Annotated in this window: 79 protein-coding genes (1 of these 79 running past the window's edge); 61 read left to right on the top strand and 18 right to left on the bottom strand. The window is 26.9% G+C overall.

The annotated features are described in order from the left end of the window. Positions 1-109, bottom strand: the start of a protein-coding gene (locus I2A75_RS06955) for a GtrA family protein (protein ID WP_195263750.1). It extends 275 nt beyond the left edge of the window; only the first 109 of its 384 coding nucleotides appear in the window; its start codon is at positions 107-109; the stop codon falls past the left edge of the window. 15 nt (positions 110-124) lie between these two features. After that, positions 125-1,129: a glycosyltransferase family 2 protein gene (locus tag I2A75_RS06960; RefSeq protein ID WP_347707759.1), complete on the bottom strand. Its 1,005-nt coding sequence runs from the start codon at positions 1,127-1,129 to the stop codon at positions 125-127. Positions 1,130-1,493: 364 nt separating this feature from the next. Here I2A75_RS06960 and I2A75_RS06965 point away from each other — a divergent pair, with 364 nt between their 5' ends. Further along, the gene (locus I2A75_RS06965; protein WP_195263752.1) at positions 1,494-2,897 is read left to right on the top strand and encodes an MBOAT family protein; all 1,404 of its coding nucleotides are present in this window, start codon (positions 1,494-1,496) and stop codon (positions 2,895-2,897) included. 128 nt (positions 2,898-3,025) lie between these two features. Then, positions 3,026-4,729 (top strand): alginate O-acetyltransferase, encoded by a 1,704-nt coding sequence (locus tag I2A75_RS06970; RefSeq protein WP_243242065.1) that lies wholly within the window; start codon positions 3,026-3,028, stop codon positions 4,727-4,729. A 115-nt stretch (positions 4,730-4,844) separates the two neighbouring features. On the opposite strand, the gene I2A75_RS06975 is transcribed toward I2A75_RS06970, so the two are convergent. Further along, entirely contained in the window at positions 4,845-5,801 is a 957-nt protein-coding gene (locus I2A75_RS06975) for an LCP family protein (protein WP_195263753.1), read from the bottom strand. A 163-nt stretch (positions 5,802-5,964) separates the two neighbouring features. On the opposite strand from I2A75_RS06975, the gene I2A75_RS06980 reads away from it, so the two are divergent. From I2A75_RS06980 to I2A75_RS07030, 11 genes are all read left to right on the top strand, one after another. Beyond that, the gene (locus I2A75_RS06980) at positions 5,965-8,271 is read left to right on the top strand and encodes a cell wall-binding repeat-containing protein (RefSeq protein ID WP_195263754.1); all 2,307 of its coding nucleotides are present in this window, start codon (positions 5,965-5,967) and stop codon (positions 8,269-8,271) included. 429 nt (positions 8,272-8,700) lie between these two features. Beyond that, on the top strand, positions 8,701-9,336 hold the full coding sequence (locus I2A75_RS06985; protein WP_347707762.1) for a sugar transferase: 636 nt from the start codon (positions 8,701-8,703) through the stop codon (positions 9,334-9,336). Between the two features lie 15 nt (positions 9,337-9,351). Continuing rightward, positions 9,352-10,476: a UDP-N-acetylglucosamine 2-epimerase (non-hydrolyzing) gene (wecB, locus tag I2A75_RS06990; RefSeq protein WP_195263756.1), complete on the top strand. Its 1,125-nt coding sequence runs from the start codon at positions 9,352-9,354 to the stop codon at positions 10,474-10,476. A gap of 15 nt (positions 10,477-10,491) precedes the next feature. Next, on the top strand, positions 10,492-11,721 hold the full coding sequence (locus I2A75_RS06995; RefSeq protein WP_195263757.1) for a nucleotide sugar dehydrogenase: 1,230 nt from the start codon (positions 10,492-10,494) through the stop codon (positions 11,719-11,721). A gap of 15 nt (positions 11,722-11,736) precedes the next feature. Continuing rightward, positions 11,737-14,100 (top strand): glycosyltransferase, encoded by a 2,364-nt coding sequence (locus I2A75_RS07000; protein ID WP_195263758.1) that lies wholly within the window; start codon positions 11,737-11,739, stop codon positions 14,098-14,100. Positions 14,101-14,124: 24 nt separating this feature from the next. Continuing rightward, on the top strand, positions 14,125-15,621 hold the full coding sequence (gene murJ / locus I2A75_RS07005; protein WP_195263759.1) for a murein biosynthesis integral membrane protein MurJ: 1,497 nt from the start codon (positions 14,125-14,127) through the stop codon (positions 15,619-15,621). A gap of 8 nt (positions 15,622-15,629) precedes the next feature. Next, complete coding sequence (locus tag I2A75_RS07010; RefSeq protein ID WP_207733776.1) at positions 15,630-16,046, top strand: DapH/DapD/GlmU-related protein; 417 nt, start codon at positions 15,630-15,632, stop codon at positions 16,044-16,046. Between the two features lie 75 nt (positions 16,047-16,121). Next, entirely contained in the window at positions 16,122-16,754 is a 633-nt protein-coding gene (locus I2A75_RS17965; protein WP_195263760.1) for an acyltransferase, read from the top strand. 11 nt (positions 16,755-16,765) lie between these two features. Further along, on the top strand, positions 16,766-18,607 hold the full coding sequence (locus tag I2A75_RS07020) for an alginate lyase family protein (protein WP_195263761.1): 1,842 nt from the start codon (positions 16,766-16,768) through the stop codon (positions 18,605-18,607). Between the two features lie 38 nt (positions 18,608-18,645). Further along, entirely contained in the window at positions 18,646-19,389 is a 744-nt protein-coding gene (locus I2A75_RS07025) for a WecB/TagA/CpsF family glycosyltransferase (protein WP_195263762.1), read from the top strand. A gap of 20 nt (positions 19,390-19,409) precedes the next feature. Further along, positions 19,410-20,765 (top strand): phenylacetate--CoA ligase family protein, encoded by a 1,356-nt coding sequence (locus tag I2A75_RS07030; protein ID WP_195263763.1) that lies wholly within the window; start codon positions 19,410-19,412, stop codon positions 20,763-20,765. Positions 20,766-20,944: 179 nt separating this feature from the next. On the opposite strand, the gene I2A75_RS07035 is transcribed toward I2A75_RS07030, so the two are convergent. Together I2A75_RS07035 and I2A75_RS07040 are read right to left on the bottom strand one after the other, a co-directional pair. Continuing rightward, on the bottom strand, positions 20,945-21,949 hold the full coding sequence (locus I2A75_RS07035) for an LCP family protein (protein WP_195263764.1): 1,005 nt from the start codon (positions 21,947-21,949) through the stop codon (positions 20,945-20,947). Positions 21,950-22,037: 88 nt separating this feature from the next. Next, a complete protein-coding gene (locus I2A75_RS07040; protein ID WP_195263765.1) occupies positions 22,038-23,591 on the bottom strand; it encodes a cell wall-binding repeat-containing protein in 1,554 nt (517 codons plus the stop codon). Between the two features lie 185 nt (positions 23,592-23,776). On the opposite strand from I2A75_RS07040, the gene I2A75_RS07045 reads away from it, so the two are divergent. Further along, positions 23,777-25,654 carry a cell wall-binding repeat-containing protein gene (locus tag I2A75_RS07045; protein WP_195263766.1) on the top strand — a complete coding sequence of 626 codons (1,878 nt, stop codon included), beginning with the start codon at positions 23,777-23,779 and terminating at the stop codon, positions 25,652-25,654. A gap of 170 nt (positions 25,655-25,824) precedes the next feature. On the opposite strand, the gene I2A75_RS07050 is transcribed toward I2A75_RS07045, so the two are convergent. Both I2A75_RS07050 and I2A75_RS07055 read right to left on the bottom strand, forming a co-directional pair. Next, a complete protein-coding gene (locus I2A75_RS07050; protein ID WP_195263767.1) occupies positions 25,825-26,811 on the bottom strand; it encodes a hypothetical protein in 987 nt (328 codons plus the stop codon). Beyond that, a complete protein-coding gene (locus I2A75_RS07055; protein WP_195263768.1) occupies positions 26,759-27,601 on the bottom strand; it encodes a hypothetical protein in 843 nt (280 codons plus the stop codon). The genes I2A75_RS07050 and I2A75_RS07055 overlap by 53 nt, the downstream gene beginning before the upstream one ends. Before the next feature lie 177 nt (positions 27,602-27,778). Between I2A75_RS07055 and I2A75_RS07060 the strand changes: the two genes are divergently transcribed. From I2A75_RS07060 to I2A75_RS07105, 10 genes are all read left to right on the top strand, one after another. Then, entirely contained in the window at positions 27,779-29,203 is a 1,425-nt protein-coding gene (locus tag I2A75_RS07060; protein ID WP_195263769.1) for an oligosaccharide flippase family protein, read from the top strand. 111 nt (positions 29,204-29,314) lie between these two features. Next, complete coding sequence (locus I2A75_RS07065; RefSeq protein ID WP_195263770.1) at positions 29,315-31,183, top strand: nucleoside-diphosphate sugar epimerase/dehydratase; 1,869 nt, start codon at positions 29,315-29,317, stop codon at positions 31,181-31,183. 17 nt (positions 31,184-31,200) lie between these two features. Beyond that, complete coding sequence (locus tag I2A75_RS07070) at positions 31,201-31,806, top strand: sugar transferase (protein ID WP_195263771.1); 606 nt, start codon at positions 31,201-31,203, stop codon at positions 31,804-31,806. A 14-nt stretch (positions 31,807-31,820) separates the two neighbouring features. Further along, positions 31,821-32,903, top strand: a complete 1,083-nt coding sequence (locus I2A75_RS07075; RefSeq protein ID WP_195263772.1) for a Gfo/Idh/MocA family oxidoreductase — start codon at positions 31,821-31,823, stop codon at positions 32,901-32,903. 81 nt (positions 32,904-32,984) lie between these two features. Then, positions 32,985-34,325: an ABC transporter substrate-binding protein gene (locus I2A75_RS07080; protein ID WP_195263773.1), complete on the top strand. Its 1,341-nt coding sequence runs from the start codon at positions 32,985-32,987 to the stop codon at positions 34,323-34,325. Positions 34,326-34,329: 4 nt separating this feature from the next. After that, positions 34,330-35,736, top strand: coding sequence for an O-antigen ligase family protein (locus I2A75_RS07085; protein ID WP_195263774.1), 1,407 nt, complete (start codon positions 34,330-34,332; stop codon positions 35,734-35,736). A gap of 416 nt (positions 35,737-36,152) precedes the next feature. Further along, entirely contained in the window at positions 36,153-36,761 is a 609-nt protein-coding gene (locus tag I2A75_RS07090; protein ID WP_195263775.1) for a hypothetical protein, read from the top strand. 21 nt (positions 36,762-36,782) lie between these two features. Further along, a complete protein-coding gene (locus tag I2A75_RS07095; protein ID WP_195263776.1) occupies positions 36,783-37,166 on the top strand; it encodes a GntR family transcriptional regulator in 384 nt (127 codons plus the stop codon). 1 nt (position 37,167) lies between these two features. Next, entirely contained in the window at positions 37,168-38,064 is an 897-nt protein-coding gene (locus I2A75_RS07100) for an ABC transporter ATP-binding protein (protein WP_195263777.1), read from the top strand. Then, positions 38,045-39,070: a hypothetical protein gene (locus I2A75_RS07105; protein ID WP_195263778.1), complete on the top strand. Its 1,026-nt coding sequence runs from the start codon at positions 38,045-38,047 to the stop codon at positions 39,068-39,070. Before I2A75_RS07100 ends, I2A75_RS07105 begins: the two co-directional genes overlap by 20 nt. A gap of 253 nt (positions 39,071-39,323) precedes the next feature. Here the strand turns inward: I2A75_RS07105 and brnQ are convergent, their stop codons facing one another. After that, on the bottom strand, positions 39,324-40,595 hold the full coding sequence (gene brnQ, locus I2A75_RS07110) for a branched-chain amino acid transport system II carrier protein (RefSeq protein ID WP_195263779.1): 1,272 nt from the start codon (positions 40,593-40,595) through the stop codon (positions 39,324-39,326). Positions 40,596-40,892: 297 nt separating this feature from the next. Here brnQ and I2A75_RS07115 point away from each other — a divergent pair, with 297 nt between their 5' ends. The 5 genes from I2A75_RS07115 (at position 40,893) to galU (ending at position 46,245) form a co-directional block, all read left to right on the top strand. Further along, positions 40,893-42,047: a glycosyltransferase gene (locus I2A75_RS07115; RefSeq protein WP_195263780.1), complete on the top strand. Its 1,155-nt coding sequence runs from the start codon at positions 40,893-40,895 to the stop codon at positions 42,045-42,047. A 61-nt stretch (positions 42,048-42,108) separates the two neighbouring features. Continuing rightward, positions 42,109-43,131 carry a glycosyltransferase family 2 protein gene (locus I2A75_RS07120; protein WP_195263781.1) on the top strand — a complete coding sequence of 341 codons (1,023 nt, stop codon included), beginning with the start codon at positions 42,109-42,111 and terminating at the stop codon, positions 43,129-43,131. Positions 43,132-43,161: 30 nt separating this feature from the next. Further along, positions 43,162-44,271 carry a glycosyltransferase gene (locus I2A75_RS07125; RefSeq protein WP_195263782.1) on the top strand — a complete coding sequence of 370 codons (1,110 nt, stop codon included), beginning with the start codon at positions 43,162-43,164 and terminating at the stop codon, positions 44,269-44,271. Positions 44,272-44,292: 21 nt separating this feature from the next. Beyond that, positions 44,293-45,183: a UDP-3-O-(3-hydroxymyristoyl)glucosamine N-acyltransferase gene (locus I2A75_RS07130; protein ID WP_195263783.1), complete on the top strand. Its 891-nt coding sequence runs from the start codon at positions 44,293-44,295 to the stop codon at positions 45,181-45,183. A 192-nt stretch (positions 45,184-45,375) separates the two neighbouring features. Further along, positions 45,376-46,245, top strand: coding sequence for a UTP--glucose-1-phosphate uridylyltransferase GalU (gene galU / locus I2A75_RS07135; protein ID WP_195263784.1), 870 nt, complete (start codon positions 45,376-45,378; stop codon positions 46,243-46,245). A 53-nt stretch (positions 46,246-46,298) separates the two neighbouring features. On the opposite strand, the gene trpS is transcribed toward galU, so the two are convergent. Further along, on the bottom strand, positions 46,299-47,309 hold the full coding sequence (gene trpS, locus I2A75_RS07140) for a tryptophan--tRNA ligase (protein WP_195263785.1): 1,011 nt from the start codon (positions 47,307-47,309) through the stop codon (positions 46,299-46,301). A 399-nt stretch (positions 47,310-47,708) separates the two neighbouring features. On the opposite strand from trpS, the gene I2A75_RS07145 reads away from it, so the two are divergent. The 6 genes from I2A75_RS07145 (at position 47,709) to I2A75_RS07170 (ending at position 54,219) form a co-directional block, all read left to right on the top strand. After that, the gene (locus I2A75_RS07145; protein WP_347707760.1) at positions 47,709-48,959 is read left to right on the top strand and encodes an ABC transporter ATP-binding protein; all 1,251 of its coding nucleotides are present in this window, start codon (positions 47,709-47,711) and stop codon (positions 48,957-48,959) included. Position 48,960: 1 nt separating this feature from the next. Beyond that, entirely contained in the window at positions 48,961-50,235 is a 1,275-nt protein-coding gene (locus tag I2A75_RS07150; protein WP_195263786.1) for an extracellular solute-binding protein, read from the top strand. After that, positions 50,228-51,109 (top strand): sugar ABC transporter permease, encoded by an 882-nt coding sequence (locus I2A75_RS07155; protein ID WP_195263787.1) that lies wholly within the window; start codon positions 50,228-50,230, stop codon positions 51,107-51,109. The genes I2A75_RS07150 and I2A75_RS07155 overlap by 8 nt, the downstream gene beginning before the upstream one ends. After that, positions 51,090-51,929, top strand: coding sequence for a carbohydrate ABC transporter permease (locus tag I2A75_RS07160; protein WP_243242067.1), 840 nt, complete (start codon positions 51,090-51,092; stop codon positions 51,927-51,929). Before I2A75_RS07155 ends, I2A75_RS07160 begins: the two co-directional genes overlap by 20 nt. Then, the gene (locus tag I2A75_RS07165) at positions 51,930-52,859 is read left to right on the top strand and encodes a prenyltransferase (RefSeq protein ID WP_195263788.1); all 930 of its coding nucleotides are present in this window, start codon (positions 51,930-51,932) and stop codon (positions 52,857-52,859) included. 529 nt (positions 52,860-53,388) lie between these two features. Continuing rightward, positions 53,389-54,219 (top strand): ABC transporter substrate-binding protein, encoded by an 831-nt coding sequence (locus I2A75_RS07170; RefSeq protein WP_195263789.1) that lies wholly within the window; start codon positions 53,389-53,391, stop codon positions 54,217-54,219. Positions 54,220-54,238: 19 nt separating this feature from the next. Here the strand turns inward: I2A75_RS07170 and I2A75_RS07175 are convergent, their stop codons facing one another. The 3 genes from I2A75_RS07175 to I2A75_RS07185 all read right to left on the bottom strand — a co-directional run bounded on the left by I2A75_RS07175 (position 54,239) and on the right by I2A75_RS07185 (position 55,946). Beyond that, a complete protein-coding gene (locus I2A75_RS07175) occupies positions 54,239-54,385 on the bottom strand; it encodes a hypothetical protein (RefSeq protein ID WP_195263790.1) in 147 nt (48 codons plus the stop codon). A 139-nt stretch (positions 54,386-54,524) separates the two neighbouring features. Next, a complete protein-coding gene (locus I2A75_RS07180; protein WP_195263791.1) occupies positions 54,525-54,680 on the bottom strand; it encodes a zinc-ribbon domain-containing protein in 156 nt (51 codons plus the stop codon). Between the two features lie 171 nt (positions 54,681-54,851). Beyond that, on the bottom strand, positions 54,852-55,946 hold the full coding sequence (locus I2A75_RS07185; RefSeq protein WP_195263792.1) for an endospore germination permease: 1,095 nt from the start codon (positions 55,944-55,946) through the stop codon (positions 54,852-54,854). Between the two features lie 234 nt (positions 55,947-56,180). Between I2A75_RS07185 and I2A75_RS07190 the strand changes: the two genes are divergently transcribed. From I2A75_RS07190 to tyrS, 5 genes are all read left to right on the top strand, one after another. After that, entirely contained in the window at positions 56,181-57,596 is a 1,416-nt protein-coding gene (locus tag I2A75_RS07190) for a spore germination protein (RefSeq protein WP_195263793.1), read from the top strand. Continuing rightward, positions 57,593-58,711, top strand: a complete 1,119-nt coding sequence (locus I2A75_RS07195; protein ID WP_195263794.1) for a Ger(x)C family spore germination protein — start codon at positions 57,593-57,595, stop codon at positions 58,709-58,711. The genes I2A75_RS07190 and I2A75_RS07195 overlap by 4 nt, the downstream gene beginning before the upstream one ends. 127 nt (positions 58,712-58,838) lie before the next feature. Then, entirely contained in the window at positions 58,839-59,918 is a 1,080-nt protein-coding gene (locus I2A75_RS07200) for a diguanylate cyclase (RefSeq protein WP_195263795.1), read from the top strand. Positions 59,919-60,044: 126 nt separating this feature from the next. Continuing rightward, positions 60,045-60,458: a hypothetical protein gene (locus tag I2A75_RS07205; protein ID WP_195263796.1), complete on the top strand. Its 414-nt coding sequence runs from the start codon at positions 60,045-60,047 to the stop codon at positions 60,456-60,458. Between the two features lie 923 nt (positions 60,459-61,381). Beyond that, positions 61,382-62,602: a tyrosine--tRNA ligase gene (gene tyrS / locus I2A75_RS07210; RefSeq protein WP_195263797.1), complete on the top strand. Its 1,221-nt coding sequence runs from the start codon at positions 61,382-61,384 to the stop codon at positions 62,600-62,602. A gap of 107 nt (positions 62,603-62,709) precedes the next feature. Here tyrS and I2A75_RS07215 read toward each other — a convergent pair whose 3' ends face one another. From I2A75_RS07215 to I2A75_RS07230, 4 genes are all read right to left on the bottom strand, one after another. After that, positions 62,710-64,161 carry a HAMP domain-containing sensor histidine kinase gene (locus I2A75_RS07215; RefSeq protein WP_195263798.1) on the bottom strand — a complete coding sequence of 484 codons (1,452 nt, stop codon included), beginning with the start codon at positions 64,159-64,161 and terminating at the stop codon, positions 62,710-62,712. A gap of 2 nt (positions 64,162-64,163) precedes the next feature. After that, entirely contained in the window at positions 64,164-64,847 is a 684-nt protein-coding gene (locus tag I2A75_RS07220) for a response regulator transcription factor (protein WP_195263799.1), read from the bottom strand. 481 nt (positions 64,848-65,328) lie between these two features. Further along, the gene (locus I2A75_RS07225) at positions 65,329-66,423 is read right to left on the bottom strand and encodes a tetratricopeptide repeat protein (RefSeq protein WP_195263800.1); all 1,095 of its coding nucleotides are present in this window, start codon (positions 66,421-66,423) and stop codon (positions 65,329-65,331) included. Positions 66,424-66,449: 26 nt separating this feature from the next. After that, entirely contained in the window at positions 66,450-67,532 is a 1,083-nt protein-coding gene (locus I2A75_RS07230) for an Ig-like domain-containing protein (RefSeq protein WP_195263801.1), read from the bottom strand. 188 nt (positions 67,533-67,720) lie between these two features. Between I2A75_RS07230 and I2A75_RS07235 the strand changes: the two genes are divergently transcribed. The 15 genes from I2A75_RS07235 to I2A75_RS07305 all read left to right on the top strand — a co-directional run bounded on the left by I2A75_RS07235 (position 67,721) and on the right by I2A75_RS07305 (position 88,448). Beyond that, positions 67,721-69,766, top strand: a complete 2,046-nt coding sequence (locus I2A75_RS07235) for a hypothetical protein (RefSeq protein ID WP_195263802.1) — start codon at positions 67,721-67,723, stop codon at positions 69,764-69,766. A 66-nt stretch (positions 69,767-69,832) separates the two neighbouring features. Continuing rightward, a complete protein-coding gene (locus I2A75_RS07240; RefSeq protein ID WP_195263803.1) occupies positions 69,833-70,087 on the top strand; it encodes an EscU/YscU/HrcU family type III secretion system export apparatus switch protein in 255 nt (84 codons plus the stop codon). 132 nt (positions 70,088-70,219) lie between these two features. Then, on the top strand, positions 70,220-70,906 hold the full coding sequence (locus I2A75_RS07245) for a metallophosphoesterase (RefSeq protein ID WP_195263804.1): 687 nt from the start codon (positions 70,220-70,222) through the stop codon (positions 70,904-70,906). A 548-nt stretch (positions 70,907-71,454) separates the two neighbouring features. Continuing rightward, on the top strand, positions 71,455-77,487 hold the full coding sequence (locus I2A75_RS07250) for an alpha-N-acetylglucosaminidase TIM-barrel domain-containing protein (protein ID WP_195263805.1): 6,033 nt from the start codon (positions 71,455-71,457) through the stop codon (positions 77,485-77,487). A 604-nt stretch (positions 77,488-78,091) separates the two neighbouring features. After that, positions 78,092-78,730, top strand: a complete 639-nt coding sequence (locus tag I2A75_RS07255; RefSeq protein ID WP_195263806.1) for a DUF3793 family protein — start codon at positions 78,092-78,094, stop codon at positions 78,728-78,730. A gap of 354 nt (positions 78,731-79,084) precedes the next feature. Beyond that, positions 79,085-79,363, top strand: a complete 279-nt coding sequence (locus I2A75_RS07260; protein ID WP_195263807.1) for a DUF2325 domain-containing protein — start codon at positions 79,085-79,087, stop codon at positions 79,361-79,363. 126 nt (positions 79,364-79,489) lie between these two features. After that, complete coding sequence (locus tag I2A75_RS07265; RefSeq protein ID WP_195263808.1) at positions 79,490-81,244, top strand: ABC transporter ATP-binding protein/permease; 1,755 nt, start codon at positions 79,490-79,492, stop codon at positions 81,242-81,244. A gap of 2 nt (positions 81,245-81,246) precedes the next feature. Beyond that, complete coding sequence (locus I2A75_RS07270; RefSeq protein WP_195263809.1) at positions 81,247-82,917, top strand: ABC transporter ATP-binding protein; 1,671 nt, start codon at positions 81,247-81,249, stop codon at positions 82,915-82,917. An 89-nt stretch (positions 82,918-83,006) separates the two neighbouring features. Next, positions 83,007-83,297, top strand: a complete 291-nt coding sequence (locus I2A75_RS07275) for a nitrous oxide-stimulated promoter family protein (RefSeq protein ID WP_195263810.1) — start codon at positions 83,007-83,009, stop codon at positions 83,295-83,297. 31 nt (positions 83,298-83,328) lie between these two features. After that, on the top strand, positions 83,329-83,739 hold the full coding sequence (locus I2A75_RS07280) for a YbaN family protein (RefSeq protein ID WP_195263811.1): 411 nt from the start codon (positions 83,329-83,331) through the stop codon (positions 83,737-83,739). A gap of 11 nt (positions 83,740-83,750) precedes the next feature. After that, positions 83,751-84,074 (top strand): hypothetical protein, encoded by a 324-nt coding sequence (locus I2A75_RS07285; protein WP_195263812.1) that lies wholly within the window; start codon positions 83,751-83,753, stop codon positions 84,072-84,074. Between the two features lie 315 nt (positions 84,075-84,389). Continuing rightward, entirely contained in the window at positions 84,390-84,623 is a 234-nt protein-coding gene (locus I2A75_RS07290; RefSeq protein ID WP_195263813.1) for a glutaredoxin family protein, read from the top strand. A gap of 100 nt (positions 84,624-84,723) precedes the next feature. Beyond that, positions 84,724-85,377 carry a Crp/Fnr family transcriptional regulator gene (locus tag I2A75_RS07295; protein ID WP_195263814.1) on the top strand — a complete coding sequence of 218 codons (654 nt, stop codon included), beginning with the start codon at positions 84,724-84,726 and terminating at the stop codon, positions 85,375-85,377. Positions 85,378-85,491: 114 nt separating this feature from the next. Next, the gene (locus tag I2A75_RS07300) at positions 85,492-85,773 is read left to right on the top strand and encodes a metalloregulator ArsR/SmtB family transcription factor (protein ID WP_195263815.1); all 282 of its coding nucleotides are present in this window, start codon (positions 85,492-85,494) and stop codon (positions 85,771-85,773) included. A gap of 203 nt (positions 85,774-85,976) precedes the next feature. After that, positions 85,977-88,448, top strand: coding sequence for an FAD-dependent oxidoreductase (locus I2A75_RS07305; protein ID WP_195263816.1), 2,472 nt, complete (start codon positions 85,977-85,979; stop codon positions 88,446-88,448). Positions 88,449-88,542: 94 nt separating this feature from the next. Here the strand turns inward: I2A75_RS07305 and I2A75_RS07310 are convergent, their stop codons facing one another. Together I2A75_RS07310 and I2A75_RS07315 are read right to left on the bottom strand one after the other, a co-directional pair. Next, a complete protein-coding gene (locus I2A75_RS07310; protein WP_195263817.1) occupies positions 88,543-89,517 on the bottom strand; it encodes a methyl-accepting chemotaxis protein in 975 nt (324 codons plus the stop codon). 1 nt (position 89,518) lies between these two features. After that, positions 89,519-90,244 (bottom strand): DUF2225 domain-containing protein, encoded by a 726-nt coding sequence (locus I2A75_RS07315; RefSeq protein ID WP_195263818.1) that lies wholly within the window; start codon positions 90,242-90,244, stop codon positions 89,519-89,521. Between the two features lie 360 nt (positions 90,245-90,604). On the opposite strand from I2A75_RS07315, the gene I2A75_RS07320 reads away from it, so the two are divergent. The 6 genes from I2A75_RS07320 to I2A75_RS07345 form a co-directional block, all read left to right on the top strand. Then, positions 90,605-91,396, top strand: coding sequence for a GTP pyrophosphokinase family protein (locus I2A75_RS07320; RefSeq protein ID WP_195263819.1), 792 nt, complete (start codon positions 90,605-90,607; stop codon positions 91,394-91,396). A gap of 206 nt (positions 91,397-91,602) precedes the next feature. After that, positions 91,603-92,538: an iron chelate uptake ABC transporter family permease subunit gene (locus tag I2A75_RS07325; protein ID WP_195263820.1), complete on the top strand. Its 936-nt coding sequence runs from the start codon at positions 91,603-91,605 to the stop codon at positions 92,536-92,538. Continuing rightward, entirely contained in the window at positions 92,538-93,491 is a 954-nt protein-coding gene (locus tag I2A75_RS07330) for an iron chelate uptake ABC transporter family permease subunit (protein ID WP_195263821.1), read from the top strand. The genes I2A75_RS07325 and I2A75_RS07330 overlap by 1 nt, the downstream gene beginning before the upstream one ends. Then, a complete protein-coding gene (locus I2A75_RS07335; protein WP_195263822.1) occupies positions 93,488-94,243 on the top strand; it encodes an ATP-binding cassette domain-containing protein in 756 nt (251 codons plus the stop codon). Before I2A75_RS07330 ends, I2A75_RS07335 begins: the two co-directional genes overlap by 4 nt. A gap of 58 nt (positions 94,244-94,301) precedes the next feature. Further along, the gene (locus tag I2A75_RS07340; RefSeq protein WP_195263823.1) at positions 94,302-95,255 is read left to right on the top strand and encodes an ABC transporter substrate-binding protein; all 954 of its coding nucleotides are present in this window, start codon (positions 94,302-94,304) and stop codon (positions 95,253-95,255) included. Positions 95,256-95,530: 275 nt separating this feature from the next. Next, the coding region (locus I2A75_RS07345) for a rubredoxin-like domain-containing protein (protein WP_347707743.1) at positions 95,531-95,602 on the top strand (72 nt) is incomplete at its 3' end.

The raw sequence follows: 95,602 nt of genomic DNA on the forward strand, positions 1-95,602 counted from the left end.
CTAATTTTTCGAGAATTATGTAAATTGAATAACTAATAATAGTTGCTATTACGCCAACAATAGCAAATCGAAAAAATTGAAGAATAAAATCAATATTAATTTTTTTCATAATTAAAAATCTCCGTTATTTAATGTCTTTTATATTTGATTTATCAGTAATGTAGTTTGGTCTATTTTTAACTTCTAAGTATGTTCTAGAAAGATATTCGCCTATTATTCCAACGGAAATTAATTGAATTCCACCAATAAATAGTATTATACATAGTAAGGATGCATAGCCAGGAACATCTTTTCCGAAAGCTAAAGTTCTAATAAAAATATATATAGCGTAAAGGAAAGAACCAGCAGATATAGTAATTCCTAAAAAACTAGCTATTTTTAATGGTGCAACAGAAAATGATACTATTCCTTCTATGGCATATGTAAATAATCCCCAAAAAGACCATGTAGTTTGTCCAGCAACTCGTTCTACATTATCTATTTCTAACCATTTTGTTTTGAATCCTACCCATTCAAATATCCCTTTAGTAAATCTATGATACTCAGAAAGCTCTAAAACTGAATTAACCATTTTTCTGTTCATTAATCTATAATCAGTAGCGGCTTCAGTTATTGTAATTTTTGAAGTTTTATTAATAATTTTATAGAACAATTTTGCAAAATAACTTCTTATTAAAGGTTCTCCATTTCTATTTCTTCTTTTGGTTGCTACAGAATCATAACCATCTTCAATTGCAGAAATCATGTCTAATAATAATTCAGGTGGATGTTGTAAATCTGCATCCATTATTACCACTAAATCACCTGAAGCATTTTTCAAGCCAGATAGCATTGCTGCTTCTTTACCAAAATTTCTTGAAAATGTAATATACTTTACATTTGAATTTAAAGAAGCAAGTTTATATATAATATTTTTTGTTTTATCAATACTTCCATCATCAATAAATATAACTTCAGTATAATAATTATTTATTGAATCTGTAACTTTAGTAAGTTCTGAATAAAAAAGCTCCAAGCCCTCTTCTTCATTATAGCACGGAACAACAATACTAATTAATTTATTTGCTTTCATATTAACTCCTTTTAATCTTTGTTTTATTACTACGTTTCTAAATTTTAATTCTATCATAAAGAAATCATAATATTCAATAAGTTTAGTAGAAATTTGGATGTATAAAAAGATAAAATATGTAAAAATATAACAAACTTTAAGATGAAGTTTCAGCTTTTTATAAAATAAAAGTATATATAGTTAATATAAAATCAAGAAAAATATAAGGTAATTAATATAAACTTAAGGTTATCTTAAGAAAAAAAGAGAAAAAATATACTATAGGTTAGTTAAATAAGTCTAGTTAGATTGTAGAGTGTAATATATTAGTACAATATATTTAATTAATATAATATAATACTAAAATGGCTATAGTACTATGTGCTATATGCTTTAAATCTGAAACAAAAGAAGAAAATATTAAATTAGAAAAGGAGAAAATATGGTATTTAGTTCATCAGTATTTATTTTTATGTTTTTACCATTAGTAGTTTTCTTATACTATATTTCTGGTAAAAAACTAAGAAATTACATTTTACTTCTTGCAAGCTTGTTATTTTATGCATGGGGAGGCATGAACTACTTAAAGATATTGATTGTATCTATTTTGATTAATTATATTTTTGGATTATTAATAGATAAGACAGTTGATAAAAAAGGTTTAAGAAAGTTTTTCTTAATATTAGGGATAATTTTAAATCTAGCCTTGCTATTTTATTATAAATATTATGATTTCTTTATAGAAAATGTTAATACTTTATTTAATATGAATTTTGAATTAAAAAGAATAGTATTACCTATAGGGATATCATTTTTTACCTTCCAAGGAATGTCTTACATAATAGATATTTATAGAAATGATGGAAAAGTAAACAAGAATATTTTTTCAGTTGCTTTATATATATCACTTTTTCCTCAATTAGTTGCAGGACCAATAATAAAATATAAGACAATAGATGAGCAAATAAGGAACAGAAAAGAATCTATTGAGTATTTCAGCTATGGAATAAATAGATTTGTAATAGGACTTGGGAAGAAGATTATAATTTCAGACATGCTTGGAGCTATATCTGATAATATTTTTCTTTTATCTAGTTCATCAGGAATTGATATGATAACAGCTTGGATAGGAGCTATTTGTTATACTTTACAAATATACTTTGATTTTTCAGGATATTCAGATATGGCAATTGGTCTTGGATATTTCTTTGGATTTAAGTTTCCAGAAAACTTTAATTATCCATATATATCAAAGTCAATTACAGAATTTTGGAGAAGATGGCATATATCCTTATCAACGTGGTTTAAGGAATATCTGTACATACCGCTAGGTGGAAATAGAAGAGGAAATGTATATTTCAATTTATTTGTTGTCTTTTTAGTGACTGGCTTATGGCATGGTGCTTCATGGAACTTTGTAATTTGGGGCTTATGGCATGGATTATTTATGATAATAGAAAGATTCATAAGAGATAAAGAATGGTACAAAAAAATTCCTTCATATATAAAAATACCAATTACGTTATTTATTGTAGTAATAGGTTGGGTTTTATTTAAGGCAACTACTTTAGAAGAAGGCTTAAAATATTTATCCATAATGTTTGGCTTATCTAATTTTAGTGATATAACATTTGAGTACACTTACTTTATAAGCAGAAAGCTTATAGTATTAATCATTATTGGCATAATAGCTTCAACACCAATATTAAAAGATATCTTCAACAGATATAGAGATGTAAAAGCGTTTGAATTAATCAAAACAATTTTGATAACTTTATTATTTATAATATCAATAATATTTATGGTCAATTCAACATATAGTCCGTTTATTTACTTTCAATTTTAAAGTGAATAGTTAGAGGTGAGGTGATGAAAATGCATTTGTTCAATAAAAACATAAAATTAAAAAGCTTAAACAATAAAAATTCGAAGTTTATAAAAATAAATAATTTAATTAAAATAGGAGCTTTCTTTTTGGTAATTTTGATACCAGTAATATTTATGAACTTAAAAAAAGATCAGATTTCTAAAATAGATAATAGAATGCTCTTAAATTTTGAAGATATATTTTCAAATGAAGATGTATTCAATAATATAAAAAGCTATTTTGATGATAGAATTGGCTTTAGAACAGAAATGGTGGATCTTTATGCTAATGTTATGGATAAAGTCTTCAATGAAATAACACATCCTAAATATGAATATGGAAAAGATGGATTCATAATGTCTAAAGCAGAAGAAAATGAATTCGATCCAGAGTTTATGGAGATATATTCAGACTTCATAAAGAAATTCCAAAACTACTGTAATGACAGGAATATAAAGTTTTTATATGCAGTAGAGCCAAGAAAAGAGCTTATATACCCAGAGTATATAACAGAAGGATATAATTATGAAAATAGAGATATAGAATACTTTTTAGAGCTTTTGGAAGAAAAGGATATAAACTACTTGAATAATTTAGAAACCTTAAGAGAAGCAAAGGAAAAGAACTTAGCCGAAGATATATTAATAAAAGGTTATATTAATTCTATATACATAGAAAAGATGGAAGCTCTTGAAGCAGAAGGACTTCTTGATAGAGCGGATGAATTAATTGAAGTAGAAGAGTCAGAAAGATTAGGTGAGCTAAGTAGGTTAAGTAAAGCAGAAGAATTATTTGAATCGGATGAATTGAATAGATATTTAGAGTATAAATTTGATAACAATTCAAAAGATGAAATTGTAGATAGCAGAGGATTGCTTTTTGATAAAGAATATGATGCAAGGCATTGGAATGAAACAGGAGCAATAATTGGTATATCAGCAATATTAGATAGACTTAATTTATTAGATAATAGAGTTGTAGCTTTTAATATAGATAATTATAAAGCACAAAATTATATAAATGATACTCTTGTTGCATCAGATTTTGAACTAAACGAAATAACAACTCATTATAGTTTAATAAAAGATAATTCTATATATATAGAAGATTTAGAAGATGAAATAAAAAGGCATGAAAGCTTTAGAAACTTTACACATTATAAAAATGAAGCAAATCCAAATGCACCAAGAATATTAATATTTGCAGGAAGCTATTTTGATAATAAAGAAAAATTCCTTACAGAAAGCTTTTCAGAGCTTATGAAAATTCATAACTACAGAAATGTTTTAGATTATGAATACTATATAAATATATTTAATCCAGATATAGTTTTATTTGAGTCCACAGAATATACTCATTTTGATTTTTACTTCCCAGATGATGAGATGGAAGATAAAGTTCATATAAAGAATTTAAAACAATATTTAAATGAAGGAAATTTAAAAGAAGATAATTTTGTAGTTACTAAGTCAAATAACTTAAGTAACTACAGTAATAATAAAAATCATAGTGATATAACTTTGAATGATAGTAATTTAATAAAAAATAGTACTTTATCTGATAGCTTTTTTGAAAAGTCAGGAACAAATTTAACAAACTTTTCTATTCCAATAGATAGTGAAGATGTTTTATTTACTTATGCCTATATAAATAATAGAATACTAGATTGCCAAATAAATGAAATAGATAATCAAAAATATGTTGAGTTTTCTATTATGACTTCTGAAATAGAGAATTTAGATAAATTTGATTTGTATTTTATTTCGAAGGATGAAGAAAGATATCAGAAAGTAAGCTTTGGAGTGGGTTAGAGATTAACTTATTAGAATTAATTAGAAAAAAGATTGAGCCCAGGGGGAATTCTCCTGAGGCTCAATCTTTTTTATCTACATTATTATTCATTTTTAATATTTAATTTCTATTTAGTTATTCTATTGAAAATATAAATTTATGAAGTTCTTTAGTTGTACCTTCAATATCTATATTAGTATGATACATATCAGTGAAACCTGCACTTATTATATTTTCATCTGAAGGAAATCTTCCTTGTTCTATATTATTTAAGCCCATACCCAAAGCTTTAGTTGAAATTGATATAATTTCAGAGTTTGAAAGGTTAGTTGTTACAAGAGGTAGTATATTATTTATAAGACCAGGAACTTCAGTTAAGTTAATATCTTTGAACTTAACAAATAAAGCATTTAATACATCCCTTTGACGTTCAGTTCGTTTAAAATCTCTTCCATCTGTATATCTAATTCTACAGTAAGCAGAAGCTTGTGTACCATTTAAAAGTTGTTTTCCAGGGCTATATATATGTTCTGTAGTTGTTTCGTTATTTTTATCTATATGGTCTATGTATCCATTAATGTATTCGAGCTCATCGGGAGTTATTTCAATTTCTACTCCACCAAGTGCATCTATTATTTTAGGAAGTCTTTTTAAATCTACTTGAACAAACTTATCTATATTCAAATTAAAGTTATAGTTTATAGTTTTCAATATAGAGCTTGGCCCTCCATCTAATATTGTATAGTTTAAATTCATTTTTCCACCCTGAGGTAAATCTAAATAGATATCGCGCATTAAAGAACAAAGTTTTATATTATTATTTTTAGTATCAATAGATAAAATCATAGTTGCATCTGCTGAACTAACATCATAGTATTCAGAAAAATCACTTCCAAACAATGCAATAGTTATGACATCATCAGCTTCTTTAGGGGCTTCCTTTCCTGTATTAGTTACATCATTTCTGTCAACTTCAACCCTTTCAACTTTGTTAGATAGAGAATATGTATAAAATACTATTGAACCAATTATTAGTAGTATTATTATAAGTATAGACATGAGTCCAATTTTTCTTTTTGACGTTTTTTTCATTTATAAGCCTCCAAATTCAAAATATAGGTATATTATAGCAAAATAAAGATAATTTTGGAAATAAAATAAAGAGTGTGTATATAAAAATATCTATATTTGATATTAAATGTAAAAAATGATAAAATAATTATTAGTATTGAACATTTTAATGAGGGGGAGAAAAATGAAAAAAATAATTTCTACAATAATAGCTTTACTACTTTTGATACCATCAATGAAACCATTGGCAGATAGTAAAGCTGAAAATGACAATATATATAATTATATGATAGAAAATGGTACTAGCCTTGGAGTAGATAATATTAATGACGATTTGGATAGTTCTAACACGCCATTAATGTCTAATGGTTCAACAAAAACAATAAAGAATATAGTTGTAATTATAAGATTTAAAGGGGAAGGCGAATTTATTAATGCCGAAAAATCAAATCAGTTAAATGATTCGTATAATAATTTTATTGATAGCAATAATGATAAAGTTTCAGATCCAGGTTCTATATCATTAAATTCATATATAAATGATTTGACTTATGGAGAAATAAATATAAATAGTGATTTTTATCCCAAAGGAGAAGGTACATATCTATCAATTGAAGCTCCAGAAACAAGAGAGTATTATGAAAAATATATTGCAGGAAGCAAAGAAGAACAGGCCTTCATAAGATGGGCTTTTGATTCAGTTAAAAATAATATAAATATACCAGCAAATGAGTTAGATAAAAATGGTGATGGAGAAATTGATGTAGTAACTTTTTTATGTACAGGAGCCACAGTTTCAAATAATATGCTATGGCCACATGAAACTAAATATTTAGGCGATTCATCATTAAATGGAAAGAAATTAGGAAACTATAACTTGATAAATATAGGTACTAATGAAAATAATATTTTTAATAAAAGTTTACTTAAAGTAGCAATACATGAATTCTTACATGTATTTAACTATCCAGACTTATATAGATATTACTATAGAGGAAATCCTGTTGGAGAATGGGACGTTATGGCCAATACAGATGGATATGGTCAATTACCATTAGTATATACAAGGAATCTTTATAGTAATTTAAATTTAAATATCGGAGAAATTAAGAGTGATGGAACATATACAGTTAAGTCTTCTCAAAGCTCCAATAAAAATGATGTAGTTGCATTTAAGATCAAATCACCTTTATCAGAAAAAGAGTATTTTATGGTAGAGTTTAGAAAGCAATCAGGAAATTGGGACAGCACATTACCAGGATCAGGGGTTATAGTTTACAGAATAAATGAAGATGTTGATCCGTATTTAGGAAATAGGAATGGGTATCCAGACCATATTTATGTGTTTAGAGATGGGGATATTAATAGCACATATGCTTCAGGAAATACTAGAACTTCATTTTTTTCACAAGAATCAGGAAGGACAAGCATTGGAAGTAATGATTTAAAAAGTGGATTTGTTTCAAATAGTTTATATTTTAATAACGGACAAAATAGTGGAATTGTAATTTCAGAAGTAGGTAGTGCAAGTGGAGATGAAATAAACTTTAAAGTTACTTTTCCTAAAGAAAATAATGAAGTGAAATTTACTAGCATCATAGGACATGATAGATATGATACAGCTGCAATGCTTAGTAGTTCAAATTTTAATTTATCAGATACTGTAGTAATAGTTAATGGGTTAGAACTAGCAGATGGACTAGCTGTTACACCTTTAGCTACATATTTACAGATACCAATATTATTAGTACAAAATAATAATATTCCAACTGAAACAATGAATGAAATAACAAGACTTGGAATAAAGAAAGTCATTATTGCTGGTGGAGAAGGTGTTGTTTCAAAAAATGTACAAGCGCAATTAAATAACCTAGGTATAAATAATATAATTAGATTAGGCGGAAAAAACAGATATGAAACCTCTTTAGAAATAGCAAAATATATAGATTCAAATTGTTATGATATTGAAAATATAGTATTAGCAAATGGATATGCAGAAGCAGATGCAATGTCAATAGCAGCTGTGTCAGGAAGAGATAGAATGCCGATAATATTAACAGAGGGAAATTCAGTAACTTCTAATAGTTATGATTGGTTAAAAAATGAAAGCTTAAATAATGCATACATAATTGGAGGAACTGGAGTTATATCAGATAAACTATTAAATGATATTAATTTAATTACAGCATTAGATATTAGAGGAAATAGACTAGGTGGTAAGGATAGATATAAGACTAATGCTGCAGTAATAGATAAATTTTATGGTAATGAAATAACAAAAATTTATGCTTCAAAAGGTTTAGAACTGATTGATGCTTTATCTGTAGGACCAATAGTAGCAATTAATAATGGCGCTATAGTTTTATGTGATACAAATTTAGATATAGATCAAAAAATAGCTATTGAAAGAAGGAAAAGTAAGGAAATTATGCAAATAGGCGGAGGAGTTTCTATTAATTCCATAAATTCTTTAAAATATGTATTGAGATAGAATAAAATGGAAACACTTATAATATTACTATAAAAAGGGCATTATAAGTGTTTTTATTTTGTTGAATTCTATAAAAATTAATATTTAACTATATAAATATTAATAAATAAAACTATAAAATTCGACAATGTAAATGATGATTAATTAAATAAAAAAACAATATATGTAAATATTAATAAAGTTTTAATATTTATATATGATAATTTTAATTTAAATTTTAAAATAATAAAAAAAAGAACTTATAAAAATGGGGATTATACGAAATTGATGCATATTTGCAGTTCTTTGTTTTAATACATATCTATGGTATAATGTTTTGTGCGAGAATATGATTATCTCTGTAATATTATTGATAAATATGCAGAAATAATAGTTGGACTTCATAAGGATTTATTAGGGGGATACGCTTTGAGTAATATTAATTTAGATATTAATGTAGAAGTTGGGAAGAAAGAAAGTAGATTAATATATCGATTATCAAAAAGGGTAATTGATATAATAGGTTCATTTACTGGATTAGTATTATTAAGTCCTATATTAATAATAGTTGGGATATTAATAAAATTTGAATCAAAAGGACCAATTGTATTTACTCAAAAAAGAGTTGGTAAAGATGGAAAAGAGTTTGATATGTACAAACTTAGATCTATGGTTATAAATGCAGAAGAAATAAAAGAAAAATTAAAAGAACAAAATGAGATGTCGGGTCCTATGTTTAAAATGAAAGATGATCCAAGAATAACTAAGGTTGGTAAGTTTATAAGAAAGACAAGTATAGATGAATTACCACAATTGGTAAATGTCTTAAAAGGTGATATGAGTTTAGTTGGGCCTAGGCCAAGCCTTCCAAATGAAGTTAAAGAATTTGAAACATGGATGTTAAAAAGACTTAATGTTAAACCAGGACTTACTTGCTATTGGCAAGTTTCAGGAAGAAATAATATCGATTTTGAAGATTGGATGAAGCTAGATATTAAGTACGTAAATGAAAGAAGTTTTTTACTAGATATCAAGCTTATATTTAAGACATTCTTTGTTTTATTTGGAGATAATAATGCTTATTAAGAAAAGGGGATAATTATGAATAAAATAAAAGTTTTAAGTATTTTTGGTACAAGACCAGAAGCTATAAAAATGGCTCCTATTATCAAAGCTTTAGAAAAAGATGAAAGATTTCAATCTATAGTTTGTATAACAGCTCAACATAGAGAAATGTTAGATTCAGTTATGAATATTTTTGGTATGAAAGCTGATTATGATTTAGATATTATGAATCATGAACAAACAATAGTTGATATATCTAATAAGGTTCTTAAGGGGGTTGATAATGTTATAAAGGAATGTAATCCAGATGTTGTGCTAGTACATGGTGATACATCTACAACATTAAATTCCGCATTAGCAGCTTTTTATAATAAAGTTCCGGTAGGACATGTTGAAGCAGGTCTTAGAAGCTATGATAAGTACTCACCATTTCCAGAAGAAATGAATAGAAAGCTTACTGGATCAATAGCTGAACTCCATTTTTCACCTACGGAAAATAATAAAAAAAATTTAGTGAACGAGGGAGTAGCTAATGAAAAGATTTATGTAACTGGAAATACAGTTATAGATGCATTAAAAAGTGTAGTTCAAGATAATTATAAATTTGAATATGAAATATTAAATGAAATAGATTTTGTGAATAAAAAAATGATTTTATTAACTACACATAGGAGGGAAAATTGGGGTAAACCAATGGAAAATATATTTGGTTCTATTATAGATTTATTAAAATCAAATAAAGAGGTAGAGGTAATATTCCCAATGCATAAAAATCCTAAGATCAGATTGTTAGCACATAATTATTTTGACGATTATAAGGACAGGATTCATTTAATAGAACCTTTAGAATATGTTGAATTTTCAAATCTTATGGCAAAGGTTTATTTAATTATGACCGATTCAGGAGGAATTCAAGAGGAAGCACCAGCCCTTGGCAAACCTGTTGTTGTTCTGAGAACTGAAACAGAGAGACCAGAAGCTGTTGATGCAGGAACTGTAAAAGTTTCAGGTATTAATAAACAAGATATATTTAATATAACCAATGAATTAATAAATAAAAATGATATCTATATGAGAATGGCTCAAGCCACCAATCCTTATGGTGATGGTGAATCATCTAATAGAATACTAGAAATATTAGCTTTAGAGTTTGAAAAATAAGGAGAGTACGATAGAATGGGTAAATTAAATATTATAGGATTAGGCTATATAGGATTGCCAACATCGCTTATGTTTGCTGCAAATGGAGTTGAAGTTGTTGGTACTGATTTAAAGGATGAATTAGTTAATACTTTAAATGAAGGAAAACTTACGTTTGAAGAAGAAGGGTTAGAAGATATTTTTAACAAAGCATTAGAGAATGGAATAGAATTTAAAAATGAATATGAAAAAACTAATAAATATATTATAACTGTTCCGACACCATATATTAAGCTTTCGAAAATTATAGATGCTAAATATGTTATTGCTGCTACAAAGCAGGTTCTTGAGGTTTGTGAACCAGGAACTATACTAGTTATCGAATCAACAATATCACCAGGGACGATAGAAAGATTTATTAGACCAATAATAGAAGCAAAGGGATTTAAAATAGGTGAAGATATACATTTAGTACATGCTCCCGAAAGAATAATTCCAGGAAGAATGATTTATGAATTGGAAAACAACTCAAGAACAATAGGCGCGGATTCGATTGAAATCGGTAATGAAGTTAAGTCATGGTATAAAGCATTTTGTAAAAATGAAATTGTTGTAACGGATATTAAAACTGCTGAAATGAGTAAAGTAGTAGAAAATACATTTAGAGATATAAATATAGCTTTTGCAAATGAATTAGCTAAGATTTGTGATAGAGAAAATATGGATGTATATGAGCTTATAAGAATATCTAATAAACATCCTAGAGTAAATATACTTCAACCAGGACCAGGTGTTGGAGGGCATTGTATATCAGTAGATCCATGGTTTTTAGTAGGAGATTACCCTGATATAGTAAATGTTATACGAGGGGCAAGAGAAGTTAATGACGGAATGCCACAGTTCGTATTTGATAAAATACATAAAATAATGAAAGAAAATAATATTAAGGATTATTCTAAAGTAGGTTTATACGGCTTAACATATAAAGAAAATGTAGATGATGTAAGAGAAAGTCCAACATTGCAATTGATGGAAATATTTGAAAAATATAATATGGATAATATTAAAATATATGATCCACTTGTAAAAAAGAAGATGTATAGTAATCAAGTAATGACTTTAGATGATTTTATGAGTGATACTGAAATGATAGTTGTACTTGTGGCTCACGATGAAATTAAGAATAATCAGGATATGCTGAAAAATATGGTAGTATATGATACAAAAAATATTATTAATGTATATAAAAAAATATACAAATTATAAAAAAGGGGAGGAAGCATGAATATACGAAGCAAATTTAGAAGAATATTGGATGAAATTAATATAGATAAAATAGTATTAATATTATTATTAATAACTCCTATAATTGATTTAATAAATGGTTTTTTTGATTATGTATTAAAAAGTGAATTTTCTCCAGGAGTAATTATTAGAGCAGTTATACTAATGATATTGATTTTAATATTCTTGCTTCAAAATAAAAAAAATATTATAAAAATAGGAGTATGCTTAATATTATTTATTATTCAAATGATATTAATATCATTTGAATATCATATTGAATTATTTAGTGAAATATCATTTATATCTAAGATTTATTACAATATTTTAATGATATATATATTAAATAATATGTTTAAAAATAAGATAAGAAGCATGAGTAAGTATATAAATACTTTAGTATATGTAAATATTATATGTACTTCTAGCATTATTATATCAAGAATTTTAAATATTGGTGTTAATTCTTATGGAAGTGATGGTGGTTTTAAGGGATTATTTATAGGATTAAATGATATAACTTCCACACTAGTGGTAACATTTCCATTTGTTATTTATAAAGCAATAAATGAATCAAATAAGAAAGAAAAAATATTCTATTTAATTTTTTCTTTAATATCAGGAATTAATATAGTTCTTATAGGTACTAAAACTGCAATAGCAATGTTCTTTCTAACTATAGCATTCTTTATATATAATTTTATTAAAAATAAAGGAAGTAAAAGAAATTTAATTGTTTTAGGAACATGTGTATTGATTTTTCTAATTATATTTAGAGTTTTTTATTGGGAAACATTCAACAATACTATAATTGAGAGAATGAAGTTTTTCTTTAAAGAATTAGATTTCTTTACATTCTTAGTTAGTAAAAGAAATCTAACTTTAATGGATGCACTTCCTCTTTGGGCATCTAAATTTAAATATATTGTATTTGGGGTTGGATTCACTCAAGGATCTGATTTTATTGGAACTTTCTTAAAAAATCATGGAATGATAGAAATGGATATTTTTGACATTTTATATTTTTATGGAATAATAATGTTACCAATTATTATAATTCCAACTTTTAAAGTTCTATATAAATCAATTAAAATTTTCTTAAAAAATGAGATGTTTATTGAAAAATTACTTTCTTTAGTCTATATAATTAATTTTACAATTATGTTTTTAGGAGGACATGTTTTATTAAGCCCATTAGCAGGTATATATTTTGCAGTATTATATGCAATAGTTAATAATATGGAATTATCAAAAAGAAAGATTCCTATTTTAGAGAAAATCAAGAAAACTATTTTAAAAGATAGATATATATTTGATAATAGAACAAAAGTTTATAATTTTGGACCGAGTATTTATTTAAAAGGTGGAATAGCAACAGTAATAAGACAAATTTATGAGTCTAAAGAAATAAATAGAAAATTTAAAATATACAATATTTCTACAATTTATAATAATAAAATTAAAGATTATTTTAAAGCTTTAATTAAAGCTATATTTATAACTCAAGGAAGTATAGCACATATTCATATGGCATCGGATGGAAGTTTCTATAGAAAAGCAATTATTGCTTTTATTCTAAGAAATCGAAGTAAAATAATAATACATATTCACGGTGGAAATTTTTATGATTTTTATTTAAAGAGCAATCCATTTGTAAAAATATTAATTGAACAAGTATTAGAGTTAGCTGATAATATAGTTACGGTATCACATGGTCTAGCTGAAGATATTAAGAGAATTAATGTTTCAAATAAAGATATTAAAGTAATTTATAATTCAATAAGTAAACCAGAGAGTAAGATTGATTTTACAAATAAAGAAAATAAACTTCTATTTATGGGGAAATTAGAAAGTTATAAAGGTATATATGATATCTTAAAAGCAATTAAGAATATTAAAGATGAATTAATAAGTAACGGCTGGAAGTTATTAATTGCTGGAGATGGAGATGTTTATTCGATAAAACTCCTTATAAAAGAATATAAAATAGAAGATATTGTAGAAGTATTAGGTTGGATAGATGGAAATTATAAAAGAGAGATATTAGGTAAAACTAAAGTTTTGATTATGCCATCGTATATAGAATCATTTGGAATATCATGTGTTGAAGCTATGAGCTATGGCAATGCTGTAATTGTCAGTAATATTGGAGGGCTTCCTGAAATTGTAGATAATAACATAAATGGAATTATCATAAGTCCAGGAGATATAGAAACCTTGGGAAATGCCATATTATCATTGATAAAAAATGAAGATATTATGATTAATTATTATAATAATAATATTGAAAAATCTAAGAACTTTTATGAAAAAAATATGATAAATGAAATTTTAAAATTATATAAGAGTTTAGAAACATAAATTTTTATGAAAGTTGGAGAAAGTATGGGAAATAAGAAGATTCTAATAGGAATGATATTAATTAATCTGATTAGCATAATATCAGGATTTCTTAGGGATAGTAGCATAGTTATAGCATTAGGAGCAACTGAAATATCAGATATTTTTATGTTTATAATAAATCTTCCTACAGTTTTATTTAGTTCTATAGGGTGGGTAATTATGTCAACATTTTTACCTACTTATGTAGACCTGATGGTTAATAAAGGTAAAGATATCGTAAATAATTTTACAAATACATTTATAAAATGTATAGTGATCATTTCAAGCCTTTTTGTTGTAGTTTTGTTGATATTTAACAAAGTTTCAATTAATATTTTAGCACCAGGATTTAAGGGAGAGGCATTTCTGTTAACAAAGGAGCTATTTTTTATAATGGTTCCATCATTAATTTTTTTAAGTATTTCGTCATGCTTTTCAGCTATTTTGAATGCTAACAAAAAGATGCTTTGGGTTTCGCTTATGGGAATTCCTATTAATGTAATGACTATATTTAGTATGATTTTAGTTTATCCAAACTATGGAATAAAGTACTCAACTTTAGTTGTTCTTTTAGGCACTTTTTTACAAGTATTGATTTTTGTAATACCTCTAAGAAAAATTAATTTTAGATTTAATAAGAAATTTGACATAAAAGATGAAAATATTAAAAAATTAATATATATTATTGGACCTATGTTTATTGGTATAATGGCGCAGCAAATAAATAGTATGTTTGGAGGGGCCATTACTTCAACATTAGAAGCTGGTAGTTTAACAGCGTATAACTTATCTAACAAAATAGTGAATGCAGTCTACAGTTCTATAATTTTAATTGCTATTAATTATATATTTACATACTTGTCTCATGACTATGCAAAAGGAGAGATCAATAAATTTAATAGGAAAATTTCTTCATCAGCTAATATGATAATACTAGTTCTATTACCTTTAACTTTATTATTAATTAAGTTTAATCAGGAGATTATTTCACTTTTGTATGGGTATGGTAATTTTAGTAGGAATGATGTTTTGTTAACAAGTAGGATACTTATTTTTAGTAGTATAGGAATTATATTTATGGGAATAAGAGAACTTATAAATAGATCCTATTATTCTACTAAGGAAACAAAAATACCAACAATTTATAGTATTATTGGTATTGGATTTAATATTCTATTATCTTTAATTTTATGTAAAAGATTTGGAGTTTTAGGGGTTGCGTTAGCAGGATCTTTATCGATAGTAATATCAGCTATTGGTATATGTTATAAGTTTCAAAAGGATTTTAATACTGAATTAGTATCTTTTGTTAGCTTCATTAAATACTTAGGATTAACTTTAGTAATGTATTTTATTATTAGCTTTTTAAAGGAAGTAATACAATTTAATATGAATTATATTGTTAATATGTTTATTATTGGAGTTATTTCTTTATTTTTATATATTATTTTATTATTTATATTTAGAATTAGAATAATAGATTATATTAAGGAACTATAGGTGAGTATATGTTGAATGCAATTAAATTATATAGAATATCTCATTTTTTATACAAAAAAAATATACCTTTTTTACCTAAAATAATTAAAGGAATTATTTTTATTTTATATAATTCAATAATTCCTTATGAATGCGAAATAGGCAAAGGTACATTACTTGGATATGGAGGCATTGCAGTAGTTATTCATAAAAATGCGGTTATAGGAAGAAACTGCGTGATATCTCAATGTGTTACTATCGGGGGAAAAGAAGGGGCAAATGGAGTGCCTGTTATTGGCGATAATGTATTTATTGGAGCAGGAGCTAAGGTTTTAGGAAGAATAAAAGTTGAATCTAATAGCAAAATAGGAGCTAATGCTGTTGTTTTAAGGGATGTTCCTGAAGGAAAAATAGCAGTTGGTATTCCAGCAACCATAAAAAAATAATAGCATTTATATTTAAAATAAAACAAAGATATATAAATAGATTTCTATTAGATTATTTTTAAAGGAGGAATAAGTTTGTCAAAATTATATTTTGGAATAAAATTATTATATATAAGATTAAAAAGTTTTATCATAATAATTTTTTTTGGAATATTTGGTTTGAAGTGCGGAATTAAAACCCAATTTTATAAGAAGCCTATTGTTTCTGGATATTTGAATAAAATTAGAATAGGAAATAATTGCTCACTGCATGAAGGTATTAGAATAGTAGTTAATAAAGAAGGATACCTAAATATAGGAGAAAATACACTTATTTCTTCAAATGTTAATATTAATGTAGGAACGGGCAATATAAGTATAGGTAGTAATGCAATGATCGCATCTAATACTTATATAATAAATAATGACCATGATGTTTTTGACAACTTAAGTGTACGATTTTCAGGGCATATAACCGAATCGATAATCATCGAAGATAATGTTTGGATTGGTGCTAATGTAACTATATTAAAAGGCGTTACTATTGGAGAAGGAGCTATAATTGGAGCAGGTTCTGTAGTAACGAAAGATATATTACCTTACTCAATAAATTTCGGAAATCCATGTAAGTTTTTTAAATATAGATTTTCAAAAGAGGAATTAACGACTAAATTGATTAATGACAAATATGACAATGAAAAAATAGATAAATTGATAAAAGAAATGTAGGAGTTAGATATATGTCTACTAAATTAAATTGGTACATTAATAGATTAAAAGCAATGAGTGTACAGGAAATTGCTTTTAGATTAAAAAAAATATCTAAAGATAAAATAAATAAAGTAATTTATAAAAGTGGAATAGATGTATATAAGATTGATAATAAAAAATATGATATAAATAAAATTAATAATAAGCTTAATGAGATTTTCAATGAAATAAATTTAGAGAATTTTGATTATAAGAATACATATAAAATATTTTATGATGAAATAAATATTGAAGACAAAATTCTTTGGAATAAAGGTATGAAGTCAAATTGGGATAATATTAAGTTTTCAAAGGATATGGATTTCAAGAATACTGACGAAATAGGAGATGTTAGATATAGTTGGGAAGTTAATAGACATCAGTTTCTAGTGAGTCTTGCATTAAATTATAAAAAAACAAATAATGAAAAGTATCTAGATATCTTAGAAAAGCATTTTTATGATTGGAGTAATGAAAATAAGTTTTTAAAAGGAATAAATTGGAACTCTTCTATGGAAATAGCTATTAGAAGCTATCAATGGCTAATTATATTATTTATTCTAAAGGATATAGATAGAAAAGAATTTAAAAATGATATTATTAATTTTATCATTAACTCAACTAAATATGTTATGAATAATTTATCTCTATTTTCATCAGCTAATAATCATTTGATTTTAGAAGTAGCAATTTCCTCTATAATTGGTTATTGTTTTGAAGACTTAGTAAAGCAAAACTGGTTTAAAAAAGGATATGAAATACTAAATAGGGAATTAAGGAATCAATTCTTTGAGGATGGAGTAAATAAAGAACAGGCTCTTCATTATCAGGCTTTTGTTACTGATATTATGCTACAGTATAATACTGTAATGAAAAAAATAGGAGTACAGCCTATTGAAGAAGAGATCATAAGAAAATCTGTGGAATTTATTTATAATCTTAAAGCTAATGAAGTTTATATAGATTTTGGAGATAGTGATGATGCTAAGATAGTTAATTTTAATTGTGATATAGAAAATTATTATGATTATATATTGGCATTAGGAAGCTATTATTATGAAACTAATTATTATAATAAATTAAGAAATTACAAAGAAGTAGAATTGTTTTATAAATATAAGAATGAGTTTAAAGAACCTCCTAAGAATAATTTTAATATTTACAAAGACGGTGGATATTCAATAATAAAAAATAACAATGACTTATTACTTTTTGATTTCGGACCATTAGGATTTGGAAGTTTAGCAGCTCATGGGCATGCAGATGCACTAAGCGTATGCTATTATAAAAATAATAAGCCGTTTATTATAGATTCCGGAACTTACATTTATAATATTAATAAGGAACAGAGAGATTTTTATAGAAGTACTAAAGCTCATAATACTCTGTGCTATAAAGACGAAAGTCAATCTGAAATGAAAGGACCTTTTTTATGGGGAAATAAATCAGAGACAAAGCTTCTTAAAGTAGAAGATTTAGAAGATAGACTTCAAATTGAAGCTGAGAATAATGGATATAAACCATTTATTCATAGAAGAAATATAAGGGTTTCGAAGCGTTCAGGAGTGATAGAACTAATTGATTATTTTGAAGAAAAAGCAGAATTAAATTTTACTTTAGATAATAATGTAAAAATTGAAGTGCTTCAAAATAATATTGTTAAATTAATAAATGATGAGGTAATATATATTAAATTTGATGGAAAAGTACATATAGAGGATATAGAAATTTCTAAGCTATTCTTAAATAAGGAAAAATCTAAAAGAATAAGAATAGAGCATGATTTCTGTAAGAGTCATACGACAATAATAACTAGGGATATTAACGCTTAAGGGGAAATAATTATAAATTAAATGTGAGGTAAATAAATATGAATAAAGTTAAATTGTTTGACTGTGAAGTTGCAGCAATTAACATGAATGAAACGGTAAGTGAAGTTGAGAGAATAATAAAAGCTAGACAGTTAACTCAACATGTAGTAATAAATGCTAGTAAAGTTGTACTAATGAATAAAAATAAGAATCTAAAAAATATAATTCAAGAATGTCCAATAATAAATGCTGATGGACAGAGTATAGTTTGGGCATCTAAGTTTTTGGGTAAACCATTGCCAGAAAGAGTGGCAGGAATAGATTTAATGGAAGAATTAATTAAGCTCTCTAGCAAAAAGAGATATTCTATTTATTTCTTCGGAGCAAAAGAGGAAGTTGTATTAAAAGTAATTGACATATATAAGAATAAATATCCAGGGCTTAAAATTGCAGGTTATAGAAACGGATATTTTAACGAAAATGATAATGATAAAATAGTAGAAGATATGAAAAAATCAAATGCAGATATATTATTTGTTGCTTTTAGCTCACCTAAAAAAGAATATTGGTTATCAGAAAACATAGATAAAATTAACATTCCTTTTTGTATGGGGGTTGGAGGAAGCTTTGACGTGGTCGCAGGTGTTACTAAAAGAGCACCAATATGGATGCAGAAATTAGGATTAGAATGGTTTTATAGATTTTTACAAGAACCTAAAAGAATGTGGAAAAGATATCTAGTTGGAAATAGCAAATTTATTGCCTTAACTATTAAAGAAAAATTAAAATTAAATAATTATTAGTATAAAGGAGGCATATTGAAGTGAAAAGTAGATTAATTAGATTAGCTCAAGGATGCTTACATGTAGAAAAAATGTATGGACAAGAGTTTAATAGAATGTATGACTTCCTAAAGGAATCTCAGTGGTGGGATGAAAATAAGCTTAAAGAGTATCAATTAGAAAATTTAAAAAGTACTATAATTAATGCTTATGAAAATGTTCCTTATTATACGAAATTATTTAATGAATATGGAATCAATGCGTATGAGATACAGGACTTTTCTGATATAGAAAAGATACCATATTTGACAAAAGAAATTATACATGAAAATATAAATGATTTATATAATAAAAATTATCCTAAACATAAGATTGAGTATAAAACTACTGGTGGATCTACTGGAATACCTATGGGATTATATCAAGATAAATTTTATACAAGAAAAATTGAGCATGCTTTTGTAACTCATATGTGGAGCAGAGTTGGATACGATAAAAATATAAATAATAAAATTGTATATTTGAGAGGAGTACATTTAAAGGGAGAATATGAAAAGGATGGAAAACATCTTTTTTTAAATTCTTTTCTTTTGAATAATGATAATTATTTAAGATATATTGAGAGAATAGAAAAATTTAATCCTGATTTTATAAATGGATATCCTTCTTCATTATATATATTATCAAATTTTATTATATATAATAATATTAAGATAAATATCCCGAATTTAAAGGCTATACTGTTAACTTCTGAAAATATTTATGATTTTCAAAGAGAGGCAATTGAAAAAGCGTTTGGGAAAAGAACATATTCGTTTTATGGACATACAGAGAGAGCATGTATAGGCGGTGAATGTGAAGATAGTAGAAATTATCATATTCATTCTGAATATGGATATACAGAATTAATTAACAGTGAAGGTAAACATGTATCAAAAGAAGGAGAGTTGGGAGAAATAGTATGCACTAGCTTTATTAACCCAGTAATGCCGTTTATACGCTATAAAACAAAAGATATCGCTGTAAATACATTAGAAAAGTGTAAGTGTGGAAGAAATTACATGAATATAAAGAGGGTAGAAGGAAGAGTTCAAGATTTTATATTTGATAAAAAAGGTAATGTAATTACTTTTATATGTCAAGATGAACCGTTTTGGGCTATAAAAGAAAAAATATATGCATATCAATATATACAAGATAGCATAGGAGAAATATTATTAAATATTCAGCCTAGAGAAAAACTATCTAATGAAGAGATCTTAACTATACATAAAGAGTTTAATAATATATTTTTAAATATAGATCTAGATATAAAAATAGTAGATAATATACCAATAGGGCCCAATGGAAAGTTTAGGTACTTGATTCAAAATATAGAAAATAATATGTTTAAATAAATTGAAAACTATTATTGAGTCTAACAAAGGGTACTGAAGTAAGAGTCAAAAATTAAGCGTTTTTTATAGTTTTATAAATCATATTAAAATATCCCAGTAAGGCAATTTTATAGTTTTACTGGGATTAAAATAATTCATATCTTTAATTTTTAATATTAAAAATTGATTTTATTATTTAACTATTTTATATCATTAAAAATATAATTTCTCATTTGTTCTTTAGCTGTTTCTATATCAAAAGTTAAGTAATAAATTTCATCTATTAGTTTACCTTCAGCATATCCATCTCTTGGGAATCTATCTTGTTCTAAATTATTTCCTATAGCAGCTACATTTGTTGCAAGAGACAATATATCACTTGTAGTTAAGCTAGTTTCTACAAAAGGTAGTAATTCATTTAATAGTGAAGGATAGGAAGTCACAGGAGTGCTTAGTATTTTATTAGATAATGCATTTAATACTGTTCTATGCCTTTGAGTTCTCATATAGTCCCCCCCAGCTGTATCTCTAATTCTTGAATATGCAAGGGCTTGAATTCCATCCAAGTGTTGCAAGCCGGGAGAATATATCTTAGCTGAAGATGTACCCTCTTGATAATTTAGCACATCGATATATTCATTAAAAGATTGTATTTCATCATTAGTAATTTCTATATCAACCCCGCCTAAAAGATTTATTATAGTAGGTAAGCTTGAAAAGTCTACAGTTATATAATCTTTTATATTTAAACCAAAGTTTTCATTTATTGTTTTAATTGCTAACTGAGGTCCGCCAAATGCATAAGCGTGATTTATTTTATCTTGTCCATGACCATCTATATACACATAAGAATCCCTCATAATAGATGTTATTTTTAGCTTGTTATGAACAGGATCTAATGTAGCTATCATGATTGAATCTGAACGTCCTGTTTGTCCATCCGTAGCATCTATTCCAAATAGCGCAATATTTTTTATTTTATTTACATTATTATAATCTTTAAATTCTTCTTCAACTATTCCTAAATCTGTATTATCCAATTTAACATTATCCATCTTATTTAGAAGTCCTATAAAATATCCACCGCCTAATACGGCAAATGCTAGTATTACACATAGAAAGCCTAAAAAGATTTTAAAACCTAATGACTTCTTTTTTTTATTTTTCTTTCTTTTTCTAGATTTATTATTTTCAATTTGTGACATTTTTACACTTCCTTTCAAGAAAATATTTTATCATAAATTTAGTATCTGTTTCAATTTAAGTACTATAAATGTAATAAATAATTATGATTTAAAGACCTGGCTCATGCAAATATGATGTATTAAAAGGATCAGAAGTAAGAGGATCAAATAAGGATGAAACAGATTTATATCCAATCCCTTCTCTAATCATATCTCTATTATCGAGCTTATATTCAAAGCAAGCCTTTAAAACTTTATTTTTTTCTATTTCATTATCTGAAATACTTTGAATTAATAGTTTATTATTATTTGTAGGCATTAATTCTTTTCTGCCAAAGAATCTGCAATCTTTTATTTGGTTTGATTTATATAAATCATATAATATATTACCAGTTTTTAAGTGTTGTTCATGTAAATCGTATTTATAGCTGTGAGTAACATGAGTAACATTACTAAATTTACTTTCAAAATCTAAAACAGTATTTTTAATTAGATTTTCATCTAAGTTTTTTTCAGATTGATTCAAGAATACTAAGTTTTTTTCTAGTACTCCTAATTGAGCAGTAGCAGCTCTAAATTCGTTGTTTCTTAAGGAAGTCTTTTTTTCAAGGCTAAGATTATTATATCTTGGATCAGTAAATACTCCGCTTTCATCCCCATCGCTTATAAGAACAACATATACATTTTCTTGGCCAACTGCTTGAATAGCATCTACTATGGCGCTTCCAGCAAAGATTGTTTCATCATCTTGATGTTGAGAGTAAAAGACAACTTTTTCAGAGTATAAGTAGCTTTTAGCCTGGTTTACAGCAGATTGATTTATATCTCCAAAGGAAGTTAATGTCTTTGCTCCAGCTATAACTGATTTATCAGAGTTCTTATCTATTAATACCACTGGTTGTTTTAACGCAGAGGATGTTAATGCATCTATAAGTTCTTCTGATTTACTTAAGTTCATATGAGTTTTATCACTAAAAAATTTATTTATAACATTTTTGTTAGTTTCAAATCTATTTTTGCCATTTAATCTTTCAGAAAAAATATCAAAAGACTCATTTAGTACGCCAGTTCCACCAATTGCATATGATTTAATATTTCTTTTATAATCAGTAGTCTTTCCATCGGTTAAAATTACTGGATTACCTGTTTTGGCTGCAACAGGAGCAATACTCATAGCATCAGCTTCACCTATTAGGCCGTTTACATAATAGATTTCATCTATGTTTTTAATTTTTTCAATTTCATTAGCAACATAATAAGAAGTTAAAAATCTATCTTTTCCACCTAATCTAATAACAGTTTTTCCAGATTTCTTTAGTTTATCTTCTATATCTTTAGAGATAACGCCTTCACCACCTACTAAGTATACCGTATTTACATTTTCTATTCTTATTAAAGTGGAATCAGGTATATTATTTACTTCAGTAAGTAATATAGGAGCATTTAAGCTACCACTTAGCCCACTTGCTGATAAACCATCAACTAAAGCCAATCCATTAACTAATATAGCTGTAGAATAATTTAATTTATCAGAAATTAACGCTGCTGTTTCGTATCTAGTGCTCCCGGCTATATAATCTATGGAGAGAGCTTGTACAGAAAAAGTTGAAATAGATAAAAGAGATAATGAGATAACTAATGTTTTTAAAAAATTTCTTTTCATTTTAATACTCCAATCTAGTAAATAATATAAATTATACCATATTAAAAATAAATTTATCAAATTTGTATAAATTTTACTAAATTTACCTTGAATCATAACATAGCTTTCTTGAAGAATTTTTTGATATAATATATAATTATATTATGTAAAGTTTAATATAAATAAAAAAATGAAGAAAAGAAAGGATGGGGATCTTGGGAAAACAGAAAAATTTTAAATTTATAGGATTGATAGTAGTATTTTCATTAATTTTCAATCTTGCTTTACCTTTATTTGACATAAAAGCACATGCATACGAAAATAGTTCTAAAATGGTGGAACAAGAATTGAAGGAAATAGTTTCTAAATATGGGGAAGCAAATGTAAAATTTGAAGATGGTTTGTATGTTTACGTTGGTGAAGAAATCAATCTTACTGATTCTGAGAATTATCAAGAAGTAATATGGAACTCTGAAAATGAAGAAATTGTCAACGTAGAAAATAATAAGTTAACTGGAGTAGAAGAAGGTACAACATTTATCGTTGGGAAAAAGGCTGAAACGTATTATATAAAAGAAGTATACGTTTCGATGGAAAGTGCAAATGTAAGATCTATAAATAATTTAGAATCAAGAGCAAGCTCACAATATGTTGTTTATATTGATCCTGGTCATGGGGGATATGATCCTGGTGCTCAAGGTAATGGAATAGTAGAAAAGGATATAGTTTTAAATTATGGACTTAGGCTTAAGGAAAAACTTGAGGCAAATGGAATAAAGGTAATAATGAGTAGAACTTCAGATGTATATGTATCTTTAGAAGATAGAAGTAGGGGAGCCAATAATGTAAATCCTGATATTTTCATTTCAATACATATTAATTCAGCAGGAGCTACTAGTGCGTCAGGAATAGAAACATTTTATAAGAAAGATATAGACAAGCCTTTAGCAGAAAAAATTCAAAGTAAATTAATTAGTTATACTGGTGCTGTAAACAGGGGAGCTAAATGGGAGGATTTCCATGTAGTTAGAGAAACTAATATGCCAGCAAGTTTAGTAGAATGTGGGTTTTTAACAAATGTAAACGAGGCTGATAATTTAAAAAATTGGGACTATCAAGAAAAACTTATAAATGCTATGTTAGATGGAGCATTAGATTATTTATATAATAGCAATCCGTTGGTAGCTAATAGAATATATGGAAATAACAGGTATGAGACATCTTATGAATTATTCAAAAATGGATGGAGTAGTTCAGAATATGCTGTTATAGCTCCAGGTTTAGATTATCCAGATGCTTTGTGTGCAACCCCTTTAGCTACTAAGTATAATGCACCTATAGTATTAGCTGAAAATACTTCATTAAAAAATCAATCTAATCTTTTAAATTTATTAAAATCTAAGGGTGTAAAGAATGTATTTTTAGTAGGGGGGACTGGGGTTATACCTTCATCATTTGAAAGTGAGCTTTCAGCACAAGGTATAAGTAGTAAGAGACTTGGTGGAAAGAATAGATATGAAACTTCAGTTCAAATATCAAAAGAAGTTGGAAATAGTTCTGGTGAGGTTGCGGTAGTAAGTGGTTTAGACTTTGCTGATGGTTTATCAATATCATCAATTGCAGCAATAAGAAATATGCCAATATTACTAACAGAAAAGAATCAACTTCCTAGTGAAGTTTTAAATCATTTAAATGGTTTAAATATAAGTAAATCTTATGTTATAGGTTCAAGTGGTGCCGTATCTGATAATGTTGCTAGTAAGCTTTCAAATGTTGAAAGGCTTGGTGGTAAGAATAGATACGAAACAAATAAGAATATCTTTAATAAGTTTAAATCTAGTTTAGATCTTAGTAACTTATATATAGCTTCAGGATTAGATTTTCCTGATGCATTATCTGTGTCTGCACTTGCAGGAAAAAATTCAGGATTTGTTGTACTATCAAATCTTAATTCTGCAGAGCCAGATGTAAAGGAGCTTATGACATCAGTAAGACCTAATTTACAAAACATATATGTTTTAGGAAGTAGAGCTATTATAAGCGATAGTGTACTATATAATTTAGGTATAAATATTATAAGATAAAGTGGAATTATCAAAATTTTAATTAGCTGATTATTTTTGAAAATTCTAAAATAAATAACACCTAATAAGAAGTTTTATTCTTATTAGGTGTTATTTAATTGATTAAATAGTATATAATTTCTGAAACTACAAATTGGCATTTTTGAAATTTATTATTTTAGATGGATTATTTATTTAATATGATTTTTAATAGTAAGTAGTAAGCTGTTTAATGAGTAATAGGGAGTTAATTCTCCACCAAATTTTCTAAAGTATTTTTCAATTGATGGTATCATAGATCCTTCAAAATCAAATACTGGAAGCTTTAATGTGTTTTTAGTATATAAAATAGCTTGCCAAAGTAAATAAGACATTCCAAAGTTATTTTCTCTAGAGATTCCACCCATTATATAATAAGCTCTTTTATTATCATAAGCTAAAACGCATCCACCAATTGCTTTATTATTTTCATCGAATATAATACCTATAATACAATTATTATTTTTATTTAATTCGGTTAATAATTTTTTAGTAAGATCATTATCAAAGTTACTTATATTTTGACTACTAAAACTTTTATCGTTTAGATCAAAGTAGGTATCTAAATATTCATTAAAACCCCATCTAACTATTACATTACTTTTGTTTCCTTTATTTATTTTTGTTTTTTCTTGTAAATTGCTCCAAAGAATATTTTCATCTAATAAATTTAATCTATAAGTGTATCTTACTGAAGTAACATATTTATTCCAGATAAATGGTTGTATATCTGTATGTTCTGGGGAAAAACTATAGTAAAGTAATTTTTCTTTTTTTAATTCGTTTATAAATATCTCATTTATCTCTTTTATATTTGAGATTTTTTTAGAAATAGTTAATTTGTGAATTGTAGGAGATATCATAACGCCGCCAAAAGGTGTCATATGAGGCATAACAACAAAGTTCATTCCAAGCTTCTTAGATGTAGGAATATAAAACGCTGCAATCCAAGCTTTATTTGAATCTGATAAATAATATAGTTTGTATTCTTGTGCACTTTTAAAGTTTGATCCTATATTGTTAAGTAGCCAATAGCTTTTATGATAAAATGTTCCTTCTGGAGATTCATCAACAAATTTATTCCATTTATCTAGTAACTCTAAGTTCTTTGTATCTATCTGATTTATCTGTAAGTTCATTTACTACCTCCTGATAACTAATAAAGTCTATTTTTTTACTATTGCAATAAGTAACAAGCCATATATACCAATCTTTCCAATCTTTCCATCCATTTGAGAAATATTCTTGGTGTAAGTTTATATTAAAAATAATATCTTTATCGTAGTTTGAATCTATTATTTTTTGTGTAAAATCTATTGCATATTTTAAATTATATTTTTGAAGCCCATTTTCTTGAAATAAATAGCTATCCATTATATGAAAAGGAATTTCTATTAATCCTTCTTCTGTTATGTAAGGTTGTTTTAACTCCTTAGAATATTCTGTTGTATCAAAAGTATAACCTATATCCTTCATATAAGAAAAAGTATCTTTATCTCTTCTTAAGTAATGCATTCTAATTCCAATATCTTTAGTATCATGAAGTAAATTAAAAGTATCATGTTCTTTTTTCATTTCTTTGATGTCATTATAGGCTATTCCATGTATTCCAACATTTAAGTTATTATTTAGTATATATTTGATATGTTCTTTAGCTGCTTCAGCTTTATAAGCAAGTGTATTATCGTTTGAAGTAGCAAAAAAGTAAGTAGCCTTTGTATTGTATGTTACATCAAATTGAACTAGCTTGTCTATGTTTGTGAAATTATTTTTAATTATGCAATTTACTCTAGAAAGAAATGTCGATAGATTTATTCTAAAGAGAAACAATTCCAGAAATGCACGAATAATCATTTTAATAACTATTAAATCTTTCTTATGCTCCTTTCTAGTTAAATTATCAACATCATGGGATACAATTACTTTCATATTAAATCCTCCTAAAAAATGGAATATATATTATAGTTAATTATATAACAAATACATATTTTAGTCGATATATGTAAAGAAATCTTAAGAAAAGTATAAGGTTTCTTTATTGTTAATTAGACATCATATGCTATAATTATATAAAAATGAAAGAATTATAATTTGATAGGTGAATAAATGAGTGGATTATTTAAAAAATTTATAGAATTTGCAATAGGAAATGGCTTAGTTATGATTTTAGGCCTTGTTTCGACACCAATTGTTTCAAGGATGATTGAGCCTTATGAAAAGGGAAGAGCAGATATATTCATAACTTATACTAGCTTGATAGTTCTTATTTTAACTATGGGCTTAGATCAAGCATATATAAGATATTTTAATGAAGAAAAAGAAAGAGGAGCTTTATTAAGAAGAGCTGTAAAGGTTCCAATAATATTAAGCTTTTGTTTAGGTGCAATACTTTTAATATTTTACAAACAAGTTTCAAATTATATGGTTGAAGAAACTTCTTTTTTCTTAGTATTTTTATTTGCATTTCATAGCTTTGTTAGCATAATAAGTAATTTTGCAATGATTAATGTTAGAATGAAGCAAAAGGCTAAGTCATATTCAATGCTTGGTGTTATTAATAAAGTAGCATTTATTATTTTTATTGTATCATTATTTTATGTGTTTAGAAATAACTACATGACTTTAGTTTTAGCGACTGTTTTAGGAAATTTAGTTATGGTAATAATGGCAATTCTTATAGAAAGAAAAGATTGGTTTAGTTTGGAAAAAGGTGTTGAGGTAAGAACATCTACTAAAGAATTAATTAAATACGGAACACCATTTATTTTTTCAATGGCTATAACTTGGGTGTTTCAATCTATCGATAGGATATCAATTCAACTTTTTAGCGATTATACTCAACTTGGACTATATGGTGGAGCAATGTACATAATTTCTATATTAAATACTGTACAGGGAGCTTTTACTACTTTTTGGGTCCCAGTTGCTTATGATAAATATCATAATAATCCTGAGGATAGAAAGTTTTTTAGTAATATTAATGAAATTGTATCATTCTTTATGCTTATTATAGCCATAGGGTTAATAGCTACAAAGGATTTATTAATAATAATACTAGGCAAAAAGTATGAAGGAGCTCAATTTATATTCCCATTCTTAGTTTTAATGCCAATTATGTACACAATATCTGAAACAACTGTTTTAGGAATTAATTTTAAGAAGAAGACTAAATATCATATTTACATAGCAGTAGCATCTGCAATTGCAAATATAATAGGAAATTTAATTCTAGTTCCTCATTTAGGAGCAAAAGGTGCAGCTATTTCAACAGGATTAGCTTACGTTGTATTTTTTGTAACTAGAAGTTATTTTGGTAATAAATTATACAAGGTAGAAGTTAAATATGCTAAGTTTTTTGTGAGTGTTATTTCTGTTTATATTTTAGCTACTATATCAAGTATCTATAAGTTTAATAATATAATATTGGTATTTACTATATTAAGTACATCCGTTGTATTGTTTATGTACAAAAACGTTATAAAAGACATTTTTACTATAATAAAATCAATGCTTAAAGGGAAAAATAAATAATAAGTTAACGAAAGCTTAGCAATATGGACAATATATTGCTATTAGTAGTATAATTGTAGAAGTTAAGAGATGTTTGGAAATTATTTAAATAAATGTTGGGAGAAGAAAAATATGAATAAGCTTAGAACTTTTATATTAGTAATAATAGATATTTTTATGGTAAATATGGCGTATTTATTATCAATAAATATTACTTTTTATGAAAGATTTACTGAAATATCTACTATATATCAAAAAGATGTTGTTGTAGTTACAATAATATATTTAGTGTGTTTCACCTTATTTCAAATGTACAGCTCACTTTGGCATCTAACAGGAACGGATGAATTTTTACTAGGTGCTGGTGGAGGAATTTTAGCTGGAGCTTTAGTTATATTGTATACTAGAAGTATAGGTGCTACTATACCATTAAATGTTTGTGTTATTGGTACTATGCTTACATGTATTTTTGTTCTTGGATATAGGGTGTTATATAGAGTTTATAGAAGAACATTATTATATGTTCCTTATAAGTATTCAAAGGATCAGCAAAGAGTAATGATTATTGGTGCTGGTTCAGCGGGGACAATGATTATTAATGAAATGCTTGCAAGAAGAAATCTTAAGCTAAATCCAATTCTTTTAATTGATGATGCAGATTTTAAGCAAGGCAAAAGAATAAGTGGTGTAAAGGTAGAAGGCAAAAGAAAGGATATAGTAAGGTTAGCAGAAGAAAGAGAAATAGATACAATAATTATTGCTATTCCATCTATTGATAATGAAAATAAAAGAGAAATTTTAGATATTTGTAAAAAAGCTAATTGTAAAATAAAAATAATACCAGGTATTTATGAAATTATATCAGGAGAAGCAACGGTTAATAAGATAAAAGATGTTGAACTTGAGGATTTACTTGGAAGAGACCCTGTTGTCTTAGATAACAAGGGGATTTCTGATTATTTAAACAATAAAGTAGTTTTAGTCACAGGTGCTGGGGGGTCAATAGGATCAGAATTATGTAGGCAAATAGCTCAGTTTGGACCAAAGCTTTTAGTTCTTTTTGATATATACGAAAATACTGTTTATGACATTCAAAATGAATTAAGACATGATTATCCAAACTTAAACATAAAAGTATTAATTGGATCTGTAAGAGATAAGGATAGGTTAAGAGAAATATTTGACAGGTACAACATAAATGTAGTGTTTCATGCAGCAGCTCACAAGCATGTTCCGCTTATGGAAGATAGCCCAAAAGAGGCAATTAAAAACAATGTTTTTGGTACATTAAATTTAGTTGATATATCACATGAAAAAGGGATTGAAAAGTTTGTTCTTATTTCTACTGATAAAGCTGTAAATCCTACTAATATAATGGGAGCAACAAAAAGATTATGTGAAATGATAATACAATCATATAACACAATTAGTAATACTGAATTTGTTGCAGTTAGATTTGGAAATGTATTAGGAAGTAATGGTTCTGTAATACCTTTGTTTAAAAAGCAAATAAAAAATGGTGGTCCAGTTACTGTAACTCATAAGAATATAACAAGATATTTCATGCTTATACCTGAAGCTGCACAACTTGTACTTCAAGCAGGTGGGTTTGCTAAAGGTGGAGAAGTCTTTATTTTAGATATGGGTGAACCAGTTAAAATTTATGATTTAGCAATAGATTTAATAAAGCTATCTGGATTAGAGCCACATAGGGATATAAAGATAAAGGTTACTGGATTAAGACCTGGAGAAAAGCTATATGAAGAATTATTAATGAGCGAAGAAGGACTCTTAAATACAAATCATAAAAAGATATATATAGGAAGACCAACCTTTGATAGTATTGATAATTTAAGAAAGAAGTTATTTGATTTAAAAGATATATTAGAAGAAAACGATGAAGAAAAAGTAAAAGAAAAGTTAAAGCAAATAGTACCAACTTATAAAGAGCCCAGTGAAGTGAATGAAGTTGCAATAACTAATAATGAAACATCAGATTAATTGTAAAGGGAGAAAAAATGAAAAAGATTAATGAGATTATAAAAAGAATATTTGATTTTTTAGCTTCTTTGTTAGGGATAATAATCTTATCACCAATACTATTAATAGTAGCAATAGCTATAAAAATAGATTCTAAAGGAAATATTCTATTTATGCAAAAGAGAATAGGGAAAAATGGAGTTCCATTTTATATTTATAAGTTTAGGACAATGGTAAGTGATGCAGAAAAGATTGGAAAACAAATAACAGTAGGAAAAGATAATAGAATTACTAAAGTTGGAGCATTTTTAAGAAAATATAAAATAGATGAACTTCCTCAATTGTTTAATGTTTTAAAGGGCGATATGAGCTTAGTTGGACCAAGACCAGAAGTTCCTAAATATGTTGATTTATATACAGAGTCAGAAAAAAGGGTATTAGAGGTTAGACCTGGTATAACTGATTTAGCATCTTTAAGATATAAAGATGAAAATGATATTTTAGGTAATGTAGATAATCCAGAAGAATATTATATAAATGTAATTATGAAAGATAAGCTTAAGTTAAATTTAGAATATATTGAAAAAAGTAATTTGATTTTTGATATTTCTTTAATTTTTAAAACAATAATAAAATGTTTATAAAGGTGGTTAAATAAATGAAAAAGCTAAAGTTTGCAATTATAGGTTGTGGGAGAATTTCATACAAGCATGTAGAAGGCCTAGTTGAAAATAAAGATGTTGCAGAATTAGTAGCAACATGTGATGTAAAACTTAATCTTGCAGAAGCTAAAAAAGAAGAATACTTAACTAAGATGAATGATTCAGCTTTAAAGGTTGGAGCTTATGAAGACTATAAAGTAATGCTTGAAAATGAAGACATTGATGTTGTTACAATAGCAACAGAAAGTGGATATCATGCTGAAATTGCTATTTATTGTATGAATAAAGGAAAGCATGTAATAGTTGAAAAGCCAATGGCAATGTCAATAGATGATGCAAATGAAATGATTGAAGTAGCAAAGAAAAATAATGTTAAACTTTCAGTTGCTCATCAAAATAGATTTAATAAGCCAATACAAAAGCTTAGAGAAGCTGTAGAAGATAAAAAACTAGGAAGAATAATGAATGGTACAGCTAGAGTCCTTTGGAGAAGAGATGACAATTATTATAAGCAAGCTCCATGGAGAGGTACTTGGGATTTAGATGGCGGTACTTTAATGAATCAATGTATACATAATATAGACCTATTACAATGGATGATAGGATCAGAAGTTGAAAGAGTATATGCAGAATGTGATACTTTTAGAAATCCTATAGAAGGTGAAGACTTTGGAGCCATCGTTATTAGATTTAAAAATGGATCTATTGGAATTGTAGAAGGTAGTGCAGTTGTTTATCCAAAGAATTTAGAAGAAACGTTAAGTGTATTTGGTACAGAAGGAACAGTTGTAATAGGTGGCCTTGCTGTGAATGAACTTAAAACTTGGAGATTTGAAGGCGAAGATGAAGAAGCTGCTAAGAAGGATTTACAAGTTCAAATAGATAGCGTATATGGAAAAGGACACACTCCATTATTTAGAGATGTTGTAGATGCTATAAATGAAGATAGAAAGCCTTATATAAGCGGTGAAGATGCTATAGTTCCTTTATCAATTATTTTAGCGGCTTATAAATCAAGAAAAACAGGAATGCCTGTAAACTTCCCATTAAATAATTTTTCAAGTTCAGATATGAAATAATAATAAAGGCTCCGCATAAAAGCGGAGTTTTGTTTAATTAAGAAATATTCTATAGTTTAAGGTATATGTAAAGGTGAAATAATGAAAAATTTTATAGGAAAAAATAAAAAGTTTTCAATTTTATTATTAATATTAGCTTTAACCTCTATATTGTATAAGGGATATAAAATTATAGATGCTAGAGCAAATTATACAAATAAAGAGGTAGTTACATTATTACTAAAAAATAATGAAATAAATACAGGAATAGCTGAAGTTGTTAAAAAGTATAACAAAAATAATGATGAAATCTATATTAATTTAATATTAACTAATGATGATTATACAAATTTATTATATACTAAGTTAGCTAATAATGATCAAATTGATATATTTGAGTACTCTGGGAAGACATTGTTAGAAAAGAATTTTATACAACCATTAAAGAATCTAGATATAGATTTATCAAGTGTAAAGGATAATGCTACTTTTCTATATAATGATGAAATAATCGGGGTGAAATATGGTTCAGCTATGCCGAAAATCATGTATAATAATGAGTTATTAGTTAAGGCTGGAATAGATCCGGAATTTAATCCTAAGACATTAGATGAGTTTATACGTATGTTAGAAACGATAAAGAGCACTTGTCCTGACATAGTACCATTAGATTTATCTTTAAATTACATTCATGATATATTTAGTATACTAGGTACAGCATCAACATCCGAAAATTCTACTTATCCGACATTTTGGAATTATAAAACGGGTGAATATGATTATAGTGGCTTAGCTTTAGTTATTGAAAAATTTCAAGAAATGTATGATAAAAATCTTATAACTTTAAATTTTGATACTAGAACAACAGAAGATATGTTTAATGATTTTAAAAATGAAAAATCAGCAATGATGATAACTAACTATTATCAAAAGTATAGTGTTACAGATAGATTAGAAGGAATGGATGTTAGATTTAGTAACATACCTTTTGCTAGTGAAAATAATGGAAGGTTATATTATTATACTTATCCAAGAACATTGGTAATTGCTAATAATCAAAAAGAGGATATGTTTGATATAGATACTGAAGGACAAGAAAAGCATAATGCTGCTGTAAAAGAAGTTTATGAATGGCTATTAAGTGAAGATGTAACAAATTACTTAGTAGAGAATGATAATAATTTTGCAAGCTTTGGTAATAATTATTTTCATAATGACATGTATGATGGATTGAATGATAATAAAGGTTATGAGCATTCTTTAAAAGATCCAACAGAAGTTTTAGTAGGAAACTCTGATATAGTAAAGAAAAATATCTTTGCTATGATAAAAGGTGAAGTTGATATTAAAAATGGAATAGTGAATCTTAAAACTGAAATGAATAATTTTATTAATAATAATGAAAGAAATAAAGATGTTGAATTAGATAAGTATAAGGAGTAGCATTATGAATGATAAGAAACAATATTTTAAATGGTTATTAATAAGTATATTTGTTGCAGTTTGTGCCTTAGCATCAGTAAAGGCAGTTGGAATTAAAGATGGGTTTACTTTCACATTATCATTAATTATAACATTATATATTCTTTTTAATGCAAAGAAGAATATTAAAAGGTGTATGTATTTATTTATTATGTCTATGCCAATCTTAGTAACCGCTAGAAAACTTTTATATTTAGATTTATTTATAATAAAGCTAAATTTTGAAAGTATTATAATTCTATATTTGTTTATATGCAATTACAAACAAATAAAATTAAAAATAGTAGAATTATTTGAAAGAAATAAAAAATTATTTTACTTTATAATATTATTATGTTTTTCAAGTTATATAAGCTGTATGTTTTCAACTAATTTTATATTATCTTTAGAGTTGACAACTACATCAATATTAGTACCTGTATTGTTAGCAGTATTAGCTTTATCAGTTTTTAATAAGGAAGATATTAAAAGAATAGTTTATTCTTTAATTATTTCAGTGAACTTTAGTTGCTTATATGGTATAGTGCAACTTTTAGGTATCGGACTTAGCATTGATGCTATAAAATCTTCTAGAGAAATGATAACTTTTGGATATCATAATGTTAATATATTTGTTAATGTAGTTTTAATGGTATTTCCTTTACTTTTAAATGAAATTTTATATAAGAAAAACACTATTAAAGAAAATGTTTTTCTTATATTATCTGCGATATTACAGATGGGAAGTACTTTTATAACATTTTCTAGAGGTGCATGGTTATCTTTAGGCTTAGTAGTTGTTTTAATCTTATTTAGTAAAAAATATAGATATGTATTTATGGCAATTGTTATAGCTGGTGGATTGATGTCTCCTTTTGTATTACCTAAGATAATGGGTAGAGGAGATAGTTCAAGCCATTTCTTACAAAATACATCTAATACAGCTAGAGTTTTATCAATAATAGCAAGTAAAGATATAATGCTAGATAATATTTTTGGTGTTGGATACGGTAATTTTAATGAGAACTATAGATTAAATGCAGATGATGCATATATGAGTATAGATTACGAGGTTAGAAAGAATATGGTTACTCCATTGTATACAATGGAGCATGCACATAATTTATTCTTAAATGTTGGAGTTGAACTTGGAATATTTGCATTGATTGCTATATTAGGAATCTTTATAATTCAGATAAGAAAATCTATTAGTAACTATGGTGAAAGTAGAGGAATCTTTGTTTCCTTGATTTTATTCATATTTATAGGTGTGACTACAGGAATACAACTTAACCATAAAGGAGTAGTTACAAATACCTATATATTATGGTTACTATTTGCAATGATTTTATTAATAGATAAAAATGATGATAAATTACCTAGTACTAAATAAGTTGGTAAGTACTAAATAATTTGTAAAAAATTGGTGATTAACTAAATGCAAAATAATTTAATTAATATTTAATAAATGGACTTTAAGGAAACTTTAAGATTATTAGTCACATATTAAGAAAATATTAATTGTTAAAATAAAGTATATTCCATATAATACTAAGTGTACTATGTTAAGTAATACACTTAGTATTTTTTATTTTAGAGAATTTAGTAGTTACTTTATATATAGATAAAGTAACTACAATAAGATTTATTTATAAAAAGATAATGTAAGGTTTTGTACTAAAAATAAACTATAGTCAATTTTAAATAATAATTGAAAAATAGCTTTACAATAAAGGATGAAGTTTGAAAAAAGATAGTGTAAAGTTTCGTATGAAAAAATAGAGTTAATTAGAATGGGGGGGATTTTATATGAAGAAATCTACACTTTTGGCCTTTAGTGGTATTATAATTATTTTCCTTATAGTTACATCATTAGGTAACAGAACAAAGGTATATGAAAAGCAAGAAAGATATACTACTCCAGAGGAAGCAATAGTAAATTTTATTGGTTATATTAATAGTTATGAAGAAGTAAAATCAAAAAGTGGTTATTATTATCATGTAACTCCAAATGAATTCTTAGAAAGTTTATCTAAGAGATATAGATTATATTTAGGAGAAGGTAATGGAAACAGATATATAAATGAGCAAGTACCTGTAGTTTATAGCTATGAATTAGAAGAAGTAAGCTTAAATGATTTGAGAAATTTACAAATGAACTATGAAGACTCCTTTAAAGGAATATCGAACTATAAAAGACCAAGTGAAGTTAGAGTATATAAGTTAGATGCATTAGCTTTATACAATTTTGAGGTGGATAAAAATTCTGTAAAAAAAGATGGAACTGTAGATAAAGTTAATTACATAGAAGAAAGTAAAGTTAATGATATTGAAGAAACTCCAATGGAAATATATTTAGTAGTAGTTGATGAAGGGGAAGGATATGTTGTTGATTACTACAACACAATATATAAATAATCTTTTAGAAGAGGTGAGCTTATGATAATAATTGACTCAAGAAGTAGTACACCTATTTATGAACAAATTATAATTGGAATTAAGGAGCTTATATTAAAAAATGTAATAAAAGTTGGTGATAAATTACCTTCTGTAAGGGAGTTATCTACTATTTTAACTATAAATCCTAATACAGTAAGTAAGGCTTATATGGAGCTTGAAAAACAAAATATTGTAGAAACCATAAAAGGGAAGGGAACTTTTATATCTAGCAATTACACAAAAGTGGTATCAGAAGAAAAAGTAGGTAAATTAATTTTAGATTTTAAAAGATTAATATTAGAAGCAAATTATTTAGGCCTTGAGGAAAATGACTTAATTTTATTATTAGATGAAGGTTTTAAGGAAATAAGAGGAGGAATATAGAATGATAGAATTAAAGAACTATTCCTTAAACTATGGAGAGAGTAAGGTATTAGATAATATAAATTTTTCTTTAGGGAGAGGAAAGATATTAGGTATTATTGGGCCAAGTGGAGTAGGAAAAACTTCTCTAATTAGAGGAATGGTTGGTATTTATAAAGGTACATCTGGTAATGTCCTTTTTGATGGAGAAGAAATCTATGACAATCCAGAAGTAAAGAGAAAAATAGCATTTGTTCCTGATGAGCATAGTAGTTTTTATTTAATAACATTAAAAGAAATATTGAATTACTACAAAAGTATATATCCTAATTTTAATGAAGATAAGTTTTATAAGATCAATAAAATCTTTAAAATTCCTCTAAATAAAAGGTTTTTACAATTATCTAAAGGAATGAAAATGAGGGTGAATTTAATGATTGCCTTTTCATTAAATTGTGAATTGTTAGTATTAGATGAACCAACGTCTGGATTGGATCCAATATTAAAGGAAAAAGTTCTGAAAATAATAATGAATGAAGTATATAGTAAGGAAAAGTCAGTTATAATAAGTTCACATAATTTAGGAGAGCTTGAGAGAATATGTGATGAAATACTTATACTTAATGATGGGAAAATAGAATACCATAATTCTTTAGAAAATATAAAACGCAATATTAAAAAGATACAAGTTGCATTTGATATGCCAGTATATGAAGAGGATTTAAATATAGATGGTATATTTAGCATTTCTCAAGTTGGAAGAGTATTTACTATTATAACAGAAAGATATGATGATTGCTTTAAAGAAAATTTAAATACGTTTAAACCATTGTTTATGGAGGAAATAGATTTAAGCCTTGAAGAAGTATTTATACATAGGCTAGAAGGGAAGTATGATTATGAAGAAATATTTGAATAAAAGTTTATTTTATCAAGGAGATAACAAAATAATACTTCCATTAATAATAGCTTATATAGGAGTAACTTTATTGAATAAAATTAGTCTAAGTCAATATTTTGATTGGACAATAAAAGGTATGCTATATAGCAAGTATCATGAGTCATTTATTTTGTCTTTTAATGGTGCTGTGATATTAATAATATATTTAATAATAGTATATGTAATATCAGTAGGTATTTTTAAACGAAAAAAGTGGTCAACTTTATTATCTGGTCCTTTTTCAAGGATTGATATAAGAAGTAGAGAATTTATAATAGTAGTTATGTCGGCTATTTTTTATTTATTAAGTTATTCAATTATAGTTGGACAAGAAGCTTTTCAAAATATTGAAATAATAAATTATATAGGAAACTTTAAAGAAGTTATAATAATTGATTTAATTAGAATAGTTAGTATATCTACAATTACCATAGGTGGATTAGCTTTGTTAGACTCTATTTTTTCTAATATGTATTATTTATTTGGATCGTTAATATTTATTATCATATATATGTTTTCTGTATTAGTTAACTTCGAAGTAAGTAGCTATATTTATTTATACGATGGTGATAGGGGACTTAGATACATATATAATAGGATAATGGAATATTTAGGTGTATATTCTACTATAAATGAAATAAGTAAGTTACAAATTGCATGCATATCAATATTTTTTATAATAACAGGAATAATGTTAATAATTATAGCTAAAAGACTAACTAATAAAATGTTAGTAGAAAATATGAATGAAGGTATAATTTTTGAGTTTCCTAGAAAAATTGCTAAGTTTATGTTAATAACTTTTCCTGGGATTATATTAGCTCCTATATTGAGTAATTTAATTAATAAATTTTATTTTAATTATACAATGAGTGAGTCACATTTGTTCTTTATTATATTAGTAATAACAATAATGATATCATTTTTTGTTAATTTGTCATTAAAGAAATTTCAAAAGATAAAAAAAGACAAGTATTATTTTTAAAGTAATAAAAGAGCAAATTTATGAAAATTTTATTATAAAAAAAATATAAGGTTCATATTAAGAATGTAGTATAGGTTAGTTTAATAGAAGAAAAATTAGTTTAATAAAAGAAAAATAAACACACGGTAGATTAAATATAAAAAATAGCTGTATTAATATTAATAATACAGCTATTTTTTATATTTTAATTATTATTTAGAAATGTTTTAAATTATATAATATAATCTTTAGTTACATAGTTTACTTTAACTTACTAATCAAGTTGAGGAACTTCACTTTCCTTAGGATTAAATATAATATATCCTATTATAATTGAAATTACTGTTGGGATAACCCAACCAAATCCTACACTTGCTAGAGGAATAAAATTTAAGTTTATTCCTGGTATTGCAAATAAAATTCCAAATACTAATGAAGTATAAACTCCAACTCTTATAGCATTTAGATTTGTTAATACCTTAGATAAAAGAGTAGTTGCAATTAATGTAATTGAAACTGGATATAAAATATTAAGAATTGGTACAGACAACACTACTATATTATCAACACCTAAAGTAGCAAGGCCTAAACTAACAATAGATAAAACTACTGCATTAACTTTAAATGGTAATTTCCCGTTTGATATTTTTTCGAAGAAATTAGCTCCTGCAGTTAATAAACCTATAGAAGTTGTTAGGCAAGCAAGTCCCATAGCAAGTCCAATTATTACAGGACCAATATTACCTAAAATACTTTTAGAAATTAATATTAAGAGACTTGTCTTTCCAATATCAGCTGGTGCTAAGTTAACTGTTTGTGCACCTATGTATGTTAAACCACCATATATAAAAGCAAGGCCCACAACAGCAACAGCGCTTGATTTTAAAATCATACTTGGCATTTCTTTTGAGTTATATCCCTTGTCTTTTAAAGAAGTAGTTATAATCCCAGCAAATAAAAGTGCTGCTATAGCATCCATAGTTTGATATCCTTCTAATAATGAGGATGAAAATACATTTATAGCATTAGTTTCTACCACAGAGCCTATAGGGTTTATAAATCCTTTTATAATAAGGAATACAAGAAGTATCAATAATGTTGGTGTTAAATATTTACCGATTGCATCTATTATTGATGTACTACTTAAAACAAAAAATAAATTAATAATAAAATATACTGCCATAGCTATAAATGGCGATATACTAGGGAAAAATGGGTTTATTGTAAGCTCAAATGTTGTAGCTGCTGTTCTAGGAATAGCAAGCATTGGACCAATTGCTATAAAAAGTATAGCTGTAAAAATCACTGAAAATTTAACTCCTATCCTACTTGAAAGAGTCTTAAATGTTCCATCTCCTTTAGAACACGCTAATATTGCTAAAAGAGGTAAACCTACTCCTGTGAATATAAAACCAATAATTCCAAGAATGAACTCAGTTCCTATTTTATTTCCAAGGAAAGCAGGGAAAATTAAGTTACCTGCTCCGAAAAACATCGAGAATAGAGCAAAACCAACAACAATTGAATCTTTTGTACTTTTTTTCATTATTTAATTTCCTCCGTTTAAATTTAATATATGCTTTAATTAATAATTTCATAAAATATAACAAAAGTTAATAAATTAATAAGTAAATAACGATTTTTTTGAATAAACGTTAAATACTTATGCTCTATATTATCATAATACGACAAAATATTCAATTAAAAGTGCATGGTATTTTATAGATATCTATTTATAAGAGAACTATTTATTAAGAAATTTGTAGATTTCCTTTATTGTTTTAGCTTATCTATATGTTATAATTATTAATAAATTATATTTATTAATTTTAAGGAGATTTTTATGCATATTTTGATATTACCTTCTGGATATCCTACTAAAGAAGAGCCTTTAAGAAGTATATTTTTTAAAGAGCAAGCTCTTGCCTTAAAAGATGGAGGGCATAAAGTAGGTGTAATTTATAGTGAGACAAGAAGAATGACTAATATTAATTATAGAAATTTTAAACAAAATCATTTTCAAATTACATTTAATGATGAAGAAGGTGTAAATACTGTAAGATTACATGGCTGGAATATATTGATGATGAGAAATTTTCTTGGTGTAAACTTATGGGTAAAGCAAACACTAAGTTTATATGAAAAGTACGTAAAAATGTATGGTAAACCAGATGTAATACATGTTCATTGTGGTTTATATGGAGGTTTAGCAGCGAAAGTTATTAAAGATAAATATTCTATTCCATATGTTATAACAGAACATTCATCTACAATATTAAATAATTCTTTAAATGATTATAATAAACAAGTTTTAACTGTAGCTTATAATAATGCAGATAAATTAATAAGCGTAGGTGAAAAACTTAAATCTTCAATGAAAAATTATACTAATAATGATATAGTAGTTGTACCTAATATTGTTAATACAGATGGATTTAAAGTTGATAAAGAGCATAAAAGAAAAAAGTTTAGATTTGTAACAGTAGCATATTTAAAGAAAAATAAAAGAATAGATCTTGTTATTGAAGGTTTTAATAAACTTAAAGAAAAGTATAATGATATAGAACTATATATTGGTGGAGACGGTCCAGAAAGAACAAATATACAACAATTAATTGACAAGTATAATTTAAATGAAGATGTTCATTTATTAGGAGAAGTTTTAAGAGAAGATTTGCCAGCTATAATGGGAAATTCTGATTGTTTTGTATTACCAAGTATGTATGAAACTTTTGGTGTTGTGTATATAGAAGCATTAGCATGCGGGGTACCTATTATAGCGACTAAGTGTGGTGGACCAGAAGATTTCTTTAATGAAAATCTTGGTTATATGATTAATGTTGGAAAATTAAATGAACTTTATGATGCTATGGAAAAGATTATAAACAATAATTCTAAATTTAATGGAAATGAAATTTCTGAATATATTAAAAATAGATTTAGTAGAAAAGTAATAGTTAAAGGATTAGAAAATGTTTATAATTTAATTGTTAAATAATCTTATGGATGCAATATTAATATAGTTTATAGAGCTAATAAGTTTGATAGGAGTTGTAATTGTGAAAAAGACGGTATCAATTGTTATCCCATGTAGGAATGAGGAAAATTATATAAAGAAATGCGTAGATTCTTTATTAAATCAAAGTTATCCTAAAGAATTAATTGAGATATTAATAGCTGATGGAATGTCAACAGATAATACAAGAGCTATTATTAATGAAATAATAAAGGAGAATCCTTCTGTTAGGATTTTAGATAATAAAAAGCTTTCAGCTCCTTCAGGGATGAACCTTGGAATAAAGGAAAGTAAATCTGATATTGTAATAATATTTGGAGCACATGCATATGCAGATAAGGATTTTGTTAAAGAAAATGTTTTAGCACTAGAAAATAAAGAAGTTGGTTGTGCTGGAGGAGTTATAACAACTATTAATGATAGTATAAAAGGTGAAGCTATTGCAGAAGCAATGAGTTGTCCTTTTGGAGTAGGAAATGCATTGTTTAGATATGCAGATAAAGAAAGTTATGTTGATACCGTAGGCTTTGGAGCTTACGATAGAGAGTTTGTTCTTGGTATTGGAGCTTTTGATGAAGAGTTAGTAAGAAATCAAGATGATGAATTAAACTTTAGAGTTCAAAAGACTGGGAAGAAGATTTTATTGACTCCAAAGATTAAATCAACTTATTATAGTAGAGGTGATTTTAAAAAATTATGGAGACAATATTATCAATATGGGTTTTGGAAGGTTAGAGTAATACAAAAACATAAAAAGCCAGCTTCAATTAGACATTTAATACCACTTATGTTTGTGTTATTTTTATTGTTTGGTGGAGTTGCTAGTATTTTTTCTAAATTAATTAGAATAGGTTATTTTGCTACTATTCTTTTATATTTAATTTTAGATTGTTTATTTAGCGTTAAAATGTCTAAGAAGAAAAGCTTTAAACACTTTCCATATCTATTTATTACTTTCCCAATATTACATTTATCTTATGGGATTGGATTTATACTAGGTATATTTAATTTTTATATTTTTAAAAGTAAAACAATAGAGGAAAAAAATAAAAAAATTTCAAGATAAGCATTAAATTTATTTTTGAGGAGATAAGTAATGAAAAACAAAATTTGTCATATTTCTACTGCACATAAAGAAAATGATAGTAGAATACTTTTAAAGGAGTGTCAGAGTTTAAGTAAAGCAGGTTATGATGTTTCTTTAATAATAAATTCAGATCACGATAAAACTTTATATGGAACTAATATAAAAGCGTTAGATCATAGTAATACTGGTAGATTACATAGACTATTTAAAAAGAGTAGAATAGCTTTAGACAAAGCTATTGAATTAGATGCAGATTTATATCATTTTCACGATCCAGAACTAATAAAATTAGGGATGGCATTAAAGAAAAAGGGAAAGAAAGTAATTTATGATGTTCATGAAGATGTTCCAAAGCAAATTCTAGCTAAAAGTTATTTAGGCCCTATGTGGGTAAGAAAAATAGTTTCTAGAGGATATAATTTTTACGAGAAAAATAGAAGCAAAAATTTTGATGCAATTATAGCAGCAAGTGATGAATTAGCAGCTAAGTTTGATAATAAAAATAGTATTTCAGTAAAGAATTTTGCAATAAGAGACGTAATAGAAAATGCAAAACCAATAAAAAGAGAAGATAATGATAAGTTTGTTATAATTTATGTTGGGTCTATTACTAAGATTAGAGGAATTAGGGAACTTATACAAGTAACAGAACTTTTCTTAGGAAAAGTTGAACTTTGGATATTAGGACCTTTTGAAAGTGAAGAGCTAAAAGAAGAATGTATGAGTTTGGAAGGATATAAATATTGTAAATATTTTGGATCACTTCCCGTTAAAGATGTTTATTCATATATCAAAGCAGCAGATTTAGGAATGTGTACTTTATATCCTACTGAAAATTATAAAGAAAGTATTCCAATAAAGGTACTTGAATATATGGCTTGTGAAAAACCATTAGTATTATCTGATTTTGAATTCTGGAAAAAGTTCTTCGGAAATGTAGGAAAGTATGTGGATCCTTTAGATATTAATAGTATTAAAGAAGGAATTGAATATTTCTCAGAGGATAGAAGTAGAATAGAGATTATAGGTAAAGAGAATAAAGAAAGCTTTATTAATAATTTTTCATGGGATAGAGAGGAAAAGAAGCTACTAGAATTATATGAAAAAGTGTTAAAGTAGAGAATTAAGGGAGGATGCTATATGTTACTAAGTGGAATTTTAGCTTTAGATAGTAATTTTGAACTTTTTAGAGATGGAGAATTTTCATCTTTGGGATTAAATATTTCTGAAGCAAATGAAAAATTATTATCATTTATTGAAAGTGAGAAATTTTTAAGTCAATTAAGCAAAAGTATTTCATGTGTTATTACTACAAAGGAAATGGCAAGCAAGATTCCAGAAGAAATTGGTGTCATAATTTCAGAGGTTCCAAGAATAGATTTTTTCAATTTACATAATAAGTTAATTGAAAATAAAGATTATAAAAGAGAAGATTTTGAAACTGAAATAGGAGAAAATTGTGTTATTTCTCCAACTGCAATTATTAGTAATAAGAATGTTAAAATTGGTAATAATGTAGTGATTGAAGAATATGTAATTATTCGTGAGCATACTACAATTAAGGATAACTGCATAATTAGAGCTAATACTGTAATTGGTGGAGAAGGCTACGAATTTAAGAGATATGATAATAAAACAATAGGAGTTGCTCATATTGGTGGAGTAATAATTGAAGAAAACGCCGAAATTCAATATTCTGCTTGTGTAGATAAAGCGATTTATCCTTGGGATAATACTATAATAGGAGAGTATAGTAGAATAGACAATCTTGTTCATATAGCTCATGCTGTAAAAGTAGGTAAGAGATGTTTCATTACATCGAAGACAACAATAGGTGGTAGAACTATAATAGGAGATGATTGTTGGTTTGGAATAGGAGCAACTGTTTCAAATGGACTTATAATTGGAAGTAATTCAAGTGTTAGCCTTGGAGCTGTTGTTACAAGAAGTTTAAAAGAAAATAGTAAGGTTTCTGGTAACTTTGCAATTGATCATAATAAATATATAGATTTTATAAAAAATATCAGATAGGATATTATTAAGATATACAAAAAAATTAAATTAAAGATGAATATTTAAGATGTTTCTAATACATGGTTAGTAATATTATTTAAATTTATAAAATAGTTCAATTTGTATATACCATAAATTGAACTATTTTTATTAATATGCTAAAATTAATTATAAATATTATGTAAAGATATGTGAATGAGAGGGATAAATATGAAAGTAAGAAAAGCTATTATACCAGCAGCTGGGCTTGGAACTAGGTTTTTACCAGCTACAAAGGCTCAACCTAAGGAAATGCTTCCAATAGTTGATAAACCAACTATACAATACATTATTGAAGAAGCTGTAGCTTCAGGAATTGAAGAAATTTTAATAATAACTGGAAGAAATAAAAAATGTATTGAAGACCACTTTGATAAATCAATAGAACTAGAAATGGAACTAGAGAAAAATCATAAAGAGGATCTTTTAGAACTTGTAAGAGGGATATCAGATATGGTTGATATTCACTACATAAGACAAAAAGAACCTAAGGGATTAGGACATGCAATATTATGCGCAAGAGCCTTCGTTGGCAATGAGCCATTTGCAGTATTATTAGGTGATGATGTAGTAGATTCAGAAGTTCCTTGTTTAAAGCAATTAATGGATTGTTATAAAGAATACAAGACATCTATTTTAGGAGTTCAAACTGTAGCTCATGAAGATGTAAGTAAGTATGGTATAGTAGATGGAATTCATATTGAAGATAGAGTTTATAAAGTAAAAAAATTAGTTGAAAAGCCAGCTATAGATGAGGCACCAAGCAATGTTGCTATTTTAGGAAGGTATATAATAACTCCTCAAATATTTGATATATTACAAAATACAAAGCCAGGTAAAGGGGGAGAAATCCAACTTACAGATGCATTGCAAACTTTAATTGAAAATGAAGCTATGTATGCTTACAATTTTGAAGGAAGAAGATATGACGTAGGAGATAAGCTTGGTTTCTTACAAGCTACTGTTGAGTTTGCTTTAAAAAGAGAAGAGCTTAGAGAACCATTTATACAATACTTAACAAATAGAGATTGGAAAAAATAATTAATACGGGTATATAAAAAGTTGGATGAAATTAACTCATCCAACTTTTTTAATTATCCCCTAGGAATAAACCCAATCTTCTTTTGCATTTTTCTAAGTGTTTTCATTGAAATATAGTTTGCTTTTTCAGCACCTAGTTTGTAGATATCTTCTAATGCTTTTTTGTCTTTAAGGATTTCTTTGACTTTATTTTGAATTGGTTCTAATTCGCTAACTATAGCATCAGCAACATCTTTCTTTAAATCAGCATAGCCTTTATCTTTATAGTAAGCTACAAGTTCTTCTGCTGTTGAACCATTAATTGCTATTAGAAGATCAAGTAAATTTTTAACACCTGGTTGTTCATCAGAATAATTTATAACTCCAAGGCTATCAGTTACAGCTCTAGAAACTTTTTTTCTTATTACTTCAGGTGGATCCATTATTAAGATGTAAGCATTTGGATTGTCATCTGATTTAGACATCTTTTTAGTTGGATCTTGTAAACTCATAACCTTAGCTCCAACCTTTGGAATATAAGGATCTGGAATTTTAAATGTTGGGCTATAAGTATTGTTAAATCTGTTAGCAATATCTCTAGCTATTTCTAGATGTTGTTTTTGGTCTTGGCCAACAGGCACTAAATCTGTATTGTATAAAAGAATATCAGCAGCCATTAAAACTGGATAAGTAAATAGGCCTGCCCCTATTGAATCACCGTATCTTTGTGATTTATCTTTATATTGAGTCATTCTGCTAAGTTCACCCATATAAGTGTTACATGTTAAAAGCCATGCACATTCGCTATGAGCAGGAACATGTGATTGAATAAATAAAGTATTCTTTTCAGGAACTATACCTGAAGCTATATATATTGCAAGGACTTCAAGAGTTCTTTGTCTTAAATCCTTAGGTTCTTGTCTAACAGTTATTGCATGTAAATCAACTACACAAAAATAACAATCAAATTCATCTTGAAGGGCAACCCAATTTTTTATTGCTCCTAAATAATTTCCTAAAGTTAATTGTCCAGAAGGTTGGATTCCACTAAAAATAACCTTCTTTTGTTCTGTATTATTTTCCAATTAAAGCACTCCTTTCATTTGTGCATGTTATATATAACGTTTAACTATAGTATTAATTATAGATTTGGAAAATTCTCATGTCAACAAAGAATGACATTATACAAGATTTAATAAATTTTATGTATAGGATATGGTAGTGATTTTAAGTAGTAAAAGTTTATATATGTAGTCCTTTAATGAGATATAAAAAGTCTTATATAACTTTAATTTTCTGATTCAATTTTGTAACTATAGATTTAAAATTAATATACCCTAAAAGTTTATATTTGTAGCTTTATAAGGAAGTTTAATTGTATAATATTACAATTAAAATGATATTGTTATAAGTTTGACAAAATCAGAATTAAAAGTTAGAATTATATAGGTTTTTTATGTGTTTTATGTAAGCCTACTGTGGAGGTGATTTATATTAGCTATATAGAATTTAATGATTTATCAAAGAAATATAAAAATAGTGGTAAATATGCAATTAAAGATATAAATTTCACAATAGAAAAAGGTGAGTTTGTAGTTATCGTTGGGCCTAGTGGTAGTGGTAAATCAACTCTTTTAGATTTAATTTGTGGATTTGAGGACATTACTGAAGGAAATATAAAAATAGATAATAAAATAATTAATAACATAGAACCAAAAGACAGAAATGTTTCAATGGTATTTCAAAACTATGCTTTATATCCTCATTTAACAGCATATGAAAATATTGCTTTTGGAATGAAGATAAGAAAAGTAAGGAAGAGTGAAATAAATGAAAAGGTAATGTGGGCAGCTAAGATATTACATCTTGAAGATTGTCTAAAATCAAAGCCTAAAAATTTATCTGGAGGACAAAGACAGAGAATAGCTCTTGCTAGAGCAATGGTAAGGAATCCTAAGGTATTTTTAATGGATGAACCATTGTCTAATTTAGATGCAAAGCTTAGAACAGCAACTTCTAATGAAATAACAAATTTACATAAGGAATTAAATGCAACTACTATATATGTTACACATGATCAAGTAGAAGCTTTAACAATGGCAGATAAAATAGTTATATTAAATGAAGGAGAAATTCAGCAAATAGGAACTCCTTTAGAAATTTATAAAAATCCTAGTAATGTTTTTGTAGCCACATTTATTGGAAGGCCTCAAATGAATTTATTTAATTTATCTATAAAGGAAGATTATATGTTACTAAATGATTCTATTAAATTTATTAAACCAATAGAGTTTAATGATTTAGATATAGGTGAATATATAATTGGGTTAAGAGCAGAAGATATTAAAAATATAGATAATATAAATAGAGACATTAACAATAAAGATATTTTACATCATGTAGATAAGAATGAAAATAAAGATTGTATAAAGGATACAAATGAATCTAATAAAATTGATGATAATGCAGATAATGTAAATAACTATGATAGAGATTGTAGCAATAAGGATTATAAGGAGAATACAAATAAAAACTTTATAGATGCTACCATAGAGAAAATCGAGTATTTAGGAAGTGAAACTATTTATCATCTTTTATATGAAGGAATAAGATTTACATGGAAATCTCATGATATGAATGATTTAAAGATAGATGAAAAGGTTAATATTAGTTTTAACTTTACTAAGGCTAATATTTTTAATAAATTAACACAAAAAAATATAAGGAGTAAGTAAGATGAAGGCAAGGAAAATAATTAGTACTTTATTAATGTTACCTATACTTATGGTTGGATGCGCTAAGGCTGAAGAAAAGAAAAATGATGAAATAGGTGGAACTATAAAGGTGGTTACATCTAGAACAGATGCAGACAAGCTATTTGAAAAAATGGAAGAGGATTTTAAAAAGTTATATCCAAGTGTTGAGGATATAATATGGGAATCAGCTGCAGATTATGACAATTACATAATGACTAGAATGAATACTAAAGATTATGGTGATGTTTTATTTCTTCCATTCACTATGAATGGTACTCCAGAAGAATATGAAAATTATTTTGAACCATTAGGAAAAGTTGAGGAATTAGAAGAAAAGTACATAGATGTTACAGAAGCAGATTATGATGGTATATCATACGGATTACCAGCAGCTGTAAATTCACTAGGAATTATATATAATGAAGAAGTTCTTAAAAAGGCAGGAGTAGAATCTATGCCAACATCAACAGAAGAAATGATAGAAGCAGCAAAGAAAGTGAAAGAAAATACAGATGCTATACCTTTCTATACAAATTATAATAAAACACTAGGTACTTGGGGTGGAACTTTAACATCTTATGGCGGAGAGCAATATAGATCAGAAATGTTAAATGTAGGAACAGCCTTTAAAGAAGGTCAACCAATACGTGAAATAATGGATTTATTTTATGAGTTATCTTCAAATGGACTTATAGAAGAGGATCCAGTTACAGGTGATTTTGCTAAGTCACTACAAATGCTTGCAGATGGTAAAGTTGCAATGATAATGAAGGGTTCTCAAGATGCAAAGATGATTCAAGGTCTAAGCACAAACAATAGCAAAATAAATATAGCTCCACTACCAGTAAAGTTTAATGGACAAACAAGTATTGCATTTGGAGCACCATCAGTAATAGGAATAAATAAAAATAGTGAAAATAAAGCAACAGCTAAAGCATTTTTAGATTTCTTTATTTCAGCTAAAAGTGGATATGCAGATGATTTAGGTGGAATGTCACCAAGCAAAGAAGATTTAACTGACGAACAAAAAGTAATGTTTGAAAACAATAATATAATATTAACTGTACCAACTGAAACACCAGAAGTTGATGCAAAATACACTGCAATAGCTAATGAAGTAGGTGTTGGTAGATTAACAGATGTACTTCAAAAGGTTATTAATATAGGAATGTATCCAAATCAAAATGAAAGTTATAGTGATTATATCAATTCATTAGAAGCTAAATGGGAAGCAGCAGTAAAAGCAAATGAATAATATAAACTTAAGAAAAAAAGAAAGAAAAATTATTTTTCTCTTTCTTTTTTTTCCACTTTTATTATTATTTTTATTTGGATTTTTACCTATAATAGAGCTATTTATATATAGCTTCACTTCATGGAATGGTATATCAAAGACTAAGGAGTTCGTTGGTTTTGACAATTACATAAAGGTTTTAACAGATCCATCATATTTTCAAGTATTTAAAAATAGCCTATATTACTTTTTATCTGGAATACTTCAAATAATAGTAGCAATGTTTTTTGCTATAATGCTTTCTTTTAAAGTTAAATTTAAAAGTTTTTTTAAGGCTACATTTGTATTTCCAACTCTTATAAGTGGAGTTGCTATATCGATGATATTTAGAATATTCTTTGAACCAGGAGGAACTTTTGATGCTTCATTAGGAGCTTTAGGTCTTGGAGAGTTTATACATTATTGGCTTGGAGATCCTAGGTTTGTTAATTATACATTAGCTAGCATATCACTTTGGAGATTTACAGGTAGAAGTTTTATTATGTATTTTGGAGCAATTCAATCTATACCAAAGGAATACATAAAGGCAGCAGAAATAGAAGGAGCTTCTGTAATGCAAAAGGTTAGATATGTGATATTACCTAATATACATACAATAGTTAAGATAAATTTTATATTACTAATTATAGGTGCAATTTCTGTTTTTGAAATACCTATGATAATGACTAATGGCTCAAATGGAACGAGTACATTTTTATTACAAACTATGAAAACTGCATTTGAGCAAAAGAAAATAGGACTTGCAGCTAGTATGGCAGTAATAATTACAATAATAATTGTAATTGCAACTCTTATTCAAAAGAAGGTGTATAGTAATGATGAAGATGAGTATTAAATCTATATTATTAAAAGTGCTAAAATACACTACTTTAATACTTTGGACTATAGTAATTTTTTTACCTATAATTACTGTGGTTTTTGGTTCTTTTAAAACCTATGATGAATTTACAAGAACTAGTGGAATAACTATGCCTAGTAGCTTTAGTTATTTTGAAAATTACATAAGAGCTTTTGTAGATGGAAAAATGTTAATTGGTTTTATTAATACATTTATCTTAATATTTTTTGGCGCAATAGGAAGTGTAATCCTAGGATCTATGGTGGCTTTTGTTATAAGCAGATTTGATTTTAAGTTCAAAAAGATAATATTATTTATGTATTTGTTTGTATCAATAGTACCAATGGAGATGTCTCAAGTTGCAACTTTTAAAATAATTGATGCTGTAGGAATATATAATACTAGACTTGCACCTATAATTATATATTTAGGAGCAGATGTTTTAATGATATATATTTATATACAAGCTTTAGAAAAGATTCCTAGAGATTTAGATAAGGCTGCAATGCTTGAAGGAGCAGGATATTTTAAAATATACAAAAAAGTTATATTTCCTTTATTAAAACCAGCAACAGCAACAGCAATTATGCTTAAGATAATTACAATATATAATGATTTTTACGTTCCATATTTATATATGCCAGGGGAAGGGTTAAACACTGTATCAACAACTTTGTTTAAATTTATAGGACCAGCATCAACAGAATGGCAAGTAATTTGTGCAGCCATTGTAATAAGCATGATACCAATGATATTATTTTTCATATTTTTGCAAAAGCATATTTACGAAGGAATAACTTCAGGGAGTATTAGATAAATGAAAAAGAACAATTTTTTAAAACGAATTTATACAGTAATGGAACTAAGAACGGGATTTGCAACTGGACTTCCAGCACTTAGTGGTGGATTATTTGGAGCTTATTTAGCAAAAGATATAAAAATATTACCACTAGTTTTAATGTTTATTGCAGGCTTTAGCTTAAATATAGTGGCAAATATAGCAAATGAAATAAGAGCATTTTTAAAGAATGAAGAAAATGAAGATACATTTACAGGTCATTTAGGTAGTGAAGGCTTAGTAAGAGGAGATGCGAAGTTTTTAGATGCAGTAATAGCTTTACTTTTCATGTTGGCTTTAGGTGGAGGAAGTGGGCTTTTAGTAGTTTTTATAACTAATAATATAAATATATTAATTATAGGAATAGTAAGTGCACTTGCTGCATTAACTTATTCTTTAGGACCAAAGCCATATATAATTTACCCAGTTGGTGAATTAGTATCAGGAATATTTGCTGGAGGAATAAGTAGTTTTGTATCGGCTTACATACAGCAAGGAAAGATGAGTATAGAAATATTCTTATATTCACTTATAGCTATGATAATGACTGTATTTTTAATGTCTACTAACAATACTTCAGATTATGAAAAAGATAAAGGGGTTAGGGTAACATTACCTCATGTTATTGGATTTAGAAACTCCATCAAGATAATAATACCAGAAGCAATAATAATGGTTATATCATGGATAATATTATTAACGCTATCGAAAATAAATTTACTAATATTTATATCAGGTATATTGATATTTTATTATTATGGATATGTGAAATGGTATAAGGATTATTATAAAATACAAGAGGTCTATAAAGAAATGGGAAGAGAGTGGGGACCAAGACCACTACTTCTTATATATAGTTTTCATTTTATAATTTCACTAGAATTTTTAATATGCATCATCATAAATTAAGTTAGATTTTAAAATAATACTTAAAGATATAATTTTAAAATTATATCTTTAAGTATAGTAAGGTAGCTATAAAAGTGTAGTTACCGTATTTAAAGATAAGGTAACTACAAATGTAGTTATTATAGATAAATATAAAGTAATTACATAAATGTGGTTACTATATATAAATGATAAAGTAACTACGAAAGTGTATTACTATAATTAAACATTAAAGTAATAAAAAAAGTGTAGTTACTATAATTAAAGAGAAAGTAACTACATAAATGAAGTTAATATAGTTAAATAATAAAATATTTATATAAATGTGGTTACTTAAAATAAAGATAAATTGACTATATAAATGTAGTTACTATATAGAATAATTAAGTAACTACATTTTTATAGTTAAAGTTATAAAAATAAATTGATCTATTAAATACAAAATTATCTTATATATAAGTTATTGTAGTTATTAGTATTTGAATTAATAATATCAAGCGTATATTTTGAAATATATCTAGTTCAAGAAAAAATATGTGGAGGGGTAAACATGGTAAAAATAAATTTAAACTTAATAAAGAATAATCCATTAAGCTTAACAGCAATATTAGCAGACAGGCAAGGAATATTTAAAAAGTATGGTATAGATATGAATTTATATTTAGATGAAGATTTCTTCTTTAAGGGAAATATTGAGTTTCTAGAAGGAAGGTCAGATGCTATGATGGGAGACACAACATTTTTCTTTTATATGCTTGAAAAAGGAAAAAAAGCTGTTATAACTTCAAATTTAACAAGAACTATTAATTTAGTTGGAAGCAAAGACATTAATGGCGATTTGGAAGGAATAAGAGTTGGAGTAAATAGATCGGGACTATTTAGATTATTTTTAGAAAATGATTTAAAAGATATTATAAAGAATCCTAAGATAGTTTGGATTAATAATACATACGAGAGAATTGAGGCACTTAAAAAGGGGGAAATAGATGCTTTAGTAGCAATTGAACCTTTTGTATCAAAGATAACCAATGATGGTGGCAAAATAATTTGGGATTCAAGAAACAGTGATAAAAATTTAGTTATGTGGTGCTTTGATGAAGAATTTTATAATAACAATTCAGAAGGAGTTAAAAATTTTCATAAGGCATTAAACGAAGCAGCTAGAATATTTAATAATTCTTCAAAAGAAGATAAGGCTAATTATTTCATGGAATTTTGCGGATATTCAAAAGAATTAGCAGAAGGATTTAAAGATTTTATATTTGAAATAAGCGACAATTATAAAAAAGAAGATTTTGATTTATGCCAAGAATGGATGTATAGAGAGGGAGAAATTAAAAAAGTATACAATGCAAGTAATTTAATAAAAAATATAATATAAAATTAATTTATAACCAATCTTAAGCTTTAACATAAAAAATATCTATTAGTAATAAAAATATTGCTGAAAGTAGTATAGCATCTATAGCCCAAAATGAAAATTTAAATATTAAAGAAACTAGCACCAGCAAAATTAATACAGTAAAAAATATTTTTAATGATTTCATTATATATGTCCTCCTATTATATAAATTATGTATAGATTATTAGTTTGTACAAAATTAATAAAAAAATACTTATTATGCAAAAAAAATCTTATAAATAAACAAAGACTAACCATTAAATGGTTAGTCTTTAAAACAGAAACTATCTTCTGTTGTTTTGAGCTTTTCTAGCCTTTCTACATTCAGGGCATCTTACTGGTTCATTGTCAAATCCCTTTTCTTTGTAGAATTCTTGTTCTCCAACAGTGAAAACAAATTCCTTTCCACAATCTTTACAAATTATTTTCTTATCTTCCATTTTAAAATCCTCCTTAAAATTCATAGGTATAAACTTGATAGGTTTCTTTTCTTAAGTAAGTTGAACTTTAAGGAAAGAATGTATCGAGATTTTCCTAATCATTTAAATTTTCAAAATAATTATACCATAAACTAAGATAAATTCAATAAGTAATATTAAAAAGTTTTTGGTTTATTTAGAATTTTTAGATAATTTCTCTTTGGATTTAAATTTAAAGTAATAAGTAGAAAATACTATAAGTGGTATTAAAACAAAACTAAATAAATTAATTATTTGTAAATACTTTAATACGTCATAAAGTATGTAGTTATTCATTCCTAAAAAGCTTGATAAAACAAATATTAAAAAAGTATATATACCTATGAAAAGACGTTTATTTTTAATATACTTGCCTAGAATTAGCAATATGCTATAAGTAGCCAACACATACTTAATAAAGAAACCTAATACTGTTTGAATTATGAAAAATAATTCACCAAATTCTAAAAATCCTGCAACTTCAATTCTTTGCCCTAATATAAATTCTGGATAAAAAATATTGGCTGATCTTAGTGGACCAAAAGCTGTAATTACTCCAACTATTGAGACAACGATAAAGGCAGAAGTTATAACTCCGGCATAAAGAGTATGTTTTCTTATATGTTCTAATTCATTTATATACTTTAAAAATGGTATTGCAATCATAAATGAGGAAAATCCACCTAAAATTAGGAAAAGAGAAACAGTAAAGCCTGAAGATATACCGTTTCCAAGTACAGGTAATAAATTATTTATATCCTTATAACTTTGGGTTAATGCAAAAAAGACTATTCCATTAATTATAACTACAAAAACACTTACTAAAACAAATATTAATATAGTACGTAACCTTTTATTAAAAATAAAAAGTGATGGAAGTATAAAAAATATTAATGCATACCAAACTGGAGTTTCAAGAAATAATGTAGAGTGTAATACATTAGCTTCAACAGCAGCTGATTCAATAGCATTTATAAATAAAGTAAGTACAAATATAAGCATTAAAATAATACTAATAGCTTTTGGCATAGAACGAGCAAAAATATCATTTATATCAAAAGTCTTAGTGGAAACACAAATATTAATTATGTACATTAAAAAGATAACAAATATAATTGACGCTATAAGAGAAGCTAGCCAAGTATCTCTTCCCCCTATATCTATGAATATAGATGGATATGTTTTAACAGATATAAGAGCCACCCCAATTACAAATAATATAAAATGTTTACTAGAAATTTTATTCATTATTAACCACCCTTCTTATGTTAATGGATAATGGATAATTGAGAATGGACAATTAATGAAATAATTTAGCTTAGCTAAATTAGAAAAATATAAAAATAAACTCTGGAAGAGTTTAAACCTCAATTATCCATTATGCATTATCAATTATCCAATTGTTTCTTATTCCTTTTTAGTATTAGCAAAAAAATGAATATTAAACAGTTTTTCAACAAATAATACAATCAGGTGATGTATATGAATAATTTAGAATATGTGAAAGAGAAATTAAAAAACTCTTTTGATGTTAAGTATAGGCCAGTCCAAACAGTTTTAGGAAAGGCAACAGTAGTTTTCATTGATGACTTATGTAATGCAGAAATGATAAGTGAATATGTGGTTTCTCCATTACGTGGCACTGGTGAAATAGAACCGGAGAGTGGAAAAATTGAAACTCTAGAGCAATTAATAGAAAATTCATTAGATATTAATGCAGCAGGTATAGCTAAAGATTTAGATGATGCAATAATGCATATATTATCTGGTGACCCAGCAGTAATATTTGAAGGCTTAGAACAAGTATTATATGTAGAAGCAAAAGGATTTCCTGTAAGAGGGGTTGGGACTCCTGAAACAGAATCTGTATTAAAGGGACCAAGAGAAGGATTTAATGAATTAATAGTTAATAATGTTGCATTAATTAGAAGAAGAATTAAAAATCCAGATTTAAAGTTTGAAGCTATAGTTGTAGGAGAAAAATCTCAAACAGCAGTTGCTGTATGTTATTTAGATGGTGTTGCGCCAAAGGATTTAGTTGAAAATGTTAAAGAGAAGGTAAATAATTTAGATTTGAGATTTATTCTAGATACTAATTATGTTGAAGATGCCCTAAAAAATCAAAAAAGCTTTTTTGATACTGTAGGATATACCGAAAAACCAGATGAAGTTAGTGCTAAGTTACTAGAAGGAAGGGTAGCTGTAATAGTTGATGGTACGCCATTTGTTATTACTGTACCATATTTCTTTTTAGAAAATTTCCAAATGCCAGATGATTATTATTTAAATAAGTATTATACAAATTTTAATCGTATATTAAGATGGTTTGCATTTTTTATAGCAACATTAGTACCAGGATTATATGTAGCAATAATAACGTATCATTTTGCAATGATACCATCATTATTTATGTTTAGACTTGCAGTATCCAGGGCAGGAGTTCCATTCCCTACCTTTATAGAAGTAATACTAATGATGCTTGCCTTTCAATTTATAAAAGAAGCAGGACTTAGACTTCCACAACCAATAGGTGGTGCAATGAGCATAGTTTCAGCTTTAATTTTAGGAGATGCAGCAGTTGGAGCAGGGATAGCATCAAGAATAACAATAATAGTTGTAGCTTTAAGCACATTATCATACTTTTTAATTCCAAAGCTTTATGGAGCAGTTTCATTTTGGGCAATAGTCTTAGTTGGATTTTCTGCTGCATTTGGTATACCAGGGTTTTTATGTGGATCCTTATTACTATTAATACAGTTAGCTGAATTAGATTCAATTGGATATCAATTTTTATTTCCAATTGGAAGTATTAACGAATATAGGTTTAAAGATGTTGTGCTTAGAGGAAGCTTAGGTAAGATTTCAAAGGATTTTATAAAAAAGGGGGATGAAAAATGAGATTTAAAAGATTAAGTAAGATTTTAGCAGTATTTTTTATTCCTTTATTTCTAGTTGGTTGCTTTAATTATAGAGATATAAATAAAGTTAGTTTTGCAACTAGTGTGATTTTTGATACAGATGATTTTGGAAGAGCCGTAGTTTATGTTGATTGTGTTAAGCCTTATAGAAGTACTAATGAAAGTTCAGATAAGGGGAAGAGAATAATATATAAAGGTATAGGAAAAACAGCATTAGAAGCACTAAGAGATGTGAATTTAGCTTCAAGTTATGAATTAAATTATTCACAAAATAGAGCATATATATTTACTGAAAAGGCTGCAAGAGATGGAATAAAAAGATATGTTGATTTAATAAATAATAATCAAGAGTTTCAGATTAAACCTTATATGTTTGTATATTTTGGTGAAGTTGATGATTTGCTTAAAATTACATCAAGTGATGAAGAATATTTAGGATTATATTTAGAAGAATTAGTTCATAAAAATAAGAGAAATCCAAGAGCAATGAGAGCAAATATAAATGATTATTTAAGTAATTCTATTACAGCTAGTGATACATATATTGTTGGTGCTATAGAAATAAGAGAAGATGCATTGGATAAAAAAATAGAAATTGGCGGTGGAGCAATAATCAAAGATAATAAATTAGTTGAAAAAATAGATTCAAAAGATGCTATGAGCTATAATTTATTTATGAATAATATTAGAAGAGGAACGCTTGAAATTTCTAATCCACAATCAGAACAAGGATTTATTACATTAGATATTTTGGATAATAGTACAGAAAGTAAACTTAAGTATGATGGAGAAAACATTACTTTAGTTAAAAATCTAGAAATGAAAGCTTCAGTTGCAGAAATACAAGGTAGGCTTATAGTTGATAATGAACTTTTGAAGTATATTAAAGATGTTAAAGAAGAAGAAATAGAAAGTTATTTGAAAGATATATTTAATAAGTATAAGGAAAAAGAAATAGATGTTTTTGAGATTGAAAGACTTTTTGATATATACTATCCTAAAGCAGCTGTATACAATCCAATTGCAGATACAAATTTAGAAGTAAATGTTAATCTAATAATTGAAGGAACTGGATTAGTCAAAGATAGCCTGTAATAAATACTACAATGAAAATGATTTAGAGGGCAAAAAGCTATTGATATTAAAAGGAAAATAAAGTAATATTAAGTTATAGATTATCTGAATTCGATTCATACTATGTAAGATGAGATGGGGAGGGAGTATGGACGATTATAAAGCAAGTTATCAGCAACTTAAGTTAGAGTACGAAAGATATCAGAAAATCACAGAAGAAAAAATACAAGAATTAAGTGCTGTTAATGTTCAGCATGAAAAAAACCTTGATATGCTTTCAAATGTAATATTAATTAGTAATTATATAAATTCAAATTTAAGTAGTAAAAATATAATACCTATGATAAATGATATGATAATAGGTATTATAGGGGTAACTCAATCTACAATATATTTGTTAGAAGACTCTAAATTTGTCATTAAGGCTACTAATGGTACAAATGATAGTATAGTTCTTACAGAAGAGTGTATAAAATACGTAAGTAAAAATAAAACATTTATTTTAAACTCAAAAGAACCAATTGTAAAAGATGAATTAAATAATATATATATTCATTCAAGGCTGGGAGTACCAATAAAAGTTGCTGAAAAATATATAGGATATATTGTAGTCGACCATACCCACTATAATTTTTTAACAGAATTTCATGAAATATTTTTAAGTTCAATAGCAAGCCAAATTGCAATAGCTTTAGAAAATTCTATTTTATATAAAAAGATAGAAAAGGCAGCTAAGTATGATTCATTAATAGGTATATATAATAGAAAGACTTTTTACGAAATTATAGAAGAAAGGTTATCTAATGGAAACATATATAAATATGCTATAGTAATGATTGATTTAGATAACTTTAAAAAGGTAAATGATACCTTAGGACATCAATTTGGTGATAAAGTTTTAATAGAAACTGCAAATTTAATTAGGAGTATGCTAGAGCCAAAAGATATAATTGCAAGATATGGTGGGGAAGAAATAATACTATATATAGATTGCAATAGTGATAACGAAGAGATATATAAAAGAATAGATAAGATAAGAGATTCTGTATCAAGTAATTTGGTTTCAAATGAAAAGAATGAAAGAAGCATTACTGCAAGTTTTGGAGTAGGCTTTTATCCTAATGATGGAAATACCCTTGAAGCTGTTATTAATTGTGCAGATGTATGTCTTTACAAAGCAAAGCATGCAGGAAAAAATAAAGTTATGAGTTCACACTTTTTTAGATAAAAGATAGAGATTAAGAAGTTTCTCTATCTTTTATTATTTTTTTATATTATATTGTAAATATTTTCAGAAGAGTAGAATATATATAAATTAAGAGAATAAAAAATTCTATAAAAGGAGTGGATTCCAATGATTCAAGTTTTTTGCGCAAAGAGAGGAGCAGGTAAAACTAAAAGATTAATAGAACTTGCAAATGAACACTTAAGTGAAGCAAAAGGAGATTCAGTTTATATTGATGATGATTGCAGACGTATGATGCAACTTAAAGGTAAGATAAGGTTTATAAATACTAATGAGCTTGGCGTAATAGATTGTGATAGCTTTTATGGATTACTTTGTGGCGTTATATCTCAAAATTATGATGTAGAAAATATATATATAGATGCTTTATCGAGTATAGTTACTAAAAATATGTCTGAATCTACTAAACTGTTTGGAAAGTTAAAGGAATTCTCTCAAAAATTTAATTTAAATTTGTATATTAATTTAAATTGTGAATGTACTGATGAGCTACCAGATTTCATAAGGGAATATGTGGCATAAAATCAATTAATAATTGACAATGGAGAAAGGACAATTAATGAAATAGCTCAGGAGAGCTGAAATTCAATAGATAATTGACAATGGATAATTGACAATGGAGAATGGACAATTAAGGAGATAACTCAGGCTAGCTGAGTTATTGAAAATGAAAAATGAAAAATGAAAAATGAAAGAATTAAAGAAATAATTCACCTTCGGTGAATTATAAAAGAGTGAAAATGTTATGGGGATAGCTCAGGAGAGCCCAAGTGTTGAATGGGAATAAATAAAAATTAAGGGGTTAGTCCATAACTGAGAGAAGATTAGTTTAAAAAAATTATAGTGTGAAAGAAGGGAAAGGTTGGGGTAATAGTTCAGGGATACTGAATTATTTAGAATTTTAGAGTGAATAAGTAATAAATGATTGAAAAGTAGTCTGGGAATCTGAATTATGCGAATTAAGAGGTTGTATGTATAGATATTATTTAAAATTTAGATTTGTATTTTAGCTTGAATTTTGAATAGTGAATAAGAGAATTCTAGCTATAATTTAGATGAACAGAATTAATAATAATTGGCATGAAATTAGTAGTGAGGGGCGGTTCAAATATATTGAATTGCTCCTTTTAAATTTATGAGAATTAAACATAATGATATGTATTAACTTTCCGATTTTCGTATAATTTCGAATACAATTCTAAATTTAATACATATCATTAATGAGGCTAATTCTTCATTTGATAATTTTAAGCTCAGCTGTAACTGCGCTCAACTTCACTAAGTATTCAATGCCTGCGCAGCTAGTTAGCTTGTGGAACATATCTAGTTATCATAGCATTATATTCTCAAAACATAACAATGGTATCATTAGTTGTTTTATTGTTGATAATATTTTAATAAAAAGATATACTATAATAAGTAAAATAAATAGGAGGTTACGTAGAATGGCTAATGTTTTAGACGAGTTATTAGATCGTGGATACATAAAGCAATTTACTCATGAGGATGAAACTAGAGAGTTGCTAGAAAAGGAGAAAATAACTTTTTATATAGGCTTTGATCCAACAGCGGATAGTTTACATGTTGGACATTTCATTGCGTTAATGTTTATGGCACATATGCAAAAGGCAGGACATAGACCAATAGCACTTCTTGGTGGTGGAACAGCAATGGTAGGAGACCCATCAGGAAAAACTGATATGAGAACTATGCTTACAAAAGAACAAATTCAACATAATGTTGATTCAATAAAGAAGCAAATGGAGAGATTTATAGATTTTTCTGATGATAAAGCAATATTAGTTAATAATGCAGATTGGCTATTAAACTTAAATTATGTAGATTTCTTAAGAGAAGTTGGAGTTCATTTTTCTGTAAATAGAATGCTTACAGCTGAATGTTTTAAACAAAGATTAGAAAAAGGACTTTCTTTCTTAGAATTTAATTATATGTTAATGCAAGGATACGACTTCTACGTATTAAATCAAAAGTATGGTTGTAAAATGCAATTAGGTGGAGATGACCAATGGTCAAACATGATTGCTGGTGTTGAATTAGTTAGAAGAAAGGCTCAAGGTCAAGCTATGGCAATGACTTGTTCTTTATTAACTAATAGCCAAGGACAAAAGATGGGAAAAACAGTAGGAGGAGCTTTATGGCTTGATCCAGAAAAGACTTCACCATTTGACTTTTATCAATACTGGAGAAATGTAGATGATGCAGATGTAGAAAAATGCTTATCATTATTAACATTTGTTCCAATGGATGAAGTTAGAGAAATATGTTCTGTAGAAGGAGCAGCTATAAATGAAGCTAAAAAGCGTCTTGCTTTTGAAGTTACAAAGCTAGTTCATGGAGAAGAAGAAGCAACTAAAGCTAAAAGTGCAGCAGAAGCTTTATTCTCTGGTGGAGTTGATATGAGCAATGTTCCTACAGTAACTATAAGTAAGGAAAAATTAGGATCAACTATTTTAGATATAATGGCTGAAAATAAAATAGTTCCATCTAAAGCAGAAGGAAGAAGATTAATTCAACAAGGTGGATTATCTTTAAACGGAGAAAAAGTAACTGAAGTTACTAGAACTTTAGAAGAATCAGATTTAGAAGATGGTTCAGCATTACTTAAAAGAGGAAAGAAAAACTATAATAAGATAGTTGTAGAATAAAAAACTTAAGGGAGTCGCGTTACGCGACTCCCTTAAGCTTTTGATTTAAAAATACTATTTTTAATCAAATTTAGATAACTACATAATAAGGAATATTCATATATTATTTATGAGAGATCACTATTATTTTCTAATGGTAAAGTTAATTTTACTTTTATTTCATTACCATTAACTATACTAATTGAACCATTATGATCTTTAATAATTTCGTTACATAAGTATAATCCTAAGCCTGTACTATACTCATCATTAGAAAAATTTGACTTCGTAAAAGGCTCAAAAATATGGTTATAAACATCTTCAGGTATAGGATTTTCAACAATGTTAGTAATTTCTATATTATATTTATCATCAGAAGTGTAAGAGTTTACAGTAATTATAGAATCTTTGCTAGAATATTTTATTGCATTATCTAATACATTAATTAAAACTTCTTTTATTTTATTTGGTTTAAAGCGTACTATTTCGTTTAATATGTTTGAATTTATTTTTAAGTTATATTTTTCTGCTTTAATGTTTAAATCAGAAATTGTTTGATTAATAATTTCTGAAATATCTATATATTCATAAGTATCTTTTATTGAGGATAATCCTTTTGAAATTTTTATAATTTCAAGTACTAATGTATTTAATCTTTCGCTTTCTGAGTGAATTCTATCAATGGCACGATACTTAAATTCTTCATCATCTACAACATTTTCTAAAATCATTTCTGAATATCCAATAATTGAAGTTAAAGGTGTTTTAAGTTCATGAGTAACAGTATCAAAAAATATTTTTCTGCTTAAGGCTAATTTTTCAACCTTTTCTTTTTCTTTTTCAATATCTAAAATTTGCTCTTGAATTTTAGATTTCATATTAATAAATTCTCTAGACAATATAGATATTTCATCATTTTTTTTTGCATTGATATCTATATTTATTTCATAATTTCCTACACTTAATTCCTTTGAAGCTGAAGTTAATTTTTCTATTGGACTAACTATTTTATTTGTTAATCTATAAGAAATAGCAAATATAAAAATGATAAGGGATATTTCAATTAAAGTTAATATGCTTGTAGCTTTCATATAGTCTGAATAAAGATAAGTATAGTCCTTAGTTAAATTGAGTATTCCAATGTAAGATTCATTAATTATTATTGGATAGGAAAGCATTCCAATAAGATTGTTATTGTTATATTTTATATCAACAATAGTTTTACCAGATTTAATATCAGGAATATTTTCAGCGAATTCAGGGTTAGCTTTTTCTAAATTAGAAGCAAGCACGTTACCATCTATGTCGCATATTTGAAGGTTGCTATCATAGTTAATTGAAATATATTCTATTAAATATTTACTTTCTTGAGATAAAGCTTTATCTTTGTATAGATAATTTCTAACTGACAATGTATATTTAACAGATTCGCGAGTACTTTTCATTATTTCTTTTAATGAAGAGGTAACTGTGCTTTCCATATTATCTTTTAATATTTTTCTAACAGATATATTTAATGAAATTCCTAGTAGTACAATTGTAAGAGTAATAATTAAAGTGAATTTGAATTTAATTTTCATACTTACCTCATCATATATCCAACACCAAAAACTGTTTCAATCACAGAGGGTTGTCCGTTTATATCAAGTTTGCTTCTAATTCTTCTTATATGAATATCTATAGTTCTTATGTCACCATCATAAGAAAACTCCCAAATATTATCTATAAGCTGCTCTCTAGAAAAAACTTTATTTCTATTTTGAACAAAGAATTCAAGAAGTTCATATTCTTTTGGTTTTAATTGAATAACTTCATCATTTTTTAAAACAGTTCTGTTATTAAAATTAATCTTTATATTTGAATTTATCTTAATGAAATTTTTATTATCTTTAGAAGCTGACTTTTCAATACGTCTAAATACAGCCTTTATTCTGCTTGTAACTTCTTTTATATGGAATGGTTTAGTGATATAATCATCAGCTCCAAGTTCAAGGCCGAGAACTTTATCAAATACATCATTTTTAGCTGTAAGAATTATAATAGGAATAGTATATTTAGAGTTTATATCTTTACAAAAGTCAAAACCACTTCCATCGGGTAAGTTTAAGTCTAACAAAATTAAATCGGGTAAAGTGCTATTTAAAAAATCATTAGCTTCTTTTAAAGAAAAGACACTATAAGGTAAATAGCCTTCAGCTTTCAAAGTATGGAACAATATATCATTTATTGATTTATCATCTTCAATAATAAGAACTTGAGTATTCATTACATATTCTCCTTAATATGAATATTATAATTTAATTATATTAAATATATTTTAAATAATAAATAGGGTATAAAACTATTAGTTATAAATTGCGAATATAAATGCTACGATAACTAGATATGTTCCTATAAATAATTAGGAATAACTACTATGCCAAGAGTTTTGGTTAACTCGCTGCGCTCAAACAATTAAGCAACACTAAGGCCTAGTAGTTTTTCCTACGACAAGTACTTCTAATTGCGTGCTATATGCTTATTCCACAGTCTATTTATCTTCGCCAACTTATATTCTACCACTTTACACAGTTAAATTAAGAATTAGCCTCATTAATGATATGTATTAAATTGGAGATTTTATTATAATGAGGAACTACAATTCTAAATTTAGTCATCTTAGATATATTAAATTTAGAATTGTATTCGATATTATATAAAAATCGGAAAGTTAATACATATCATTAAGTTTAATTCGCATTTTATAACTAAGGTGTATATTGTCTATAGATTGAGTAAGCAGCTCCATTCTTTAGTTCTATCCAACATAGGGTTTCCTTATGAGTTACAGGTTTACCATCACTTACATCAAGATCTCCTATATCCATTGGATTTCTTAAATTGATATAATTTATAAAATCATTAAATGAAGCTTTTTCATTTATAGAAGAATTTTCTGGTGGAGGCACATTATATCCTAATGCTAGAAAATCGTGATTTAATAATTGGAAGCTGCAATTACTTGATATCTCATAGGTGGTTAATTTACTATTATTATTTCTTATATAATAACCATCTGGAACATAATACTCTCCTTTATCGTTAATAGGAAGGTCTATTTTATCTGTATCAGCATTATCTTTAAGAAATTCTTTAAGAGATTCTTCTCTGCCAAGATAAAATTCAACTAAGTCAACATCTATATAGGTTTTTCCATCAACAGTATATATATTATTTATACATCCAATTTGTTTATCATAAACATTTTCTAAAACTGTTAAAGTAAATTCTACCTTCCTTCCATACTCTTCATTTGTGCCATAATAAGTGAAAGTACCAGCGCTTGAAGTATCAACAGTTGCTAAATTCCAAGTTAAAGGAAGTGAAAGCGAGGTTCCATTTATATCAGTAGATATACTTCCAGGAAGGTTATATTCTGATTCTTGATAAATAGAATCTGTAAGCTTAATTACTTCAAATTTAGATGATATTTCTTTAGCTATTGATTTCATATTTTCATTATCAACATTATTAGCTAAAGCAGATTTTATTATAAAGTAAGCATCATCATATTTATTAGAATTCATATAAATATCTTTTATTTCTAAATACAAATCCTTATTAGATTTATCTAAAGAAATTGCTTTATTAAAATAGGCTTTTGCCTCATCATATTTATTATCAGTTAGAAGTTTTTTAGCATTAGAAATGGCTTCATCAACTTCATTTTCTTCTACCAAAATTTCGCTTTTAGTATCATTAGAAACTGTTACTTTTTTTGTTGTGTCAGTACAAGCAAAAAGAGAAGTGCTTAGTATTAAAAAAAGTGGAATAATAGTTAGTTTTATAAATTTTTTATTCACTGTAAAGTCTCCTTTAAAAATATTTTTTATGGTGTATGTTTTCTGTAGATAGAGTAAGCGATACCATTTTTCAACTCAATCCAACATAGAGTGCCTCTATTAGTTATAGGTTTTCCATTACTTACATCTAGATCTCCTATATCCATTGGATTCCTTAAATCAATATAATTTATAAAATCTTTAAATGAAGCTTCTTTAGTTATAGAAGAATTTTCAGGTGGAACAACATTGTAGCCTAAAGCTATAAAATCATAAGGTAATAACTGAAAACTACAATTAGAAGATATTTCATAGGTAGTTAATTTACTATAGTTATTTCTAATATAATAGCCATGAGGTAGAATAGGAATTCCGTCATCTGTATATGAAATTTCTTTTTCAGCGTTATCTTTTAAAGCTTCATTTACAGCTTCTACACCTTGATAAAATTCAACTAAATCTACGTCGATATAAGTTTTTCCATCAACAGTATAGATATTGTTGATAGACCCAATTTGCTTATCATAAACATTCTCCATAACTGTAATTTCCATATTCACTTTTCTACCATAATCTTCATTAAAGCCTTCATAAACAAATTTCCCTGCAGTTGAGGAGTCAACTACTTGATTATCCCAAGTTACAGGAATTGATATAGATTCACCTGAAATTACGGCCTTTACTTCATTTGGTAAGGTGTAGCTAGTATCTTGATATATGGATAAATTCATGTTTATAGATTCAAATTTAGATGAAATATCTTTTAAAATTGATTTCATATTCTCAATATCTATAGTATTTGTTAAAGCTGTTTTTATAATAAAATAGGCATCATCAAATCTATTAAAGGACATATATATATCCTTAATTTTTAAATAAACATCCTTATTATTTTTGTCTAAGGATATAGCTTTATTAAAAGATTCCTTAGCCTCATTAAATTTATTTTGAGCAAGATATTCCTCACCAATTTTTATTGCTTCATTTATTTCATTTTCTTCCGAGGAAATTTCATTTTTAGTATCTTCCGATATAGTTATTTTTTTAGAAGTATTTTGGCAAGATACAAGTACCGATGATATAGTAATAACAGATATAATCATTATTTTAGAAAAAAGTTTTTTATTCATTTTTAACCTCCATGTAAATTCTATATTTATATCATATAAGGTAAAAATTTCTAAAGATTATATAGTTATTTCTAAAATATTTCCAAGTGAAAATTATTTAATCATAGAGTTTATAAATTTATATATGTTAAGATGTTAGATAAAGTATTCGACATTATAAATAATATAGATGTATATGAGGTGGAGTTATGCCAGGAGTTTTTAATGTAGGTAATTCATATAATACAAATAATAAAAGAATATCTAGTAAGCTAACTTTTGATTCTGGTGAGAAGTTTTCAGGAAAAATAATTAAAAAAGATGATAAAAATGAAGTTACTATAAAGCTAATAGATGGTTGGGAATTTTCTGCACAAATAGACGGAGATATAGAAGGATTAGAAAATGGATTACAAAGATTTCAAGTTGAAGGCTTTGTTGACGGAAAATTAAAGTTAAAAGTTATTGCTAAGAATATCAAAGGTGATGAATTAGCTCAAGGTGAGTTTAATGATATAATTTCTAGTTCGGGCTTAAGTAAAGATGACGTTGCTTTATTAAAATCAATGTTAAAATTTGATATTCCTCTTACTAAGGAAAATATAAGAGAAATTAAGGGACTAATTCAATTTCTAGATAAAATACAGATAAATCCAAAGGAAATAGATGAATTTATATCTAAGTATTTAATGGGGAAGGGAATATCTCAAAATAGTGAAGAAGGAATAAAAATTAATAATGTATTAAAGGAGTTTTTAGGAGAGTTTAAAACTTTATCTCATGATGATATTTTATTGTTTATCGAAAATGATATGGAATTTAATAAAGAAAATATAAAAGGATATAATAATTTATTTAAAGGAAAAGAAAGTATATTAAAAGTACTTGATAAAATTTCCAATTCAATACCTGAACTTAATAAATTTACAAAGGAACATATGCTAGAAAGTAATTTAAAGCAAAGTATTGAAAATTTAGATATTAGTACCATAAATCCTAAATCTATAGATGTAGAGGGACAAAGTGTAGAAGGACAAAATGGAGAAGAACAAAAAATTACAAAAGTACCTCAACATATTAATGAGCAAGAGACAAGTATTAATAATAAATTAGCTAATGATGTTTATCAAAAGAGTGATATGGGAAATGCAAAAGTTAGTATGTTATCTCTTCTTAAATCTATTTCAGGTCAAAATGAAGATTTACTTAACACATCTTTAAAAGATATATTAGCTAATAGAAGAATGGAATTTACAAGTAGTGAATTTGATAGAGTTTTCAATTTAATAAATACTATTAAGCCAGAAGAATTAATAAATAAGATTAAAGAAACTATATTTGAATTTAATGATATTGGTGCTCAAAATATAGTAGATGATTTTAGTAATTATTTGAATAAAACTAATAATGAAACTTTAGGTGTAAAAGAATCCTTAGATTTTAGTAAAGGACAATTAGAAAAGGTACTTTCAAATGTTATGGGAAGAGGTATAACATTAACAGAAGAGGAATTTTCAAAATTAAAAGATGTTATTAATTTAAAAAATCAAGAAATTATAGACAATGATACACATCAAGGTCAAAAGATAAATGATTTAGCTAAAGATATACTAACTAAAGATAATATTATTGGTCCTAATAGTAATAATATTGATAAATTAAATGATAATAATATAATAAATAAAAATCTAACTAAAAGTATTCCAAGAAAAGAATTAATAGAAGTTTCCCTAAATAAAGGAACAGAAGGAAGTAAAGAAATAATTAAAGATTTAATATCTAATTTAAAAAGCGAATCTTTAATATCAGAGAAGATTTTAGATATTATAAAAAATAATATTAGTGAGATAAAAGTATTTAATAAGATAAGCTCAGAATATTATTATGCAGATATTCCAGTTAGTATAAAGGAAAGAGAATATCCTTGTAAGATAATAGTAAAGGACAATAGAAAAGAAGGTAAAAAGATAGATAGTACAAACGTTAAGATGGTAGTAACAGTGGAAACTAAGAATTTAGGTACAGTAGATGGATATATGGAAGTATTAGATAAAAAAATAAATATAGAATTAAAGTGTGAAGAAAAATTTGTTAAAATAATTGATATGACAAAGAGCAAGTTAGTTAATAATATAGAAAGTATGGGTTTTTTAGTTAATGTAAAAGTATCTAAGAAGGAAAATGAAGTTTCATTAACATCATGTAGAGAATTTTTTAATTCTAATTCAGGAGTATCACTTGATAGAAGAGTATAAATAAGCATTTATAAATTTAGGAATATCACTTAATAGAAATTAGAGTTATTATCTTTAGGAGGAGAAATGAAGTATAGAAAAAAAGCAGCAGCTTTAAAATATGAAGAAAATTTAATGGCTCCAACTGTTACTGCAAGTGGTATGGGACATATTGCAGATAAAATACTTGAAAAAGCAGAGGAAAATGATGTTCCTATAGTGTATAATAAGGAATTAACAGACCTGCTTTGTAATGTTGATATAGGTGATTATATACCATCTGATCTTTATGAAGCAGTAGCTCATATTATTGCATATGTAACAGACTTAGATAGTTTTTAGATGTATGAAAGTAAATAAATACTGAATATGCTTTTGAAATATGGGCTTTCATATTAGTTTAATAAATAATATTATATAGGTAAACTAATATATAATGTTAAGAAATTTATGTCAGAAAGGTGAGTAGATTAAATGGCTTTATATGCTATTTCAGATCTTCATCTTGCTTTTACAACAGACAAACCAATGGACATATTTGGAGCAAAGTGGCTTAAGCATGATGAAAAGATAAAAGAAAATTGGATAAAAAAAATCACAGATGAAGATACAGTGCTTATAGCTGGAGATATATCCTGGTCAATGAGATCAGATGAAAGTAAAGTTGATTTAGATTGGATAGATGCATTACCAGGGAAAAAAATAATTTCTAAGGGAAACCATGATTATTGGTGGGGCGGAATATCAAAGCTTAATAGAATGTATGAAAATACGAAATTTCTTCAAAATAATTTTTATACTTACGAGGACTATGCTATTTGCGGATCAAGAGGATGGATTTTAGAAGGTAGTGATAGATTTACAGAAAAGGATAAAAAAATATTTGATAGAGAGATTATAAGATTAAGACTTTCCTTAGATAAAGCTAAAGAAGCAGGATATGAAAATATAATAGTTATGATACACTATCCTCCAATGAATGAGAAAAGAGAAAATTCAGCATTTATTGATTTATTTAAAGAATATGGGGTTAAGAAAGTAATATATGGACATCTACATGGACCTTCATTAGCAAATGTGCTAAATGGAGAGCATGAAGGAATTGAATACTTAATGACATCATGTGATTTTTTAAACTTTGATCCAAAAAGAATACTTTAAAGATGGGGCTGTATCAAAATAAATTTTGATATTAGCCAATAAAAGAGAAGTTTTAATTAGAGCTTCTCTTTTTTTGCATACTTTGCGCATATATAAATAATATACAAAATTTCTATTTAAGTTTAAAAGCGTCTTTAAGTAGAATAAATGGTTTAAAAGGGGCTCGCGTTTCGCGAGGCCCTTTATAAAAATAAGATATTAACTTTTTTTGGCAATAAAGATTACTTGAAATTGAATAAATTTTATATTAAATAGATTCCTAAGACTTCTCTATTTATTTTTCATAGTAAATTTGGTTAAAAGTATATTTGTTTAGTATATTTTTGTTCATAAAAAGTTTAAAAAAAGTACAATAACTGTTATTGACATAGTTAAGTAAATTAGGTTAAAATTTCTATGTAAATGAATACAAATTATATTGGCGTGTAACTATGAAAATAGGCATTAGCTGAAAAGGGAATTGTCTCTTTTTGGCTTTTTTTATTTTTAGAATTTATGTATTCGTTTAAATTAGTAAAAATACATACATTTCAAGGAGGAAATTATTAATGAAAAACGTTAAACAGCATATAGCTAAAGCCCTAGCTATAACAATTACTTCAAGTATGCTTACCTCTATACCATTTGAAGTACAAGCTTCTGTAGGTAATAAAATAAGCGCTGATAATATAAAGATATCAGCAAAAAGCAATACTTCGGGACATGATGTAGAACTTGCTATTGATGGTGATCCAAGTACTTATTGGGAATCATCAAATCATTTCAGATGGGTAGAACTAGAGTTAGATGGAACGTATGACTTATCAGCAATTAAGTTAATTAATAAAACTAATGGGTATTATAATTATAATATTTATGTAACAACTGATGGGGAAAACTATACAAAAGTTGCATATAAAGATAATGAAGAAAATGCAACAGTTGAAGGTGATTTATATAATTTAAATAATGTAAAGGCATCTAAAATAAGAATAGATGTTACATTTAGTTCAGATAATAATGATTCAAATATAGCTGAAATCGAATTATATGGTGAAAAGATTTCAGATGAAAGAGTAGAAGAAAAAGCTATAAGTGTAGAGAACTTTAGTGAAACAAAATGGGCAGAAGAGTATAGTAAATTTGAAAACGATGTAAATTATGCATCTCAAAAGACAATACAAGAAATGTGTGATATGGTTGGAAGAGTTATTGGAGATGAATACAAAGATAAATTCCAATTTGAATTAATAAGCCAAACTTCATCAGGAACAGATGTTTTTGAGGTTGAAGATGGAGCTGATGGAAAAGTAGTAGTAAGAGGGAATGATGGTGTTTCACTTGCATCAGGATTTAATTACTATTTAAAAAATTATGCAAAGGTTATGTACAATCCTATAATGGGGTCAAATTTAAATATGCCAGAAGTTTTACCTAGTGTTGGAGAAAAGGTTGTCATAGATACACCTTATGAACAAAGATATTCTTTAAACTTCTGTACTTATTCATATACAATGGCATTTTGGGATTGGAATGAGTATGAAGCATTTTTAGATTGGTCAGCAATGAATGGATATAATCTAATTTTAGATATTGTTGGACAAGAGGAAGTATTAAGAAGAACTTTAAATAAATTTGGATATTCAGATGAAGAAATAAAAGAATATATATCAGGTCCAGGTTATTTTGCATGGTTCTATATGCAAAACATGACAAGCTTTGGAGGACCATTACCAAATAGTTGGTTTGAAGATAGGACAGAGCTTGGAAGAAAAATGCATGATAGAATGCAAACTTTAGGTATAACACCAGTACTTCAAGGATATTCAGGTGGAGTTCCTTTAGACTTTACTGAGAAAAATCCAGATGCTCAAGTTATTAAACAAGGTGAATGGTGTGGTTTTGATAGACCTGACATGCTTAGAACCTATGTGGCTGAAGGTGAAGAGGATTACTTTGCAAAAGTTGCAGATGCATTTTATGAAGCACAAAAAGAAGTTTTTGGTGAAGTAAGTGATTATTATGCTGTTGATCCATTCCATGAAGGTGGAAATACTGGAGGATTAGATAATGGCAGAATTTATTCAACAGTTCAAAATAAAATGTTAGAGCATGACGAAGATGCAATATGGGTAATTCAGCACTGGCAAGGAAATCCAGATAATGCAAAGCTTTCAGGTCTTAATAAAGAGCACTCATTAATATTAGATCTTAATTCAGACTTAAATCCAGATTGGAAAAGATTTGATAATCAAGACTTACCTTGGGTATGGAATATGCTTCATAACTTTGGGGGAAGAATGGGATTAGATGGACAGCCAGAGATATTAGCTAATAATATCCCAAGTGCTTATGCAAATTCAGAAAACATGAAGGGGATAGGTATTACTCCAGAAGCAATAAATAATAGTCCAATAGTTTATGAGTTAATTGGAGATATGATTTGGACAAGAGATTCTATAGATTTTAGACAATGGATCATGGATTATATTGAAAGACGATATGGTAAGGAAAATGCTGATATTCAAGAAGCATGGAAAATATTATTAGAAACTGCATATAAAAAGACAAATGATTACTATCAAGGAGCAGCAGAATCAGTAATAAACGCAAGACCAGCTAAACAAATCAATAGTGCTTCAACATGGGGACATAGTAAAATACCTTATGATAAGGCAGAATTAGAAAAAGCTTTAGAGCTATTTATAAATGCATATGATGATTTAAAAGGTAGTGAAGCATTTATATATGATTTCTTAGATGTAACAAAACAAGTTTTAGCAAACTCTGCACAAGAATATCATAAAGAAATGGTTGCTGCTTATGATAACGGAGATATAAATAACTTCAAAAAGATTTCTACTCATTTCTTAGAGTTAATAAAGCTTCAAGAAAGTGTTTTATCTACTAGTCCAGAATTCTTAGTAGGAACATGGATAGAGCAAGCTAGAACTATGCTTGAAGGTGCAGATGATTGGACTATGGATTTATTTGAATTCAATGCAAGAGCTTTAATAACTACATGGGGAGATTATAAAAATGGTTCTTTAAAGGATTACTCAAATAGACAATGGGCTGGTTTAACTAATGATTTATATTATAAGAGATGGGAAATGTGGGTTAATAACGTAACAAATGAATTAGAAGGAAAACCTACTCAAAATATAAATTGGCATAAAGTTGAATATAAGTGGGCTAATGAAAAAACTACTGAAAATAATAGATATGCAACAACAGGTTCAGGAGAAGATTTAGGAGCTCTTGCAAAAGAAGCTATGGATAAATTCTCTGTAACTAATATGGAAGCATTTTTAGAAGGTGGATCAAGTGCAGTAGAAAAAGTTAATATTGCACTAGGTAAAAACGTAGTAATCGAAGGCGTTGAAACAGCTTCAGGATTCCCAGCATCTAATTTAACTGATGGAACTACAGGAAGTGCCTGGATGGCATCAGAAGCTAAATGGCCTGTTACAATGACTATAGATTTAGAAGAGGAAAAGAATCTTAATGGTATAGCCTTTGCTCCAAATCAAGCAGCAGGTGGGTTCCCAATAACTTATAAAGTAGAAGTTAGAAATGGAGCTACTTGGAGTACTGTTGCAGAAACTATAGACGGTACTATTACAGGAACTATATCAATAGATTATAAAGGAACTGCTGATGCAGTTAGATTTACTTTTAATAGTACTGATTCAACTCTAGTACCAGAAATGAGAGAATTAATGGTATATGAAAATGCAGGCGAAAAAGTAGAATACGATAATGTTGCACTTAATAAGCCAGTAGATGTAAAAAATGTAGGAACAGATAGACCTGCGTCAAATATTACAGATGGAGACGATAATACATTCTGGTCTGCAACAAGTGAAGGAATAGGTGCTGAGATAACTGTAGATTTAGAAAAGAATGAAATGGTTGATTTAGTAGAGATTGTTTTTGAAAAGGCAAAATTACCATTCCAATTTGAAGTGAGAGCAATTGAAGCAGATGGAACTGAAACAACTATTCTGGATAAAAAATCAGAATCAAATGCATTAGAAAGAAGATATCAAATACCTGTAGAAAGAGAAATAAAAGGTATTAAATATATATTAACAGGTAAAAGTGGTGCTGGTGATTTTCCAGGTGCATGGGCAGCCTTAGCTGAAATAAAGGCTTTAAGAGAAAAAGAAGTTGTAGTTGAAGCCATCAATGTAGCTTTAGATAAGCCTGTAACAGGAAGTGATGCAGAAAGCGGAAAGCCTCTTTCAAATATAACAGATGGAAAAGAAGATACATTATGGATATCAAACGGTGGAGTAATGCCAGCAAATGCCCAAATTGATTTAATTAACTCTTACTTCGTTGAAAATATTGAGTTAATTTTTGAAAAGGAAGGTTTACCATTCCAATTCCATGTTGATGTAATTGACTCAAATGATGTAGTTCATACAGTATTAGATATGAGAGAAAATGATACTGTTATAGATCATAAATATACAATACCTGTAGGAAAAAATATAAAAGCTATAGATGTTAAAATAACTGGTAATAATGGACAAGGAACTTCTTACTTAGCATGGCCAGCAATTGCAGAAGTTAAGGCTTACTCAAAGCCAGAAAATGTAGCTTTAAATGCAACTGTAAATCCAGATACAGGAGCAGCATTAGTAGATGGAAATGAAACAAATGGAATTACAATAAGATCAGGAGATGTTAAAGAATATATTATAGACTTTGGTAAGATAGTGGATATTAACACAATTGAAACAATAGGTAAAGCAGATGGGGGATTAAAATACACAGTTGAGTATAGAAGTATGGAAGATGAAAATGATTGGATAAGCTTCCTTGATAAGAGTGCTAACACTAATGCTTCAGAAAAATTACTAACTGCATTAAAGAATCCAATTACTACAAATGCAGTGAAAGTTAAATTTATTAATGAGTCATTTACTATAAATGAATTTAAAGCTTATAAGGCAGATGCAACAGGTAAGCTATTAACTTATATAGGTGAATTAGAAAAAACTTATAATAGTACTATTGTTGGAGAGCTTTCAGGACAATATCCACAAGAAGCTAAAGATGCATTATTATTAGCAATAAATAATGCAAAGGCTGCTTCAAAAAATGGAATTAATTCTATGGAAGTAGACCAAGAGATAGTTAAGCTTAAAACTGCGTTAAATAGTTTCTACTCACAAGTTGTTACCATTAATAGAAGACCGCTATTAACAGCAATTAGTGATGCAAATATAGTATTAAATGCTTTAAAAGATAGTTTAAATGCAGAGGAAAAAGTAGAAAGTAAAGCTATAATAGATGATAGAATAGCTAAGTTAGAAGCAGGAATAGCAGAAGCAAATGGAGTTCATGAAACTAAGTCTGTAACTCAAGGACAATTAAATGAAGCTGAAGCTAAGCTTAAAATATTAATTGAGGAAGGCTATGCAGAATTAGATGCTCATAATAAATATAAGGTAGAGTTATCTATAGCAGAAGATAGAGTAAATAATGCAGTTGCTGGTGAAGGGGATGGTCAGTATTTACAATCAGATATTGATGCTTTAAAAGCAAGTATTACAAAGTCAAAATCAGATTATGAAATAGCTAAAACTGTGGAAGAAGTAAATTCTATTACGGAATCATTAATAAAATCTGTAAAAGATTTTGAGGCGAAAGTTATAGTAGTTAATAAAGAATCATTAGCTAATGCAATATCAGATGCTGAAGAAATAGCAAAAGATGCAGATGGAAAGTATTATGCTTCAGCAATTGAAGTATTCATAAATGAAATAAATAATGCTAAGGCTATTTTTAATGATGAAAATGCTAGTCAATCATCAGTAAATAATGCTATTGAATCTTTATTAAACGCACAAGCTAAGTTATTAGAGTCAATTATTCCAGATAAAACAGAGCTAAAGAGTTTAGTTAATGATGCAAATGCTTTAGTTAAGAAACTTGAAGCATATGATAGCTTAAAGGATTTAAAGGAAGAGTTATCTAGTGTAATAAAAAATGCTAATGTTGTTATTGAAAATGAAGATGCAACAGTAGAACAAATTGCAGAAGTAATTAATTCTTTAAAAGATACTATTAGAAAGGCAAATGATAGTATTAAAGGATTTGAATCAGTTTCAAAATCTGAGCTTCAAGATACTATAGATAAAGCTGAAGCCTTAAATAAGAAGGATTATACAAAGAACAGTTATTCTGTCCTAGAAGAAGCTATTAAAGAAGCTAAAAAACTTATAAGTAAAAATGATGTTACTCAAAGTGAGGTTGATGCAGCTACAGCTAGAATTAATAATGCTATGAATAATCTTGTTAAGATTAATCAAGATAACAATGGCGGAAATAATAACGGTGGAAGCAACAACAACGGAAGTAATAGTAACGGAAGCAATAACGGTGGAAGCAACAATAACGGAAGCAATAACAGTGGAAGCAACAATAACGGAAGTAATAATAATGGTGGAAGCAATAACAGTGGAAACAATAATAGTAGTAACAATAATAATTTACCACAAACAGGAGGTGCTTCACCTATAGTAACTTTGGTTTTAGGAAGTGCAGTTGCAGCAGTAGGTGGACTATTCTTAAAAAAGAAAAAGTAATATTGGTGTAAAACAAAAGAATCTACATCTTAGTGAAAACTAAGGTGTAGATTTTTTTATTAAGAAATATTTTTAAACAAATATATGTCAATAGTTACATTCCTTATGGATAGAATAATGAAATAAGTACAAGTTTCTTTGCCATTCTTGGTGGATTCGTAGCACCAATATTTGAACCATTAGGTTTTGAGCATGGCAAGCTAGAGTACCAATATTAACAGGACTTGCTGCTAAAGAGGTTATAATAGGTATTATTGAAATAGTATTATAATCTTAGTAAAACACTTTAATAAGGAAACAGTAGGTGGAACAGCTAATTTAGTAAAATAAGAGCTAAAAAACTATTTTATTATGCAATTAAAAATTTAAAATGAAAGATGTAAAATGAAGATAAAATGTACTACAAAGTATTTTGAAGAAAATACAAATTAAGGGATGTCTGAGACATTCCTATTTTTTATGTATAATTCGTATATAAATTCCTAAAAATAAGAATAGTAGATTAAAAGATAATTAAGTAAGGATTGACAAAAATTATATAATAAAATAATATTTAATTGATAATGAATATCAATATTGATTAATAGAATAGGTGGTGTTATGTATGGATAAAATTGAATTTTATAAAGACTTATTCAATATAGAAAACGAAGAATCTATAAAAAAGTTCTTATTATATAATAGTTCCTTGGTGATAGCAGGCGTTAAACCTTCAGCAACTGTAACTATAAATAAAAAGTTAGAAAAGTTATATAAAACTTGGATTCAAGATGGGAAATCATTTTTAAAATCTATAAATTTAAGCTTTATTAATTTAAGAGAAGATGATAATGCCTCAATAATACTAATTTATAATAATGATATTCTAAAAAAGCATATATTTAAGCCTGAAAATATGGATTTTTTAATTAAACTTGGATATAAAAGAAATAATAATATTTCTTATTATATAGAATACTTAAAAGAAAGATATGAGAAATTTAAATGTCCTCATGAGCTTGGTATATTTTTAGGAATTCCAATTAATGATGTAAAAGGCTTTATGCAATGTAGTTATAAGAAGTGTTTAGGGTGTGGATATTGGAAAGTTTATAGCAATTATGAAAAGGCATTAGAAATATTCGATATATATGATGATGTAAGAGAAAAGACAATGGATAAAATTCTAGAAGGAGAACCTATTGATTCAATAGTAAACAATATAATTTTTAGTAACTACGATAATATTAAGTTTTGCATATAAGCAAAATTTTATAAATTGAGAATATAGAGGCTATGATAAATAGATATGTTCCTATAAATAATTAGGAAAAACTACTATGCCAAGAGTTTTGGTTAACTCGCTGTGCTCAAACAATTAAGCAACACCAAGGCCTAGTAGTTTCTCCAACACCAAGTACTTCTAATTGCTCGCTATATGCTTATTCCACAGTCTATTTATCTTCGCCAACTTATATTTTGCTACTTAAAATTACCCAAAAATGAATTAGCCTCATTAATGATATGTATTCGAAATTATATAAAAATCGGAAAGTTAATACATATCATTAAGAGTAACTATTATTATAAACAATTGAAAAGAAAGAGTGGATATTAAATGAGTATAGTTGTAATTGGTGGTCACGATAGAATGAGTAGGGATTATTTAAATATCTGTAAAAAATATAAATGTAAGGCTAAAATATTTACTCAAATGAAAGCTGGGCTAAATGATAAGATAGGTAGCGCGGATGTAATAATATTATTTACAAACATAGTATCACATAAAATGGCTATAAAAGCAAAAAAGGAAGCTGAAAGAAAAAATATAAGAGTAATTAATAATCATAATAGTACTGTTCATTCTTTAGAGGAAATTATAAAAAATATAATATAACGATGTTCATAAAAAATTAACAATAAAAATATAATATATAATTGAAAATGAATATCAATTACAGTATACTTTTGTACTGTAATTATCAAATGAAATTTAATATCAATGAAATGGGGGATTTATAATATGATGATCAATAAGAGGCTTATAAACCTTTGTAATGATTCTAAAAAGTATATTGGCTTCACTATATTTATGAATTGGCTTGCTATTATCTGTAATATTATAATAATACTGCTTATAGGACAGTTTATTAATAATATTTATTCTGCTGAAACAACTAGCATAGCAGATAAATCTATTTTTATATCTGGAGCAATAATATTCCTATTATTATGTTTAAGATTTATTTGCAATATTTTATATGCTAAATTTTCAGATTTGGCATCAACAAAAGCAAGAATGACTTTAAGAGAGCTTGTTTATAAAAAATTATTGAAGTTAGGAAATGGATACAGCAATGTAGAAAGCACTTCATCCATAGTTCAAGTAATGGTAGAGGGAGTAGAACAATTAGAAATTTATTTTGGGAAGTATCTACCACAATTTTTCTATTCATTATTAGTTCCAGTAACATTATTTGTATTTATGAGTTTTATATCATTTAAGGCAGCTTTAGTATTCATTCTTTGCGTACCTCTTATCCCAATATCAATAATTGCAATAATGAAAATTGCAAAGAGAATATTAAAAGATTATTGGAAGAGCTATTCAGATTTAGGTGGTACATTCTTAGAAAATCTTCAGGGATTAACAACTTTAAAGGTTTTTAATATGGATGAAGAAAGACATCAAAAAATGAATACAGAAGCAGAAAAGTTTAGAAAGATAACAATGAAGGTTTTAAGTATGCAACTAAATTCTATTACAATAATGGATTTAGTAGCCTTTGGTGGAGCAGCTGCTGGGACAATAGTTGCACTAATTCAATTTAGTAATGGGGAACTTAATCCTGGAAGTTTACTTGTAATAATTTTATTATCTTCAGAATTCTTTATACCATTAAGACTTTTAGGATCATACTTCCATATAGCAATGAATGGTATGGCAGCATCTGATAGAATTTTTGGAATACTAGATGCTAAAGAAAGAGAAAAAGACATAGACACTAACGTTAAAGAAATAGCTGGTGATATCACAGTTGAATTAAACAATGCTAGCTTTAGTTATGATGGAGAAAGAGAAGTTCTAAATGGCATAAATATGAAGATAACTCCAAAAGGAATGGTTGCGATTGTAGGGGAAAGTGGTTCAGGTAAAAGTACTATTGCATCTATAATTTTAAATAACTATAAAGTTAATAAAGGAAAAGTATTATTAAATTCAGTTGATATAGAAAAGATTGATTTAGATACTATTTATGAAAATATAGCCTTAATATCAACTAATAGTTATATATTTAATGGAACTATTTTAGATAATTTACTTATAGGAAAGAAATATGCAACTAATGAAGAAATAAAAAATGCATTAAAGCTTGCTAGACTAGATAGTTTTGTAGATAGTTTAAAAGATGGATTGAATACAAATGTAGGTGAAGGCGGAAGTGCTTTATCAGGGGGACAAAAGCAAAGATTAGCACTTGCAAGAGCTATTTTAGCAAATAGAAAGATGATAATATTTGATGAAGCAACTTCTAATATAGATGTAGAAAGTGAAGAAGCTATTTGGGAATCTATATATGATCTTTCAAAAGAAAAAACTATATTAGTAATATCGCATAGATTAGCAAATGTAAGAGGAGCTAAAAATATATATGTTATGAATAAAGGAATATTATGTGAAGAAGGTACTCATGAAGAGCTTATGAAGCTTAATAGATATTACTACAGCATGGTTGATAAGCAAAATGAATTAGAAGAAATTAGGGAGGTTTGTTAGATATGAAAAGAAGATCAGGCTTCCAAATAATGAAAAGATTAATAGTTGAGTTAAAACCATTAGCACCTGTAATGGTAATTACTATATTTATGGGAGTATTAGGCTTCCTTGCTGCAATTTCTATAGCTTCTTTTGGCGCTGTAGCACTAGGTGCATATATAGGAGATATAACTTTTATAAGCTTCAAGGGAGCAATGATAGTTATGGCTATTTCTGCACTTTTTAGAGGGTTCTTAAGATATGGAGAACAACTATCAGGGCATTATATAGCTTTTAAAATACTGTATATATTAAGAGATAAGATATTTACTGTATTAAGAAAATTAGCACCAGCAAAATTAGAAGGAAAAGAAAAAGGAAATTTGATTGCATTAATAACTTCTGATATAGAGTTATTAGAAGTATTTTATGCACATACAATAGCACCAATTTCAATTGCTATAATTACAAACTCAATTATATCAATAATTTTATTTAATATAAGACCAGTATTTGGTGTGTTAGCTGCTATATTCTTTTTAATAGTTGGTTTTGTAATACCTTATGCTTCATCAAGTTTTGCAAAAGAAGCTGGAGTAAATTATAGAAATATATTCGGTGAAAGTAATAATTATATTCTTGATTCATTAAGAGGATTAAAAGAAGTATTATTATTTAAAAATGGTAAAGAAAGGTTAAATAAGATAAATGAAAATTCAATTAGACTTAATAAGAGTTTAGAAAAAATAAAAAAGCATGAAGGAGTAATTAGAGCAACAACAGATATTACAATAATGATTGCAATATTAACTTTTGTACTAATTGGGACAAGCGAATATTTATCAGGGAATATAAGTTTTACTACTGCTATAGTTTCAATAGTAATAATAGCTTCATCTTTTGGACCAGTAGTTGCTTTAAGTAATTTATCAAATACATTACTTCAAACTTTTGCTTGTGCAGAAAGAATCTTTGCTCTTTTAGATGAAAAACCTCAAGTGGAAGAAGTAAGTGGTAAAGAAGACATACAAGGAAATGATATTGAATATAAAAGTGTAAGCTTCTCATATCCAAATAGAAAAGAAATGATATTCAATAATGCATCTTTAAACATAAGAAAGGGAGACAAGATTGCATTAATAGGGGAAAGTGGAATTGGTAAGAGTACATTCATAAAACTAATAATGAGATTTTGGGATGTTAATAGCGGGGATATAAAATTAGATAATATAGATATAAAAGATATTAATACAGAATCACTAAGAAGTTCTCAAACATTAGTTAGCCAAGAAACATATTTATTTAATGAATCAATAAGAGAAAATATAAAAGTAGGAAATAAAAACGCTTCTGAAGCAGAAATAATAGAAGCAGCAAAGAAAGCCTCAATTCATGATTTTATATTAAGTCTTCCAAAAGGATATGAAACTAGGGTTTCAGAACTTGGAGGGAATTTATCTTCTGGAGAAAAACAAAGAATTGGATTAGCAAGAGCTTTCTTAAAAGATAGTGATGTATTAGTATTAGACGAGCCAACTAGTAATTTAGATGCTTTAAATGAAGGGGAAATATTAAAAGCTATAAATGAAAATTGTAAAGAAAAAACTATTATATTAATTTCTCATAGAAAATCTACAACAGCTATTTGTGATAAGGTATATAAATTAGAAAATAAGCAAATTAAGATAAGTTAAAGTAAGTAAATTTAAATTTTAAGAGGATGTAAAAGTCCTCTTAATTTAAAGAAGTACTTGATAATGATTATTAAATTCATGGGGGATATATGACTAAGATTGAAAGAGAAAAAAAGACAATAGAGCTTATGATAAAAATATATTGTAAAAAGAAGCATAAGGAAAAAGAGTTATGCGCTGAATGTAGCGAATTGCTTGAATATGCTTTGAAGAGACTTACTTATTGTAAATTTGGTGAAGAAAAGAGTACTTGTGGTAAATGTCCAATACATTGTTATAAAAAGGATATGAAAGAGAAAATTAAGAGGGTTATGAGGTTTTCTGGTCCAAGACTAATTATATATAATCCAATAGAGTTAATTAGGCATATTACGTACTAACTTAAATAATAATTGAAGAGGAGATATTATTATGAAGTCAATAAAAAAATATATTTATATAACAGTAGGACTAATTTCAGTAGTATTAGGTGCTATAGGGGTAGTACTTCCAATACTTCCAACAACACCGTTTTTACTATTAGCATCATATTGTTTTGCAAAGGGATCAGATAGATTTAATACTTGGTTTATAGGAACAAAGCTATATAAAAATCACTTAGAATCCTTTGTAAAAGAAAGAACTATGACACTAAAGGAGAAAATATGTATCTTAGCATTTGCAGATTTCATGTTAGCATTTCCTTTAATACTTATAGATAGCTTATTCATGAAGGGTGTGATAGTAGTACTTATACTATTTAAATTCTATTATTTCATCTTTAGAATAAAAACTATAACAGCAGAAGAAAAAGCAATAAGAAAATTAACACAAGAAAATTAGTTGGAGGAACAATGGAAAGAATATCATCATCGCTATTTATGTTATCATTATTATTTTATTATATACCTAAGATATTTAAAATAAAGAAGATAAACTTTGTAAAAACGCATATTTATCTTGGGACTATATCTGTATTAGCAATGTGCTTTGCATTAATACAAAAAATAGGTCAAGATGATTTCATAAAATATATTGGTTTTACTGGAATAATGATTGCTATTGGAGTAACAGGATACTTTTCAACTAAAAAGCCTAAGACATATAAGAAACCTCATATTATTTGTACTGTAGGATTTTTTGTTTATCTATTTACAGTTATAGCTATATTAAAATAATCTTAAATAATTACAAATAAATATGTTACTTAAATTTGGGGTATCAAAATAAGTATAGTGTTTATGAAAATCTAAATAGCTTTAAATATTTAGATTTCAAGAAGACTATATTTTTATAGCTATATATGAATAGCTTTAATTTTAGAAATAGGTTAAGGCTAGAAAAATATACATTTATAGAAACGTACTTTTATATCTGAAAAGTATGTTTTTTTTATAGAAAAATTAGTTTTGTGACTTTGTTACAGTCAAATTTGAAGAATGAGAATATACTTATATCATAGAGTAAATAATACATTATTGGAGGAAATAGAAATGAATAATATAAAAGTTTACACAACTAATACTTGTCCATGGTGTACAAAAGTAAAAAATTATTTAAAGAGTAAGAATATAAATTATGAAGAAGTTAACGTAGGATTAAATAGAGCAGCAGCTATGGAAATGGTAAATAAAAGTGGACAAATGGGAGTTCCTGTTTTGGATATAAACGGAAAAATAGTTGTTGGTTTTGATAAAAACACAATAGATAATTTATTAGGACTATAATATTAAATAATTATCAAAAACATTGATAAAGAAAAAAAGTAAAGCTAAAATAGAATTAGTTTTACTTTTTTTATTTTTAAGAATTTTATGAGGTAAGAGTATGGAGTTAAGAAAAAAGGTTATAGAAAATTATCCGTTTTTAACTGATTTAAGTGAAGAAGTATTAGAAGAATTTTTTAAGAGGGTTATTGTAAATACCTATGAAGTTGGACAAAGTATGTTTAATAATAAACAAAGTTGTATAGGATTTTCTTTTATATTAGATGGTAGAATAAGAATTTATAAACTTGGTGATGATGGAAAAGAGATAACTTTATATAGATTGGGTAAGGGAGATAATTGTTTTAACACAATATTATGTGCTTTAACTGAATCAGAAGAAACTTCATTTTCTGAGGTAGAAGAAAATGCAGTGATTGCTTTATTACCAATGGATTTTTTTAAGAGACATTTATTAGATAATAGTAGCTTCTTAAAATATATATTTAAAAATTTATACAATAAGTTTGAAACCGTAGTAGAAGGATTAGAAAAAGTTACATTTGACAGTATAGAAAATAGAATTATAAATTATTTTAAAGAAAAAATGAATGATAATAATGGTGGAAAAATAATTTATACAACTCATGAAAAAATTGCTGCAGATATAGGATCTTCAAGGGAAGTAGTAAGTAGGAGCTTAAAATCATTAGAAAAAAGAGAAATATTAGAACTTGGAAGAGGAAAGATAAAAATAAAAAATTGGATTTTTTAAATTAGTATTGACATTTAGGTAACAATATCTTAAAATTTGAATATAGTAATATTATTGACACAGAAATAACAATGATATGTGTAGCTAATATGTAAGATGAGAAGAGGTGATATCTTGGACAGTAATTACAAACAATACGAGGATATAGCAGAATTTTTAAAAGTTTTAGCTCATCCAGTTAGACTTTGTATAGTAAAAAATCTTTTAGAAAAGGGTTCTTGTAATGTAACTAATATGCATAGTTGCTTAGGTATGCCTCAATCTACAATTTCTCAACATCTTCAAAAGCTAAAGAGTGTTGGAATAATTAAAGGTGAAAGAAACGGACTTGAAATAGTATATGAAGTAGTTGATAAAAGAGCTGAGAAAATTATACAAGCTCTTATAGAAGAATAATATTCAAATTATTTATCAATAATTTAAATTTTTAATAGTGTAAAGTTGCTAATTTAGAACAGCTAAATTATAGCTGTTCTTTAAATTTAAAATAAATATCGTAATATTATAATATAACAATAATTAATTGAATGAATATTATATTGATTATAGATATAAAAAATTTAGAAAGAATAATATCAGCAGATTTAGGAGGATTTTTAATGAATAAGAAAGTTTTAATAGTTGGAGGAGTTGCAGGTGGAGCATCTGCAGCAGCTAGACTTAGAAGATTAGATGAAAATATAGAAATAGTAATGTTTGAAAAAGGTGAGTATATTTCCTTTGCAAACTGTGGACTTCCTTATTATGTTGGTGAAGTAATAAAAGAGAGAGATGCTTTACTTCTTCAAACGCCAGAAAAGATGAAAGATAGATTTAATATAGATGTAAGAATCAATAGTGAAGTTATACAAATTAATGCAGATGATAAAAAGGTAAAAGTAAAAACACTTAATAATGAAGAATATGAAGAAAGCTATGATTATTTAGTTTTATCACCAGGAGCAAAACCAATAAGACCTAATTTACCAGGAATAGATAGTAAAAAAATATTTACAGTTAGAAATGTTCCAGATACAGATAAAGTAAAAGCTTTTGTAGATTCCAAAGGTACTAAATCAGCCGTTGTTATTGGTGGTGGATTTATTGGAATTGAAATGGCAGAGAACTTAAGGGAAAGAGGTATTGAAGTAACATTAGTAGAAGCAGCACCTCATGTTATGGCACCTTTTGATTCTGAATTTTCAAGCTTAATTGAAAAAGAATTAAATTCTAATGATATAAGTATCATGTTAAATGAAAAAGTTAATGGATTTGAAGAAACTGATAATTTTATAAAGGTTAAGCTAGAAAGCGGAAAAGAAATAGTTGTTGATATGGTTGTTTCAGCTATTGGGGTAACTCCAGATACTACATTCATAAGAGATAGTGGTATAGAACTTGGAGAAAGAGGTCATATAATTGTAGATGATCACATGAGAACTAATAAAGATGGAGTATATGCGGCTGGGGATGCAGTAGTTGTAAAAGACTATGTAAATGGAAATGAAGCATTTATACCACTAGCAGGACCAGCAAACAAACAAGGAAGAATAATAGCTGATAATATAGCAGGTTTAAATTCAGCATATAAAGGAACTTTAGGAACATCTATAATAAAAATATTTGATATGGTTGCAGCTTCAACAGGAAATAATGAAAGAACTTTAAATAGATATGGAATTAAATTTAATAAAGTATATTTACATCCAATGAGTCATGCTGGATATTATCCAGATGCTACACCGCTAACAATAAAGGTGATATATGATGTTGAAGGTAAAATACTTGGAGCTCAAGCTTTAGGATATGAAGGGGTAGATAAATTTATAGATGTAATAGCAACATCAATTAAGTTTGGTGGAACAATGGAAGATTTAGCAGAACTTGAACTTTCATATGCACCACCGTTCCTATCAGCAAAATCACCAGCAAATATGGCAGGTTTTATAGCTCAAAATCAAACCAAAGGACTAGTAGATGTTATAAACATAGAGGATTTAAATAAATTTGATTCATCAAAGCAAATTTTATTAGATACAAGAGATAAGCAAGAAGTAGAGCTTGGAAAGATAGAAAATTCAATAAATATACCAGTTAATGATTTAAGAAATAATTTAGATAAGCTAGATAAAGATAAAGAAATTTTAGTTTATTGTGCAGTAGGAATAAGAGGTTATATAGCAGCTAGAATATTAAAGGCTAATGGCTTTAAAGCTAGAAACTTAAATGGTGGTTATAAGTCTTATGTAAACTGGAACTACAAAGCAAAAGTTTTTGAAAGTAAAAATAATAATATAAATAATAGTGAAAATGGAGATTCTGTAATGAAAGAAGTAGCAGCTGATAAGGTAAGAGAATTAAATGCAACAGGATTATCTTGTCCAGGACCTTTAATGCAAGTAAAAGCAACTATGGATGATATGAATGATGGAGAAGTCTTAAAGGTAAAGGTATCAGATGAAGGATTCTGTAGAGATATAGAAGCTTGGACTAAGAAAACTAATAATAGACTTATGAATTTAGATAAAAACAAGGGAATTATAGAAGCAACAATTATGAAGTGTTCAGATCAAATTCTATCTGGAACTGAAATTTCTAATACTTGTACTACAGTTCAAAATAATAATGGTCAAACAATGGTTGTATTTAGTGGAGATCTAGATAAAGCTATTGCTTCATTTATAATTGCTAATGGTGCAGCTACAATGGGCAAAAAGGTAACTATGTTCTTTACATTCTGGGGATTAAACGTACTAAGAAAGCCTGAAAAAATAAAGACACCTAAAAATATAATAGAAAAAGCATTTGGTATGATGATGCCAAGAGGTAGCAAAAAGCTTGGACTATCAAGAATGAATATGGGTGGAATGGGCGCTAAAATGATTAGAGGAGTCATGAAAAATAAAAATATTCAATCATTAGAAGACTTAATGGATGCAGCTATAAAAAATGGAGTAGAAATAGTAGCATGCACAATGTCTATGGATGTTATGGGAATTAAAAAAGAAGAGTTAATAGATGGAATAACTTATGGCGGCGTTGGATACTATCTTGGAGAAGCCGATGATGCAAATGTCAATTTATTTATATAATTAAAATAGCATATTTCAATCTAAAAAGGAGCTGTATAACAGCTCCTTTTTAGATTGCAAGTAATCTTTATTAAAATATATATTGCTTTAGTTATTAAAGTTGATTATTTAATGATGAAATAGTATCATCAAGCTTTTCTAAACTTGTAGCTTGAAGATCCATATTTGCAGCAATTTCTTCACATAATGCAGAATGCTCTTGAGAAATGGTAGAAACCCTTTCTATTATAGATAAAACATTATCTTTTTCAGAAGAAGCTACAGTTAGATTTTCTATGCAACTATCAATTTCTTGAATTGAATCACCTATTGATGATTTTATGTTTGTAAAGCTACTCTTAGTGCTAAGAAGAGTCTTTTGTTGATTATCAATTGCTGAACTACCAGCTTGCATTGCTTTAGAAGTATCAAGAATATCAGATTTTATATCATCTAATATTTTAGTAATACTTTCAACTGATTGTTTTGAGTTTTCAGCTAGTTTTCTAACTTCACCAGCAACTACAGAGAATCCTCTGCCGGCTTCCCCTGCTCTTGCAGCTTCTATTGCAGCATTTAAAGAAAGTAAATTTGTTTGGCTTGCAATTTGACTTATAGAATCTGTTATAGTATTTACTGATTCTAGCTTTGATACAAGAGAGTTTACTGTTGAACTAACTATAGTAAAAGCGTGTTGTAAAGACTTTAATGATTCATCTAAATCAGTAAATGTATTTAAGCCTTCATCTGCAACTTTATCAGTATCTAAAACAGCAATTTGAACATTTGTAACGTTATAAGCTAATTGTTCCATACGGCTATTAAAGTTTTCTAAAATGTTGCTTACATTATTAATTTCTTCTGCTTGAGTAAGAGTTGCAGTTGTTAAGTTAGATAATGAGTTATTAACATCTTGAATTGCATTAGAAATACTAGAACTAGTATCACTTAACATAACCATCTCATTTTTTAAATTCTCATTTGTATTTTCTTTTTCATCAATATTATTTGCAATAAAATCATCTGAAACTTCTTTAGTAACATCATTCATTGATATATTTTTTTTCTTTGATTTAGAAAATAAACCCATATTAGTACCTCCTAATTTTATCTTTTCCATCTCGAGCCATTTCTTTTACTTTTTGGGGTGCACCTATGGATGTAATGACTTCTGAAAACCATCTTAAGGCTGATGTATCGTCCCCAACTCTTCTATGTAATTCACCTATTAGGTACATAATAGAAAACCTATCCAATCCATAAACTGGTAGCTTTTCATTTATAAATGTATCATTAAAGGCTATTAATGCTTGATTTATATAGTTTTTTTCATTAACTTCATCCATTAATAACCTATACATCCAAGCAATTTTTAAACAAAGCATAGCTTTTGTACTATTTTTACTTTCAATAACTAGTGAGTTAACTAAAGCTAATTTGTATCTTTCGATTGAAATTTTTTCAGTGAAAGGAATATCGTATTCACGATTAACCCATTTAGGAGTAATTTTTTCCTTTACTAGCTTTATTTGAAAGTCTCTAATTTTATTAAAGTCCGTTTTAAGAGCTGCGTAACCACAGCTTGGACATAGCCATACTTCATAAAGATATGGATTTTCAACTGAATATCTTATAAACAAATCAGAATCTCTAGAAGTAACTCTAGAGGCATTGACTTTTACAGTTGGTGTTTTAAAGGAATTTTCACAAACTGGACAATTAACTTCTTTGAGAAATAAGTTTTTAGTTGCTTTATCACTATTATCGTCTTTTTTTATTGAATCTTTAGTTTGTACACTCTTTAATGAGCTTATCATAAGTTACCACCTCGGCATTCTACATATATCTAATTATAACATATTATAACAAATTTGTAGCTAAAACAATTACAAATACAAAAAAATAACTTATAAATACATTTTAAAATAATAATCTACAAATTTAATAGTATTATGATGTAAAATAGTAAATAGAATTATTTGAGTACACAATAAAATTAAAATAATATATATTAATTAAGTGTGAGATATCTTTGAAATTAATGATTAGTAATAAGTTACATTTTAACTATATAGGGTAAAATCTGTATTTTATCCTATATAGTTAAATAATTTAATTACACAATTTGATATTTTTGATATAATATTTAGGGTGAAGTTTGAAAAGGGTGATAAGATATGGCGATTCAAGATTGGAAAAGTTTTTTTATGCCTTATGAACAGGCTGTAGATGAATTAAAGGTAAAGCTTAGAAGTATTAGAAAGGAATATAGAAAGAAAAATGAATATTCTCCAATAGAATTTGTTACTGGAAGAGTAAAAGAAATTTCTAGTCTTCTAGAAAAAGCTAATAAATTTGAAATTCCTTTAGATAGGCTTCAATATGAAATTGAAGATATAGCTGGCATTAGAATAATGTGCCAATTTGTAGATGATATAGATAGAGTTGTAGAAATATTAAGAGCAAGAAAAGATATGCAAATTCTTTATGAAAAGGACTATGTTAGAGGTGTAAAGGAAAGTGGATATAGAAGTTATCATATTATAATTAAATATCCAATAAATATGGCAGAAGGTCAAAAAGAAATACTGGCTGAATTTCAGATAAGGACTTTAGCTATGAATTTCTGGGCAACAATAGAGCACTCATTAAATTATAAATATAAGAAACAGCTTCCCGATAATGTAAGAGAAAAGCTAAAAAGAGCAGCAGATGCAGCATTTGAGTTGGATGAGCAAATGCTTGATATTAAAGATGAAATTAAGGATGCTCAAAAGCTATTTGAAATAAAATCAGACATAATTTCAAATATTATGCATAATATATTAACTCTTATATCGCTAGGAAAATTTGCGGAAGCAAGTAGATATGAAAGTTCATTAAATAAGCTAATAGAGGATGGAGAAATATATGAACTTAATAATTTATTGGTATCTATAAAAAGGGATGTAAATAAATATAGAGATTGAATTTAATCTTAAGAGTATGATTTTTAGTAATCATACTCTTTTTTTATCAATAAATAGATAGCTATATCTTATATGAAGACTATCTATTTATTAATTAATGTATAAAAATATAGATAAATTCTCCAAAAGTATATTGACATTGATAATCTTTATCAACTATAATAATAATCAGTTGATATAGATTATCAAGTAACGGGAGTGAGTATATGACTAAAAAATCTTTATTGGCTATTACTATTATTCTATCAGTAATATCCATATTCGTTGGAGTATCAAATATAAATATATTTAATATGGGAACTTCCGAAATAGAGGTTCTTATGATAAGCAGATTGCCTCGTTTAATCAGTATATTAGTTGCTGGAGTGGGGATGAGTATAAGTGGTGTGATAATGCAGCAAATAAGTAATAATAAATTTATTTCACCAACTACAGCAGCAACAGTAGATTCTGCAAAGCTTGGAGTTTTATTTTCTATAATAATATTTACATCTGCTAATATATTTCAAAAGATGATTTTATCTTTCATATTTTCTTTAGTGGGAACTTTTATGTTTATGACGATACTAAAGAAAATAAAAATAAAAAATGTAATTTTTATTCCACTTGTAGGAATTATGCTAGGAAATGTAATAGGATCAATAACAGATTTCTTTGCATATAAGTACAATTTGACGCAAAGTATGGGAGCTTTTTTACAAGGCAGTTTTTCAACAGTATTAAAGGGTAACTACGAAATATTATATTTAAGCATACCGTTAGTAATTATTGCTTTTGCATATGTACATAAATTTACTTTAGCGGGTATGGGAGAAGAAATGTCAGTAAGTCTTGGATTGAATTATAAAAGAGTTACTAATATAGGAGTTATAATAGTAGCTTTAATTTCTTCTTTAGTTGTAATAACAGTAGGCAGTATTCCTTTTGTAGGATTAATAATACCTAATATAGTTTCTATATGGAAAGGGGACAACCTTAAAAATAACATGCCTATAGTGGCTTTACTAGGTGCAAGCTTTGTTTTAGCTTGTGATATTATAAGTAGATTAATTATTGCACCATATGAAGTGCCTATAGATTTAACAATTGGTGTTATTGGAGCTGTAATATTCCTTTATTTAATATTTAGGAGGAATAAATAATGAGAAATAATAAGAAAAAAATAATTATAATGCTAATAATTGCAATAACATTTCTAACATTGTTTGTAGTGTGGGGATTAAATGCAAAAAATTATAGATTTAATTTGTCTCTTAGAATTCCAAAAGTATTAGGCATATTAATAGCAGGAGCAACAATTTCGGTAGCATCGTTACTATTCCAGACAATAACAAATAATAGAATTATAACGCCAAGTATTATTGGCTTAGATGCTTTATATAATTTAGTACAAACCATAGTAGTGTTTATATTTGGATCTACATCAATATTCATGGTTAATAAAACAATTAACTTCTTAACTTCAGGTACCTTAATGGTAGTTTTGGCAATGATTTTATTTAAAGTAGTTCTTAAAAGTGGAAAAAACAATATCTTCTTTTTATTATTAGTAGGTACAGTAGTTGGAACATTATTTAGAAGCTTATCATCATTTATGCAGGTTTTAATAGATCCAAATGAATTTGATGCACTTCAAACAAAGCTATTTGCTTCATTTAGCCTAGTTAATACAAAGATAATATTTATTTCTATTGTAATATTAGTAATAATGGCAGTTATTCTATATAAAGATTTTAATAAATTAGATGTTATGTCATTAGGTAGAGAACAAGCTATAAACTTAGGTGTTGATTACGATAAATTCAGCAAAGAAATATTAATGTTTGTGGCTATACTAGTTTCGTTATCAACAGCGCTAGTTGGACCTATTACATTTTTAGGAATAATAGTTGTTAATTTAACTTATGAAATAACTAAAACTTATAAACATTCAGTTCTTCTTATAGTTGGTACACTTATAAGTATAATTGCTTTAGTTGGAGGCCAATTCTTGGTGGAAAGATTATTCAACTTTAATACAACTATAAGTATAATAATTAACTTTATTGGAGGAATTTACTTTATAAATCTATTATTAAGGGAGAGTAAGTTATGATAGAAGTAAGAAATATTAGTAAAAGTTATGGAAGTAAAAAAGTTCTAGAAGATGTTTCTTTTAACATAGAAGAAGGTAAAATAACTTCCTTTATAGGGCCTAATGGTGCTGGTAAAAGTACTGTTTTATCTATAATATCAAGACTTATGGACTCAGATTCAGGAGAAGTTATTATAGATGGCAAGGAAATAAAAAAGTGGGACTCTAAAGAGTTATCAAAAAAATTATCAATATTAAAGCAAAGTAATAATTTAAATATAAGACTAACTATTAGAGAACTTGTTTCATTTGGAAGGTTTCCATATTGTGAAGGAAAGCTAAAAGAAGATGATGAAAAATTTGTTGATGAAGCTTTAGATTATATGAAGCTTACAGATATTCAAGATAAGTACCTTGATGAGTTAAGTGGTGGACAAAGGCAAAGAGCATATATTGCAATGATAATTGCTCAAGATACTGATTACATACTTTTAGATGAGCCGCTAAATAATTTAGACATGAAGCATTCAGCTGAAATGATGAAAATGCTTAGACAAATGGTTAATGATTTAGGAAAAACTATAATAATAGTTATTCATGATATAAATTTTGCATCTTGTTATTCAGATACTATTGTAGCATTGAAGGATGGGAAATTAGTAAATCATACAATAACAGAAGAAATGATAACAGAAGATAGTCTAAGCTGTCTTTACGATATGAACTTTAATATTAGAGAAGTAAATAATCAAAAAATATGTATTTATTTCTAAAAAACATTAGTATGTAAAAATAAAATTTATATAAAAGAAAAAAATGGAGGTAAATTTAATGAAAAAGAGACTTGCAGTCATATTAAGTATGGTTATGTTATTAATGGTAGGAGTAGTAGGTTGTACTTCAGGTGATAAAAAAGCTGAAGAATCAGCACAAGAAGAAAATAAAACAGTTGTTGTTACAGACCAAAAAGGTGAAGTAGAGGTTCCTGTTAATCCTAAAAATGTAGTAGTTTTAGATTACGGTTCATTAGATATAATGGCTAAGTTAGGGGTTGAGCCGGTAGCATTACCAAAAAGTTCTCTTCCAACATACTTAGATAAATATAAAGATGATAAATATGTTGATTTAGGTTCATTAAAAGAATTTGATTTAGAAAAGATTAATGCAGCTGAACCAGATTTAATTATAATAGAAGGAAGACAAGAGTCTTATTATGAAGATTTAAAGAAAATTGCTCCAGTATTATATTTAGGTACAGTTAATAGCGATATATTTGCTTCAGCAGAAAATAATGCTAAAGTATTAGGTAAAGTATTTAATAAAGAAGAAGGCGTTACTGCTGAATTAGAAAGTATAAATAAGAGATTAGAAGCAGTAAGTGGAAAAGTTAAAGAAAATAATTCAACAGCTTTAATGACAATGTTTAATGAAGGTTCATTATCAGTTTATGGTGCAGGATCAAGATATGATATGGTTTATAGCAAGTTCGGATTTACTCCAGCAGATACAAAAATAGAAGTTTCAAATCACGGACAAAATATTTCATTTGAATACTTAAAAGAAAAGAATCCAGATTACTTATTTGTCTTAGATAGAGGAGCTGTAACTGGAACTCAAGCATCAGTTAAAGAAGCAGTAGAAAATGAGTTGATAAAGACAACTAAAGCTTATGAAGAAGGACATATAGTATATGTAAATCCACAAGCTTGGTATGTTGGTGGAAGTGGAATAATGGCTATAGATGCTATAATTTCAGATATGGAAACAGCAGTAGGAATAAAGTAATAGAATATATAATTGTAAAAAAAGGAAATTTGACCTGTGTTAAATTTCCTTTTTATTTATAAAAAGAAGTTTTTAGTATCAAATTATTAATTAAAAATAAGCATTTATAAAAAAAAGAAAAGCTTGTACATTTTATTTTGAAATTTTCATAAAAGTGGATTTTGATATTTACAATGGATAATTATTATTATATAATAATAACATCAAAAGGATTTGATAAGAGTTATAGAAAAATAAATTATTAAATTATATATAAATTAGGAGGAGTTCAAATTATGAAGAAATTTGTTTGTACAGTATGTGGATACGTTCATGAAGGAGATGCAGCACCAGAAGTATGTCCAGTA

Origin of the sequence: Clostridium sp. 1001275B_160808_H3, from assembly GCF_015550425.1 — a bacterium.
In the GTDB taxonomy this organism is placed as follows: domain Bacteria; phylum Bacillota; class Clostridia; order Clostridiales; family Clostridiaceae; genus Clostridium.

What these genes read in the sequence shown, in the direction of transcription:
- I2A75_RS07220 (WP_195263799.1), bottom strand. Translation starts at nt 64,847, where the DNA reads ATGAATACTCAAGTTCTTATTATTGAAGATGATAAATCAATAAATGAT.
- I2A75_RS07095 (WP_195263776.1), top strand. Translation starts at nt 36,783, where the DNA reads ATGATAATAATTGACTCAAGAAGTAGTACACCTATTTATGAACAAATT.
- I2A75_RS07090 (WP_195263775.1), top strand. Translation starts at nt 36,153, where the DNA reads ATGAAGAAATCTACACTTTTGGCCTTTAGTGGTATTATAATTATTTTC.
- I2A75_RS07215 (WP_195263798.1), bottom strand. Translation starts at nt 64,161, where the DNA reads ATGAAAATTAAATTCAAATTCACTTTAATTATTACTCTTACAATTGTA.
- I2A75_RS07185 (WP_195263792.1), bottom strand. Translation starts at nt 55,946, where the DNA reads ATGAATAAAATTTCTAGTAAACATTTTATATTATTTGTAATTGGGGTG.
- I2A75_RS07305 (WP_195263816.1), top strand. Translation starts at nt 85,977, where the DNA reads ATGAATAAGAAAGTTTTAATAGTTGGAGGAGTTGCAGGTGGAGCATCT.
- I2A75_RS07340 (WP_195263823.1), top strand. Translation starts at nt 94,302, where the DNA reads ATGAAAAAGAGACTTGCAGTCATATTAAGTATGGTTATGTTATTAATG.
- I2A75_RS07060 (WP_195263769.1), top strand. Translation starts at nt 27,779, where the DNA reads ATGAGTGGATTATTTAAAAAATTTATAGAATTTGCAATAGGAAATGGC.
- I2A75_RS07260 (WP_195263807.1), top strand. Translation starts at nt 79,085, where the DNA reads ATGAGTATAGTTGTAATTGGTGGTCACGATAGAATGAGTAGGGATTAT.
- I2A75_RS07025 (WP_195263762.1), top strand. Translation starts at nt 18,646, where the DNA reads ATGAATAAAGTTAAATTGTTTGACTGTGAAGTTGCAGCAATTAACATG.
- I2A75_RS07195 (WP_195263794.1), top strand. Translation starts at nt 57,593, where the DNA reads ATGAGATTTAAAAGATTAAGTAAGATTTTAGCAGTATTTTTTATTCCT.
- I2A75_RS07070 (WP_195263771.1), top strand. Translation starts at nt 31,201, where the DNA reads ATGAAAAAGATTAATGAGATTATAAAAAGAATATTTGATTTTTTAGCT.
- I2A75_RS07270 (WP_195263809.1), top strand. Translation starts at nt 81,247, where the DNA reads ATGAAAAGAAGATCAGGCTTCCAAATAATGAAAAGATTAATAGTTGAG.
- I2A75_RS07335 (WP_195263822.1), top strand. Translation starts at nt 93,488, where the DNA reads ATGATAGAAGTAAGAAATATTAGTAAAAGTTATGGAAGTAAAAAAGTT.
- I2A75_RS07290 (WP_195263813.1), top strand. Translation starts at nt 84,390, where the DNA reads ATGAATAATATAAAAGTTTACACAACTAATACTTGTCCATGGTGTACA.
- I2A75_RS07125 (WP_195263782.1), top strand. Translation starts at nt 43,162, where the DNA reads ATGAAAAACAAAATTTGTCATATTTCTACTGCACATAAAGAAAATGAT.
- I2A75_RS07190 (WP_195263793.1), top strand. Translation starts at nt 56,181, where the DNA reads ATGAATAATTTAGAATATGTGAAAGAGAAATTAAAAAACTCTTTTGAT.
- I2A75_RS06960 (WP_347707759.1), bottom strand. Translation starts at nt 1,129, where the DNA reads ATGATAGAATTAAAATTTAGAAACGTAGTAATAAAACAAAGATTAAAA.
- I2A75_RS07075 (WP_195263772.1), top strand. Translation starts at nt 31,821, where the DNA reads ATGAAAAAGCTAAAGTTTGCAATTATAGGTTGTGGGAGAATTTCATAC.
- I2A75_RS07170 (WP_195263789.1), top strand. Translation starts at nt 53,389, where the DNA reads ATGGTAAAAATAAATTTAAACTTAATAAAGAATAATCCATTAAGCTTA.
- I2A75_RS07045 (WP_195263766.1), top strand. Translation starts at nt 23,777, where the DNA reads ATGGGGATCTTGGGAAAACAGAAAAATTTTAAATTTATAGGATTGATA.
- I2A75_RS07280 (WP_195263811.1), top strand. Translation starts at nt 83,329, where the DNA reads ATGAAGTCAATAAAAAAATATATTTATATAACAGTAGGACTAATTTCA.
- I2A75_RS07240 (WP_195263803.1), top strand. Translation starts at nt 69,833, where the DNA reads ATGAAGTATAGAAAAAAAGCAGCAGCTTTAAAATATGAAGAAAATTTA.
- I2A75_RS07155 (WP_195263787.1), top strand. Translation starts at nt 50,228, where the DNA reads ATGAATAATATAAACTTAAGAAAAAAAGAAAGAAAAATTATTTTTCTC.
- I2A75_RS07165 (WP_195263788.1), top strand. Translation starts at nt 51,930, where the DNA reads ATGAAAAAGAACAATTTTTTAAAACGAATTTATACAGTAATGGAACTA.
- I2A75_RS07150 (WP_195263786.1), top strand. Translation starts at nt 48,961, where the DNA reads ATGAAGGCAAGGAAAATAATTAGTACTTTATTAATGTTACCTATACTT.
- I2A75_RS07050 (WP_195263767.1), bottom strand. Translation starts at nt 26,811, where the DNA reads ATGAACTTACAGATAAATCAGATAGATACAAAGAACTTAGAGTTACTA.
- murJ (WP_195263759.1), top strand. Translation starts at nt 14,125, where the DNA reads ATGGGAAATAAGAAGATTCTAATAGGAATGATATTAATTAATCTGATT.
- I2A75_RS06975 (WP_195263753.1), bottom strand. Translation starts at nt 5,801, where the DNA reads ATGAAAAAAACGTCAAAAAGAAAAATTGGACTCATGTCTATACTTATA.
- I2A75_RS07245 (WP_195263804.1), top strand. Translation starts at nt 70,220, where the DNA reads ATGGCTTTATATGCTATTTCAGATCTTCATCTTGCTTTTACAACAGAC.
- I2A75_RS07325 (WP_195263820.1), top strand. Translation starts at nt 91,603, where the DNA reads ATGACTAAAAAATCTTTATTGGCTATTACTATTATTCTATCAGTAATA.
- I2A75_RS07315 (WP_195263818.1), bottom strand. Translation starts at nt 90,244, where the DNA reads ATGATAAGCTCATTAAAGAGTGTACAAACTAAAGATTCAATAAAAAAA.
- I2A75_RS07180 (WP_195263791.1), bottom strand. Translation starts at nt 54,680, where the DNA reads ATGGAAGATAAGAAAATAATTTGTAAAGATTGTGGAAAGGAATTTGTT.
- I2A75_RS07000 (WP_195263758.1), top strand. Translation starts at nt 11,737, where the DNA reads ATGAATATACGAAGCAAATTTAGAAGAATATTGGATGAAATTAATATA.
- I2A75_RS07175 (WP_195263790.1), bottom strand. Translation starts at nt 54,385, where the DNA reads ATGAAATCATTAAAAATATTTTTTACTGTATTAATTTTGCTGGTGCTA.
- I2A75_RS07040 (WP_195263765.1), bottom strand. Translation starts at nt 23,591, where the DNA reads ATGAAAAGAAATTTTTTAAAAACATTAGTTATCTCATTATCTCTTTTA.
- I2A75_RS06965 (WP_195263752.1), top strand. Translation starts at nt 1,494, where the DNA reads ATGGTATTTAGTTCATCAGTATTTATTTTTATGTTTTTACCATTAGTA.
- I2A75_RS07080 (WP_195263773.1), top strand. Translation starts at nt 32,985, where the DNA reads ATGAAAAATTTTATAGGAAAAAATAAAAAGTTTTCAATTTTATTATTA.
- I2A75_RS07055 (WP_195263768.1), bottom strand. Translation starts at nt 27,601, where the DNA reads ATGAAAGTAATTGTATCCCATGATGTTGATAATTTAACTAGAAAGGAG.
- wecB (WP_195263756.1), top strand. Translation starts at nt 9,352, where the DNA reads ATGAATAAAATAAAAGTTTTAAGTATTTTTGGTACAAGACCAGAAGCT.
- I2A75_RS07160 (WP_243242067.1), top strand. Translation starts at nt 51,090, where the DNA reads ATGATGAAGATGAGTATTAAATCTATATTATTAAAAGTGCTAAAATAC.
- I2A75_RS07105 (WP_195263778.1), top strand. Translation starts at nt 38,045, where the DNA reads ATGAAGAAATATTTGAATAAAAGTTTATTTTATCAAGGAGATAACAAA.
- I2A75_RS06995 (WP_195263757.1), top strand. Translation starts at nt 10,492, where the DNA reads ATGGGTAAATTAAATATTATAGGATTAGGCTATATAGGATTGCCAACA.
- I2A75_RS06980 (WP_195263754.1), top strand. Translation starts at nt 5,965, where the DNA reads ATGAAAAAAATAATTTCTACAATAATAGCTTTACTACTTTTGATACCA.
- I2A75_RS07255 (WP_195263806.1), top strand. Translation starts at nt 78,092, where the DNA reads ATGGATAAAATTGAATTTTATAAAGACTTATTCAATATAGAAAACGAA.
- I2A75_RS07295 (WP_195263814.1), top strand. Translation starts at nt 84,724, where the DNA reads ATGGAGTTAAGAAAAAAGGTTATAGAAAATTATCCGTTTTTAACTGAT.
- I2A75_RS07065 (WP_195263770.1), top strand. Translation starts at nt 29,315, where the DNA reads ATGAATAAGCTTAGAACTTTTATATTAGTAATAATAGATATTTTTATG.
- I2A75_RS07085 (WP_195263774.1), top strand. Translation starts at nt 34,330, where the DNA reads ATGAATGATAAGAAACAATATTTTAAATGGTTATTAATAAGTATATTT.
- tyrS (WP_195263797.1), top strand. Translation starts at nt 61,382, where the DNA reads ATGGCTAATGTTTTAGACGAGTTATTAGATCGTGGATACATAAAGCAA.
- I2A75_RS07100 (WP_195263777.1), top strand. Translation starts at nt 37,168, where the DNA reads ATGATAGAATTAAAGAACTATTCCTTAAACTATGGAGAGAGTAAGGTA.
- I2A75_RS07330 (WP_195263821.1), top strand. Translation starts at nt 92,538, where the DNA reads ATGAGAAATAATAAGAAAAAAATAATTATAATGCTAATAATTGCAATA.
- I2A75_RS07320 (WP_195263819.1), top strand. Translation starts at nt 90,605, where the DNA reads ATGGCGATTCAAGATTGGAAAAGTTTTTTTATGCCTTATGAACAGGCT.
- I2A75_RS07265 (WP_195263808.1), top strand. Translation starts at nt 79,490, where the DNA reads ATGATGATCAATAAGAGGCTTATAAACCTTTGTAATGATTCTAAAAAG.
- I2A75_RS07250 (WP_195263805.1), top strand. Translation starts at nt 71,455, where the DNA reads ATGAAAAACGTTAAACAGCATATAGCTAAAGCCCTAGCTATAACAATT.
- I2A75_RS07035 (WP_195263764.1), bottom strand. Translation starts at nt 21,949, where the DNA reads ATGTCACAAATTGAAAATAATAAATCTAGAAAAAGAAAGAAAAATAAA.
- I2A75_RS07130 (WP_195263783.1), top strand. Translation starts at nt 44,293, where the DNA reads ATGTTACTAAGTGGAATTTTAGCTTTAGATAGTAATTTTGAACTTTTT.
- brnQ (WP_195263779.1), bottom strand. Translation starts at nt 40,595, where the DNA reads ATGAAAAAAAGTACAAAAGATTCAATTGTTGTTGGTTTTGCTCTATTC.
- I2A75_RS07310 (WP_195263817.1), bottom strand. Translation starts at nt 89,517, where the DNA reads ATGGGTTTATTTTCTAAATCAAAGAAAAAAAATATATCAATGAATGAT.
- I2A75_RS07205 (WP_195263796.1), top strand. Translation starts at nt 60,045, where the DNA reads ATGATTCAAGTTTTTTGCGCAAAGAGAGGAGCAGGTAAAACTAAAAGA.
- I2A75_RS07200 (WP_195263795.1), top strand. Translation starts at nt 58,839, where the DNA reads ATGGACGATTATAAAGCAAGTTATCAGCAACTTAAGTTAGAGTACGAA.
- I2A75_RS07275 (WP_195263810.1), top strand. Translation starts at nt 83,007, where the DNA reads ATGACTAAGATTGAAAGAGAAAAAAAGACAATAGAGCTTATGATAAAA.
- I2A75_RS07010 (WP_207733776.1), top strand. Translation starts at nt 15,630, where the DNA reads ATGTTGAATGCAATTAAATTATATAGAATATCTCATTTTTTATACAAA.
- I2A75_RS07020 (WP_195263761.1), top strand. Translation starts at nt 16,766, where the DNA reads ATGTCTACTAAATTAAATTGGTACATTAATAGATTAAAAGCAATGAGT.
- galU (WP_195263784.1), top strand. Translation starts at nt 45,376, where the DNA reads ATGAAAGTAAGAAAAGCTATTATACCAGCAGCTGGGCTTGGAACTAGG.
- I2A75_RS07235 (WP_195263802.1), top strand. Translation starts at nt 67,721, where the DNA reads ATGCCAGGAGTTTTTAATGTAGGTAATTCATATAATACAAATAATAAA.
- I2A75_RS07115 (WP_195263780.1), top strand. Translation starts at nt 40,893, where the DNA reads ATGCATATTTTGATATTACCTTCTGGATATCCTACTAAAGAAGAGCCT.
- I2A75_RS07230 (WP_195263801.1), bottom strand. Translation starts at nt 67,532, where the DNA reads ATGAATAAAAAACTTTTTTCTAAAATAATGATTATATCTGTTATTACT.
- I2A75_RS07285 (WP_195263812.1), top strand. Translation starts at nt 83,751, where the DNA reads ATGGAAAGAATATCATCATCGCTATTTATGTTATCATTATTATTTTAT.